The following is a 115343-nucleotide window of genomic DNA, read 5'->3' as shown; positions in this document are numbered from 1 at the left end:
AGCTCATCGCGCGGGCCAAGGCTCGCGGCTACGCCGAGACCATCCTCGGTCGCAAGCGCAGGATCCCCGAGCTGTCACGCAAGGGGCCGGCGCGGGCCTACGGCGAGCGGATCGCTCGCAACACGCCGATCCAGGGCAGCGCCGCCGACATCCTCAAGGTGGCGATGATCAAGGTGGAGAACGCGCTCTGCAGCGTGCCGTGGGCCCAGATGCTGCTGACCGTGCACGACGAGCTGATCTTCGAGTGCGACGAGGCCAGAGTCGACGAGCTGGTGGCGCTGTGCCGGCCGCTGATGGAAGGGGCGGTGAAGCTCGACGTGCCGCTGCGGGTCGACGCGGGGCAGGGGCGGACCTGGGGCGAGTGCAAGGGGTAGGGGCGGAGCCTCAGGGGCGCGAGAGGTTCCAAGGGCGAGGTAGATCCAGTCGCCACCGTATTCGCACATCGGTGGGAACCAGCCCATCCAGCACGTCGTAGGACAATGCGTGAAACGGGGCCTTGGGGTGGAACAGCCGACGAAGGCAACGTGACCACGCGTGGTGGACCTCTCGTGGAACGTCGCGTTGGAGTGCAGCGCGCACGTCATCGAGGCAGGGTTGTACGGTGCGCTCGACGTGGTTTCGGTACAAGGTCACGAGCTCGGTACGATCGAGTCCGAGTTTGTCGATGGTGTACGAGCCGCGCTTGCTGCCTCGGCGCGGTCGTGGGATCCAATGCCCACGCTTGGCCTGGACGAATACGATGTGCGCAATGGGGTCCTCGTCTTTCGCAGCGGGGTCGATGAACAGAGGGCGCTCCTCACTGGGGGGCAGCTGCTCGGGTGTCAGTGGAGTCGAGCCAAGCTCGAGGGCGAAGTGGTTGCCCTTGCGGGCGGGGCTGTTGCAGGTCGTGCAGGAGAAGTAGAGGTTGGTCCAGGTCCACGCCAGCCACCAGTAGCCGGTGGTCGAGGTCACGTACCTCGGCTCCTGGGTCACGCGTGCCTTGGGGCGGAAGTGCTCAACGGGCTGTGCCGTGCGCTGCTGCACCATCTCGCAGTAGGCACACTTTCCATGCTGAGCCTCGTAGAGGGCAGCCTTGGCAACCCCATGCCCCTCGAACACCTGAGCCTCGCCGTCTGCGAGCGCTCGTCTTGCGGCTGACAGGCGGTGCTCCCGTTCGGGTGGTAGGGAGGTGGGCTCTGGTCCCCGCTCGATGCGGATCACAGCTCGGGCTCCCGTGGTACGGGATCCAGTGTCAACTCGATGCCCTCGCCGCGAAGCTCTCGTCCGAGGCGGTGCACCTCTGCGTCTTCTTCGTCGCTACGGAAGGGGTTCACGGCGAGGTGGCTGTAGCGGTCGAGACTGTCGCCGAGATCGCTCGGGTACAGGCGATCGATCCCGAAGAACTGCGAGTAGAGCTCGGTGCCGGTCAGCAGTCGGGGATCGTGTTCCCCTTCGTGCTTGCGTACGTTGCCCTCGCCATCGAGGTAGAGCATGACCACCTCCTCGGAGCGCAGCGCGTTGAGGAGGATGGGTGAGTGCGTGGTGGCCACGAACTGCATCCGGGGGAATGTCTCCTTGAGCGCACGGACCAGCCCCGCTTGCCACCTGGGGTGCAGGTAGAGGTCGATCTCGTCGATGAGGACCAAGCCCTCCATTTTCGCGGGGAGGATCCCGGGACCCTCCTCTCCGACATCGAGCAGGTAGTGTCCCACGAGGTCAGCAAGCCAGGCGAGGCTGGCCTGGTAGCCGTGGGAGAGCCAGGTTGCGGGGAGCTTGAGCGGACCGCTGGGCAGCTCTTGCTCGAATCGATCTCGATCGTAGAGGTCGGCCGCCTTCTTGATGCCTCCCCGCCCGCCCGTCTCCACGTCGCGGATGTCGGGGACCAGATCCTGCGTCCTGGTGAGGACTTGTCGAAGGATCTTCACGAAGCGCTTCGCAACTCCTTCGTCGAAGTCCGCAAACCCGAGGCCGATGAGGGGCGACGGTCGAAACAACGGAACGAGGCGATCATGGCTCGGCTTTCCGACTTCTCGCTCGACGTCGCTCACCGTCAGGTGGCGGGACACCCCGTAGCCGGCCACGAACCAGTGCGACAGCTCCTTGGAGCGTGCCTCTTGAAGCGGGTCGATCCGTTCCTCGGCATTCAGCATCCCGAACAGGTTGTGCTGTAGATACTCGGAGCCGCCGACCAGATCGGCTGAATTTGGCGGCATGGACAGGCTGGATCTCAGTTGGGCTGGCTTCAGGGGGTGTCCCGGGTACTCGCGGCGTCTTCGGTGCTGACCATCGCCGAGTCGACCGAAGCCGAACGTGGCTTCGATGCGCATTGCGTCGTCTGGATGGCGCCGATCCGGCATCGACACTGCCGTCGCGCCCGCCAGCTGGTTCGCGCGCAGGTGCCCCACTGCGGCCAGCGCGATTGCCTGCAAGATCGACGTCTTGCCGGCGCCATTGCGGCCGATGAGCACGGTCCACATCCGTGGTTCTCCGTCTCCATCGACGAAGTCGAGCTCCAGGTCGCGGATGAGGCGGAGGTTCTCGATGTGGAGGTGGCGCAGGTACATGGAGTGAGGCGCGTGATGGAGTATCGGCGGGCCAAGAGTCGCACGGATCACGAGAACGTGCGATCTTGCGGGGTGGGCCACTCCGTGGCCAGCCCGCGCCGTTTCGGGCAGACTCGCCGCACTGCGATGCCCACCCTCGACGAAGCTGCCGCCGTGGCGTTGCTCTGCGCCGCCCCGGTCCCGCGCCCGGTGGTCGACGCGGCGCGTCACCTCCAGGATGCCGGCCACGCCGCCGTGCTGGTGGGCGGAGCCGTCCGCGACGTGTTGATGGGCCTGCCCGCCAGCGACTGGGATCTGGCCAGCTCCGCCACCCCCGACGAGGTGATGGCGCTGTTCCCCAAGACGATCCCCACCGGCGTGCAGCACGGCACCGTGACCGTGATGGTGCGGGGTGGAGGCCAGACTCACCCGGTCGAGATCACCACCTTTCGGGGCGAGGGCGAGTACGTCGACGGTCGACGACCGACGAGCGTGCGATTCCATCGCCACCTCATCGAGGACCTGGCGCGACGCGACTTCACCCTCAATGCGTTCGCCTGGGATCCGATCGCGCGGCGGTTCTCCGATCCATTCGATGGCCTCGCCGATCTGCGCCAGGGCCTCTTGCGTGCGGTGGGCGTGCCGCTGCAGCGCTTTCGCGAGGACGGGCTGCGAACGATGCGAGCGGTGCGGTTCTGTGCCACGCGCAATCTCCAGCTCGAGGTGAGCACCGAGGCCGCGATCCCCGATGCACTCGACGTGCTGGCCAAGGTCAGCCGCGAGCGTGTGCACACCGAGCTGCACAAGCTACTGGGGAGCCCGGTGCCCTCGCAGGGGCTGCACCCCATGTGGCGCACGGGGATCTGGCCGCACGCCCTGGTGCCGCTGCCCACCGACGAGGACTACGCGCAGGCGATCGCGGCCGTCGATCGCATGGCGCCCGATCCCACGGCTCGAATGGCCCGGTTGCTGTGGCCGCTGGGGCGAGAAGGAGACGCGGCCGCGCGCATCGAGGCATGCATCGATGCCCTCAAGCCCAGCCGCGCCGAGCGGGCCACGGTGCTGGCACTCACCGGGTCGGCCGCTCGCGCCTTGCAGATCGCCCGCACCCCGATCGAGATCCGCCGCGCCGTGGCCCAGCTCGGCGTCGAGCACCTGCCCGCTGCGCTCGACGTGCTCGGCTTCGACGACACCCGGCGCGAGGCGGTTCGCGATGCGATCGAAGGCGCCACCCTGTCGGTCGGTGCACTGGCGATCAAGGGAGGCGAGCTCATCGCCGAGGGCGTGGTGCCCAAGGGCCCGGCCGTGCGCTCGCTGCTCGCGGGGCTGCTCGACGACGTGCTCGTCGATCCCGGCCTCGACACCCGCGAGCGCCTGCTGCAGCGCGCTCGCGAGCGCATGGCGTAGTCGCCCGGGTCAGCGCCCCTGCAGGTGGGGCACCTGCACGATCCTCGCATCGAGCGTCACGTACCCGCGCTCGCCCTCCGCGTTCGCGGACAGAAGCCGCACCGGTCGCAGCTCGACCAGCTCGAGCCGCTCGCCGAAGCTGCGCACCAGCGCGTCGAGCCGCAGCAGCAGCGTCGCCAGGGCGCGAGGATCGGGATCGGTCGCCCGTCGCAGCGCGGGCACGGGCATGCGCCCGAGGATCGCGTGCGCGAGCAGCAGCGCATCGTCGCGAGACACGGGACAGGGGGCCAGCACCGGCTCGACCGGCGCGGGCGTGTCGGTCACCCGCCCGAACAACGCCGTGCCGCCGTCGGACAGCCGGATCGCGCCGCAGTGCAGGTCGAGCCCCGCCTCGACCATCTCGGCCACCAGCACGCCATCGAGCCGCGCGGTGGGAGCGTGCTTCTCCACGGCATCCACGATCGTCGCGTAGGCCCGACGCACCGCCGCGGCCGTGCTCAGCTCGAGCTGCAGGGCTCCGATCTCGCTGCGTCGCCGCAGATCCGGACTGAGGGCCTTGAGCGCCACCGGGTAGCCGATCCGATCCGCAAACCCGGCCGCGCCGCTGGCCGACGACGCCACCGCCTGCCGCGTGACCTCGATGCCAAACCCACGCAGCACCACCTTGCTCTCGTGATCGGTGAGCACCACGCCGGCCGAGGCGAGCACCTCCCCCGAGCGCGCCACGCCGTCGTCGTCGTCGTCGATGGCGGGCGCCTCGAAGTCCACCTCGAGCGCGACCCGGGCCGCATCGACCCGCAACAGCGCACGCTGAGCCAGGAACGCCGCCGTGGCCACGTCGGTCGCGAGATCCGGTCGCGCCTGCTCCATGCCCACGAGCGCGCCCGTCATCGGCAGGGCCCGGCGCGCCTGCTGCCAGATCCCGGGATCGGGGGGCGCGGCCTCTCCAGGCGCTCCGCCGCCCCGCAGGCCCTTGAGCACCGAGGCCACCACGCGCGGCGAGGGAAACACCGGTCCCGTCCAGCGCTCGAGCGCATGCGCAGCCACGGCGGCCGCCAGGCTCGCCGCGCGCTCGGGATCGGCCGGCTCGTCCACTGGCGGCATGGGGACTCCCAGCGGCACGAGCACCACGTCGGGCCCGCGGTGGGCGGCCCACCGCGCCCACCCCTCGTCGAGTACGGCGGCCGGCACGTAGCCCGCGGCCGGAAATCGACGGGCGGCGCGGCGCTCGAGCAGCTGCCACCACCACCCGGGGGTGGGGCTGATGCCCAGGCGTGCGCCTCCCAGCGCGCGCCACAGGCCCTCGAGCTCGCCCGCCTCGGCGGCACACAGGATCGCCTGCCCCTCACCCCGTCGCAGCCGGGCCTGCGGGCCCAGGATGGCGGTCACGCCGGGCACGGCCGCGATCGCATCGAAGCGCGAGGCCTCGGCATCGGCGGTGAGCACCACCAGCGCAACCGGCTGGCTCCGCAGCGCTCGCACCGTGGTCATGGTCACCCGGTGCAGCAGCAGCACCCGCGGCGTCACCTTGGACAGCGTCGTGGGCAGCTCGCGATCGCCGACCACCCGGGCCAGCCCGTCTGGCCAGTCCAGCGCCTGGATCGCGTCCCCCGTGGCCAGCACCGTCTTGGGGCTGGGGTCGAGCAGAGCATCGAGGGCTGCGCCCAGGGCCGTCCCGGTCATCCCGACAGCGATGCCCATGGGCTGTCGAGGATGGCCCCCAAGGCGGCGGCCCGCGACCCCGACAGCACCCAATCGGCCGCGCGCCAGCTCGGGTCGAGTCCTGCATGCTCGCCCGGCAGCACGAGCAAGCGCACCGTCACCGGCCGTAGCGCAAGGGTGGGGGGCACCGGATCCGCGGACAGCCACAGCACGGTACCGGACGTGACCACTTCGTCGGCGGAAGCGGGCTCGGCACCAAGCCGGGTCAAGGCCGCTTGCGTCTCGGGATTGATCGAGCGGCTCCCCAGCCACTTCACGGGGCCACGGCCACCCACCGCGAACACGGGGGCCGTGTCCTGGGCGCACGCCGCCGAGACCTCGCCGACCCACGACGGGTGGTTCACCTCGTCCACGTCGGCCTGATACTCGGCCTCGAGCATCTCGTTGTACGCATGCCAGGGGAGCGTGCCGGCCAAGACCGCGGTGACTGCATCGGCGCCGCCCCAGGCGGGCTGCCGCGTGGTCAACCAGCGCGTGACCGGTGGACCCCCAACGAGGGTCTCGGCCTGGGCCAGCCCTTCCTCGGTCCACGGGACCAGCACGTGCACGGGATTGAGCTGCGATTGCAGGGCGGCCAGGCCACTGGGACCGCCGAACACCAGCACGTCGGCGCCAAAGCTGCCTGCCGCCTGCGCGATGCCGCGATCGAGCGCGCCAGCGTCACCGCCACACACGGCGGTGAGGGTGGCTCCGCGCTCGCTGGAGATGTCGCGAGCGCGGCACAACGCAACTGCACTGGCGGGGTGGAGCCCGCCCGGTGTGCGCTGCAGGTAGACCAGGATGTGCGCCATCGGGCGTTGCCCCTACTGAAGGCCGTGCTTGCGTTTGATGGCCTCGAGCTGCTTCTGGTACTCGATCTCGAAGCTGCTGGTGCCCTCGTTGAGGTGCTTGAGGTGCCGGCGAACCTCGCGGTCGAGGTCGTCGTCGGCCTGCATGTTGCGGCGGAGCAGGTCCTTGAGCGTGCGCCGCAGGGTCGAGTCGTCGGCGTAGACCTCCTCGACGAAGGCCGAGCGCATGAACAGCTCGATGAGCTGGGTGGCGATCCAATTGATGGACTCGTCGCCGATCGCGAAGTCCTCGCGCTCGGCGAGCTGCCGCTTGGTGCGAAACAGGTCCGAATAGGGCAGACCGCGCTGCTCGAGCACGTCCTTGGCCGCTTCGGTGAGCTCTCGGTCCTTGCGCAGATACTCGCGGAGGATCGACTCGATGTCGCGCTTGAATTCCTCGCGATCGTTGATCTCGAGGTGCCGCGGCTCGACCAAGGCCCGGGTGACGACCTCGGTGATGTGCGGGATCTTACTTGCGTAGAGGCGCATGAACCTGGGGGCAGGATAGAGGTTGCATGGGGGGACGTCCAGGTGTGGGCGCGAGTCGTCCAGGGCCTGCTACAAGGCGGGCCATGACCGAGCGGCAACCCCTGCTGGTGGCGGCGGGCCTGGTGTGGCGGCCAGGCGACGTGCTCGTGGTGCAGCGGCGACGTGCCGACGCCGGGCACGGCGCGGGTCACTGGGAGCTGCCCGGTGGCAAGCTCGAGCCGGCCGAGCACCCGCGCGACGCACTCGCCCGAGAGCTGATGGAGGAATGGGGTCCGGTGGCCTGCGGCCTGCGGGTAGGTCCCGTGGCCGATGTCCTGCACCACGTCTACCCGCCCCCGGGGCCACGAGTGCTGCTCATCGTCTACCACGTCGATGCCGGGCCGTTGGCGGCGCCGGGGATCGAGCCCCTGGCGCTGGGCCTACGCCCCGAGCCGGGCGTGGAGCTCGGTGCCTTCTCCCGCGCCGAGCTCCCGGTCGAGGAATTCCTGGCCGCGGATCGCCAGCTGCTCGTGGCCATCCGCGACGGGCTCCTGGGACCGCCGGCCTGGTCGCCGGCCGGCTCGCTCCCTCGAGCGTAGCCGCGTCGGCGTCCTCACACGGCCGCGCCCTCGAATCGGGCGATCCTCTCGTAGCGATCGCCCGCCCGGCGGAACAGCACCGCTTCGACCACCTCGTGCTCCTGCACGTCGACGACCAGATAGTCCACCGGCCAGTCGGCGGCAATCGCGGCCCTGGTGTCCTCCTCGGAGAAGTACGCGCCCACCCGGGGATGCGAGTGATACACGATGCGAACCGGGTGCTCTCCGTCGAGGCTCCGGGTGAGCCGTAGCAGCTCCTTGCCGCCGATGTTGTAGCCGTTCTCCGCGGTGCGGGGGAACGTCTCGGGATCGAGGGCGTGCAGCTGGTCCTGCACGTTCTTGCAGGGGACCAGCTCGGCTGCCTCGCCCTGACCCAGGACGTAGCCGCAGCACTCGCGCGGAAACTCGTCCCGCGCCTGGCGATAGATGGCCTGCAGGTGCGCGGGCGCGAGGGTCGGCTCTTCGGGCCGGGGCTCACCAGACATAGTGCTTCTCCCACTGCAGCGGGGCGAAGTAGCGATCGCCCCGGTCGCATAGCACGGTGACCACCAGCCCCGACTCGCCGCGCCCGTGGAGCTCCTTGGCCACGCGCAGGGCTCCGGCCACGTTGGCGCCCGACGAGTGCCCCACGAACAGCCCCTCGTCGCTCGCGAGGCGATCGGACATGTCCCAGCCCTCGTCGGTGGGCAGCCAGATCGTGTCGTCGAGCACCGACTCGTCGTAGATCGGCGGCACCAGGCTCGACGGGATGTGCTTGAGTCCTTCGAGCCCGTGCATGGCGTCGTCGGGCTGCAGCCCGATGCAGCGAATGCCCGGGTCGTGCTCGTGGAGCCTCCGCGAGGTACCCATGATGGTGCCGCTGGTGCCGATGCCGGTCACGAAGTGGGTGATCCGCCCGTCGGTCTGCGCCAGGATCTCGCGCGCCGTGCCGTCGTAGTGCGCGCGCCAGTTGGAGTCGTTGGCGTACTGGTTGGGGTAGTACCAGCGCCGTGGATCGGCGTCCACGATGGCGCGGGCCTCGACGATCGCCCCGTCGCTGCCCTCCATCGGATCGGAGAACCGCAGCTCGGTCCCGAACGCAGCGGTCACCTGCTTGCGCGGGTTGGACACGTTGCTGGGCATCACCAGGGTGATGGGGATCCCCAGCGCCGCCCCCACCATCGAGTAGGCGATGCCCGTGTTGCCGCTGGTGCTGTCGATCAGGCGGATGCCGGGGCGCAGGTCCCCGCGCGCGAGCGCGTCCGCGATGATGCGGTACGCCGCGCGGTCCTTGACCGATCCCCCCGGGTTGGCGAACTCGCACTTGGCCCAGATCTCCACCCCGGGCGTCCGTCGATCGATGCGACCGAGCCGAACGAGCGGCGTGTTGCCCACCAGCTCCACGATGCTGCCCACCCGCGCGGGTCGGCGCAGCGCCTGCTGCTGGTGCAGCGAGACCACGGCCGGGGGCGGCGCGGGCTCGGAGGTTCGTGCTGCGATGGTCATCCCACGCCGCCGGCGATCGCGGGCACGATGCTGACCTCGTCCGCGTCCTTGACTGGGGTGTCGAGGCCATCGAGGAAGCGAATGTCCTCGTCGCCGACGAAGATGTTGACGAAGCGCCGCACGGCGCCCTTGTCGTCGCAGATCCGCTCCCGGATGCCCGGGTGGGACGACTCGAGCGCGTCGATGAGCGCGCGGACGCTGCCAGCGGCGATGCTGACCTCTTCCTGCCCCTGGGTGTACTTGCGCAGCGGAGTGGGGATGCGAACGGTGGCCATGGTGTCGTTTCCGGTGTCTGGTCTGTCTTCGGGTCTGGAGATGACGGAGTCGGTTCAAGAGGCACCGGCGCCGTTGGCCGAGCCTGCGAGGGAATCGTGGGGGAGGTCGGTCGCCCGGGGATGCGCGGGGCATCCGGGGCGGCGCCGCGGGGCCAGGCGCCGGACCTCGACGTGCAGCAGGTCGATGGCCCACAGCTGGCCCGCCACGGTGTGATCCCCCGCGGCCAGGCGCAGGGCGAGGTGCGCCATGAGCATGCCGATGTGCCCCACGCCCGAGCCGACGACGCCCGCCTCGTCGCAGCGAGGGATCTCGTCGTCGGGGGGCGGGGCCTCGTAGACGCAGCGGTAGCAGGCCCGATCCGCATGGGGCCCGGCGGGGGACGGCACGTGCACCGCCAGCGCTTGCCCGCGCCAGCCCAGCGCCGCACCCACCACCAGCGGAATCCCGTGCGCCACACAGGCATCGTTGATCGCGAACTTGAGCCGGGGTCGATCGGTGCACTCGAGCACGATCGTCGTCGGCGACAGCGAGGTCACCCAACGCGCCACCTCGGAGGGCTCGAGCGCATGCACCCGGGGCTCCACCGCCATGCGACCGCGTCCGGCCAGCCGCCGCGCGGCGGCCTCCGCCTTGGCGGCGCCCACGTCGCCCACGTCGTAGAGCACCTGACGCTGCAGGTTGTGCGCCTCCACGCGATCGTGATCGATCACGATCGCGCGGGCGGCCCCGGCGGCCGACAACGCCAGCAGGGCGGGGCAACCCAGTCCCCCGGCGCCCACGACCACGAAGCACGCGTCCGCGTTCGCATCCATGGCGGGAGCTATCGCCGAGATCCCTCGGGCGTGAAGTACTCGTCGAGGCTGAAGTAGCGCTCACCGGTGTCGCACAGCACGGTGACCACGTGCTTGCCCGGGCCCAGCCGCGCCGCGAGGCGCTCGGCCGCCACCACGTTGGCCCCGGCCGAGATCCCGACCAGCAGCCCCTCCTCGTGGGCCAGGCGCTGCTTCATGCGGTAGGCCTCCTCGTCGTCCACCGTGTCGATCTCGTGGTAGATGCCGCGATCGAGCACGGCCGGGATGAAGCCGGCCCCGATGCCCTGGATCTTGTGGGGGCCCGCCGGCTGGCCCGAGAGCACCGCCGATCGGCTGGGCTCCACCGCGACGATCCGTACGTCGGGGTTGTGCGCGCGCAGCACCGAGCCCACGCCGGTCACCGTGCCGCCCGTACCCACGGCCGCCACGAAGCCATCGATCGTCAGGCCCTCCATCTGGCGCACGATCTCGGGCCCGGTGGTCCGTCGATGCACGTCGGGGTTGGCCGGGTTCTCGAACTGCTGCAGCATGTGGTGGTCGGGCCTGCTGCACAGCTCGCGGGCTGCCGCGACCGCCCCTTCCATGGTGCGATCGTCGGGGGTCAGCACGATCTCCGCCCCGTACGCCCGCAAGAGGTTGCGGCGCTCGAGGCTCATGCTCTCGGGCATGGTGAGGACGAGTCGGTAGCCCTTGACCGCGGCCACCAGCGCCAGTCCGATTCCGGTGTTGCCGCTGGTGGGCTCGACCAGCACCGTCTTGCCCGGCTCGAGGAACCCGGCCCGCTCGCCCGCCTCGATCATGGCCAGGGCGATGCGGTCCTTGACCGAGCCGCCGGGGTTCATCATCTCGCACTTGCCCCATACGGCCGCATGGGTCTCGGCGGCGCCGGTCACGAAGCGCAGGCGAACCAGCGGCGTGTCGCCGATGAGGCGGAGGATGGTGTCGACGGCAGGAGGTCGCTGCGTGGTCATGCTCGTCGAGTCCTCGCGTCCAATGAGAAGATCGGGAAGGGCCAGGGCAGGTGGTGCGGGCGCGGCCGTCAGATCACGTAGTTCGCCGCGCTGCGACGGTGCCGCTCGCGGGCCTCACCCAGCAAGTCGTCGAGCTTGAGGTCTCCCACGGCGGCCTGCAGCCGATCGTCCACCGAGCGCTCGACCAACGCGGTGATCTCGTCCTGGGGCTCCCCCGCCGCATTGCTCGGGCCGCTGCCCAGGGCCCGCAGCACGTCGGAGATCACGATCTCCTCCGGGGGCTTGGCAAGTCGATATCCTCCCCGAGGACCGCGCTTTCCCACCACGAAACCGGCTCGCCGGAGCTCACCGATGATTTCTTCCAGGTATCGTGAGGGAATTGCCTGGTGCTCTGCGATCACCTGAGCCGACGCATAACCACGGTGGGCAACGTGGCAGAGCGCCCGAAGGCCGTAGCGTGCTTTGGTGGTCAGCCTCATTATACGGTAACCCTGGAGGAAAACCGGAATTAACCTTGCCATATTCGCGTCGGCTTGGCCAGCCACCGCGAGCGGTCGCGGTCGGGATGCGGCTCCGAGCCCATGTCCATCGTGTGGGGTTGGCGCGCTCCCGCTTGACACCGCGTGGCCTCGGTGGAAAAAGCTGCCCGCCGCCCCGCGGGTCCGTGTTCCTCCCTCGCAGGAGGAGCGGTCCGCTTCGCGACGAAGGGAACCTTCCATCATGGACGTCAGTGAGCTGCGCAAGAACGCCAAGGTCGAGCTCGATGGTCACCCGTACGTGGTCACCGAGTTCCAGTTCGTCAAGCCCGGGAAGGGCCAGGGCCTGTACAAGTGCAAGCTCAAGAACATGATCACCGGCGCGGTGCTCGACCGCACGTGGCGCTCGGGCGAGAGGCTCGAGGCGGCCAACGTGGACTCGCGGACGATGCAGTACCTGTTCGCGGGGTCCGACGGCTTCACCTTCATGGACAGCGCGACCTACGAGCAGGTCGAGCTGTCGGCCGAGCTGGTGGGTGACGACAAGTACTTCCTGCTCGATGCGCCCCCGCCGGGCTCGGACCAGCCGATCGCCTACGCCGTGCTGTTCTACAACAACCGCCCGGTCGGCCTGGACGTGCCCAGCCACGTGGTCATGGAGGTCACCGAGTGCGAGCCCGGGGTCAAGGGCGACACCGCCACCAACGTGACCAAGGGCGCCACCATCCAGACCGGGCTCGACGTTCAAGTGCCCCTGTTCATCAAGCAGGGCGAGTTCATCAAGATCGACACGCGCTCCAAGAGCTACGTCGAGCGCGTCAACATCGGCAAGTGAACGAGCGGCCGCCGCTTTCGACCCCGCAGCGGGTGGCGGTGTGGGACGCAGCCCTGGATGCCACCCGGCAGACGCTGCGCGGCGCGGGCCTGCGTGAGGTGCTCACGCCCGTGCGGCTGTCGGCGGTGGCGGTCGAGCCGTTCATCGAGCCCGTGGCCGCGCCGCCGGGGCTCTTGGCCACCAGCCCCGAGCTGCCGATGAAGCGGCTGCTGTGCCGGGGGGCTCCGTCGATCTTCCAGATCGCGACCTGCTTTCGCGCGGGCGAGCTCGGCGATCACCACCGCGAGGAGCTGCACCTCTGCGAGTGGTATCGCGTGGGCGAGGACGCGCCGGCCCTGCGCGCCGACGTGGAGCACCTGGTGTTCGTGGTGTTCGACGCGGTGGCCAAGGCCCTGCGCGAGCCCGGCTTGCCCATGCCACCGGCCCCTGGTGACTGGGACGAGGTGGGCATGCTCGACCTGGTGGAGCAGACCCTGGGTCTGCGCCTGCGCGGGGACGAGGATGCCGGCGCGCTCGCGGCCGCGCTCGAGGGAGCCACGTGCGAAGAGGCCAGGCGTGATGTAAGCCGCCTGATGGCCGACCCGTTGGCGACGGTGCGTGACGAGCGGTTGGCCAGCTCGCCCCGGGCCCATGCGTTGGCGGCCTGGACGGCGTTCTTTTCGGCGTGGTGCGATGCATGCCTGGATCCCTGGCTGCGCGCGCGCGTGCACCGAGGGGTGCACGTGGTCGACTTTCCCCGGGCCCTGGCGGCCCTCTCGGCGCCCGATGACGCGCGCCCGGTGGCCCATCGCTTCGAGAGCCACGTGCACGGGCGCGAGCTCGCCAATGGCTACCGCGAGCTTGGCGATGCCGACGAGCAGCGGCGTCGCTTCGAGGACGTCAATGCGCTGCGGGCCTCGCTGGATCTGCCTGCGCTGCCGATCGACCACGACTTCCTGGCCGACCTTCGCTCACCGGGTCTGCCCCCCTGCGCCGGCGTTGCGCTGGGACTCGACCGCCTGGTGCTCCTGGCGACCGGGCGGACGCGCCTGGCCGATGTCGCGATCGAGCTGGGCGGACTTCTTTAGTGGCAGCGGCCCTCCGGGGGCGTCGCCTGGCGGCGCCGCAGGCCGCCGCCATGACGGCACTCGGGGCGGTGGTGGCGATCGCGTACGCCGTTCGGGGGCGGGCACGGTCGCGGGTTTGGGATGGATTGCCACGTCGCGCGGCCCCGGTGGGTCGTAGGGACGCTGACATGGGGTGGGCGAGCGCCCAGGACGAGGAAGGGACCAATGGCACACGCACGATTCGAAACGCTGCTGACGATCGACGAGGGACTGGCCGACCGACGCCGTCGCCTGCTGATGGGCGGGGCGCTGGCGATGACCTTGAGCATGGGCATGGGCGTGATGAGCTGGACCGCCAGCAAGCTCGGGATCTCGTCGGTCGCTCCTCCCAAGAGCTTCTACTCGGTGACGATGGCGGTCCTCGAGGCTCCGCCCCCGCCGGCCCCACCACCCGCGCCGGCCGGGGGCGCGGCGCAGGACGAACGAAGGGAAGCACCGCCCGACGAGGTGGTCCCCGATGAACCCGAGGTGGCGCCGACCGAGGTCGTGAAGCTCGACCTCGATGCCCCGCCGAAGGTCAGGGCGACCGTACCGGGCAAGGCGCTCGGCGGGGGCCCGGGCATCGGCCGCAGCCCCGGGGTCCCTGGCGGCACCGGGACCCATTGCCCGCTGCCGCCGTGCCTGGGCACCCAGCAGGTGATCTCCGGGCCGCCGATCCATAGGCCCGAGCCGCCCAAGGAGCCGCCGATCAAGGCACCGATCGCGACCGTGATGGCGTCGTCGGTCTTCACCCCCGATCCCGACCAGGCCGAGCTGGCGCGTACGCCCACGGGCCGCACCCACCGAAGCCCGGGCAAGACCACGATCTCGTTCTGCATCGGTGGCGACGGCAAGACCCACGACGTGCGCGTCCACAGGGGCTTTCGTGGGGACCCCGAGGTGGGCGAGATCTGCCGCAAGACGGTGGCCAAGTGGCGCTTCTCTCCGCAGCGCGTGGGTGGCAAGGTCCGCTCCACCTGCTCTTCGGTGACCTTCGACATTCGCTTCGAATGACCCGGCGAGGCGGGCGGAACGCCCGCCTCGACCGACCGACGCCGAGCGCTTGACGGAGCACGGCGACCCAAGGCACGAATGGGGGGGACATCGGCGTCGTGGCCCATCCCCCACGGCGTCGTCGCCGATCGTGCGCTCGGGCTCGCTGTAAGCCGCGGTCCGAGCCTGCGTTGCGGGACTCGATCGCGCTCCGGCACGTCCCGCGCTCGCGGTGCATCCGACGTTCCCCCGTTTCGCCGGCCATCCGCCACCGGCCCGCACCCGCCGCCCGTTCGATCGGCTTCGATGACGATGCTCTCATCATCCAACCTCACCGCCACTGCCTTCGAGCCGACCCGTGAGCCAACCCATGAACGAGTGGGGGCGCGGTCCACACGCCGCCGCGGGCGGGCCGGCCAACCATCCGGCCAACCATCCGGCCAGCCATCGGACCAACCGTCGAACGGCCGTGCGAGCCCGAACAATTTCCGTCGGTTCTGCTGTATGCTGCCCGCCTCCATGGGCCGCTCTTCGTTCGCCAATGGTCGACGTGCCCTGGCCGGGATGGTCTTCGGGTCCTTGCTCACCCTCGCCAGCGTGAGCGGATGCGCCAAGATCGAAGCGTTCGATCTCGTGCGCGAGGGCAACGCTCTCTACAAGGATGCCAAGTTCAAGGAGGCGATCGAGAAGTACGACGCCGCCGAGCAGATCTGGCCGGACCACGTCACGCTGTATTGGAATCGCGCATGCGCGGCCGAGAGCCAGGTGCTGCGCATGAAGAAGCCCGAGGAGCGAGAGGAGCGGCGCAAGTACGCCGACATGGCGCTGCGCGACTTCCAGACCTGGTACGATCGCCAGGACGTCAAGACGGCCGAGGCCGAGAAGCAGGTGCTCGACCACCGCCTGAACATCCTCAACGCCGACGAGCGCTGCGACGACCTCCTGTCCTACTGGTTCGAGAAGCAGCGCAACGACCCCAAGAACGAGAACATCTACGGCGCCATCATTCGCCAGTACGAGCAGTGCGGCGACGATGCCAAGGTGTCCGAGTGGTACGCCAAGCGCACCGAGGACTTTCCAGAGAGCGTCAAGGCCTGGCACGCGCTGGCGATCCGCCGCTTCGATCCGCTGTGGCCCGATCCCGAGTCGGGGCTGGCCTACAACGAGCAGCTGCCCCCCGCCGAGCGCCTCAAGGTCGCCGACGAGGTCCTGGGGCTGCTCGACAAGGCCGTCTCGCTCGACCCCAAGTTCCGTGACGCCTACGTGTGGCGCTCGATGGCCTACACCCAGCGGCAGTACGCGCGGGTGGTGATCGAGGAGCCCGAGCTGCCCGAGGAGAAGCTCGAGGCCATCCTCGCGCGCGAGGACCTGATGCTCGCCTGGAAGCAGCAGAAGGCCGTGTGCGATCTCGACCAGCTCGAGGACTGCCCCACCGACCTCGAGGCGCTCAAGAAGCTCGAGGGGCCCTGCTGCCCGCCGCCGCCGCTCGATGCGGCCGCCCAGGCCGAGGACGCCAACCTGCGGGCGCAGATCGAGGCCGAGATGAAGGCCGCCCTCGAGGCTCCGGTCGAGGAAGAGACCGACAAGAAGAAGGGAAAGCGGAAGCGGTAGCGCCTCTTCGGCGTCGCGGGCGTTCGCAGGGATCCAACCGCAACACCAGACACCTGGCGGAGGACCAAGGATGTTCGAGCATTACATGCACTACCAGGGCGGCGACCCACGTCGCCGCCTCCGCCTCCAAATCGCCGCCACCGCGGCGGGCGCAACGACCTTTGCCTTCATCCTGTTCGGCTGGGTTGCCGACAAGATGTCGATCACCCCGGTCGACCCTCCGACCTCCAAGTACGTGGTCGAGGTGATGCTCAACGAGGATCCACCTCCGCCGCCTCCGCCTCCGCCCCCGCCGGCGGGTGACGAGGAGGAGCCCGAGGAGGAGCCCGACGAGGACATCCCCGAGGAGGAGGTCCCGCTCGAGGAGGAGATCGTCCAGCCCAAGGAGACCCCCGACAAGGTCCCCGACCCGGCCAAGACCCCCGGCAAGAAGGGCCCCAAGGTGCCCGGTGGCGTGCCCGGTGGCGTGCCCGGTGGTGTACCCGGCGGCGTGGTCGGTGGCGTGGTCGGTGGCGTGCTCGGCGGGGTGCCCGGCGTGGCCACCAAGCGCAGCGCGGAGGAGACCAAGAAGGAGGTGGTCATGGAGCCCATCGCCTCGGTCAAGAGCCGCGGGATCTACATGCCCGACCCCGACACCAAGCTGCTTCAGGCCACCAAGGCGGCCAAGTTCGACAAGCGGCCGGGCTCGGTGAAGGTCAATTTCTGCGTGGGGGCCACCGGCAAGGCCAAGGACGTCAAGGTGTCCAAGAAGTACCCCCACGACCCCCAGGTCAACCGCATCTGTGCCGATACGGTGGCCAAGTGGCGCTTCAAACCCAAGCTCGTGGGCGGAAAGCCCATCGAGAGCTGCTCCGTCGTGACGTTCGACATCCGCTTCGAGTAGCCTGCGGTGGCGATGGCGGTCCGTTCCCGGGGGCCGTCACCCTCCACGCCCTCGCGGGTTCCTTCACCCAATCCCGGCCACGACCAACCAAACCGGTCACAAGACAAGCAACAGGACCATGAACCACCTGACGATCCTCCTCGCCGAGGGAGCCGACTTCAGCTTCGAAGGCATGTGGGCCGAGATGGGCTTCTTCGCGAAAGCGGTGCTCATCGGCCTCATCATCATGTTCGTCATCGCGCTCGCGATCATCTTCGAGCGGATGAGGGCCTACGGCCGCGCCAAGCGGCAATCGATCAACTACATCATGATGCTGCGCACCTACCTGCAGGAGCGCAAGATCGAGGAGGCGGTCGCGGCGGCCAAGCAGCACCCCGACTCCCCCGTGGCCAAGGTGGTGGGCGCTGGCCTGCGCGAGTACCTCGAGGGGCTCGAGGCGCTGCGCGAGGAGGGACCCGACGACGTGGGTGACTTCGACCTCGTCGACGCGGTCAACCGCCAGATGGAGCGCGCCAAGGAGCGCGAGACCGCCAACCTCAAGCGCGGCCTGACCTGGCTGGCCACCGTCGGCTCGACCGCGCCGTTCGTCGGTCTGCTCGGCACCGTGGTCGGCATCATCAACTCGTTCCAGGGCTTGGCCGGCGACGGTGGCGGCGGCTTGTCCTCGGTGGCCGGCGGCATCTCCGAGGCGCTGGTCGCCACCGCGGCCGGTCTGCTGGTCGCGATCCCGGCCGTGATGCTGTTCAACGCGTTCAACGCCCGCGTCGAGAGCTACCAGATCGACATGAACGACGTGGCCTCCGAGCTCATCGACTTCGTGCTCAAGGAGGGCCGCTACTCATGAGCGGTGGCCCGGCCGGCGGGGCAAAGCGTCGCAGGATCCCGTACAAGAGCAACCACGGGGTCAAGCACGACGCGCCCAACAGCGACATCAACGTCACTCCGTTGGTGGACGTGTGCCTGGTGCTGCTCATCATCTTCATGGTGGTGACGCCGATGCTCGGTCGTGGCCGCGACGTGCGGCTGCCGACCCTCAGCACCGCCTCCGAGCACAAGGAAGGCGACCAGGTGTTCGTGTCGGTCGACGACGAGGGCGCCTGGATCGAGACCGATCTCTACGTGGAGAAGTCGACCTTCCTGTCGCGCCTCGAGGAGGACCTCAAGATCGCCAACGGCAAGGCGGCCGCGGTCGGCTATACGGGCCCCATCTTGTTCGTCAAGGGCGACCGCGAGACCGAGTACGGCCAGGTTCGCATCGTGATGGAGTGGATCAACACCCTCGAGATCCCTCCCCAGGAAATCGCGCTGGTGGTCGACCTGACCGATGCGGCGCAGTAGGAGAGCCGGTCGGCCCGTGGCAGTCGTCAACTGTAATGGGCCGACGGCAACGAGCGTAGGACCCGGGCGATGCCGGCCCGTCCCGCCACCCCCCCAAAGAGCGCGCACGAGCGCACAGGCGACGAGCTAGGGAGACGAGATCATGGGCATGTCAGCGGGTGGCTCCGGAGGAGGAGCCAAGAGCGAGATCAACGTCACCCCGTTGGTGGACGTGTGCCTGGTACTGCTCATCATCTTCATGGTGATGGTCCCGCGGAAGGTGCCCGAGATCTCGGTGCGCGTACCGCCGGAGAGCAAGCAGAAGCAGCAGCAGAAGCTCCAGCAGGAGACGCTGGTGGTGGGCCTGAACAAGGAGGGGGGTCTGACCCTGAACCGCAACCCAATCGATCGCACCAAGCTCGCCGAGGAGATCAGCCGGCAGCTCGAGGTGCGCGAGAAGAAGGTGGTGTTCGTCGACTTCGACGACGACGCCAAGTTCGGGGTTGCGGTGGAGATCCTCGACCTGGCCAAGCAGTCCGGCGCCGAGGTGCTGGGCATCATGAAGAACAAGGACAAGAAGGTCCCGGACTCGCTGCGAGGGTGACGGGGATGATGCGGGTGGTGCGGGCGGTGGGGCCGGTGAAGCCGGGCCCTCTTGCCCCCCCGCAGCCCGCGAGCAGCGAGCGAACCCCGAGCTGCTCCCCAGGGGGCATGGAAGGCGCGGAATGGCCGGCAACGGTCGCTCCGCGCCTTCGGCGTCTTGCCCTCGCGATGGGCATCGTCGGGCCGCTGGTGCTCGGTGGCTGCGTCGACGATCCCGACTGTGGGATCTGCGATCCGCACGACCTCTTCCTCGAGAGCATCAGCGGGATCAACTATGCCTCGCGCAAGGTGCATCAGCTGGGCCCCGAGTGCGAGGGGCCGCAGTGCCCGGGGTCGATCACCCAGGGGCACTACTTCATCGAGCCGATTGGGCCCTGCGAGCGCAGCGAGGATGCGCTCGAGTCACCAAGGGGGCCGGAGGAGTACTGCCGGCTGTCGCCGCTGGTCACCGCGTACGGGCTCGAGATGGTGTTCAACAACCTGCTCGATCCCACCTCGGTCGAGCTGGTGCGGCGGCGCCCCGACAACCCGCAGCTCTACGAGGTCTACGACTGGAAGACCCAGATCCTGAGCATCGAGGGTCCGATCAGCCGGTTCAATGGGGACTACTTCGTGGGGGCCTCGGGCGACCCCGACCGGATCACCCGCGCGGTGAACCTCAGCTGCATCGACAACCTGCGCGATCAGGGACGCTCGTTCTCCCACGAGGACTACGAGGACCCGGCCCAAAACCCCTGCAACACGGTCGACCCCGAGACCGGACTTCCGATGAAGCTGCGGGCCGAGGGCACCATCGTGGCCACGCGTGGGGCGTGGGACAGCCGGGCCCTGGCGGCGGGCTCCGGACAGACCTGCAGCACCCCCGACAACGGCCCGGACACCTGCTGCTCGGAGTGCGACTTCATCCTCTCGACCCAGGTGGCCAAGTACGGGGTGCGGTCGCGGGTCGATCCGGGCTCCGGGGCGGTGCTGCAGGGGCCGGATCTGCTGCGTCCCGAGAACCTGCGCCGGCCGGCCGATGGCAGCGCGATCGAGTGCGACGTGGACGGCGATCCGCTGGTGCAGTGCCGGGACTTCCTGACGGCGGTGGATCGCAGCAAGGAGACCCATCGCTACGACTATGCGTGGTGCGAGCCCGGGCAGTCATCGTGCGAGCCCGAGACGTTCGCGCTGCCCTACTACGATCGGCTGCGGGAGACCCATCCCGATCTGCGCCCGCCGGGGCTCGAGCGCCGCAACGCGCCATGCGGGTCGTCGAACGACTGCCTGGCCGCCGCGGGCTCGATCGTGCCCGGAGTCATGAGCTGCATGGGCGAGGATGCACAGGGGCAGGCGTGCCTGCTCGACGCCGATGATCCCGGGTGCACCGAGGGGTACTGCGTGGCGCCGTGGTTCGTGGAGTGCAGGGCCCAGCCCGACACCACCGGGAGCCAGGGCTACTGCATCGACACTCGCTTCGACGACCGCGCGGCGGGGGCGTGCCTGCGCTCGACGGCGCAGTTCCAGGTGTGCGACGAGGACGGGGGCAACTGTCGCACGGCCCCCTCGGGCACGCGTCTGGCCTACTGCGATGCCGATACCGATGGGCGCCTGCTGGCCTCGGAGTGCTGCCAGGAGAGCCTGGGGGCGGTGCGCGACGAGGATGGCGAGCTTCGCTGCGATCCGCTGCTGCAGGGCAATCTTCGGCCCGAGCCCCGGGCGGCCCGCGACGACCACCTGCCCGAGGTCACCCGCGGTTGCCTCTGTACCGATCTCGACGATGCGCCCGCCGAGTGTCGCGACGCGGTGGCGGCGACGTGCGTGGACGAGGACGGCAAGGTCCGCCCCGAGCGGGCCGGGGAGTATGCGGTCAAGCTGGTCACCCGTCGCGGCGGGGTGATCTACGACCCCGCGATCAAGGGCTTCGAGTGGCAGCCGGCCGACTGGGGCGGGGTGCCGCGGGCGGCGGCCGAGGCCTGCGCCGCGGATCGGACCCTGATTCCGCCGCGGACGCTCGAGGACGGCTGGCGGGCCAACGATGCGTTCGATCAGCGAGCCGAGAATTTCGAGGACTTCGATCGGGCGATGTGCTCCGGCCAGCGCTACACGGTGGTGTTCCAGGTGCCGGGCGAGGGCGAGCACGTGCGGGACAAGCGGGGCAACACGCTGCTGGGGCGCTCGGTCTATGCGTTCGAGACCTCGCAGTTCCACATCGTGCCCGGCAGCGGCTTTCCGTCCGACAACCTGCGGATCGGGGCCTGCGACGACTTCGCCCTGACGTTCTCCAACAAGTACGACATGTCCCCGGAGAACCTCGCCAAGCTCGAGATCTGGCGGGTGGACGAGGCCGGGGGGCTGCTGCCGCCGCGCGACGGCTGCGGCCTCGGGCCCGTGGGAGGCGGGCCTGCCTGCGCCCGAACCGACGACGAGCGCGTGGCGGCGGGGGGCGATTGCGTGCCTGCGTGCCTGCTGGTCGACGTGTCGGATCACCAGACCGGTACGCTGGCGGTGCGGATCGACTCGACCGAGTTCGGGGCGGTGCTGCAGCCGGGGGAGCGCTACCGGGTGGAGGTGCCGGGGCTGCGCGAGCTCGGGGAGATGAACGATCCGGCTGCGTATGCCGCCGCGTTCTGGGACGCATGCGGGATGCCGCTGGTGACCGGGCTGCCCGAAGGGGCGGCAGTCGGCTCGGGCAGCGGCGGGCCCGAGTACACCTACGATTTCTTCGTCGACGAGCCCAAGTGCAAGGAGGACCTCGACCTCGACGGTCTGCAGTTCTCCTGTGACAACGCCCAGGACGTCTACAACCGCGATCAGAGCGACGTGGACCACGACGGGGTGGGGGACGTGATCGATCTGTGCCCGGTGGTGAAGAGCGCCACCCTCAATGGGGCCGACTCGGACCGCGATGGCGTGGGCAACGATTGCGACACGTGCCGACAGACGATCAAGCAGTACAACGAGGATGCGGCCGACCTCGGGGTTCCCTTCTACATGTATGCGCGCAACATCCCGTTCCAGGACGACGCCGATCACGACGGGATCGGGGACGCCTGTGACAACTGCGTGGTGGTGGCCAATTGCGATGGCTACGGGCCGGACTCGCCGTACGCGGTGGGGCTGCCGATCGCGTGGGACGACCCGGGACGGTGTCAGCGCGACGACGACTCGACCTTGGTGGGCGACGCCTGCGAGGGACTGCAGCTGCCCGGAGCCGCGGGCCCGGTGGGGTTCGGCGACGGCGACGACTTCGATCAAGACGGGATCGCCAATCTCTACGATGGTTGTCCGCGCCAGCCGGTGCGCGACCCGGTGGAGTGCACGGGCGATGCCGACTGCCCCGACGGGCGCCGCTGCGAGAAGGTCGACCCCGGCGATGCGACCGGGTGGTGCGATCACGTCGACAGCGACGGCGATGGCCTCGGCGATATCTGCGACACCTGTGCGTTCGTGGAGAATCCGCTGCAGCTGTTCGACGGGATCGAGCAGCAGGGCGACGAGGACGGCGACTTCATCGGGCAGGAGTGCGAGCTCGGGGCCACGTGTGGCGAGCGCACCGAGGCGCGGCCGATGGCGTTCCATCGCGTGGCCTCATCGGGCTACTGCTGCACGGTGCAGCTGCGGGAAGAGCCCGATGGATCGATCTTCAGCGTGGCCGAGCAGCGGGCGGTGCTCGATCCAGACGGGGTGCCGGTGCGGATCGATTGCAGCGAGCAGGACGAGCAGGCCCGAGTGTGTCGCCGGCTTCCCGCCGCGCTGGCGGCCACGCCCGGGATGCTGACGATGCCGCCCGGCTGCACCGAGGCGCTGGCCGCAGCGGGGCTCGTTGGGCCGGAGGACAACCCCCCCGTTCGGCTCGACGAGGTGGGCGGGGACCTCGTGGCGCTCTGGGGCTACCAGTGCTTCTTGCCGCCGCGCGATCAGGACTACGACGGCGTCGGGGACGCGTGCGATCTGTGCCCGTTCTCGTGGGATCCGGAGAACGTGCAGTACGTGGACGCCAACGGGCGGCTGTGGCCCAAGGAGGGCGCGTACTGCAACGGCGAGTATGCGCCCGACGTGGTGTGTGCGGACGACGTGGACGCGGGCACCGGAACCGGCGGGGACACCGAGACGGGAACGGGCGGTAGCGAGGGCTCGGGGTAGCGCGGGTTGGCCCGCCACCGCTCGAGCGGCGGGCTCGCCACTTTCAGCCCTTGGCGGCCTTGTCGGGCTTGGGCTCGAACACCACGTCGCCGACCTCGAGTACGCCCTCCTCGAGCGCTTCGTTGGCGCGCAGCTCGTGATCCCGCACGCGCCCGGCGGCGAGCACGTCGGAGAGCACGGCGCCGAGGCGATCGAGCTCCGCCTGCCGCCCGTGCAGCACCAGCCGCTGCACCCCACGGCCCACGCCCACGCCGGCTCCGGTCTTGGCGCGGTTGATCGCAGCCAGTGCCGTCACGGCCAGGTCGAACGACCCCGCATCGGCGGGCGCCTCCACCCCCTCGAAGTCGGCGGCGCTCGGCCACGGTGCGGCGTGAACGCTGGGCTTGCTCGTCTCCTCGGCGAACAGCCAGCTCCACACCTCCTCGGTGATGTAGGGCAGCACCGGGGCGAACAGGCGCAACAGCACCGAGAGCCCCAGCCGAAGCGCGGCCAGGGCCGAGCCGCGGCCGGCGTCGTCGTCCTCGGTTCGTGCCCGCACCTTGCACAGCTCGAGGTAGCTGTCGGTGAAGCTGGCCCAGAAGAAGCCCTCGGTGGCCCGCAGGGCGGGGGCGAACTCGAACTCGTCGTACGAGGCGCTGGCCTCGTGCACCACCCCGAGGAGCTCGTGGCAGAAGGCGCGATCGAGCTCGGTGGTCACGGAGGTGACGGGCCCGCCCTGCGCCAGCACGAACTTGCTGGCGTTGAAGATCTTGGTGACCAGGCGCTTGCCCATCGCGAGCACCTTCTCGTCGAACGCCGTGTCGACGCCCAGGCGCGCGCTCGCGGCCCAGTAGCGCACGCCGTCGGCGGTGTACGTCTCGAGCAGCTCGGTGGGCACGATCACGTTGCCCTTGGACTTGGACATCTTCTTGCGGTCGGGATCGAGGATCCAGCCGGAGATGAGCACGTGCTTCCAGGGGATGGTGTCCTCGTGGGCCATCGCCTTGGCGATGGTGTAGAACGCCCAGGTTCGAATGATCTCGTGGCTCTGCGGGCGGATGTCGGCCGGGAACAAGGCGGCGTGCCGCTGTGAATCGAGCTGCCAGTGGCTCGAGATCTGCGGGGTCATCGAGCTGGTGAACCAGGTGTCGAACACGTCGGACTCACCCATGAACCCGCCGGGGCGGCCGCGCTGCTCGGCCGTGTAGCCCGGGGGCACGTCGACGGTGGGATCGACCGGGAGCTGCTCGAGCGCGGCGAGGATCGGTGCGTCGTAGTCGGGTCGACCGTCGTCGGACAGCGGGTACCACACGGGGAACGAGACGCCGAAGTAGCGCTGACGGCTGATGCACCAGTCGAGCCCGAGGTTCTCGGTCCACACCCGATAGCGGTGGCCCATGAACGCGGGGTGCCACTGCACCTCTTCGCCCTTGCGCAAGAGATCCTGCTTGCGATCGAGCAGGCGACAGAACCACTGCCGCGTGGGCACCAGCTCGAGCGGGCGATCGCCCTTCTCGAAGAACTTCACCGCGTGGGTGATGGATCGCTGCCCGCGCAGGGGGACCTCCTGGCCGGTGGCGGCCGCCTCGGGCTGCCGCAGCTGCTCGAGGATCCGCTCGCGTGCCTTCTCGGGCCGCAGGCCCTGGAGCTCGGCGTAGAAGCGGTTGGCGGCGTCGGGATCGAGGCTCTCCCAGCCGGGCGTGCCGTAGGTGACGGGCAGAAGCCGCCCCTGCAGCCCGATGATCTGGCGCAGCGCCAGCCCCTGCTCGCGCCACCACTGCACGTCGGTCTGGTCGCCGAAGGTGCAGATCATCAGGATGCCGGTGCCCTTGTCCTTGTCCACCAGCTCGCTGGTGAAGATCGGCACCGGCACCCGGTAGAGCGGCGTGATCGCTCGTTTGCCCACCAGGTGGGCGTAGCGCTCGTCCTCGGGGTGGGTGGCCACCGCCACGCACGCGGGCAGCAGCTCGGGCCGGGTGGTGGAGATCACGAAGGTCTCGTCGCTGCCCTCCACCCCGAAGGCCACGTCGTTGAAGGTGCTGGGGAGCTCGCGATCCTCGAGCTCGGCCTGAGCCACCGCGGTCTGGAAGTCCACGTCCCACAGGGTCGGGGCCTCGGTGCTGTAGAGCATGCCCCGCTGGTGGAGATCGAGGAACGAGCGCTGGGCGACGGTGCGACAGTGATCGTCGATGGTGGCGTACTCCTGCCGCCAGTCGATCGACAGCCCCAGGCGCCGCCACAGCGCCAGGAACGCCTTTTCGTCCTCGCGCGTGAGCTGGTTGCAGGCCTCGATGAAGTTGGGCCGCGAGACCAGCCGCGGCTGGCCCTTGCGCACCTTGGCCGAGGCGGCCTCGAACGTCATGCCCTCTTCGTAGGGCAGGCTCGCGTCGCAGCGCACGTGGTAGAAGTTCTGCACGCGGCGCTCGGTGGGCAGGCCGTTGTCGTCCCAGCCCATGGGGTAGAAGATGTTCTTGCCCCGCATCCGCTGCTGGCGAACGATGAGATCGGTGTGCGTGTAGCTGAACACGTGCCCGACGTGCAGGGAGCCCGAGACGGTGGGCGGCGGCGTGTCCACGACGAAGGTCTCGTCGCGTGGGCGCGAGGGGTCGTAGTGGTAGAGGCCACTTCGTTGCCACTGCTCGTCCCAGCGCGACTCCGCGGCGGGCGCGTCGAAGTGCTTGGGCAGGGTGGCAGGATCGATGGTGCGGTGAGTTTGGGACATGGTCCGGCGCCGATGACGTCGTGAGGCGAGGCGCAAAGACACCATGAGGGGTGTCCTCGCGTAAAGCCCACGCGGTCCGTCCTCCGTGCCCGTCGACCTGCGGATCGCCCGGCTACCGCGGGCGGCGGGCGTGGGTTCGGCGTCGACGCAGACCCAGCAGCAGCAGCGGCATCGCGGCGAACCACGGGCCCTGGGTTGCCGTCGATCGGCAGCCGCAGCCCTTGGGGTCCTCGTCGGCGCCGGCGGAGTCGGTGTCACCCCCGTCCGATGCGGTGCCGCCGTCGAGGACGTCGTCGGCCTCGTCGTCGCCGGCAGTGCCATCGGCCGCCGCGTCCCCGACCAGGATCGAGACCGGGATGGACAGGCCCGCGTTGCCGTACTCGTCGATCGCGGTGACCTCGAGGGTGTAGAGCCCGGCCTCCACGTCGTTGATCTGCCAGCCCCAGGGCTCGAGGTTGTCGATCATCCCGGGCATGCCGTTGAAGTGGAGCTCTGCCTCGTCGACGATGCTGTCGTCGATGATGTCGACGATGACGGTGAAGTTGTCGCCCGCCTCGAAGGTGGAGCCCGACAGCGGCGCGGTGATGGTGACGATCGGACCGTCGACGTCGGGGATCCTGGGCCCGAATGCGCCGAGGATGTGCTGGTAGGAGTTCTGGAGCGGGATCCCGCAGTCGCAGGGACGGGCTTCGAACTCGCCGCACTCGGCGTCGATGTCCTGGAAGGACTTTTGCCCGCACCCGGACAGGTAGGTCATCGGATCTTCGCACAACAGCTCGTGGTCCAGGCCCCACGCGTGCGCGGCTTCCTGCCCGATGACCTCGGCGATGAGCCGCGGATTGTTGCCCAGCACCTCGGGGAAGGTGAAGGTGATCGGGTTCATGATGATGCCGCAGTCGAACGGCGCGACCCCGCCGGCGCCCGGCGCCACGCCGGATCCATCGCCGCAGACCACCGCCTCGTCATGGGGAACGTTGCCGGGGTCCACGTCGGTGACGTCGATGTTGAACGGCGCGAAGACGTCGCGCGTCTGGGCGACGACCTCCTGCCAGGATTCGTTGCCGAACGGGTACTCCGGCAGGGTGATGGGGCCGGTGGGGATGCTCGACGTGTTGCCGATCGAGTCGTTGGGGCCGGGCGTCAGATCCAGCCCCCCCGAGCAACGCTGGAGGAAGAGGATGTGGGGGGGGATGTCGGCCGCCTGCGGGCCGACGGGATCGGCGAGCGTGGAGCCGTGGACGCGCACGTAGGTGCCGCGGGGGGGCTCGCTCACCAGCCCGGGTTCTTCGCCGTGGGCGGTCCCCGCCGCGAACGTGACGCCCAGCGCGACGCCCAGCGCGACGCCTGGTCCAACGATGGCCGCGAACATTCGGCGAAGATCTGCACTCGGCGCAGACCAACTCCAGCTCCGGGGACCCCACGAGCGATTCACACCGAATAAGTGTCATAACCAAGGGGGCTCCGTCCACGACTTTGCGGTACCTCGGGTTCCGGGCTCGATTTGCCCCCGCCCGGGCAACCATGCCAGCGTGAGCACCGCCGATGTGGCGACGCGCGTTGGGCACGGCCTTGGGCCTCTCGGTGAGCTCGATCGACCGGCTGGAGGCCGGGCTGGGCGATCTGAGGCGCACGGCCGCGTTCGTGCAGGGCCGGCTGCAGTTCGAGCCCCGCGCGGATGACGTGTACGTGGCCACCTATCCGCGCTCGGGGACCACGTGGATGCTGTTCATGCTGCACTTGCTGGTGCGGGGGCCGGAGGCGGAGTTCCGCCACCTCCAGGACGTGTGCCCATGGTTCGAGCGCTCGCTGGCGATCGGGAGCCTGCGGGCCGAGGATCTGCGGCGGCTGCCCTCGCCGCGGATCTTCAAGACGCACCTGCCACCGCGGTGGCTGCCGACGGTCGGTCGCTTCGTGGTGATCGTGCGCGATCCGTCCGATGTGGCGCTGTCCTACTATGGCCTCCATCGCGACTACCTGGGGTTTGGAGGCTCGCTCGACGAGTTCCTGGTGCGCTTTTGCCGGGGTCGCGTGCAGTACGGCTCGTGGTGGACCCACGTGGAGCAGTGGCAGCGACGGGCGCAGGAGCGCCCCGGGGCGGTGGTGCTGCGCTACGAGGCGCTGCGGGCCGATCCGCTCGAGGGGCTGCGCGAGGTGGCCGAGGCGGTCGGGTGGTCGGTGGACGAGGCGAGGCTGGCGGCCGCAGTCGAGGGGGCGAGCCTGTCGCGGATGAAGGCGCTCGAGGAGCGCTTCGACCATGCGACCTCGCTGCTGCTCGAGCGCGGGGTGTCACCGCGCAGCTTCATCGGCAAGGGAGCCGCGGGGGCGCGATCGCTGAGCCCGGAGCAGCGGGCGCGGATCCACGCGGCGGGGCGCCAGGCCTCGCGCCGCCACGCCCCGTGGGAGCTGCCGGCGTTCCTGCACTGAGCGAGCCCTCGCGCCGCGCATGGTACCGTGGCGCCGCCTCGCGATGATCCATCGGCTGCGACCCGCGGATTCCTCGGACTTCGACTGGCTGCTCGCGCTGCCGCGCGGGCCCGCGCTGGGCTCCGATTCGGTCGGCGACGCGGAGCGGCGCGCTCGATTCACCCGAGCGTTCGGGGCCCAGCCATGGTGGGTGGTGGAGGTGGAGCGCCAGCCGGTCGGTGCGCTCTCGGTCGCATGGGACGAGGATCCCATCGTGCTCCACACGGTGGCGGTGACCCCTGCGTGGCAGGGCAGGGGCCTGGGGACGCGGCTGCTGCACGACGTGCTGCTGCAGGCGCGCGAGCTGGCGCGGCCGGTGGTGGCCGAGCTGCCCCCCGACGACCCCGCGCGCGGGCTGCTGCAGCGGCTGGGATTTTGGCCCGCGCCGGACGAGACGGGCACGTCGTCGCCCACGCGCCTGCGCTGGGAGGCAAGCATTCGAACCGACGTGACGCTACGGGCTGCGATGTCGCCGTGGGCCGATCCGATGCGACGTCGGGCGTGGGCACGTCGGCTGTTCGAGGGACCGGTGGACGACGCAGTGGGCTTTTGTCGCTTTGGTGCGGGGCGCTACGGCGTGCCCGCGCAGCCCTCGGCGCTGGTCATGGGCTGCGGCACGGGTCGCCTGCTTCGACCGCTCGCGCAGCTCGGGTGGTCGCTGACCGCGTACGAAGAGGATCCGGATCTACGGGTTGCCGCGGCGCGGCTGGCTGCGACTGGCCCTGCGGCTGGCCCTCCGTCTGGCCCGCGCTCGCCGGGCTCGATCACCGTGCGCGATGGAGACTTCGGCGAGCTGAATGCGACGCACGCGTTCGATCTCGCGATCGCCATGCACGGCACCCTCTGGCACGTGCTCTCGCACGAAGCCCGGGTGGACGCCGCCTCGCGTCTTCGTCGGGCCCTGCGCCCCGGAGGCGTGCTGCTGGTGGAAGGTCCCAACATGCCGTGGGTGCTGCGGGCCCATCGCGAGCCGCCTGCGACGACCGAGATCTATCACCGTGCCACCGTCTCTCGGATCCCGTCGCATGCCATCGACTTCCACGAGGGCGTGCTCGAGCATCGCGACCTGTTCGTGGTGGAGGTGGATGACGAGGAAGCGTCCGAGCACACCGACGTGCGTCGGTGGGCGCTGATGGGCCTGCCGCTCTGTCGCCTCGCGCTGCAGCAGGCGGGGCTGCAGGTGCTCGAGACCTTTCGCGACCTGGGAGCCACCGGCCCCTCGCGCGTCAGCGGCCCGCGGGTCGTGCTCGCGGCCGTGGCTCCGTCGTAGCCCGCGACGGTGCCACTCGATGCAGCGCTCACAGTGACGTGGTACTCGCCGACGCGCTCGGATCGGCCCCACGGGTGAAGTACACCCACGGACCGCGCAGCCCGACCTCGGCGTGCCATCCCGTGGGCAGCTCGGGTCGGGCCCAGTGGAACAGCCAGCGCGCGTCGACGGGAGGGACGTTGGTGCAGCCATGGCTGCGCACCTTGCCGAACTCGTCGTGCCAGTAGGCGCCGTGCAGGGCGAACGAGGCCCAGTAGTACATGGTCCACGGCACCTCCTCGACCGCGTAGGTGCCCGCGTCGGGATCGGGTCCCGACATGGTCACCGACGTGTACTTCTTGTGCACGCGAAACAGCCCCAGCGGGGGCTCGAAGCCCTCCTTGCCCGACGACACCAGGGTGGCGAGCACGGGCGCGTCGCCCTCGTAGGCCACCAGCACCTGCTGGTCGAGGTCGACGTGGATCCACTGGTCGGTCGCGCCGACCTCGTCGGGGCGCGCCGTGGCGGATGCGATGCGTACGTGCTCGAGCGAGGCGCCAAAGCCCTCGGGCGACACGGCGTGGCGCTGCCCGTCGCGCTCCCGCAGCTCTGCGACGGGGAAGCGAGCGAAGCGCTCCGCGGTGCCGCGGAGCGTTCCCGTGTCGGGATCGAGCAGCGGTGCATCGTCGACGTAGACGAACGCGAGCGGCAGCGCGTCGCGACCCGAGAGCCGCTCGCCGTGCATGGTGGGCGCGGGCTTCTCCTGTAGATCTCGGTCGCGCACGTAGTACCCCCGCACCGTGCGGCTGAGGGCCTCGCCGGCCACGGTGAGCCGCTGGTCCATCGCCACGAAGTGGGCGCCCTGGGCTCGCTCGCGAATGGGGGCGGTGGCGCCGGTGGCCAGCTCGCTCTCGCTGGGCACGCGCCAGTAGAGCGGCGCGGGGGTGTCGACCTTGGCGTAGCGATACGGCAGGGCCTGGTCGACGGCGGGGGGCTCGGTGGCCAGCGCCTCGGACAACGGGGCCGGATCGCTGGCCACCGAGAACCCGTCGCCGCTGCACACGTAGCCGCCGCCCACGAGCGCATACCAGCTCTTGCCGCAGCCCTCGCCGGGCACCCAGCGGTCGACCGCGAGCCGGCTGTTGCGGCGCACGACGCCCGCGATCCGTCGGGCGCCGCTGGGGAGGTGGAACACGGGCGCGTCGAACTGGTAGGCGAGGGCGGTCCGCGAACCGGCGACGGGCGGGGTGGCGTGGTAGCGCGCGACGTCGGCGGGCTCGCGCATGGGCGGACGAGTCAGCCGCAGGGCCTGCGGGGTGGCGGGGCGTCCCGCGGATGAGCCCACCGCATCGTTGCTCGAGCGCGAGCCCATCGACGTCGCGTGCGTCGCGTCGGCCGGGACCTTGGCGGGGCTCGGGTCTGGGTTTCGGCCTGGGTTCGGGCTCGGCTCGGGGTCTGGCGTGGGGGCGGACGCGCCGGCCGAGCCCTCGCGGGCCTCGGCCGACGAATCACAGCCGAGGCCGCTGCTGGCCAGGACGACGAGGGCGAGCAGGGCGAGGGCCGTCTTCGGGCGGCGTCGCGGGCTCACCTTCGTCAGCTGGGCCATGGCAGCGTTTCGAGCAGGTCTTGCAGGAGCACGGTGGGGCGGCGCGGAGGCAGGCGCGTGCCCATCAGGTGTCCGTGGGCGCGGGCGAGCTTGCCCAGGAGCTTCTCGTAGCGATGCCGGGCGATCGAGGGCGCGCGGGCCAGCTTGCGCTCGAGGTCCTCGCCCGGATGGAGCAGCAGCCGCGCGGTGGGATCGTTGCACACGTAGGGGCAGGCGCGAGGCCGTCGGGGATCGAGGGTCGTGCCCCCGCCCACGTACACGCTGGCGATCCGCGTGCCGAACTCGCGGGCGTGGAGGTCGTCGAAGTAGCGCTCGTCTTGCCACGCGCCGCGCCAGGCCCAGCCGATCTTGAGGCCGAACCCCCGCTGGCGCAGGTGCTCGGTCTGGGCCAGCTGGTGGGCGGCGTACGGGGGCAGGCCCGATCCCGGTGACGTGGTCGAGGACGCAGAAAGCTGCGCGAACTCGGCCAGTCGTCCCAGGGTGGAGGTCAGCCGCACGTCGATGGGCAGCCCCAGCGCGGCCGCGAGCTCGCGCAGCCGCCGTTGCACCTGCACGGCCGAGCGGCGCACCGCGAGCGCCTCGGCGCCAGCGGCCTGCGCGTTGCTGTCGGCCACCACCACGAGGCTGCGCTGCCAGCCCAGGGCGCGACGCACCAGCTCCTGGCCGTACACCAGGCCGAGTACGTCGATGGGCAGCCCGCGGCTGAAGCCCTCGCGGGTGGTCACGCCCACGCCGAACCATGCCGTGTGGGTGGCCCGCAGGTTGGTCCGGTCGAAGCGGTGCCCCGCCCGGTGCCCACGCAAGAACAGCTCTCGTCGCTCCACCAGCTCGAAGAGGCGGGCGGCGAGGGGAGGACCCTCGTCGAGGTGGGGCAGGAGAGCCAGGGGGCGTTGGACCGCGCGCATCGTCGTCACCGAGCGTCGGGCTTGGGGTGATGTCCCACGAAGGGCAGCGTCACCTCGGGTTGCCTAGCATCCGGTGGCCTTCGGTCGCAAGGAATCGGCCGATGTGCGTTCAGACCGCGCACGCTGTGTGCGCGCATGCGGGCGAGGGCCGACCGGCGAGATCGCGTATGCGCGTGTAGATCGCCTCGGCGTCCGGAGGGATCGCCTCGGCGCCGAAGCGATCGCAACCGCGGTGCTCGCAGTCCGTGCGTGCCCGGGGCGGGGCTCGAACCCGCACCCTTGCGGAGGGGATTTTAAGTCCCCCGTGTCTACCCATTCCACCACCCGGGCCAGAGGGGGCGAGGATACGAGATCACGCCCGCGATCGGCCATCGAGGGAGCATCGGGCCCTCTGCGGCGGTGGCGCCTACACCCGGCACCCGTGCATCCGGTTTCGGGTCGCGGTTGGGCTACACGCGCCCGTAGACCGGCAGCGTGCCGCCGCGCAGCTCGCCCGCGGCCTCCGAGGCGAGGAAGGCGATCGACTCGGCCAGTCGCCGGGGCGTGACCCACTGGCTCGCGTCCGCGTCGCCCATGGCGGCTCGGTTGGCGGGCGTGTCGATGACCGAGGGCAGCACGCAGTTGGCGGTGATGTCGAGCTGCCGCGTCTCCTCGGCCACGCTCTTGGTCAGCGCCACCACGGCCGCCTTGGCGGCGGCATAGGCGGCCAGACCCCCAGGAGGCTCCACCGCGGCGCGCGAGCCCACGGTGACGATGCGCCCGTAGCCGGTCTCCTTCATGCGCCGCAGCGCATGCTTGATCACGAGGAAGGTGGTCACCACGTTCAGCTCGAGCTGCGCGCGGAGATCCTCCACCGCGAAGGCGTCCGTGGGGCCCATCGCAAAGCCACCCACCAGGCACAGCGCGGCGTCGACTCGCGGCATCGCGTCGATGACTCGCTGCACCTCGGCCTCGTCGCGCAGGTCGGCGCGGGGGGTCGCCACCCGATCGGCATCCGCTCCGAGGTCGTGCCGCAGATGCGCGACCTGGCGGTCGTCGACCACGGGCACGGTCACCTGGGCCCCCTTGGCCAGCATCAGCGCCGTGACGGCGGTTCCCAGCCCTCCCGAGCCTCCGGTGACGAGCACGTGACGGTCCTTCATGGGGCACCATCGTGGCCCGTTCGCCCGCGGGACCACAAGCGGCGGCGATGAGTCGACGTGGGGCTGAACATGCGTGCATGTTCGCGCGGCTCGTGCTAAGGCTCGCTCGCCCGCAGCGACGGCCGTGCCCATGCCGGTCGCTCGCCCACGGCTCGCGCCGACGGCGGCTCCTCACCCAAGAGCCCCGCGGTCTGGCTCCTTGCCCCTCGCGCCTTCGCCTGGGCCTTCCCTCGCTGATCGTCGTGTCCGATTCCGCGACCACCGCCAAACCTGTTTCCAAGCCGGGTTCCAAGCCGGATTCCAAGCCGGGCGCCCCCCACTCCCGTCGCCGCCCCCGGGCGGCCGCCGAGCCCGACTTCATCGAGGTGCTCGGGGCGCGGCAGCACAACCTCCGCATCGATCGCCTCGAGATCCCCAAGCGCCAGATGGTGGTGCTCACGGGGGTGAGCGGCTCGGGCAAGTCGAGCCTGGCCTTCGACACGCTCTACGCCGAGGGCCAGCGCCGCTACATCGAGAGCCTCAGCAGCTACGCCCGGCAGTTCCTCGGCCAGCTCGATCGCCCCGACGTGGAGCACCTGCGGGGTCTGTCGCCCACCATCGCCATCGAGCAGAAGAGCGCGTCCAACAACCCGCGCTCCACCGTGGGCACCATCACCGAGATCTACGACTACCTGCGGGTGCTCTACGCGCGCGTGGGGACCCAGCACTGCCACGAGTGCGGCAAGGTCGTGCAGGGTCACAGCGCCGAGGAGATCGTGCGCGAGGTGCTGGCGGGGCCGCCGGGCCTCAAGCTCACGATGCTGGCGCCGCTGGTGGTCCACCGCAAGGGCGAGTTCCGCGATCTGTTCGAAGAGCTGGCGGGGCGAGGGTTCTTGCGGGTGCGCGTCGACGGCCAGGTGCATCGCCTCGACGATCCGCCCAAGCTCGACAAGAAGCTCAAGCACGACATCGAGCTGGTGGTCGACCGCGTGACCGTGCGCCGAGAGGACCGCGGGCGCATCGCCGAGAGCGTGGAGCTGGCCCTGCGCGAGGGCAAGGGCGAGCTGTGGGCGCTGTCCGAGGGAGCCGAGTCCGCCGAGGGCGACGACCCGATGCTGCGGTTCTCCGAGAACCGCATGTGCTGCGGGCACTCGTTCCCCGAGCTGTCGCCGCAGAGCTTCTCGTTCAACAGCCCGCTGGGCATGTGCCCCGAGTGCAACGGCCTGGGCACCCGCATGGAGGTCGACCCGGAGCTGGTGGTGCCCGACACCAACCTCTCGATCCATGGCGGGGCCATCGCGCCCTGGGCGGGTGCGGTGGACCGCGGCGAGGGCTGGACCTACCGCATCATCGAGGCCATGTCGGAGGCCTGCGAGGTCGACCTCGATACCCCGTGGAAGGACCTGCCCAAGCGCAAGCAGCAGCAGGTGCTCCATGGCCTGGGGGGCAAGCGGATCCGCGTGCAGTGGGGGCAGGAGGGCACCGAGAGCCACGGGAGCTGGGGCATGCGCTTCGAGGGGGTGATCCCCAACCTCATGCGGCGCTACCGACAGACCAGCTCCGACGCCGCGCGCGAGCACTACAAGAAGTTCTTCGCCGAGCGGGACTGCGACGCCTGCGAGGGTCGGCGGCTGCGCCCCGAGAGCCTCGCGGTGCGGGTGGCGGACATCGGAGTGTCGCAGGTCACCTCGATGACGGTGAGCGACGCCCATCGCCACTTCGAGGGCATGGATCTCAAGGGCAGCCACAAGACCATCGCCGAGGGCGTGCTGCGCGAGATCGTGGGACGGCTGACGTTCCTGCTCAACGTGGGCCTCGACTACCTCACGCTCGATCGCTCGGGCCCCACGCTCAGCGGCGGCGAGGCCCAGCGCATCCGCCTGGCCAGCCAGCTCGGCAGCGAGCTGTCCGGGGTGATGTACGTGCTCGACGAGCCCAGCATCGGGCTGCACCAGCGCGACAACCAACGGCTCATCGCCACGCTGCAGCGGCTGCGCGATCTGGGCAACTCGGTGCTGGTGGTCGAGCACGACGAGGAGACCATTCGCGCCGCCGATCACGTGATCGACTTTGGTCCGGGGGCGGGGCACCTGGGCGGGGAGGTGGTGTTCGCGGGCACGCCCCAGCAGCTCCAGCGCGACACCAAGAGCCTGACCGGGCAGTACCTCGGCGGGCGGCGCCGCATCGAGCTGCCGCCGGCGCGGCGGCAGCCCTCGGGTGCGATCGTGGTCGAGGGCGCGGCCGAGCACAACCTGCGGGAGGTCGACGTCGAGCTCCCGCTGGGGGTGCTGGCGGCGGTCACGGGGGTCAGCGGTGCCGGCAAGAGCTCGCTGATCAACGGGATCCTGCTGCCGGCGCTGTCGCGGGCGCTGCACGGCACCATGGTCAAGGTGGGGACCCACCGCGAGATCACCGGGCTCGAGGCGCTCGACAAGGTGATCGCGATCGACCAAAAGCCGATCGGCCGCACTCCGCGATCGAACCCGGGCACCTACACCAAGGTCTTCGATCAGGTGCGGCAGGTGTTCGCGCAGCTCCCCGAGGCCAAGGCCCGCGGCTACGCCCCCGGGCGGTTCTCGTTCAACGTCAAGGGCGGTCGCTGCGACGCCTGCGAGGGCGACGGGATGGTCAAGGTGGAGATGCACTTCCTCTCCGACGTCTACGTGCCGTGCGAGGTGTGCGGGGGCAAGCGCTACAACAGCGCCACCCTGGCCGTGCGCTACAAGGGACTGAACATCGCCGACGTGCTCGACCAGAGCGTCGACGACTGCCTGGAGCTGTTCGCCAACCACTCGCAGATCGTGCGGATCCTGAAGACGCTGGTCGACGTGGGGCTCGGCTACATGAAGATCGGCCAGACCGCGCCCACGATGAGCGGAGGCGAGGCGCAGCGCGTCAAGCTCAGCCGCGAGCTGGGCAAGCGGCACACCGGCCAGACGCTCTACCTGCTCGACGAGCCGACCACCGGGCTCCACTTCGAGGACATCCGCAAGCTGCTCGGGGTCTTGCAGCGGCTGGTGGATGCCGGCAACACCGTGGTGGTGATCGAGCACAACCTCGACGTCATCAAGTGCGCGGACTGGATCGTGGATCTGGGTCCCGAGGGCGGCGTGGGGGGAGGGCAGGTGGTGGCCCAGGGGACGCCGGAGGCGGTGGCCAAGGTCAAGGGGTCGTACACGGGGCAGTTCTTGGCGCCCTTGCTTCGGGGCACCAAGGTGGGGACCGGGGCGACCAATTCGAAGGGGACGAAGGGGACGAAGGGGACGAAGGCCGCCGAGGACACGGGGTGGTCGTCGAAGAAGAAGGCGTCGAGCAAGAAGGCGTCGAAGAAGAAAGCCTCGTCCAAGAAGGCTTCGCGTCGAGCGTCCGCCTGAGCCGAGGGCGCGTGAGTCAGCGGCACCGGGTCAGCTCACGGCGCCCCGGTCCTGGCCTGCATGGTCCCGCTCGCCGCGCCGCGGCATAGTCCGCCCGTGAGCGAGTCCGAGCGCCCCCGCGACTCCGATGGCCCCACGAGCCCCGCGAGCCCCACGAGCATGGATCGTCTGGACGCCGCTGCCCTGTCGGCGGGCGACGTCTACCGCTTGATGACCGACCTGGTCACCCCGCGCCCAATCGCATGGGTCTCCACGCTCGCCGAGGACGGCCGGCCCAACCTCGCGCCCTTCAGCTACTTCCAGGCGGTATGCTCGCGGCCGCCCATGGTGATGCTGTCGATCGCAACCCGTCCCGACGGCCATCCCAAGGACACCCTGGCCAACATCCTCGCCACGCGCGAGCTGACCATCAACCATGTGAGCGAGCCGCTGTCGCAGGCCATGAACGCGACCTCGGCGGAGCTGCCGGCCGAGGTCGACGAGTGGGAACTCGCGGGCGAGCCCGGCGCGCGCCTGCCCAGCCGACCCGCGGCCATGGTCCGGCCTCCGCGGGTGGCGAGCGCGAGGGCGGCCATGGAGTGCCGCATGACCCATGCGCTCCCTCTGGGCCACGGGCCCAAGGGTCCTTCGTCCACGCTGGTGCTCGCCGAGGTGCTGGTGTTCTGGGTGGCGCCGGGGCTGATTCGGCGGGACGAGCGCGGGCGCCTGTCGCCCATGGATCCCGCGGACCTCGGGGCGATCGGACGTCTGGGCGGGATGTCGTATGCTCGAACGCGGGATACGTTCGTGATGCCGCGACCCGGCGCGGGTTCCGGCTCGCATCGGCCGCCCAAGCCATGACCCGAAGGCATTGCCCGTGAACGACCGGATCGAAGCGCCAGCCCCCCCCATGCCCCCCGGCGATCTGTTCGTCGCGGCGCCGTCGGCGGTGTCGATCTACGAGGTGGGCCCTCGCGATGGTCTGCAGAACGAGAAGCAGATCCTGCCCACCGATCGCAAGGTCGAGCTGGTCGAGGGGCTCATCGATGCGGGGCTGCGCCGGGTGGAGATCACCAGCTTCGTCAACCCGCGCTGGATCCCGGCGATGGCCGATCACATGGAGGTCGCCTCGCGGATCAAGCCGCGCGAGGGCGTGCGGCTGTCGGCGCTGGTCCCCAACATGCGGGGCCTCGACGGCGCCACGCGGGCGGGCATGCAGGAGGTGGCCGTGTTCATGGCCGCCTCGCAGACCCACAACCACAAGAACATCAACAAGAGCACCGAGGAGGCGCTGCGCACCTACCGGGGGGTGGTGGGCGAGGCGCTCTCGCGCGGCATGAAGGTGCGCGGCTACATCAGCTGCGTGTACGGCTGCCCCTACGAGGGCGCGGTGCCGCTCGACGACGTGCTCATGGTCTGCCACGAGCTGCTCGACATGGGGGTCTACGAGCTGTCGCTCGGCGACACCATCGGCGTGGGCACGCCGCGCCAGATCGAGTACGTCTTTCGCGGGCTCATGCGCTCGGGCATCTCGCTGCCGCAGGTGGCGGTGCACTTCCACGACACGCGCGGCACCGCGCTGGCCAACATCACGGTCGCGCTGCAGTTCGGGATCGGCACGATCGACTCGGCGGTGGGGGGCCTGGGCGGCTGTCCCTACGCGCCGGGAGCCTCGGGCAACGTGGCGACCGAGGACGTCGTGTACATGCTGCAGGGCATGGGGGTCGAGACCGGGGTCGACCTCGATCGGCTGGTGGCGATCTCGGCGCGCCTGGGCGGCCAGCTCGCGCGAGAGCTGCCCAGCAAGTACCTCAAGGCGCACCTGGGCCACTGCGCGCGGCTGGGGCAGCCGGTCTATTAGTTAGTCAGTCAGTCCTGCTGCGGCGCGTCGGTCAGCGACTTGCGCCGGAAGATGAGGCGCTCGAGCGCGCCGCTGACCCCCTCGACCAGCTCGTGCAGCGAGCGCGGGTCGACCGGATGGTGGGTGCCGGCGGCGTACACCACCACGGGGACCCGCTCGCGCAGCTTGACCGGCAGGAGCAGCACGTTGCCCCGGATCCCACCCATGGCCTGGCCGAACGCGGCGTTGATCTTGGTGTCGGAGCGCCACGGACCGAAGTGGGGCCCGCCTCGCTCGATCACGTCGCGGAACAGCGACGGCCCCGTGGTGGGGATGCGGACCTGGGTGATCGCCTCGAGCAGCAGATCGTCACCACGGGCATCGCGGCCCCGCAGCTGTTGCTGCAGGTGCACGAACATGATGACGCGCGAGAATCCCTCGGCGAGGAAGTCGAGCAGCACGTGCGTGATCTCGTCGCGGTTGGCCGCCGCGACCAGCCGGGGCAGGACCCGTGCGAATGCGGTGGGAGACAGCGGAATGACCGGCTCCTCGAGGGCCACGGGAGTGACGACCGGCCGTCGAACGGGTGGGGTGCCCGGGGGCGTCGGCTCGGCGAAGGCGGTCGGAGGCAGGGACTCGTCGGCCTCGGACTCGTCGGTCTCGGACTCGTCGGTCTCGGACTCGTCGGTCTCGGACTCGTCGGTCTCGGACTCGTCGGTCTCGGACTCGTCGGCCTCGGACTCGTCGGTCTCGGACTCGTCGGCCTCGGGCTCGGGCTCGCCGAAGAGCCTCGTGCGGAGTTCCTCGGGATCCGGTCGCGGTCCGTAGTAGCGCTCGAGGGCTCGGCGCAACGCGGTCAGCGGCGCCACCGCTCGCACCAGGTAGGCACCCGTGTGGCCGATCACGGCATCCACGGCCCGAAGGTCGGTGGGGTCGGCCATGGCCAGCGTCAGGTTGCCCACGTCGTCCACCGAGACGGGCAGCACCTCGTGATACCAGGCCAGCTCGGCGGGCAGGTGACGCAGGGTCTCGCGCTCGAGCTCGCCGAGGAGGTCGGCCTCGACCTCGGGGATCATCAGCTTGCTCTGGAGGAACTTGACCAGGTCGTCCTCGGTGGCAAAGCCACGATCGACGAGCACCTCCGCGAGGGGGACCTTGTTGGCATAGGCGAACTCGCGGATCTGCGTGGCAGCGTCGTCGGGGAGCAGGCCCGCCCGCTGCAGCATGATGACCAGGTTGCTCAAGGTCGGGCGATCATTCCTCGGGCGCGCGCCTCCCGTCAATTTTCCGTGGGATCGACGTGCTATATGGCCGGCCAGTGATCGATCTGGACCACAACGCGACCACCCCGCTCGATCCCCGGGTACGGGCCGCGATGGTGGAGCTTTGGGCCCGGGACGACCTGGGCAACCCCTCGAGCCCCCATGGGCGTGGGCGAGCGGCCCGGGAGGTGATCGAGGCGGCCCGGCGGCGGGTGGCGGCGGCCTTGCACACCGAGCCGCTGGGGGTGACGTTCACGTCCGGGGGGACGGAGGCCGACAACCTGGCCGTGCTGGGCGCGGCGCGGGCTCTGCGGGAGCAGGGGCGCCCGTGCGGGGTGCTCACCTCGCCGCTCGAGCACCCCGCGGTGGGGGCCGCGGTGGCCCGGCTCGAGCGCGAGGGGTTCCCCGTGGAGCGGGTCTCGGTGGACGCGCAGGGTCGCATCGACCCCGACGACCTGGCGCAGCGCCTGCGCGATCGGCCCGAGCTGGGGCTGTGCTCGCTGGCGGCCGCCAACCACGAGCTGGGCAATGCCTACGACGTCGCGGCGTTCTCCGCGGCGCTTCGGGCCGTGCGCCCGCAGGTGCTGATCCACGTGGATGCGGTCCAGGCCCTGGGCAAGGTCCCCGTGTCGCTGACCGAGTGGGGGGTGGATCTGGTGAGCATCTCCGGGCACAAGATCGGCGGACCGGTCGGCTCGGGGGCGTTGGTGCACCATCGCAATCTGCGGGTCGAGCCGATGCTGTGCGGAGGCCAGCAAGAGCGGGGGCGTCGGGGCGGAACCGAGGGCCTGTGGGCGATCCATGGCCTGGGCGTGGCGGTCGAGCTCGCCGTGGCCGAGCAGCCCAGCCGCCGGGCGACCATGGTGGCCCGGCGCGCGCAGCTGCTGCAGGGTCTGTGCGCCCGGTTGGGGGCCCGGATCCACGGCGATCTCGAGCACCACGTGGGCAACACCCTCAATGTGGCGTTCGAGGGCTGCGCGGGCGAGCTGGTGATGATGGCGCTCGATCTGGAGGGAATCGCGGTGTCCACGGGAGCCGCGTGCAGCAGCGGTGTGCTGCAGGCCTCACCCGTGCTGCGGGCGCTGGGACAGTCGCCGCAGCGCGCCCTCGAAGCGGTACGGCTGTCGATCTCGGCCTCGACCACGGAGGCCGAGATCGACGCGGTGCTGGCCGCACTGACCGACGCAGTGCCCCGGATTCGCCACGCGGCATCGAAGGAGACGGACGCATCATGAGTGGCCGAGTCGATCGCAAGTCACGGGTGGTGGTGGCCATGTCGGGCGGCGTCGACTCGTCGATGGCGGCGGCGCGCATGGTCGAGGCGGGGCACGAGGTGGTGGGGCTGACCATGCGGCTCTACGACGCGTCCGGTGATGAGGGGGGCGAGCGACGCGGCCGCGGAGGCACGTGCTGCTCCCCGGCCGAGGTCGACATGGCGCGACGAGCCTGCGCGGCGCTGGGCATCCCGCACTACGTGGTCGACGAGCGCGCGCGCTTCGAGGCCGAGGTCATCGATCCGTTCGTGCGCGACTACGTGGCCGGCCGCACGCCCAACCCCTGCACGCGCTGCAACCAGCACATCAAGTTCGGGCCGCTGCTCGCGCGGGCGCGGGCGCTTCGGGCCGAGGCGCTGGTCACGGGGCACTACGCGCGCATCGAGGACGGCGCCCTCTTGCGCGGCGTGGATCCGCGCAAGGACCAGAGCTACTTCCTGTTCGCGATGGGCCGGCAGACGCTCTCGTGGGTGTGGTTTCCCCTGGGCGGGAGCACCAAGGAGCAGGTGCGGGTGGAGGCGGCCGCTCGGGGGCTGCCCAACGCGCTCGCACCCGACAGCCAGGAGCTGTGCTTCGTGCCGGGTGGGGACCATGGCGCGGTGGTCGAGCGGCGCGCGGCGGCGCTGGGGTTGTCCACCGAGGGGCTGCTGCCGGGCCCGGTGGTCGACGAGCACGGGCAGGAGATCGGCGAGCATCAGGGGATCCATCGCGTGACCATCGGCCAGCGTCGCGGGTTTGCCGTGCGCGGAACCGAGAAGCGCTACGTGCTGCGCGTGCTGCCGCACAGTCGCACGGTGGTGGTGGGTACGCCGGAAGGGGCGGCGGCGCGGCGGATCGTGGTGCACGAGCTACAGGATCTCGATCTTCCCGCGTCGGGGGAGTCGATGCGGTCGTTGGTGCAGCTACGGCACCGTAGCCCGCCCGTGCCCGGCCGCGTGCACGTGGAGGACGGGTGGGCGATCGTGGAACTCGACGAGCCGGTGTTCGCGGCCGCGCCCGGGCAAGCGGCGGTGTTCTACGACGGCGATCGCGTGCGGGGTGGGGGCTGGATCGCGGAGGTCGGGCCTGCGCGTCCGTGACCCCAGCTGCGACCCACGGTGGTGATCGCGTGGTTGCTCGAGCCGCTGTTTCCTTCGCTGAACCGGCTCCACGTGGTGTTCGAAGCGGGTGAGCGCGACAGCCGCACATCGTTCGGCGAGGAGCTGTCGATCCACCTCTTGCAGCTCGGTGCGCCGCAGCGCCAGGCGCTGTCGACGAGCGAGGCGAGCGGCTATGATGCGGTGGTCGAGCGATGGGCGCGGTTCTTCACGCGCTACGACGATCCCGTCGAGCTCGAGCGCCTCGCTGCAGAGGATCCGATGATGGCCCTGGCCAAGCAAACCCTCGAAGCACTCTCACGGGATCCCGAGGCCCGCCGTCGGGCCCAGCGGCGGGAGGACGATCTCCGGCTCTACGAGATCGAGCTCCGAGCCAACCTCGAGAGGGCCACACAGACGGGGTGGAACCAGGGCTGGGACGAGGGCCGGACCAAGGGGAAGGCGGCGCTCCTGCTGCAGCAGCTGATCAAGCGCTTTGGTCCGCTGCCACAGCCCGTGCTGGCGCGGGTGGACGCTGCGACGTCCGAACAGCTCGACGCATGGGCCGAGCGAGTGCTCTCCGAGCCGTCTCTCGACGACGTACTCGCGCCGTAGACGAGCGACGGGCGAATTCCAGAGTGGCGCCGGCGTGAACGGGCTATTGATCACCGATGGCCCCCTACGCAGCGCCGAGCCTCCAGCAGATCATCGACATGCTCGCCGATCCCGACGTCGAGCGTCGGCTGCCGCTGTCCACTGGCGGACCGGCGGGGCCGACCGCCCAGATCGGGCTGCGCGACGGTCGATGGTGTCTCTATCGGCTGGCGATCGACGGCGTCGCCTACGACGCGTTCATCGAGGCGCTGCGGGAGGCGAACGAGCCGCTGTTTCCCGAGCACCGCATGCGATTCCTGGTGCCGGGTGAGATCCTGCTGCAAGCCGACGGCCGCACCGAGCTGCTGGCGCTGCTGCGCAAGCGCAAGCCATGGCTCGACGACGACTACCAGGTTCAGCTGCGCGCCCCAGGATGGTTTGCTTGATGCTCATGGAGCGCTCGCCCTTCGATCTGCGCGGGCATGCCTCGATGCCCGGTTGCCGTGGGTCGTGGGCGATCACGCGTCGGTGGAGTCCATCTCGTCGTCGAGGGCTGGGGCGCGCGGCGTTATACTTGCGACCACGCGGCGCGGCATCGCGAGGGTGCAACGTCCGAGAACCCCGGTCCCATGATCCGCCTCCCCAAGGTCTTGCTCGACCTCCCCGACGCCGAGGAGCCGGTCGACGACGACACCCACCCGCCCGGTGAGGGGGGGCTACGTGGTCTGCAGCAGCAGCTGGGCTATGCGTTCGAACGACCGGCGCTCCTGCGGGTGGCGCTCACGCTGGGCTCGTGGGCCAACGAGCACCGCGGCGCGGGCTGGCCCAGCAACGCCTGCCTCGAGTTCCTCGGCGACGCGGTGCTGGGTCTCCTGACCGCCGATGCGCTATGGCGGCGCTTCCCCGATCTGGCCGAGGGCGAGCTGACCCGGCTGCGTGCGGCTCTGGTGTCGGAGAGCAGCCTAGCCGCCGCGGCGCAGGAGCAGCAGCTCGGCGAGTGGCTCTACCTCGGTCGCGGTGATCTCAAGCGCGGCGGTCGAGATCACCCCAGCACGCTGGCGGATGCGGTCGAGGCGGTGCTCGGCGCCGTGTTCCTCGATGCGCGCGAGGCCGGCCGCTCGCCGCTCGAAGCGGCCGCAGTGGTCTACGGCCGCCTCTTGGGCCCACGAGTGGCCACGCTCGCGCCCCATCACGGGGTCGATCCCAAGTCGCGCCTGCAGCACTGGGCGCAGGGTCGGTTCCGGGTCACGCCAACCTACGCGCGCGTGGGCGAGCCCCCGCCGCCCGACGATCCTCGCTGGACCGCCCAGGTGGAGCTGCGCTTCTCCGATGGTCGCGTCGAGGTGCTCGGGCAAGGGCAGGGCCGCAGCCTCAAGCAAGCCGAGCGCGCCGCGGCCCGACAGGCGCTCGCGCGCATCGAGGGCGACGACTGAGGCCGTGTCCCGCTCAGTTCCGCGGCTCTCCGTGCCGCATGCCCAGCCACAGGCTCACGTGCTGGATCGTCAGTATCCCGCCCACCCGCCGTAGATCCGGCTTGCCCTCGGCGTCGTCCTCGAGTGCGAGCAGCTCCATGCGCAGGCGCAGCAGCAGGTTCTCCGCCAGCGCCTGCTGGTGCTCGCCGATCCCAAGGTCGGCGCAGCGCTCGGCGAAGTCGCGCCGCACCGCGTCGACCAAGTCATCGGGGGTCAGCAAGTTCGCGCGGGCCCACGCCAGATCATCGGGGGTCAGCGGGGCCAAGGCCGAGGTCGACCCCGGCAGGTGGGCGTGCACGATCGCCGTACGCACCAGATCGCCCAGCGTCACGCGACCGGCATCGTCCACGCGTCCCAGCCACGCCGGATCGACGCCATAGCCGCCAAAGCACAGCTGGACCAGCGCGCTGGCCTGCGCGACCAGCAAGGTGGCCCTGGCCACGTCCTCCAGGCTTCGCAAGGGACGGGTGCCCTTGCCGCCACCCCCGTGCGAGCGCGCGGCCTCGGGACGGTCCAGCGGAAGCTCCGGCATCAAGCCGCCAAGGGCCGCCACCGCCGGGCCCCAGGGTCGATCGAGCAGCGAGCCAGGGCCGGCGAGCGACACCGGGCCGCCGCGAACGAGCAGCCGCGCCGCGGCTCGGACCTTGTCGAGGGCGCCGTAGCCCACCCGAAACGTCAGGCGCAGCCCGATCGCGGCCACGCGCTGCGCGAGGTAGGCCTGCACCTCCATGCCCGAGGGCGTGGTGCGGCCGAGCAGCTCGAGACCCAGCGCCAGCGTGCCCTGGGTCTGGTCGATCGCCCGCTGCTGCAGCACCTCGTCGCCGGGATCGAAGCGCTGCGCCGAGGTCACCTCGTTGACCAGCAGCAGGAATTCTCGGGAGCGCACCCCGTGCTCGTCGAATGCCAGCCGCCCCATCACCTGCCGCAGCAGCTCGGGCCCGCTCCAGCGCACCGTATGCTCGAGCCCCTGCGCGTGCCGAAGGTGGCTGAAGTCCAGCGCCTCGTGCTCGGCCGCGACCCGATGATCGAGCGGGCGTAGCAGCTTCATCGCCTCCTCCCACTCCACGAACCCCAGATCGGCCAGGCGCCCGTTGCGGAAGCGCAGCAGCTCCTCCTCGGCCTCTGCGGGCAAGAGCGACTGGATCGACAAGCACAGCTTGCGCCCTTCCGCCAGGTCGTCCTCGTAGACGCGGTGGATCGTCTGCAGCGTGCGCAGCCCCAGCTCGTCGTCGGGTACTCCCACCACGAAGAAGCCGTCGGGAGTCTCCCACGTGCGCAGCGAGCCGAGCTCGGCCGTGATGCGATCGATCGCGTCGTCCTGGCCCTCGGGCAGATCCGCCACCACCGTCCCGGCCGCCAGCGCCACCGTCCACAGCTCGGGATCCATCGCGTAGACGAGATCCGCCAGCGTCCCGCGGGGACCGTCGGCGGGGCTGTGCTCGGCGATCGCGTGCAGCCACAGCCGGGCGCGGCGGATGTCGATGCGGTCGCGCACCCAGCCGTCGAGGTCGAGCAGGCTCGACAGCTGCTCGGCGGTGGCGTAGGGCAGCAGCACGTCGAGCCGCTTCTCGTCGCGCAGGCGCCGGGCCGCGCGCACGAACACGGGAACGGGCAGGGCGGGGATCAGCACGGGCCGATCGTCGCGCGTGTCGAGGGCCAGCGGGTCGTCGTCGATGGCGCGCAGGTCGTCGGGATCGAGGACCCGGGGGGACGGTTGCTCGGGCGTTCGGGCGGTCACGCAGCGTGAGGTACTATCGTACGGGGGCCAACCGTGCCACCTCGTCATCCGAGCATCGCCCATGCGCTCGGCTCCTGCCGCCGCCGACTGGCCGCCGTGCGCTCGCTTCGCGGGTCCGAGCCGGGCGGCGCCGTCATCGGGATCCACGTCGCATGCTCGGGCGGCCCGGACTCGGTCGTGCTGCTCGGCCTGCTCCACCTGCTCGCTCCCTCGGAGGGCCTTCGCTTGTCGGTGGGCCACGTCGATCACGGCCTGCGCCCGGAGTCGGCCGACGAAGCCGCGCTGGTCGGGCGGCTCGCCGACTCGATGGGGCTGCCCAGCACGGTCGACCGCCTGACGCTGTCCGACGGCGCGGGCCTGCCCGCCCGGGCGCGAGCGGCCCGCCGCGCTGCGCTGCGCGAGCAGGCCCGTGCGGCGGGAGCGTCGTTCGTCGCGCTGGGCCATACCGCGACCGATCAGGCCGAGACCATGCTGCTGCACCTCGCCCGCGGTGCGGGCCTTCCGGGACTGGCCGCGATGGCCGAGCACGATCCATGGGGGGACTCACGACCAAACGAGCCCCCGGACGGATCCGGCGCGAGGGGAGGATGGGTGCGGCCGCTGCTGTCACTCTCTCGCCCTCAGACCCGCGAGCTGGCCATGCGCCTCCAGCTCCCGTTCGTCGACGATCCGACCAACCTCCTGCGCGAGCACCCGCGGGTCCGCGTGCGGCACGAGCTGCTCCCGGTACTGCACCAGCTCAATCCCCAGGTCGAGCAAGCGTTCGCGCGTGCGGCTGCCCACGCGCGCGCGGCCGAGGAGGCCCTGCAGGCCTGGGTCGACCACGAGCTGCGGCTTCGGCGGCGCGAGCCTCGTGCGGACGACGCACGATCCGAAGGGGCGAGCCCGCGCCCGTGCGACGACGAGGCCGCCTCGACCTCGGGCGCCTCGACCTCGGACACCGTAACCTCGGGCCCGCGCTGGTCGACCGAAGGAATGGAGGCGCTGCCCTCCGCCGTGCGCACGCGACTGGTTCGTCGTGTGTGCGGGGCCGCGGGGGCTCCCGACGATGCCCTTGGCGCGGCGACCCTTGCGTCCATCGACGACGCGCTCGCGCGTCCGGGCCCTCGGCGTGCCTGGGATCTCCACCCGCATCTTCGCCTGTACGTCGCTCACGGAGAGCTTTGGACCGAAGACCTCCCAACCCAGGCCCCAACCCACGCCCCAACCCAAGCTGGGCTCGATCGGAAGTCCGCGACTCGCGCCCCCAACCATTGACCCCCCCGTGACCAAAGGGCTATGCTGCCCGCTGCCGGTAAACGCGCGTGAAACAGCAAACGAAGACGCTTCTGGTCTGGTTGGGCCTCATCGTGGCGGTGTTGGCCCTGGCCAACCTCTTCAACTCGAGCCAGCAGACCACCCAGATAAGCTACGCCCAGTTCATCCGGCAGATCCACACGCTCAAGGACACCACGCTGAACGTGGAGGTGCACCCCGGGCACGTGGACATCGACTACAAGCTCGACGACAAGACCTACGAGGTCACCGGTCCCGTCACCGAGGAGCTCTACACCAAGCTCGACGCCAACGGGATCGACTACCGCGTCGAGCCCGAGGAGGACAGCTCGATCCTGCAGTTCGCGATCATGTGGCTGCCCATGATCCTCATCGTGATCATCATGGTGATGTTCATGCGGCAGATGCAGGCGGGCGGCGGCAAGGCGATGAGCTTTGGCAAGGCACGCGCGCGGCTGCTGACCGAGCACCAGGGCAAGGTCACCTTCAAGGACGTCGCTGGCATCGACGAGGCGCGCGAGGAGGTCGAGGAGATCATCGACTTCCTGCGCGACACCCGAAAGTACATGCGGGTGGGCGGGCGGATCCCCAAGGGCGTGCTGCTGATGGGCCCGCCCGGGACCGGCAAGACGCTGCTGGCGCGTGCGATCGCCGGTGAGGCCGGGGTCTCGTTCTTCAGCATCAGCGGCTCGGACTTCGTGGAGATGTTCGTGGGCGTGGGGGCCAGCCGCGTGCGCGACCTGTTCGAGCAGGGCAAGAAGAACGCGCCCTGCATCATCTTCATCGACGAGATCGACGCCGTGGGGCGCCACCGCGGCGCGGGCCTCGGCGGTGGGCACGACGAGCGCGAGCAGACCCTGAACCAGCTGCTCGTGGAGATGGACGGCTTCGAGAGCAACGACGGCGTGATCCTGGTGGCCGCCACCAACCGCCCCGACGTGCTCGACCCGGCGCTCTTGCGGCCCGGCCGCTTCGACCGGCGCATCGTCGTGGGCCTGCCCGACGTGCGCGGCCGCGAGATGATCCTCAAGGTCCACGTCCGCAAGGTGCCCATCGAGGACGACGTGGACCTGTCGATCATCGCGCGCGGCACCCCGGGGTTCTCGGGGGCCGACCTCGAGAACCTGGTCAACGAGGCCGCGCTGATGGCCGCCCGTCGCGGGCGCGATCGCGTGGGCCTGTCGGACTTCGAGCGCGCCAAGGACAAGGTCCTGATGGGCGCCGAGCGCAAGAGCGTGATCATCTCCGAGGAGGAGAAGCGCACCACCGCATGGCACGAGGCCGGGCACACCCTGGTCGCCATGAAGCTGCCCGAGCGCCACGTGGACCCGATCCACAAGGTCACCATCATCCCGCGCGGCCAGGCGCTCGGGGTCACCCAGCAGCTGCCCGAGGAAGACCGGCACAACCTCGACCGGCGCTACGCCGAGGCTCGCATCGCAATCCTGATGGGCGGTCGGATCGCCGAGGAGCTCGCGCTCGACGGTCAGCAGACCACGGGGGCCGGCAACGACATCGAGGTGGCGACCACGCTGGCGCGCAAGATGGTGTGCGAGTGGGGCATGAGCGACAAGCTCGGGCCCATCGCCTACAACAAGAACGACAGCGAGCCGTTCCTGGGCCGCGACATTGCGCGCCCCAAGGCCTACTCCGAGTCCACCGCGCAGGCGATCGATCGCGAGGTCCACGAGATCGTGATCAGCCAGTACAACCGCGCACGGGACATCCTCACCACCCACTCCGACGCGCTCGAGCGGCTGGCGGTGGCGCTGATCGAGCGCGAGGCCCTGGGGCTCGAGGAGGTCAAGGCGGCCATCGAGGGTCGCCCGCTGCCGCCGCTGCCCGAGGCCACACCGGCCAAGGCGGCCGAGCCCGCCGCGGGCGAGGCCAAGGACAAGGACGCGGCCAAGAAGGACGAGGCGGTACGTCCGGGCAGCTTCCCCGTGGCCGAGGCGACTTAGTTTGGCCCCCCGCGGTCAGCGGTAGGCAAGCGAGCACCCAGGTCGCCCCCGTAGGGGGCGTAGTCGAGGTGCAGCGTAGGTTGGTGGTAGGGCGCCCCGCGGTCAGCGGTAGGCAAGCGAGCACCCAGGTCGCCCCCGTAGGGGGCGTGGTCGAGGTGCAGCGTAGGTTGGTGGTAGGGCGCCCCCGAGGTCAGCGGTAGGCAAGCGAGCACCCAGATCCCCGTAGGGGGCGTGGTCGAGGTGCAGCGTAGGTTGGTGGTAGGGCGCCCCGCAGCCAGCGGTAGGCGAGCGAGCACCCAGGTCGCCCCCGTAAGGGGCGTGGTCGAGGTGCAGCGTAGGTTGGTGGTAGGGCGCCCCGCGGTCAGCGGTAGGCAAGCGGGGTGTTCTACGGCTGGTGCTCGGCTTGCGGTGTTGGCTGGGCCAGTGCGGTCTCGAGCTGCTTGGACAGCTCCGGGTCGTTGGGGTGGATCATGCCGTCGCGTCGCCAGCGGATCGTCCCGTCGCGCCCCACCAGCACCGTGGTGGGGTAGCCGCGAACGTTCCAGTCGTTCACGGCTCGGCTCTCGGGATCGAACAGCACCGGATACCCGAGCTGGTACGCCGTCACCATCGAGCGCACGCGGGGCAGCATCTGCCGCTTGTCGATGCTGACCCCGAGCACGGTGAACCCCTGGGCGGACAGCTCGCGCTGCAAGCGGGCGAGCTCGGGCAGCTCCTTGGTGCATGGCTTGCACCACGTGGCCCAGATGTTGACCAGCACCACCTGCCCACGAAAGTCCGACAAGGCCACGGGCTCGCCGTCGATGGTGCGAGCCGCGAGCGTGGGGGCGGGCTGGCCGATGGCCGAGGCTCCCGATGGTCCTCCCGCCGCCTCGTCACCCTTGCCCTGACAGCCGGACCCTACCAACAAGGTCGGCAGGAGCGAGACGACGAGCAGCGTGGAGCGAAGCGCGTTCACGAGTGGCGTCGCGAACCCTGCCGCGAGGCCGACACCGCGTCAAGCCGCGACGGCACACAGCTCGCCACTGCCGTAGCCCAGGCTCGCCGCGTACTGGCTCAGCCGATCTCGCATCAACCGCCGCGCGCGATGCAAGCGGCTCATCACCGTGCCGAGCGGGATGTCGAGGGCCTGCGCGGCCTCCTTGTAGGCGCTGCCCTGCAGATCCACCAGCTCCACGACCTCGCGGTAGTGCTCGGGCAGGGCATCGAGCGCGTCGTGGATCTCATCGGACAGCAGCGAAGAGGTCCAGGCGCGCTCGGGGGCGCGGGCCTCCTGCATGCGGCCTCGGTCGAACAAGTGGTCGACCAGATCGCAGCGTGCGGCGGCGGCATTGACCACGCGCGCATGTCGGTGACGGGAGATGAAGGTGTTGACCACGATGCGGGCGAGATAGGCGCCCACGTTGCCGCCGTCCTCGAAGCGAGCCCAGTTGGCCCAGGCCCGACACAGAGCCTCCTGCACCAGATCGGAGGCCTCACTGGGCTGCCGGGTCAGTCGCATGCCAAGCCGGAACAGGCGGGGCATGTGAGGGGCAACGAGCGCGGAGAACTCGGCGGTGGTGGTCATGACCCGCTGATTGAGCAAGTCCGTGGCCAGGTGAAAAACGATTGAATTCCAATGGGTTGCCGAATCCGAGCCGCATGCCAGCCACGGCCGGTTGCAAACGCCAGCCACATTGCAACGGATGATCGCAAACCCCTCGAAGCCTGGGTCAAAGGTCTGCCATCGGGTCTTGGAGTGCGATCTCGGACGCTCGGGTGTCGGCCGTACGGGCCTGGTGAAGGCCGGGGACGAGGGCCCAGCGCCATGGTCCGCTGCCTTCCGCCGGCACCCACAGCCGTCGCGAGCGCGGCGCCGTGGCGCTTGCCTCCACCTCCACCTCGATCCACAGCGGCGGATCTCGCCAGGGGTAGGGCTCGATCCGGCGCAGGAACCAGCCGGGCGCAGTGGATCGCGCGTCGATGGGCTCTGCGCTCACCGCCAGGGCATGGGTCGCGGCGGCGCGCACGGCCGATTCGGGATCGGTCGAGGCCAAGAGCTGCAGCCGGGCTCGGGTGGCTCGATGGATCCGCTTCGGATCGACCTGCGAGAGGCCCAGCGCCGCCGAGGCTCGCACGCGGGCCCGGTCGTCGACGAGGAGTCCAGCGAGGCGCGAGGGCTCGCCCTGGCGCCCGAGCGCGAGGGCGACGCAGGCCCGTACGCGGGGCTCGGGATCCTCGGCGAGATCGGCCCACGGTGGCTCGCTGCGGCGCCCGTGCTCGGGTGCGGCGGCGCCGAGCGCGGCGAGGGCCAGGCATCGCTCGCTGGGGCTCGCGCTCGCTTCGCGCGCCCAGCCCTCGAGGCGTGCGCGGGCCGTCGTGTCGTGCTCGGAGGACCATGACGAAGGACTGGCGGCCAGCACCAGTGCCCAGGGCCATCGGCCGACCAACGGCCCGGGAGCGGCGAGGGCGGCGAGCGCCGCGGGGACGCGCCAGTCCGGGTCGAGCGTGGCCAGCGTCCACGCGGCCTGACGTCGACCGTAGTCGTCGCCATGGTCGAGCCGGGCACGCCATGCCGATCGATCCTCGGGTGACGGCCAGGTCTCCGTGGAGGTGGAGACGACACTGGGCTCGAGCGCCCCGAGCAGGCGCTGCACCTCGGTGTCGATGGCCGGCGCGAGGCCGCGGGCCCGGGCTGCCTCGAGGCCGGCGCGAGCATCCTCGCCGAGCAACAAGAGGGCCAGCAGCGCGGCCTCGCGTCGGGCGGGCTCGTCGAGGCGTGCGATCAAGCCCGAGACGATCGCGTCGCTCGGCTCGGGACGCCGTCCGATCGCCATGGCAACGCGCGTCTCGTCGAGGCCGGGCAGGGGATCGTCGAGCAGGACCAGCAGGTCGTCCTCGACCGAGTCATCGGGGAGCACGGCGAGCGCTTCGACGATGGCCTGGGCCACGGGAGGCTCGTGGGGCAGGCCCAGCGCACGGCGCAGGGCCGGAACCGCAGTGGGGTCGCGCCAGTGCCCCAGCGCCTCGGCGGCGGAGGCCTGCACGGAGGGCTCGGGATCCTCGAGCAGCCGTGCAATCGACAGCGTGCCCTCGCCGGGTCCGAGCAGGCCCAGGCTCAGCACGGCCCGACGACGCACCACCACGGACACGTCCGCGAGCTTGGACAACAGCGCGGTGCGGGCTCGCTTGCGGACGTCGGGGGGCATGGGGGCCGAGCCGAGGAAGTCGGCCGCCTGCGCGCGGATGATCTCGGAGGGGTCGCGCAGGGCCTCGATGATGATGGCGGCGCGACTGGGGTCGGGGTCGAGCGCCAGGACCTTGAGCGCGGCCACGCGCACGGTGGGCTCGCCGCCGTCGGACCACAGGTTTGCGGCGCTGGGGATGCAGGCCACGACCTCGCGCTCGAAGCACATGCGCAGGGCCTCGCGGCGCACCTGCGGGGAGAGATCGTCGAGCGCGGTGAGCAGCGGTCCGAGGATGGCTCCCGTGGCCAAGCGATCGAGCTCATGGACGGCGGCGAGGCGCTCGCGCTCGTTGGCGATCGGCTTGCCTGCCATGTCTCGGATGAAGGCGGTGGCGATCCGCTCGACCTCGGTCGGCCACGTGGGCCATCGCGTGAGAGGCTCGGCGGCGGCGGGAGACGGGGCGAGCACGCCGGCGCCGAGGATTGCGAGCAGGCCGAGGCGGGAGACTCGCCGCCCCGGGCTCACTTGCGCCACCGCTTCCACCACGACTTGGACTTGGCGTCGTCGCCGGGCTCGGGCGTCTTGTGGGCGTCGGGACGGGCGGGGCGAGCGGCGGCCGCCTGCCCCCCGGGCCTGCGCGCCTCGATGTCCTCGCGGTTGCGTCGATCCTCGCAGGCGGGCCGCAAGATGGGCACGTCGACCACCATCGACTCGCGCCCCGTGGTCTGGCTGCGGACCACGTCGACGCTCTTGATCTGCCCGGTGCGGATCATCTGGCTCAGCGACTGGACCGTGTAGGGCCCATACTCCTTGCTGCTGCGCAGGACGACGAAGCGGCTGTCGGCGTCGTCCTCGGGGGGTTCCTCGTCCTCGGCATCGTCGGAGAAGCTACCGAAGTAGGGGCCGCTCTCGCTGGGCTCGCGCGAGTCCGCCGTACCGGTGTCCTCCACGCCATCGAGCGTTGCCAGGCGCTGGGCTGCATCCGCGTAGGCATCGACCTCGAGGTTGAGCATCGACGACGAGCTGCGCTCGTCGCCCTCGAGATCGTCGTCGACGTCGAAGCGGCTGTCGCCATCACCCACGTGCTCGGTGTACTCGCGGACCGCCGAGTCGGCATCGATGCCCGCAATCCGACGGGTGGCCCGATCGAGCTCGTCCATTTGGCGCCGCGCGGCGTCTGGATCGAACCCGCCGCGATCGGCCCCGGGGCGCGGTGGGGGCGTGCCTCCCTGTGGCTCGGCGGGGGGAGGCTGGGGCCCGTAGCCGGGCGGCGGCGGATAGGACGGATAGCCGGGCGGCGGGTAGGGTGGGTAGCCGGGCGGCGGATAGAGCGGATAGCCGTGCGGAGGATAGGGCGGGTAGCCCGGAGGGGGGTAGGGATAGCCACCGGCGCCGCCCTCGGGCGGATAGCCGTGCGGTGACGGATACGGGGGATAGCCGGGCGGCGGGGGATAGGGCGGGTAGCCCGGCGGTGGCGGATACCCGGGCGCTCCCATGGGGTCCGCGTAGGGATGGGCCGGCGGACCGCCATACTCGGGGGGGGGCGGGGCGCCGGGATGATCCGGGGGAGGCGGGGGGTCGGGCAGCGGACCGACCTCGCTCTTCATCTCCCAGTCGTCCATGTTGTCCTCGATTTCGGGTTCGGCATGGGCGGCCGCCATGGAGGCGCCGAGCCCGAGGTCGAGGTTGCCGGGGGGCCGGGTCGTGGTTTGGATCCCCTCGGCCCGAAGCGCCTGGGCGAGCTCGGCCTTGAGCTCCCCGATGTCGGGCGGTCGTTGGTCGGGATCGGGATCGGTGGCGCGTTCGAGACAGGCGAGCAGCTCGTCGGAGACGTGCAGATCCAGGTCGCGCAGCGGCTGGCCGGCGTCGGCCAGGGGGTTGCCGGTGATGAGCTCGACGAAGAGGGCGGCCACGGCGAAGACGTCGGTGGCCATCGTCATCGCGGGAGGCACCGCGACCTGCTCGGGGGGGACGTTGGGCAGCAGGCCCCCCGCGCGGAACCGGCGAAAGCCGCGGCTGCGGGGCAGGATGCTGCCCAGGCCCACCGCACCCAGCAGCACGCGCCCCTCGTCGGAGACCTGCACGGTGTCGGCGGTGACGTAGCCGTGCACCAGCTGCTCGTGCAGCGCGACCAGGCCGTTGCAGACGTGGGCGATGAGGATGTAGGCGGACTCGAGGTCGATCGGCTGACCGTACTCGCGTCGGTGCCGCGCGAATTCCCGCACGGTGCCGCCGCCTGGCCAGGCCTCGGCGATGAGGGCCTTGACCCCGGCGGTGCCCATGCCGAAGCACGGCAGCAGGTTGCGGTGGGCGACGTGTCGGCCGCGCTCGATGTCGCGGGCAAGCTGGGCGCGCACGTCGGGCTGGGCCACCAAGATGGGATCGAGCACCGTGACCAGGAGGGGGACTTCCTCCTGGCGAGCCTCGTACCAGAACCCATGAGGGCACTCTCCCAGGCCGCGCTCGATGACGATCGGCGTTCCGGGTCGAGCCCCGGGGGCGAGGATGTCTTCCGTGTCGAGGGGCGTGCCTCGGGCCAGGATCTCCACGGCGCCACGATAGCAGCTTTCCCCCGTGGCCCGTCGGGCCCGGCCGTTTGCGCGAGCCCGAGGCGCCGACGTCACGCGAAAACGGTTTTCACGGGCCTTCTTCCAGGCCCAGGGCCTGATCCACGCTCTTGGCCTTGGCATCGTCGCGCTGGCCTCGGATCCCCGCCAGCAGCGACTGGCCCCCCTCGCGGATCTCGGGCAGCGGGGCGTTGGCCGCCACCTCGATGATCCAGGGCTCCACCGCAGCGCGCACGTCGGCCGAGGTGGCGCGCATCTGACCCATGGCGAGGACGACCTTCATGCCCAGCTTGCGCTCGGGGCGGAGCAGCAGCGCGGTGTCGTCACCGCCGTCGGGCCGGAAGTGGATCGTGATGCGATCGCACAGCGTTCCCAGCTCGTCGGGGGTGGCGTCGTCGTAGGCCTGCATCAGCGCGAAGTTGGAGCGCTCGTCGGCGAGGATGCCCAGCCCGTGCACGATCGCGCAGCGGACCGGCAGCGAGGCCGAGGGCAGGCGCTTCTCGAGCACCTCCACCACCGCGCGTCCGCCTCGCTGATCGCGGTGCTGGGCCAGGGCCCAGGCGGCCAGGCGCTGAGTCTCCTCGTCGGCCCCGTGGAGCAGCTCTTCGAGCAAGGGCACCGAGGACAGCACCTGGATGCTGCCCAGGGCGTACATGAGCCGCGGATCGACGGTCTGCCCGGCCGCGAGCTGGGCGCGGATCTCCTCGTGGATGGCGGACGCGGCGGGCCGGTGCTGAAGGCGGCCGAGCGCCACCAGGGCCTCGCGGCGCACGGCCGGATTGCTCGAGCGCATGGCCCCGACCAGCGGCGTGACCACGGGGTGTCGCGTGGGCAGGTCGTGGAAGCGGCCGAGGGCCCAGGCCGCCCATGGTGCCGCGGGGCCCTCGCCGTGGAGCGCCTGGATCAATGCCGGCATCACGTGGGGACCGCGACGGATCGAGAGCTGGGCCACCGCCGCCTGCTGCTCCTCGGGAGTGCCCGAGCGCAGCTTGGCCACGTGAGTGCCGACGGTGCGGTAGTAGGAGTCGAAGTCGTCGTTGGCCAGGTTGAACACGAAGTAGGTGAGCAAGCCGCAGACCACCACCACCACGGGGAAGGTTCGGCCTTGCGGGCGCATCGAGGCGGCGAACGCCTCGTCGTCACCACCACGCTCGAGCTGTCGCGCGTCCTTGCCCTCGAGGTAGGCGCGGCGGAAGTTGCCTCCGAACACCAGCTCGTCGACGAGGAACGCGTCGAACAGGGCGACCACCACCATGGCCCCGTAGTACGAGGCCATCCACAGGGTGTCGCTTCCTCCCAGCAGGCCACCGCGAAGGGTGCGGGCCACGAAGATCGCGACCACGAGGCCGGCGAGGTTGGCCAGGAGCGTCAGGGAGACCAGCTTGGCGCGGATCGACCGCGAGCGGCGGCGCGCCGCGGGGGCGGGGGCAGGGCGGTCGTCGGACATCGCAGGGCCATTCATACCGGACAACGTGGACCACGGGGCGAGCCCGGGGTTCCCGCACCGCCCAAAACCGCCGATTTCTGGATCGTGGCGGCGCGGTGGGCCTAGCGTGCGGGCACCATGCCGTCCGACACCGCGCCGCGCCGCGAGGTTTTCGCGGGGCCCCCCGACGCGGGGGCCGGGGCCGGAACCCACCACGGGGCCGACCGCCCTGCGGGGGAGCGCGGACGGAGCCTGGTCCGCCGGATCCTCGGCCTGGGCGAGGGGTTGGCGATGGCCAGCGGGCTGGCCATGGCGCTGCTGCACCTGGCCGACGTGCGCGCAGTGGCCTTGCAGGGGCACGAGGTGGTGCCGGGGGTGAGGCTCGCGGGCCAGGACGTGGGCGGGATCGGAGCGCAGGCGCTGCGCGACCAGGCCCAGGCCCTGGGGCATGCTGCGCTCGATCGCCCGCTGACCCTGTCGGCCGGGCCGGCTCGGGTGCGGACCTCGGCCCGGGCGCTGGGGGCCGATCCGGTGATCGAGGCCTCGGTGGCCAGCGCGCTGGCGGTGGGTCGCAGCGGCGATCCATGGATCGATCTGCGCGATCGCGTGGCCGCGTCGCGTGGCGAGGTGGATCTGCCGATCGGCTATCGCTTCGTGGATGGTCCGGCGCTCGATGCCCTGCTGGCCCTGGCGCCGCAGGTGGATCGCCCTTCGTTGCCGACGCGGCTGGACCTCGAGCGGCGCAAGGTGTTGCCGGCCACCGCGGGCTCGGCGTTGTTGGCCTATGACTCGCTGTCCTCGGTGGCGGTGGGGCTGGCCGAGGGCGTCGATCACATCGATCTGGTGGTGCAGCGAAAGCCTGCGGTGGAGGACCCGCTGGGGGCGCTCGCCGACGCGCTCGACGTGAGCGTGGTGCTGGGCAGCTTCGACACGCCGTACTCGACGAGCGACGCCGATCGCAGCCACAACCTCAAGGTGGGCTCGACCGCGATCGACGGGGTGGTGCTGCAGCCGGGGGAGCTGTTCTCGTTCAACGAGGTGGTGGGTCCCCGCTCGGCCGAGGCCGGGTATCGCTACGCGACCGGCATCGAGGCCGGCGAGCTGGTCGACACTATGGGTGGAGGGATCTGCCAGGTGAGCTCCACCCTGTTCGGCGCGGCGTTCTTTGCCGGGCTCGAGGTGGTTCGTGCTCGCCCGCACAGTCGTCCCAGCAGCTACGTGGACATGGGGCTCGACTCCACCGTGGTCTATCCCGACATCGACATGAAGCTGCGCAACGGCTTCGACTTTCCCGTGGTGCTGCACATGACGGTGAGTCAGGGAAGGGTTCGCGCCGAGGTGCTGGGACCGCGGCGTCCCTATCAGGTCGCGTTCGAGCGCGAGTTGGTGGAGGTGCTGCCGTACTCCACGGTCTGGCGCCACGATGATCACCTGCGCAGCGGCACCGAGTCGGTGGCGCAGCGAGGCATGCGAGGCTTCAAGGTCAAGCGGATCCGCAAGCTCTATCAGGGTGGCGAGGTGATCAAGGAAGAGGACTGGGAGCTGCGCTACCCACCGACCACCGAGATCCTGCGTCGTGGCACCAATCCCGCGGGGCAGGTGCCCGAGGTGCAGAAGGCGCCGCCGCTGCGCGATCCGGCGACGGCGCTGCGCGTGGTGCAGTGACCCCACTTTCTTGCTGGTCGCGGGCCGGGTGAAGTACGCAAGAACGAGATCTCTTCGAAGGTGCTCCGGATGCGGTCGACGACGCGACCGTCCGAGCCACCGAACGAGTCATCGATTGAAGGACGAACGACCATGCGTGAGATGCACAAGTGGAAGGACAAGGTCGAGCTGTCGCTCGACAATCGCCAGATCTTCTTTCTCTTCTTCGGGCTCTCGGTCGTCGGCTGCTTCGTGTTCGCGCTCGGCGTCATGGTGGGCCGTCGCGTGGAGTGGAGCCCCGAGGGCGAGGTGGCGGCGCTGTCGGGGGATGGCCTGGCCCTCCTGCAGGACGAGCGTGCGCCCGGTGAGCCGCTGACCTTCAAGGAGGGACTGCAAGAGCCCGCGACCGACGAGGTTCCGGCCACCCGCGATCCCGGCCAGCCCCCGCGCGACGAGGACGAGGTCAAGGCCGAGAAGGCCGCGCAGGCTCAGGCGGCGGCGGGCAAGCCTGGCGCGAGCAAGCCGGTCCCCGTGGCCGCGCCCGCCGTGCCCGCGGCCGATCCCACCCTGGCCCGCGGTGGCGAGGTGATCGTCAAAGGCGACCCGTCGGCCGACTCCAAGAAGTTCACGCTCCAGATGAAGGCCTTCGCCCGCGTGGAGGAGGCCGATGCCTTCGCCGCCCGGCTGCGCGGCAACGGGCATCAGGTGCGCGTGGAGCCGCACGAGGTCAAGGGTCGCATCTGGCACCGCGTGCGCATGGGCTCGTACGACAACTGGGCCGATGGACTCGCCGCCAAGCAGGACTTCGAGGCGCGCGAGAAGATCATCGCCTACGTGGTCAAGCAGTAGAGGCCGGCGAAGCCGGCCGGAAGGCCCCGCGGCGCCGCCAGGCGACGCTCCCGAAGGGGCCGCCAAAGACAGCCCTGTTCACGAATCGACGAGGCCCGGGGGATCTGAGGATCCCACCGGGTCTCGTCAATTCGTTCGTTGCACCGCGACCGCCGGCTTCCCCAACGCTGCCGGCTTCCCCAAACGTCCCGGGCTCCCGCCGCATGGCGCATCCGATGACATCAACGATTCCGACCGCTTGGACGTCCACTCCTCGACCTTGCTAGAACCCCGGCCGTGCCTGCTCCGCACCACTCGAAGGACACGCCGGTCATGCGGCAGTTCCTCGAGATCAAGTCCCAGCATCCCGATGCGCTGCTCATGTTCCGCATGGGCGACTTCTACGAGATGTTCTTCGAGGACGCGGTCACGGCGGCCGCGGTGCTCGACATCGCGCTGACCAGCCGCGACAAGGATGTGGAGGATCCGGTGCCGATGGCGGGCGTGCCCTACCACGCGCTGGGGGGCTACCTGCGCACGCTGGTGGAGCGCGGCATGAAGGTCGCGATCTGCGAGCAGATGGAGACCCCGGAGGAGGCTCGTCGGCGCAAGGGTCCCAACATCGTGCATCGCGAGGTGGTGCGGGTGGTGACCCCCGGGGCGCTGCTCGACGAGGAGCACTTGCGCTCGGGCGAGCCCAACTTCCTCGCGGCGGTGGTCGCGGAGGGGGAGCGTCCGGGGGCGGTGGGGCTCTCGCTGCTCGACATCTCGAGCGGTGAGTTCGTGGTGATCGAGGCCGACGACGGACCGACCGCCCAGGCCGAGCTCGCCCGCTTCGGGCCGCGGGAGATCCTGGCCGACCCGGCCCTGCATCCGTGGCTCACCGAGGTGCTCGGACCGGAGGCCCCGCGCCTCGAGCCCGCGACCGAGGCACCGGCCAAGCCCATGCTGCGCCGCGTGGCGGGCATGGCCGACGAGGCCGGGGTCGGGCTCTCGCCTCGCACCAGCCGGGCGGCCGCGATGGTGCTCGCCTACGCCGAGGCGACCCAGCCCGGGCAGACCTTGCTGCTGCACCGGCTGCGACGCCACGAGCCGGCGGCCCACCTGGTGCTCGACGAGACCTCGATCCGCAACCTCGAGCTGCTGCGCACGCTTCGGGACGGGTCGCGCAAGGGTTCGCTCCTGTGGGCGATCGATCGCACCCAGACCTCGATGGGCGCCCGGACCCTGCGCGCCTGGCTGGTGGCGCCGTCGCGCGATCTCGAGGTGATCCGCGCCCGGCACGATGGGATCGAGGCGCTGCTGTCCGAGCCGGGCCTGCGGGGCGAGCTGCAATCGCGCCTCAAGGACGTGCGCGACGTGGTGCGGCTGGCCGCGAGGGCGCGCCTTGGCACGGTGACCCCGCGCGAGCTGGGGGCGCTGCGGGCCTCGCTGGCCGCGCTGCCCGCCCTTGCCCGGCTGGTGGCCGAGCTGGCGCAGCGGCGGACCGACGGCCGGCTCCCCGCGCTCCTCGATCTGGGCGACGACCTCCTGCCCGACGTCCACGACGATCTCGCACGCACGCTGGTCGACGATCCACCCGCCCACGGTCGGGACGGCGGCATGATCCGAGATGGTGCCGATCCCGAGCTCGACGAGCAGCGGCGGCTCCGGGACGGCGGGCGCGAGGCCCTGGCCGCGATCGAGACCCGCGAGCGCGAGCGCACGGCGATCCCCTCGCTCAAGGTCCAGCACAACCGGGTGTTCGGGTACTTCCTGGAGGTGCCCAAGGCCCACCTCTCGCGGGTGCCCAAGGACTACGTGCGCAAGCAGACCCTGGCCGGGGCCGAGCGCTACGTGACCGAGGAGCTGGCCGGGCACGAGGCCAAGGTGCTGGGGGCACAGGCCCAGGCCCTGGTGCGTGAGCAGGCGCTGTTCCTCGAGCTGCGTGGTCGGGTGAGCGCGGCGGGGGAGCGGCTTTGTCGGGTGGGCGAGCGGCTGGCCGTGCTCGACGTGCTGTGCGGCCTGGCCGAGGTGGCGGCGCGCCACGACTACTGTCGGCCGGAGCTCTGCGCCGAGCCGGTGCTTCGGATCGAGCAGGGCCGTCACCCGGTGGTGGAGCGCATGCTCGGGGCGGGGTGCTTCGTGCCCAACGACACCCGGCTGCGGGCGCAGGGGGCGGCTCCCGACGAGGCTCGCCTGTGGCTGGTGACCGGGCCCAACATGGGCGGCAAGAGCACGGTGATGCGCCAGGTGGCGCTGGTCGTGATCCTGGCGCAGATGGGGGCCTACGTGCCCGCGGCGACGGCCACCGTGGGTCTATGTGATCGGGTGTTCACCCGGGTGGGGGCGGCCGACGACCTCGGTCGCGGAGACAGCACCTTCATGGTCGAGATGCGGGAGACGGCCCACATCTTGGCGCACGCCTCGAGCCAGAGCCTGGTGCTGCTCGACGAGATCGGCCGCGGGACGGCGACCTTCGATGGTCTGTCGCTGGCGTGGGCGATCGCCGAGCACCTGCACGATCAGGTGGGCTGCCGCACCATGTTTGCGACGCACTATCACGAGCTGTGCGCGCTGGAGACCACCCTGGCGGGGGTCCACAACGTGCACGTGACCGTGCACGAGCAGCGGGGCCGGATCGTGTTCCTGCACCAGGTGCAGCCCGGTCCTGCGGGGCGCAGCTACGGGATCCAGGTGGGGCGCCTGGCCGGGCTCCCGGCCCGGGTGCTGCGCCGCGCCGGGCGGATCCTGGAGCGCTTGGAGGCCGATCCGCACGCGGCCGGGGCTCCGCAGCTCGATCTGTTCACGCCTCGCGTCGATCCGATGGCTCCCGACGACGCTCCCGAGGATGCCCCCAAGGATCATGGCCCGGTTCGTGCCCGTCTGGGCGGGAGTTCGGGCCTGGATCCCGCCGCGCACGACGTGCTGTCGGCGCTCGAGCGCCTCGATCCCGACGACCTCTCCCCTCGGCAGGCCCACGACCAGCTGCGCGCGCTGGTCGACCGCCTGCGCGGCGGTGCGTGACGGTGTCGGGCGGGGTGTGTTAGCGTCCGGGCCCGACGGAGGAACCATGCGGACGCTTGCGTGCACGATCCTGAGCCTCTCCTTGACCCTCGCCGGAGGGTGCGGCAAGGGCAACACGGTCGACCCCGCCACCGGCAGCAACCTGGTGGGTGACTACTCGAACAGCGACAGCCTCAGCGAGGACGACCTCGGCTTCGACGACGAGCCCAGCGACCTCGAGGACGACGGCTCGGAGGTCGAGGTCGCCGCCCTGCCGGAGCTGCCCAAGCCGGCCAAGCCGGTCAACAAGTGCACCACCCGCAAGGAGGGCACGGGCAAGAAGAAGAAGACCGTCAAGGAGTGCGGTCTGGTGGATCCCAAGCCGGAGATCAGCGCGTCGCACGGGGCACGGACCCTCAAGGGCGACTACCGCTGGGGCATGAGCACCAAGGACGTGTTCAAGCTGCTGTCGCGCGAGATCGAGAAGGAGTACGGCGAGAAGCAGACGGCCGCGGCCGACGATGCGATGGCGCAGGACAGCGCCCGCGAGTGGCGGGCCGGGGCGCTGCAGGATCTCAAGGCCAACCACGTTCGCTTCAAGGCGGCCTCCAAGCACCGCTGGGGCGTCTCGCTCATCCAGTACGAGTACGAGGACGACTCGGAGGAGGAGATGCTGTGGGTCAAGGCCAACCCGACCCTGCGCAAGTTCTACTTCTTCAAGGACGGGCGGCTTTGGAAGATCTTCTACGCCTACAGCCCCGAGACCTGGCCCGGCATGGACTACGCCAAGGTGGTCGAGGACAAGTTCAAGAAGTGGTTCGGCGTCAGCCCCAAGGAGAAGGTCAAGCAGGACCCGGAGACGGCCGAGCCGCTGGTGCGCTACTACGAGTGGCAGTCGTCCGACGGTGACACCGTGCGGTCGTTCGACATGACCGCGATCCATGGCGTCGTCGGCCTGGCCGTGATCGATGCGGCCGCCGAGAAGTCGATCGGCGAGCGCCTGCCCAACGTCGGCAAGGACGACAAGTTCACCAACACGGTCAACGACGTGCTCGGTGGATCGGACCTCTGCTACAACGACAGCGGCGAGATCATCGAGTGCAAGAAGGACGAGTAGGGTAGGCGTAGGCCATCACGCCTTGGTGCGGCGTCACGGGCGTCGACCGAGGTGGACCTCCGAGCCCCGCAGCCCTCCTTGGGCGCGGGGCTCGCTCGTGGTTGGGCGTCGAAGGCGGGGCGCCCCAAACGGTAGGGCCGGCTGCTATCCTCTTGGATGGGACGGACGCGCTCGTGCGGGAGCTCCAGGCCAAGAACCTCGTCAAGCTGCGCAAGCAGGAGTTCGAGGAATTCTGCCGCAAGCTGCTCGACGAGGAGGTTCGTCGATGTTTCGAGCCTCGCACGGTGAGGGTCATCGGGCCCGCACCCGAGGACTACGCGGACGGCGGGCGAGACCTCCAAACCATCGTTCGGAAGGCGCCTGGCGTCCGTAGCCAACATGGGTTGTTGCCGTTCGACCCGGGCAGCCTCTGGTTCAGCTGCAAGACCCTCAAGGACGAGAAGGGGCGTAGATGGAAGGACCAGGTTCGCGATGACATCGATCCGTCTCCACGGATCTTCAACGCAACGACTGGAAAGGTGACTGCGGATCCTGCGAAGCGTACGAAGGAGAAGCCCAAGCCACCACTTCGCTTGCTGGAGTTGCTTGCAGACGGCGGCGAGTACCGAGTCCTGCTGAATGTCGAGGGGGACCACATACCGGAATTCGAGGCTGAGCTCGCAACTCGACTGCAGCTGTGGATCGAGCATGGCCTGGGTCGGAGAGTGGACCTCACGGGTCGAGTCCAGGTGCACGATGCGACGGACATCGCCAATGCGTTCAACGAGCGCAAGTTCACCCTGACCGGCGAGCTGAGTCGATTGCTCGAGGTCGACGAGCCGCAGTTCCTCGAGTCATGGGAGCAATGGAGCGCGGAACTTCCCGAGGATCGGCGCAAGGTCCCATTCGTCGAGGACGGCGAGCGCACGCGATTGGTCGAGGCGTTGGGCTCGATGCTCGGTGACGGGACCCATGGAGGACCCGAGCGGCGGGTCTTTCGCCTCGCTGGCGCACCCGGGGTGGGCAAGACACGGGCCGTTCATCACGTATTCGAACACCCGAAGCACGAAGTCCTCCACGCCCGGATTCGCTATACCAGGGAAGCCGAAAGGGCCCGTGAGTGGCTCGAGAGCGAGAAGCTGGAGAGCTCACCCGACATCGTGCTCGTGGTCGACGAGGTCGAGCCGTACCTTGCGCATGACCTGTGGCGCAGCTTCGGACGTGCTCGGGCCGAGCAACGGGCTCGTTTGATCTTGATTGGCCCGCAGGACGACGGCCATGTAGGCAAGCCCGAACCGTTCTTCCTCGAGCGATTCCAGAGCCGGAGCGATCAGCGGACTCTGGTAGCGAACGACCTCCAGGCTGCGAAGGCGGAGGGCAGGGACGTTGGAGTGCTCGACGATGCGCTCGTCGATGTCATCGCCGATCTCGCGGAGGGCTACCCGCTATTCTCGATGTGGCTGACGCTGGCGTTGGCCGAGGAGCCGACGCTCCTCGATGACCCAGGATGCGATCTAACCGATGGTGACGACCCTTGGTATGCCACAGCTGCGGTCCTCGTCGGAGCGCCGTCGGCTCATGCGGGAAGGGAAGCCTGGAAGGCCGAGGCCGAGCTTCGAGCTCGAGCGCTGCTGCTGGTGGTGCTCGTGCCCGATGATCCCTTGTCCATGCCAACCGATCAGCAGTCCCTGCTGGTGAAGGCGCTCGGGGTCCATTCCTGGGAGGAACTCCACCGCGCGGCCTTCGCTTGCAAATATCGGCGGTTGCTTCGAGAGGAGCCGGCCAGCCACCACTACATCAGTCCCGCCAACCTCGAGCGACTGGTGCTCAATCACCTGTTGGGGAGGCCCGAAGGGCCCGACCCGGGCGTTCTTCGTGACGCAGTCCCGGAGGGGTTCGAGCGATTGCTGCGACGAGCCGCACGGGTCCGCGCATCCGAAGCGTGCCGTCGACGCCTCGCGCGGGCAGCCCTGGCTCCGTTCGAGGATGCCGAGGGCGAGCTGGAACCTCGGCTCCTTCGACGGCTCGGGCTCATTGCGGAGGTCCATCCCGAGCAGACGGCCTTCGGCCTGGTGCGTCTGCTCGATCGGGTGGGGGCCCCGCGGATCGCCGAAGACGACGGTCTGGTGGGACCGATCCGGGAGGCGCTGGAGCACGTTCGGCATCGTCGGATCGCTGGCCAGGCATTCGAAGCAGCCGAGCGGGCGCTGTTCATGCTCGCCCTCGAGAGGCAGGAGCGCTGGGGGACCAACGCGAGGGCCGTGTGGGCGAGCCTCTTCCAGGCGGTGCTCGACCAGACCCACCAGCCCTTCGAAGCTCGCCTGACGATCCTGAAGCATCGACTCTCGAGCAGCGAGCCCACGCAGCGGCACGTGGCACTGGAGGGCGTGGCCCAGCTCATCGTGGGTGAATCCGGTGGGTTCCACCCGGGCATCGACGACGTCGACGGTGAGTGGGTGCGGCCAACCGAGCTGGAGATCCTGGAGCGGCGTCGCACCGGTTGGCGGCTGCTCCTCGACATGTCCGACGATCCGGACGCCGAGGTCGGCGGCAGGGCTCGCACCCTCGTGGCCGAGCACTTGTGGACTGGTCTGTCGAGGTCGAGCCTCCGCGACGTGCTCGACGAGCTGCCCGAACGCGTGGGACGGTGGACGCCGGTCGAGCGCAACGCCCTGCGCGAAGCAGTCGAGGATGCGCTCGGACGGCACATGCATGAAGACGAGGAACGACGCGCCGTCATGTGCGAGCGGCTCGCCGACCTGCGCGAGGCGCTTCGCCCCACCGACCTTCAAGAGCGCTTGCTGTCCCAGGTCGGGCGAGGCTCTCCGGCCAAGCTCTCCATCGCCACCGCGGCCCGACTCGCCCAGGAACGGGAGGACGATCGGATCCTAGCGCGAGAGATCCTCGAGCGCCCCGACGTGCTCACGGCCACCCTCGCATGGCTGACTTCGGAGCAGGCCGGCCGTGCCCGGGCATTCGCCCACGCGCTCGGCCACGAGGACGACGCGCAGGCCCTGCTGCCCTTGCTGCTGTCAGCACGGGGCCATCACCCCGTGGATCCGCTCATCGTCAGCTACTTGAGCGGCCGGAGCGATGGCGCAGGAAGCATGGTGGTGGACAGCTGGCTGCTCGCGCATGCGAGCGACCCGAGCCTGACCAACATCGTCGCCCGCACCATCGTGGCCGTCGGTGGCACGGACGACCGCGCTCGGATCCTCACGATGCTGCTCCACCGCCCCGAGCTCACCGAGCGCTCCGTGCTCGGCCTCGGATTCTGGTCGTGGCACGAAGGCGTGAGCGTGGAAGCGCTCGACGCTCTCATCGCGGCGCTCGATCGTGCTCCTCACCGGTTCTGCCACCACCAGGGCCTGGGGCTCGTGGCGCGGCGGCTCGCGCGAGCGCCCGGCGCCGTCGATCCTTCGATCGTCGCGCTCGCCCACTCGCTGCTGCGCTCCACCAGTGCCGAAGAGCAGAGCGCCGTGCTCGAGCGCGACTGGATCGCGGTCGCCACCGGCCTTCACGCACGCGGTGACGCGAACGCGATCGCCACGGTGCTCCGCATCATCGTCGCGCAGGGCGGCTACCTCCGTCATGCGCGGGAGGTGCTCCGGCATTGGCTCGATGAGGATCCGACTGGGCTGTGGAGGGTGATCGTGGGAGAATTCCTCGAGCATCCGTCCAGACCTTCGTCGGTACTCCGGCGCTTCGCGAGCGACGTGAACGTGATCGGCGGAGGACCGGCCGAAGAGATCTTGGCGTGGGTCGGTCTCGATCGTTCACGAGGCCAGTGCGTGGCCGAGTGGTCGTCGCCTCGCTTCGACGAACTCGACCCCGTCGTGCGTGGGTTGCTGATTCGCTTTGGTGCCGATGGAGAGGTCGCACGCGCGTTGTTCGGTGCAGCCATGCAGCCACCCACGGGGCTCACCGTCAGCCGGTTCGAAGCCGAGCAGCTAGAGCGCGCCGCTCACTGGGCCGATGACCCGCAGCCTGCGGTATCGGTGTGGGTTGGCCGTCTGCGAGACGTCCTCATCGAGCGCGGCGAGGTGCGCCGTCGCCGTGGATACGGCTGAGCGACGCGTCCGTTCGTCTCGACCCAGGCACACCGCAAGCCGAGCCCCCGAGCCCGCCTTGGGCATTCGCGCATGCGGTGAATGGAGCACCACACACCACTTGCTCACCCTTGCTCCGACCTCCGCAACCGCCTCCAGGGTGGACGGCAACCCCGAGGGTCCGAGCGTCACCTCGCCAAAGCGGCCGAGGCAGCCTCCGGGTTGGGTGACCCACCGCGCCGAAGCGGTTCGCGGTCGGAGCACGTGGCCCACGCGCATCACGGGCGATGGTGCGGATGGTGGAGACGTCCGGCGACAAAAAGCATCGCTGGTCGCATCGGTCACGCTGTGAGCCCGACGGCGCGCCGTTCGAAGGGTTGAATGTTCCGCCCGCGCGAGTTTGCGAGGGCCTGTCGACGGCCCTGGTCGTCCACCGTCCCTTGCGATCGTCGTACGCTGCGACTGGGCCCAAGACAATTGTCTGAGCACGGGCGGAACATTCAACCCTTCGAGGAGGCGCCCTCACCGGCACTCCATCGCACGCACCACGCCTTCACCACGCCCTCACCACGCCTCCGAGAGCCACTCTCCCCGAGCTCCAGAACACCACTACCGAAACCAAAGCGTCGCCGACTGCTTGACCATCCCCGTCTCGAACTCCACCACCTTGCTGACCACCCCCTCGGGCTTGCCCACCGGCAGCTGATCGGGATGTGGAATCCCCTCGACGATCGCCTCCATGAAGCCGGTCCACATCGGCGTGGCGGTCGTGTAGCTGGCCTCCTCGTCGCCCATCGAGCGCTCGTACTCGTCGTCCCCCATCCAGGCCGCCGTCACGTAGCGCGCGGTGAAGCCCACGAACCATGTGTCGGTGGTGTTCTGCCGCTTGCTCGCGGTGCCGCTCTTACCCCCGGCCGGTACGCCGATCTTGGTGGCGTAGCGACCGATGCCAGAGGTGACCACGTCGCGCATCATCTTGGTGATGAGGAAGGCCGTGCGCGCGTCCACGATCTGGGTGGGCGGCTCGGTGGCCAGGCGCCCCAGGGCATCGAGGCGGCCGGCCACGTCCATGCCCTCGTCCCACGGGTGACGCTGGTCGAGCACCACCACCCCGCGCTTGTCGACGACCCGTCGGATCGCGTGGGGCTGCCACGAGCGCCCGCCCCTCACGAACACGCCGAAGGCTCGCGTCAGCTCGTCGATGCGCACGCACGAGGCCCCCAGCGACAGCGCCCTGTCGGCGATGAACTCGGTGGAGAAGCCCAGCCGCCGCGACCACTTCACCACCTCGTCGGCGCCGAGCTTCGAGAACAGCCGGATCGAGGGCAGGTTCAGCGAGTGGATGAAGGCGTTGCGCAGCAGCACCTGGCCCGAGAGCGTGCCGTGCAGGTTCTGGGGATCCCACACCTCGCCGGGCTCGGGCTCGTAGGGCTTGTCCTCGAGGATGGTGTCCATGCCGTAGCGCGGGGAATCGAGCGCCAGGGCGTAGTAGATCGCCTTGAACACGCTGCCGGGCTGGCGGCAGGCCTGGGTGCAGCGGTTGAACTGCGAGCGGTCGTAGTCGCGACCGCCCTGCATCACCACCACGTCGCCGGTCTGGTGATCGACGGTGTAGAGGGCCGCCTCGACGCGCGGCAGCTGGCCCAGGAGCACCATGGTCAGCTCGGGGCGCTCGGGGTCGGGTGGTCCACCGCGAGGGTCGCTGACGCGCTGCACCCAGATGACGTCGCCCTCCTCGAGCGCCTTGCGGACGTCGTCGAGCTGCAGCTCGTTGACGCCGGAGTTGCGATTGTAGCGGGAGGCCCAGGCCATGTGGCGCAGGGGCAGCACGGCCTCCTTGGCGCCCACGTCCACCCAGGCGTTGAACTTGTTGACCTTGGTGACGATGCCCAGGTACCAGCGCAGCTCGTCGTCGAGCACCGCGTCGCCGTACTCCTGACGCAGGCGCCGGCGCAGCTCCTGCCGCGCGGGCTCGCGGCGCAGCTGGGCCACGGGGCCGCGCCAGCCCTGACGGTTGTCGAGCCGACGCAGGGCGCGGTCGACCTCGATCGCGGCCCGGGCCTGGAGCGAGAGCTCGAGCGGGGTCTCGATGCGCAAGCCCTGGGTGAGCAGCGCCTCCTCGCCCAGCGTCTCGAGCACGGTCTGGCGCACGTGCTCGGCGTAGTAGGGCGCGCGCACGCGGAATGGATCGGGTTGGTCACCGGCCAGCACGATCGGCTCGGCGTCGGCGGCATCGCGCTGGGCCGCCGTGATGTAGCCGGCCTCGACCATGTCCTGCAGCACCACCCCACGCCGCTCCTTGGCGCGCTCGGGATCGGCCAGGGGGCTATAGCGGCTGGGCGCGCGAGCCAGGCCCGCGATGAGGGCGTGCTCGGCGAGCGTCAGCTCGGGCAGCGGCTTGCCGAAGTAGCGGCTGGCCGCCGCGGCCACCCCATAGGCACCGTGCCCCAGGAAGATCTTGTTGAGGTAGACCTCGAGGATTCGCTCCTTGGGCAGGCGCGACTCCATGCGCACCGAGAGGATCGCCTCGCGGATCTTGCGGGTGATGGTCTGCTCCTGGGTCAGAAAGCCCTTGGCGACCTGCTGGGTGATGGTGGAGCCGCCCTGTCGGATCGTGCCCGAGCGCAGGTTGGCGAGCAGGGCCCGAGCCAGACCCCGATGGTCCAGGCCTCCGTGCTCGAAGAAGCGGCGATCCTCGGCGGCGAGGAACGCCTGGACGAGCGGCTCGGGGACGTCCTCGTAGCGGGCGTACGAGCGATGCTCGCGAGCGACCTGGGCCAGCACTGCACCGTCGGCCGAGTAGATCTGGGTGACCCCGGGGGCAATCGACGCATAGGACTCGATCGTCTCGACCTCGGGCAGGTCGGCCGCGAACCATCGGTAGGCGGCCACGCCGGACAGCACGACCACCCAGCCCATGCCCACCAGCGCGAACGCGACATAGCGAAAGAGCCAGCCCAGAAGGCCGGCTCTCGCAGGATTGACGACCCAGACGCGAGCCGCAGGCCCGGTCCGCACCTCGGTCGGGCCCTTGGCCGAGTCCTCGGTCGAGCCCTCGCTCGAGCTGGTTGCCCGAGCGGGGCCCTCGGGTGACGCCACCCGAGGTTGGTCCTCGCTATCCTTCACCGCCTTCGGCAGAGCCATCCACGTTCGGGTCTTCGGCGTACCTCTTGAGCGAGGCCAAGGCCTTCTCCTCGGCCGCGTTCATCTCCTCGAGGCTCGCCTCGACCTGGCCCAGCGCCATCTTGTAGAAGTTGGCGGCGTTGTTGCCCTGCTCGATCCCGATGGCGTACTCGTAGGCCTTGCCGTCGGCCAGCAGGACCGTGACCTGGTTCTCTGCGACGCCGCGCGGGGCGACCGTCGCATCGCCGCCGCCCATGTCGATGATCTTGTAGGCCACCGCCTTGGACGAGTCGCCGCCGCAGGACTTGAGCCCGCCGCCCTCGGGGGGAGGTTCGCCCTCGGGCGGCACTTCGCCGCACAGGCTGTCGACGATCGCGACCAGCCGAGCTCCACCGGAGGTCATGGTCACGCCGTAGAGGGCGGGCCCGCCGACCTTCATGACGGCACCGTAGCCGCCGAGGACCTTGGCCATCAGGCTCAGGTTCTTCTGCAGCTCGGTGACCTGCGCGAACAGCTGGAACGTGGCCTTGACCCCGGCGGGGTCGACCGACGCGAGCTGCCAGCCGAACATCTCGCTGATCTGCGGCTGCTTGTCGAAGGCGGAGGTCAGCAGGGTGGTGACCTTCTCGGCGGCGGCCGCTGGATCCTGGGCCACGTCCTTCTTGAGGTCCTCCATCGCGAGGCTGACCGTCTTGCGGGCGTCGCTGACCGCCACGACCTGGGCGACCATCTTCTCGCCCTTGGCCTTGCCCTGCTCGATCCGCTCGCGCTTGCCGATGTTGTTGTGGCCGATCCAGCCGAACAGACCACCGAGCACGAAGGCGCCGAGCGCCGCAAAGACCACCAGCCCCTTGCTTCCGCGCGGCTTGATCTCGGGGCCGGAATCGATGAGGCCGGCGTCGGGATCGAAGCCACCGCCGTAGTCGGTCGGCTGCATCGGCATCTGGGCTTGCATGCCGGGCGGCGGTGCCTGCATGCCCGGCGGAGGCATCTGCATGCCGGGCGGCGGTACCTGCATGCCCGGCGGTGGGATGTCGTGCATCGCCACCTGTCCCGGCGGGGGTACCTCGGGCATGGCTGGCTCGGGGACGTAGCCGGGCGGTGGCACGTCATAGGCGGGCACAGCCACCTGGCCCGGCGGCGGAACCTCGGGCGCAGCCACATGCCCCGGCGGCGGGACCTCGGGCGCAGCCACATGCCCCGGCGGCGGGATGTCGTCGGTGCCAGCGGTCTTCTTGGCGAGGCGCGCCTTGAGGGCGGCCAGATCGGTTCCTGGTTTCTTGGGTTTGCTCAAGGCCTGGTCTCCCCCGGAGGTGGCGGCGCAGCGCGTCGAAAGTAGGCGAGCACGGAGCGGGTCGCGAGCACGAAGGGCTTCCCCGCGCGACCGTCGATGGGCTTTTCAGCGCGGCACAATAGATACAGCACGGTGGGTGTGTCAACGCCGCACGCGGGGGTAGGAGGGCTTTTCGGGTCGGCCGGGGCAAGCGCAAGCGGGGTTGCCGCATCCGCCGGCATCCGCATCCCAGATCGTCTTGGGTCGGTCTCCTCGGGTCGCGGAAGCGACGCCCCGCGCGGCCCGTGGACGCATCGATGGTGGTGATGGCCTTTGCGTGACGGTCCTGCGGCCTTGTGGTGTGGTTGGGGTCGATGAGCGCGACCCGCATGGCGGCCGGCTCGGTGTCCTCCGTCCTCGGGGTGTTCGGCGGGGCGTTCGATCCTCCGCATCTCGGCCACGCGATGGTACCCGCGTACCTGCGCCAGCGAGGACTGGTCGATCGCTTGCTGGTGGTGCCTTGTGCCGATCACCCCCTGGGCAAGGATCTCTCCCCATTCGCTCGCCGCATGGCGCTCGCCCGCGCCGCGATGCAGCCCTACGGCGAGGCCGTGGAGGTGAGCGACCTCGAGGAGCGACTCCACGCGGCTCACGGCGGTCCCAGCTACACGCTGCGCTTGCTCGAGGCCGTGGCGGCGGAGCACCCGGAGGCGGCGGTGCGGCTGGTGGTCGGCTCGGACATCCTGGGGCAGGTGCAGCGATGGCATCGTTGGGACGAGATCGAGCGCCGCTTTCCCCCGATCGTGGTGCCGAGGGCCGGGCATGCGCCGCCGCAGGCGTGCGCGCTTCCGGAGGTGAGCAGCACCCAGGTGCGCGCGTGGCTGCGCGACGGAGGACCGGAGGCTGCGGCAGGGCTCGACGCGACGGTGCCCCGGCAGGTGCTGGCGCTGCTGCGTCGGCCTGCGGCCGCGCCGGTGTGGGTGGTGGGCCGTGGTCACGTGGCCGCGCATGCGGTGCCCTGGCTGCAGGTGGCGGGCGCCACGGTGGTCCAGCTGAGCGCGCGCGCGCTGGTCGAGGGAGCCGCGGTGGTGCCCGAGCCCGCGCCCGGCGGGGTCTGGGTGCTGGCGCGGGACCCCGAGCTGCCGAGCGTGGCTCGTGCGCTCGGTGCCCTGCCGCGCTCGCGATTGCCGTCGTCGGTCCCGGTGCTGCACGGGGCGGGTGCATGGCGGGCGAGCGAGCGGCTGGCTCCGCTGGTCGAGCGTGGGCACCCGGTGGGTACCTTGCATCCGATCTGCAGCCTGCGATCGGAGCGGGTCGCTCCCTCGTCCTTGTCCTCCGCGGCGTTCGGCGTCGAGGGCGATCCCCCTGCACGAGCGCTGGCCCTTGCGTGGGTGGGGCGGCAGCCGTGGGTCGATCTCCAGGGGCTGTGCGCCACCAAGCGTCGGGCCTATCATGCCGCGTGCGCGCTGGCGGCCAATCATCTCGCGGTCCCCTACGTGACGGCGCGGCGCGTTCTGGTGTCCCAGGGGCACGAGGCCTCGACCGTCGAGGTCGCGCTGGCGGGCCTGATGCGAAGCGCGCTGGACAATCTGGCGGTGCTCGGGGTGCCCGAGGGGATCACGGGCCCGGTCGCGCGGGGTGACGACGCGGCGGTCCGCGCCCACCTCGAGGCGCTCGACGACGACGCTGCGGCGCTCTATCGGGTGCTGGCGGAGCGTCTGCGAGGGATCGTGTCCGAGGGGGCCTTCGAGGGGGCCTCCGAGGGTCGCGAGCCGTCGCCGGGGTGAGGTCGTGCCCCCCGAGCCATCGGTGGTCTGGTAGACTGGCCGTCCCATGTTTCCCTGCCACGGTTGCACCCGTCACGTGCGCGACGACGCGCGCCAGTGTCCCTTCTGCGGTGCGTCGCTACGCACGGGCCCGTCGCCGTTCCACGGCGGCTTCATGATGGGGGCGATCCTCGGCCTGGTGCTGGTCGGGTGTGGCGATCCCGATCCAGGCGACGAGGAGGGGGCCTCGACGGTGGCCAACACCAGCGCGGCGACCGAGGGCAGCGAGAGCAGCTCCACCACAACGGGCAACGCCACGACCAACGGAAACGAGGCCGAGGCGGCCGACTACGGGACCGCGCCTCCGCCCGACGACACCACCGGATCCACCGGCATGGACACGGGCTCGACGACCGCCGGGCAGGAGGGCGAGGCGGCCGACTACGGTGCGCCGGACACCGGCATCGGTGACTCGGCGACGGGCAGCTCGGGCGGCTGACGCTCGCCGTCCAGCGTCGTTCAGGCCCCGTCGTTCGGGCGGCCGGGCTCGAGTCCGAGCTCGATTGGGCGGCCCGAGCCATAGGGCTCGACCAGGCGAGAGACCCGAGGCTCGTCGATGTGCACGGGGCCCGTGCGGGCGCGCTCGTCGGGATCCTTGGGCTCGCGGATCACCCGGAAGAGGCCGTTGTCGAAGGGCAGGCCCGGGGCGGCGCGGACCTGCTCGACGCGCTCGCGCAAGCCCATGCGATCCATCTCGAGCGCGCGATGGTGGCAGAACGGATTGTTGCCGGGGCGCCCGAGCAGCGGCTCGGTGGCGGCGGTGCAGCCGGCCATGCAGGTGTCGGCGTAGTAGCACTCGCGGCAGTAGCCCCACAGATCGTCGAGCGTGCGGTGGCGGATGTAGCCGATCTCGGGGGCGCGATCCCAAAGCGCCTGCAGGCCGTGCTCCCGCCACGAGCCGCCGATGTTGGTGGGGCCGCCCACCGAGGGGCAGCTCTTGATCATCCCGTTGCTCTCGATGCCGATGGTGGCGGTGCCCGCGTTGCAGCCCGCGAAGTGTCCGCGGCTCTTCTGGAACCGGCGCAGCTCGTGCTCGTGGGGGCCGAAGTAGCCGAGGTTGTTGCCCGGCCAGATCGTCACCCCGAGCGCTCGGCAGCGGTCGGCAATGCGCGAGAGGCCTTCGAACAGCGCGGGGAACTCGTAGGGCTGCAGCACCAGATCGGGGTGATCGGCCGCCGAACCATGGGGCATGGTGATCTGCAGCTGCCACGCATGGATCCCCTCGGCGGCGAGCAGCTCGAGCAGCTCGGGGAGATCGGCGTGGCTGTGGCTGTTGATCTGGGTGTTGCAGGCGATGGCCATCCCCGCCGCCTTGGCGTGGCGCAGGGCGGCGAACGCCTTGTCCCAGCTGCCGGCGTGATCGCGGACGCGGTCGTGGTTGTCGCGCAAGCCATCGATCGAGACCGAGACCGCCATCAGTCCCGCCTCGGCCGCCGCCTCCGCCCGGGCACGGGTGAAGTTCAGGCCGCCGGTGGTCATCGAGCAGGTCATGCCGTGCTCGCGGATGGCCCGAATCACGAGGATGAAATCGTTGCGCAGGTAGGCCTCGCCGCCGATCAGCGTCACCTCGCCCACGCCGAGCTGCGCGAGCTCGGCCACCAGGGCCAGGCACTCCTCGGTGGTCAGCTCGTCGTCGCGCGGTCGGCCGGCTCGCGGTCCGCAGTGCAGACAGCGATGGTCACAGGCCAGGGTGAGCTCCCAGACGGCCAGCGACGGGGTGGGGGGATCGCCCTTCGACAGCGGAAGGTGACGGCGCCCCTTGGGGGCGGGCAGCTGATCCACCACCGGCAGGCGCCGCCGTACGTCTGCGAGACCCATGAGCGCCGAGGATACCCCGGGAACGGGGCACGCGTCCCAGGACGAAAGGGCATGCACGGCCCGGTCAGTCGATCGCGATTCGAGGGCCCTTGGGTCCTACTTCTACGCCCACCTCGATCTGGCTGCCCGCCCGCACGCGTCCGCGCAGGACGGCATCGGCGACCACCGACTCGACCTCGCGGGTCAGCAGGTGCCGCAGCGGACGAGCACCCAGGGCGGGGTCACGCCCGGCCAGGCGCACCAGGTGGGCGCATGCATCCTCGGTCAGCCGGTAGCGGATGGCTCGCTCGCGGAACAGACGCTCGGAGGAGTCGCGGGCGAGGCGGCGGCAGATCCGGAGCATCTCGTCGCCGGTCAGGGGATGCAGCACCAGCGGCGCCTCGATGCGGTTCCACAGCTCGATCGGAAACGCGCGACGGGCTGCGGCGAGCACCGCGTCCTCGTCGAGCCGCGAGGGGTCGCCTGGATCGTAGAGATCGGCGCCGAGGTTGGAGGTCATCACCACGGCGGCGTGGTGCAGCTCGATCGTGCGTCCGCGACCATCGGTGAGGCGCCCCTCGTCGAGGACCTGGAGCAGCAGCTGATGGACCTCGCGGTGCGCCTTCTCGATCTCGTCGAGCAGCACCACGCAGTGGGGGCGCTCGCGCAGCGGGTCGGTGAGGGCACCGCCCTGCTCGTGCCCCACGTAGCCGGGCGGGGCTCCCACCACGCGGGCCACGGCGTGGGGCTCGGCGTACTCGCTCATGTCGAGGCGGACCAGCGCATCGGGGCGCTCGTAGAGGGCCATCCCCAGGGCCTTGGCGATCTCGGTCTTGCCCACCCCGCTGGGGCCGAGCAGCAGCGTGGACAGCACCGGGCGCTGGCTGCCGAATCCGGCCCGATTGCGCCGAACCAACCGAGCCAGGGTGGTGGTGACGTGGTGGTGGCCCACGACCTGGGTGGCCAGGCGCTGCTCGAGCTCGAGCAGGATCTGATCGCCCTGGGCCTCGATGCGAGCGCGCGGGAGCCCCGAGCGCTCGCTGACCACGTCCAGCCACACCGCGCGGCCGACCTCGGTGCCGCCCTGGCGAGACACGCGGGCACAGGCCAGGTCGAGCAGATCGAGGGCGCGGCCGGGCATGGCCAGCCCGCCGAGGTAGCGCTCGGCCAGCCGGGTCAGCTCGCCGAGCTTGGCATCGGGGGCGAGGTGCAGGCCGTGGGCCTGCAGCACGGCAGGGGCGGCCGTGGTCACGGCGTCGGCGAGCTCGCTGCGGGGGAGCGGAGGCAGCCCGATGCGGTCGAGTCCCTCGGTACCGCCGGGTAGCCACAGGCCCAGACGCGCGAGGCTCTCCGGTGACGCGACGGTGAGCACCGGCGGCTGGCGGCGGCTCCAGGCGCGCGCGAGGGCCACGAAGAACGGCGGGATCACGTCCGACGGGACGCGATCGAGGTCGTCGAGCACGGCCACGCCACCTTCGCGGGCCACGGCCTCGAGGTGGAGTCCGAGCAGCTGATCGTCGTCGTAGTCGGTCGCGTCGAGCACGAAGACCGGAGCCTCGAGCACGCGGGCGAGGTGGCGAGCCACCAGGCTGCGGCCGCTGCCGGGCGGGCCCACCAGCACCGGAGGGCGCGGTGCTCGGCGCAGCAGTGCGTCGGCGAGCTGGGCCACGATCGCATCGCGACCGTGCAGGGGGGGAAGGGCTCGGGGATCGATCGAGCGCAGGGTGGTCCCCTCGGCGGAGGTCGAGGGGCGCGGGGCGCGGGGCTGGTCCGCCGGGGACGATCGCGGCTCGCGGGTCTCGCGAGTCGAGGGTCGACGCTCGCGGGACACGGGGGGTCGGTCGGTCTCCCGCGCGGGCGAGGGCTGGCTGGGCCCGGCACTCGCGTGTTCGGGCTCGAGCTCGGCTTCGAGCTCGGGCTCGATGGGGCTCGGTTCTTCGGTCGAGCCCGCCCGCTCGCGGCGGCCTCGCCAGGCGCGATTGGCCCGTACCGGATCTCCCGGCGCACGCATGCGCGAGGCTCGACGAGGGGGGCCCGCGGCGATCGTGCCCCGTCCGGCCGCGCTCTGCTCCCGCAGGCGCTCGATGATCGTACGACGCAGGCTCGCGCTGCACACCCCCAGGCGCTCGATGAGCTGGTAGCCATGGCTCTCGGCGCTGCGGACGATGGCCAGCAGCCGCTCGAGGTCGGACGACGAGGCCCCGCGCTGGGCCAGCCGCAGGTGCCAGTCGGCGGGCTCGGCGGCGAGATCGGCGTGCAGCGCCGCCTGGGCGGCCGCCAGCCCCGCGGGCTCGAGATGGGCTCCGGCCAGCACTTCGCGACAGGGCGAGCGCTGGGCCAGCTGGAGCAGGAGATCACAAGAGCACCGGGGCGCCGCCCCGGAGGCGGTCCCCCCGGAGGTCCGCGCCCGCCGAGTTCGCGGCATGCCGTCCACGGCCCGCACGCTAGCGGTTGCCGCGGGGTCCACCAAGAAAGGCGCGGAGTCGCCTCACACCCCCTGGGGGGCCGGGGAACGTTGCTTTCGCGCCGCTTGGGCCGGCCGCGCGCCTATGCTCCACCCGCTCATGGCGCGCTATCAGATCCACGTGTGCGATGGACCCAGCTGCGGGGTCACCCATGGCAGCGAGGCGCTCGTGGAGCGCTTGGCTGCGGCCATCGCCGAGGATTCCGACCTCCGCGGGCGGGTCGGGGTGCGCTGCTACACCTGCTTCGGTCGCTGCGACGATGGCCCGAACCTGTTCGTCCAGACCCTGGCCGAGGGCGAGGATGGTGATGACGAGCCCGAGCCCGAGGTGCTCGAGACCCAGCGGGGGTTCTACCCCGGGATGGACGAGGCCAAGGTGTTGCAGGTGCTGCGCCAGCACTGCGGACGGGGTCGAGTGGTCGAGGCGTTGGTGGACGAGTACTGAATTGGCGACCGACTCGGGCTCAGGGGTGCTCGGCCAGCCACTGCTGACCGGCCACGACGTGGCGGGCCCAGACGTTGGGGTCGACGTTGGCCCCGCAGACGACCAGCCCCACGCGCTGGTCGGCCAGACGCTCGCGCAAGGGGCCGAGCAGCGCGGCGGTGGAGGCCGCGCCCGCGGGCTCCACCGCGAGCTTGGCCTCCTGGAACAACACGGCCATCGCGGCGCGCAGCAGATCATCGCTCACCAGCACCAGGTCGTCCACGTAGCGGCGGCACAAACCGTAGCTATACGGCGCGGCATGGGGAGCGCCGAGGCTGTCGGCGATGGTGTCGACGCGGTCGATCGCCATGGGACGGCCCGCAGCGAAGCTGCGGTGCATGGTGTCGGCGCCCGTGGGCTCGACGCCGTAGATCGCGAGGTGGGGCGCGAGTCGTCGCAGGGCGGTGGCCATGCCGGCGCACAGGCCTCCGCCGCCGATCGGGATGATCACCGCATCGAGATCGGGCGCTTGTTCGAAGAATTCGAGGCCGATGGTGGCGGTGCCGAGGGCGGTGGTGAGGCCCTCGAAGGGGTGCACGAAGGTGCGGCCCTCCTCGGCCTCGATGCGCGCGACCTCGGCGAAGGCCGCGTGCACGTCGTCGACCAGCACGACCTCGGCGCCCATCGAGCGGCAGCGGGCGATGCGGGCGGGATCGGCCGAGCGGGGCATCACGACCTTGGCGGTGCTGCCCTGCTGGGCGGCCGCATGGGCCACCGCCATTGCGTGGTTGCCCGCGCTGACGGCCGTGACCCCGCGGGCGCGCGCCTCCTCGGAGAGATCGAGGACGTGCAGCAGCGCGCCGCGGGCCTTGAAGCTGCCGGTCACCTGCAATGCCTCGAGCTTGAGCACGGCCTGGCCACGAAAGCCGCGACGCCGTAGCTCGGGACTCTGCCAGGACCACACGGGGGTGGTGTGCACCGCATCACCGAGCCGGCGGCGGGCCGTTCGGATCTGATCGAGCGAGGGAGCGTCGTCGGTCATGTGCGCGATAGCCTACGCCCGAATCCTACGCCCGGGATCAGCCATCGGGCCAGCGACGGTTGGCCTCGAGCTCGGCGAGCAGGGCGGCCAGCGCGTCGACGTCGATGCGCTGGAGGTGGGCGCGCTCGCGTGGGCCGAATGGGATCTCGAGGACTCGGCACAGCAGCTCGATCGCCTGGATGCGGCCTTCGGCGCGGGCCTCGTCGAACACCGGGTTTCCCTTGGCCTCGAGGGCGTGCCCCACTGCGCGGTCGGCTTCGACTGGATCGAACAGGGCGCGGACCGGCAGCGGGTACACGAGCGTTGGATCCTCGATCGCAGCATCGGCCGCGAGCGGGACGAAGCGATCTTCGGAGCGCGACCACTCGCAGACCTCCTTCTTCCCCACGAAGACGGCGAAGATCCGGCGTACGCCCCTGGACGCCAGATCTTGGGCGCGCTCGGTCGCGTGCTGGCGGGACTGCCGGTCGACGACCTCGAAGGCGACCTCCTCGAGATAGCGCGAGCCGGTGCGAGGATCGATGCCCTCACGGCGGATGCACGTGTCCGTGGCGAAGTCGGAGCCGGGGCCAGCGCGGGTGAGGAGGTCGGAGGCAACGGCGTAGCCGGGGGTGAGAGTGGCACGCGCGAGGTAGTCGAGCTCGGCGTGCTCGTCGGCATGCTCGGGGTTGGCGGGAACGGCATGGATGAGCCGACCGCGGACCATCTCGTGGCGGGTCTCGGGTTCGACGAGGCGCTCGTCGACGTAGGGTGGGGGGAGGTCGCCCGCGCCGGGAAGATGCATCGTTCGCACGCGCTTGCGTCGTGGCGGCCGCGGAGGATGGTGGGGTTCCATGATGGGGTGCAGCATAGCGGAGTCACTCGGGAGCGTTGGGGGGAGCGCGCGATGTCTCCTGGGAGCGTTGGGGACGCCCTCGGGAATCGAGTGGTTCGACGGGGATCGGAGGGAGGCCGATCACCAATGTTCCATCGCACGAGAGAGCGACAGGATAGTCGCTGGGATCGCAATGGCAATGGCCGAATGTGTGGAATTCCAAAATGGTACGAACAGTGACAGTGGTGGCCAACGGGTTGGCCGCGGTGGCCCATGGGTTGGCCGGATGCGGGAAGCGAGGATCACCGAGCCGCGGGTTCGCAGCCCCTAGAGCGTTCGCAAGTAGCTCACCAATGCACCGCGGTCCTCTGCGGGCAGATCGGTCCCATATGCATGCCCAGGCACCGCACCGGGACCATGGGCACCGCGATCGTAGTCTGGCCGCAGCCGCGCCGGATCGAGCAAGTCCTCGAGCGTGGGTACGACTCCATGGTGCAGATAGGGCGCCGCATCGGCCACGCGCACCAGAGGCGATGGCCGATAGGTGCCAGTGCCTCGTGCTCGTCCGAAGGCAAGTGTCTGGTCCGTCCCGATCCTTTCGGCGGGGACCGGCGCGCCGCTGCCCGTGCGATCGGAGTGGCAGCCCTTGCAGTGACGCTCGAACGAGACGCGACCCGCCGCCGCACGGTCGTCCCGTGGGAGGGAATCACGAGGGGGAGGCTCCAGCGCATACACGTACATGGCCAGGGCCCAGGCCAGCTCCCGGGGTGGTCGCGTGCGCTCGCGGTTGGCTTGCAGGATCTGGGTCTCCTGCCGAATGGCCAGCGCTGCCGGGTGCTCGTGGCGCAGGGTACCGGCCTGGGTGAGGAACGGCCGGTCACGCACGCCCCACAGATCGGGGATGGCCACGGGATCCTCGTCGTCATCCTGCGTGATGTCGGCGCGTCCGGGGCCCCACTGTGCCATGCGCTCGGCGAGGCGCTCGGGCAGCGGGGCGCCCGTGTCCTGGTGGAAGCGCAGACGCATGCGTCCGTAGTCGAGCGTGCGGCGGGCCGCCCCGGCGATCCACGGTGCTTCGTTCGACGCCGCGGCCACGTGGCACAGCGCGCACGTGATGCCCACCCGCGCGCGCCGATCGAGATCGCGAAACACCACCACCCCGGGCCAGGTGCCATCGGGCGCCCGGGCCAAACCAACCTCGGCCGCGATCGCCGGCTTGGCCAGCGCATGCTCGGCGAAGATCTCGGGACGCAGCGGATATTCGAAGAACACCCGGCGGCCGAGCTCGATCCATTGCGCCATCGTGGTCGGCCGCCGTCCGTCCCACAGCGGGGTGGCCGCGGCAAGGGAGGGATCGGCACCCGCTTGCAACGCTCGCTGCACGTCGTCGGTCACCGGTGCCGCCACCGGCACCCACTCGGGGAGCACGTCCCATCCCCCCTCGGTCCGGCCATACGATTGCAGACGGGCGTGCGAGTAGAGGTTTTCCGGGTTGGTCAGCGAGGACTGCAGCGCCGCGCGCCGAAACGCGCGGTCGTCGAGGTAGCGCTCGGCCTCCTGCAACAGCCACGCATCGGACCAGGGCTCGGCGGCGGGATCCGTGTCGGGCGAGCGATCGGCGACATCGTGGGACGGGCTCGAAGAGGACGCGCGTGGGGTGGTCGCACCCGCCGGGCGTTCACTCGACGATGGATCGCGCTCGCCGTCGCATGCGGGGCTCGGACCTCCCAGTCCGACCACCAGCAAGAGCGCTGCCCGAGCCCGGATCACGTGACGATGACGTGGGGCTCTTCGCGGGGGAACTGCGGCGAGCGGACGCTCTGCACCTCGTCGCCCACCTTCACCTCGAGCTCGAGGTGGAACATGTGGCCGTAGCTGCCGGCGCCCATCGCCTTCTCGACCTCGCTCCAGTCCGGGACCGACAGCTCGTAGCTCGCCTTGACCTCCTGGTGCGGAGCGAGGGTCTCGTCCCACGCCTGGTAGGCCCCGTCGCGCCACGACGCGGGCTCACGGGCCGAGACTCGTGCGACCTCCTTGCCCGACTTGGGATCGACGAGCTTGACGGCCTGGATCTGGACCTTCGAGGTCACGTCACCCTGTCCCGAGAACACCACCTGCATGGTCGACTGCGTACACGGCTGCTTCCACTCGCCGCCCGGCTCCACGTCGGCCAAGGCACCGGGCGCCATGGCACCGGGGGCCACGGGCATGGCACGCTCGGCCGATTGCGGGACCTCCTCGTCCGCGGGCGGCTCCGGGACCGCCGGCGTGCTCGGAGGCGGTGGGGGACGCCAGTTGTCCTGCTCGTCGGGGCAGTCCTCGATCATCTGCACCGAGGCGATCACGGCCCGTGCGGTGGGCACGGTGGGCTCGGGCTTGGGATCCACTTTGGGATCCGCTTTGGGATCCACTTTGGGATCCACTTTGGGACCTGGGGGCTCCTTGGCGGTGTCGCTCGACTTGCCCTCGTGCGAGGTGCAAGCGACGAGCGCCGCAGACAGCAAGAGGGCTCCGAGCACGATGGCGTGGCGCATGGCGGGCTCCATGGTGGCCTGCAATCCCGCGAGCGTCACGCCAATTCGGGTGCCCGGTCGCCGGGGAGGCATCCGCGCAGGACCCCCCGCTCGGCGAGGTCGGTCAGCAGTCCCGAGATCCGAGCCAGGAGGGCATCGTCGACCGTCTCGCCCACCTCGGCCGCGGCCTCGGGGACGGCCTGGGCCACCGTCTGGCCCTCGGTCCAGAGGCGACGCAGCACGGCCTCGGCCAGCGGGCTGAGGGTCAGCGTGCGCACGCGATGCTCGGCATCGCGATGGAGCAGCAGCACCGTCGGCTGGCGTGGGACCACCACGCGGTCGCCCGCGTTCCGTGGCAGGGGGTCGTCGGCCAGCTCGTGGATCGCGTGATCGAAGCTCGCCATGCGCAGGGCGCCGCCAAAGCACAGCGGTCGGTCGAGGACGAGCTCGCGCACCAGGTCGGGGGGCGGGGGAGGATCGGGCGCTGCATCCACCTCGGACTCGAGGATCTCGAGCCGAGCGAGGTCGACCACCACGTCGTCGACCTCGGGATCCTTCGGCCAGGTCGTCAGGCCCCACTGCACGAATTCGCCCGGGACGTCGCGGTAGTAGCGGGAGCGGGGCGGGCTTTGGTGCAGCCACGCCTCGAACGTGCGTTCGAAGACCGGCTCGCCCAGCCGCGCCACCGTGCGGGGAACGAACGCCTCGATCACGCTGCGCAGCCCCGCGCGGACCAGCGAGCGATAGACCAGCAGGCGCGGTGCTCCCACCGAGGCCAGCGCCCGCTCATCGGGCGGCTCCACCCCCTGGCGACGAAGCCATCCCTCGGGATCGGCCCGCAGCGATTGCTCGCCCGTGCGATCGAGGATGATCCGGGACATTCCCCGCAGCACGCCCGGCAGCGACGCAATCTCGGCCGCGGTCGTCGTCGCGGGCGCATCGGCTCGATCGAGCGCATGGGCCCCATCGGTCGCACTCGCGGTCCGCTCGCGATGGCGAGCGAGCGCCACCTCGTAGACCCCCTGCAGCGCCTCGACCTGCCGCACGAGCTCCGGCAGCGGCGGGATGTCGTGGTCGCGCTCGTAGATCACGGGCACCGGTCCGATCCGCTCGACCACGCGCGCCATCAGGGCCTGGACCCGCGGCGAGACGTCGGTGCCATGGGTGTCGATGACGAGCCCGTCGAGGTGCGGCCGCCGCTGCCCGCCGGCCACATGGAGCTGGACCACCCGGTGCAGCGGCAGCGCGTCGATGAAGGCGGCGGCATCGAAGCCGAGGTTGTCCGCGTTGACCTGCACGTTGTTGACGTCGAGCAGCAGCTGGCAGTCGGCCCGCCGCAGCACCTCGTGCAGGAACTCCAGCTCGCTCATCCCTCCCGCCGGGACCAGGTAGTACGAGATGTTCTCCACCGCGAACGGCAGGCCGATCGCGTCCTGGATCCTGGCGATTCGATCCACGCAGCGATCGACGGCACGAACGTCGTGGGGCAGGGGCAGCAGATCGTGGAGGATGGCGCCGTCGCTTCCCGTCCAGCACAGGTGGTCGCTGTGCCAGGGGACGTGCATGGCTCGCAGGAACGCCCGCAGCTCGCCCAGATAGCCGCCCGGATGGCCACCCAGATGGCCACCTGGATCGAGCGGGGTCGTGCCGCCCACGTTCATCATCAGACCGTGGGACAGTAGCGGGTAGCGCTCGGCCACGGCCTCCAGCGCAGCGGGGATGCAGCCGCCGCGGCGCATGTAATTCTCGGGGGAGATCTCGAAGAACCGCAGCGCCGCCGAGACCGCGCCCTCGGCCACCTCGTCGAGGAAGGCCCAGCGCAGGCCCAGGCCCACGCCGGTGGGCGGCTCGGAGGGGGCGATGCTCATCGGCCTGCGGCCATCATCGAGCCGGATCCGCGGTGTCATCAAGGGGCTCGCGCGTGAGCGGGCGACGGGGGACGCACGGCCCGCGGCGCTTGCAGGGTCGCCAAGGGCGGGCGACGACCGGGCCGGGGTACCGTACGCTCGAGGTCGATGCGGCTCTACTACCCCGCGACCGTCCGCAACCGCGAGCCCATCCTCGAGGTGCTGCGCCCGCGCTTGCCGGCGTCGGGCCTGGTGCTGGAGGTGGCGAGCGGCTCGGGAGAGCATGCGGCGTGGCTCGGCGCCGCGCTGCCCCACCTTCGCTGGCAGCCCAGCGACCCCGAGCCGCAGCACCGCGCCAGCATTGCCGCATGGGTGGCGCACGAGGGGCTGCGCAACGTGGCCGAGCCGCTGGAGCTCGATGCGTGTACCTGGCCATGGCCCATCGACCGCGCCGATGCCATGTTCTGCGCCAACATGATCCACATCGCACCATGGGAGTCGGCCCAGGGGCTCGTCGCCGGGGCCGGGCGCGTGCTTCCACCCGGGGGCGCGCTGTTCCTCTACGGCCCCTTCCTGGTCGATGGCCACACGGCGCCCAGCAATCGCACGTTCGATCGCTCGCTTCGGGACCGCGACCCCCGCTTTGGCGTTCGGGAGCTGCGGGAGGTCGAGCGCGAGGCGCTGCAGCACGGGCTGGTGCTCGAGGAGCAGGTGGAGATGCCCGCCAACAACCTCACCGTGGTGCTGCGGAGGCGATCATGAGCGGGTGGAGACGACTGGCCCTCGGTGGGCTGCTGCTGTCGGGATGTGGCGCGCCTGTCTTGCCGCCGGGCTTTGGGCAGGCCGATGCGCTGGCGTTCCAGAAGGAGCACGAGCGGGAGATCGGGGCCGAGGTCGGCCCGCTGTCGGCCGTGGCCTCGTACTACGTCGAGCCGGGCCAGACCCTCGCGCTCGGTGTGGTCGGGGACGCGTTGGGGCCCGCGCCCGAGGGGCCCGGCCCGCGCGTGCGCATCGAGGTCACCGACGCGGGGGCGCGCTGCCTCGAGGGCTGCGACGCGGGTCCCATCGCGCTCGAGGGGCCGCGCACGGTGACCCTCGACCGCTTCAGCCTGCTCCTGTCCCCGCAATCGGGCGCCACTCGGGTGCTGGTCCACGATCCCCGGGCCCCGGGCCGGCAGGCGTTCGACGGCTTGCACTGGTTCCCCGTGGATCTCCGCTTCATCGTGCCCGCCACGTTCGAGCCGGATGCCGAGCGGCCCACGGTGGAGCTGTCGACCAGCCGTGGCCTGACCAAGCCCTTCGTGCGCGCGGGGGTGCTGCGCGCCGAGCTGCTCGGGCACGCCATCGTGCTCCACGGCTATCAGGCCGGGGGAGGGACCGGGGACACCACCTTGCTGGTCCCGTTCACCGACCGCACCACGGGGGACTCCACCTACCCCGTGGGGCGCTACCTGCAGGTCACCCTGCCCGCGGACGGCTCGGGGACCACGGCCCTCGATCTCAATCGGGCCACCAACCCCTATTGTGCCTACAGCGAGCACTACAACTGCCCCATTCCCCCCGCCGACAACGGCCTTGCGCTGGCGGTGGAGGCCGGCGAGCAGCTCTACGACGTGCACTGAACCGATGGCGCCGCCCTTGGTGATGATCCGAGCCGTGGGATATGCTGGCGCCCGCAGCGGCTCGCCCAGCCGGAGCGAAGGCCGAAGCGAAAGCCGAAGCGAAAGGAAGACGCATGGACGCCAGCCAACTCGACAAGGTGCTGATGGGAGTGATCCTCGCTGGATTGGCCGGGATCGCGGTGTCCCTCATCATGTTCGTCCAAGCGCGGGTGGGGCGTCGCTCGGCCCGAGGGGCGGGCATCCTGGCCGGCATCTCCGCGCTGATCTACGTGGGCGTGGGCATTGCGGGCGCGGCCATCCGCGTCGAGATGGGCATCACCCCCGCCGCCAGTCAGACCAAGGCCCAGGAGACCAAGGCCGACGACGGCAAGGCGGTGACACCCGAGGAGCCGGTGGCCGATCCCATCGCCGAGCCTGCGGCGGCCGAAGGCAGCAGCGGCAGCGACGACCAGGGATCCGGGGGCGAGAGCGGGGCGTCCGGCGACGGCGGGGGAACCAACGCGTCCACGGGTGATGGTGCCGGCGAGCCGACGGCCGGGGGCGCGGCGGATGCGGTGGCCGACGATGGCGCCGCGGCGGCCGACGATGGCGCTGCGGCGGGCGACGACGCGGCGGACGTTGCCGTCGAGCCCGCGCCCAAGCCCAAGAAGAAGCCCAAGAAGAGGAAGCGTCGTCCTGCCGGTGGTGATGGCGGTGACGACGGTGGCGGCGACGATGGTGGTGCTGCCCCCGAGCCGGAGCCCGAGCCCGAGCCCGCCGGCGACGGCTGAGGGCCCCGGGGTCAGCGTCCGATGGTGCTCGCCAGCAGCAGCTGCGCGACGTAGTAGAGCGGCAGTCCCCACAGGCGGTTTTGGATCTCGCGTCGTACGAATCGATCGCGGGCCACCGACAGATCCGACAGGTAGAACGCCATCGCGCCGACTGCGATCACCCGCGTTCCCCCGGCGGCCACGCATGCCCACGACAGCCCCACCATCACGGTGATGACTGCGATGTAGGCGTCGACCGGCCGGCGCATGTTCGAGGGCACGTAGGGCGAGAGCCATCGGCGCACCAGCATCGCGGGGAGCACGAGGCCGAGCACTCCGCCCACCGCCCACGTCGGGTCCACCCCGCGCAACCAGAAGGCCGCACCGAACGCCACGTGGCCCAGGAGGAACGCGCCGAGCCCCGCCAAGAACCACGCGTTGCGTCGCGACAGCAGGCACACGTCGCCCACCCAGCACAGCGCCAGCGCAGCCAGGATCGCCCGGCCGTAGTCATCGTCGAGTGCGCCCATGGCCAGCGCCGCCCCGACGAATCCGGTGGACGCCAGCGGCTTGGCCCAGCGCATGGTCGGCCCGTGCTCGCGAGCCTCGGCCCACAAGAGGACGACGAGCGCGGCCAGGGTCACCAGCGTGGGCAGCAGCATGACCGCCATCCAAGCACGGCCTCGGGCCCAGTCGCCAGCCCAGCCGTCAGCGGTGGTCGTCGACCGATCGCGCCCGTGATCACGCCGGGAGCGTCAGGGCGGCCCGTCGGGCGCGGTGCCGGCCTTGGTCGCGGGCGCGGTGGGTGTGGACCCGGTGGCCGGGACCTCGGCGGGCGCGGGCTCCTCCACCGCGCCCGAGGTCCAGCGCCACGCGTAGTAGGCCAGCAGCACCAGCGCCGCTGCCCCCGGGAGGATGTACGCCTTGTAGCGGTCGAGGTCGCGGTCCATCGCTGGCCAGGATACCAGTGCGAGCCTACGGCACGAGCGTCGCGCGGATCGCGTCGAAGAACGCCCGCGTCCCGAACACCTCGCCACCCGCCGGGCGGCCCGGTCGCGACGAGCTGTTCCACGCCATCGTGTCCACGTGGGCCCACCGCTGCCGCTGCGGGACGAACTCCTGCAGGAACAGCGCGGCCGTGATCGCCCCGCCAAAGCCCACGTTGGCGATGTTGTTGATGTCGGCGATCTTGCTGTCGAGGTGGCGACGATAGTCGCGGTGCAGCGGCATCCGCCACAGCGGATCGTGCACGCGCAGCCCCGCGTCGAGCGTTCGGTCGGCAAACCGGTCGTCGTTGCAGAACAGCGCCGGCAGCTCGGTCCCCAGCGCCACGCGGGCCGCTCCGGTGAGGGTGGCAAAGTCGATCAGCAGATCGGGCTCCTCGCTCGCCGCCTCCGCCAGGGCGTCGCACAGGATGAGCCGCCCCTCGGCGTCGGTGTTGCCCACCTCGACCGTGATGCCCTTGCGCGTGGGCAGCACATCGCCCGGACGGAACGCATTGCCCGACACCGCGTTCTCGACCGCGGGGACCAAGAGCCGCAGTCGCAGCGGGAGCCCGGCATCCATCACCATGTGGGCCAGGGCCAGCACCGAAGCCGCTCCGCCCATGTCCTTCTTCATGAGCTTCATGCCCGAGGCGTTCTTGAGATCGAGGCCGCCGCTGTCGAAGCACACGCCCTTGCCCACCAGCGTCAGCGAGGGCGCGCCCTCGTCACCCCAGCGCAGCTGGGCCAGGCACGGCGGGCGGGTGGCGGCGCGACCCACCGCATGGATCGCCGGATAGCCCTCGTCGAGCAGGTCGTCGCCCACGATCACCGAGTAGGTCGCTCCGTGCCGCGCCGCGAGGTCCTCGACCGCGCCCGCGAGCTCGGCCGGTCCGAGGTCGCCCGCGGGCGTGTTGATGAGATCGCGGGCCATCGCGATCGCCTCGAAGGTACGCTGCACCGCGGCGCGATCGCAGTGGGCCGGCCACACGAGCGTGGGCGGGTTCTTGTCGGCCTCCGGCGGGCTCTTGCGGTAGCGCAGGTAGCGGTAGCTCGCCAGCGCCCAGGCCAGCGCCGCCGTGTCGGCGTGCTCCGCTGCCAAGCCCTCGTAGCGATAGCGTCCCTTGGGCACGCGGTCGCGCAGCACCGCGAAGGCCCACAGGTCCGGCGCACGCCCCAGGCCCAGCACCACGCGGGCCAGCGTGCCGTCGCGCCCCGGGCACAGCGCGACCTTGCCCACGTCGGGCCGGAAGTCGAGGCTCTTGAGCCACGCCTGCGTGGACTTGCTCTGCGACTTCAGCCACGAGCGATAGCCCTCGGTCGTCACGGTGTCGACGGGAACGGTGCGGGCATTGGAGCGGGTGGCGAAGCAATCGGTCATCGCGTCCCACGCTACCGCAGGATCACCGCGGGCGTCGATTCAGCCCTTGCGGGCGCGACGGCGCTGGAGCGCGAGCCAGACCTTGCCCCAAAGCGATCTCGCGCCGTACGGCTTGCGGAGGATGGCCAGCACCCCCTGGCGCTCGAGCTGCTCCATGCGCTCGGGGTCGGTCTTGCTGGTCGAGACCAGCAGCTCCGCGTGTGGCAGCGAGCGCCGCAGCTCGGGCAGCAGCGTCTCGAGCGAGCCTCCGGGCAGCTCGTCGCCCACGATCACCAGGTCGATGTCCGGACCCCGGTGCTCGATGACCAGGGTGGCCTCGTGCACGTCGCTGGCCACCAGCGCCTCGAGCCCGAAGCGGTCGAGCAGCCGACGCGCCGCGTTGCGGACCAGCGCCTCCTCGTCGACGAGCAGCACCACCCCGCTCAGGGAGGTGAGCGCATCGTCGTCGGCGGCCTGCAACGGGCGGCTGGGCTCGGACGCGGGGAGGAACACCGAGACGCGGGTGCCGTGCGCCAGCCGGCTGCGGATGTCGATCTCCCCGCCGTGATCCCGCACCACGCTCTGCGCGGTGGACAGGCCCAGGCCGGTGCCCTCGCCCTCGGGCTTGGTCGAGAAGAACGGCTGGAACACCCGCGACAGCGTCTCGGAATCCATGCCGACGCCGCTGTCCTCGATCTCGATCCGCACGTAGCGGCCGGGCGACAGCCCGGGCGGCATGGTGTCGCCGTGCATCGAGAAGCGACCCGCACGAATGGCCAGCCGCCCGCCCTTGGGCATCGCTTGCCCCGCGTTGATCCCCGCGTTGATCAGCACCTGCAGCAGCTGCGCCGAGTCACCCATGACCCCCAGGCCCGGCTCGACGTCGGTCACCAGGTCCACGTTGCGCGGCAGCGTCCGTCGCAGCAGCGACGAGGCCTCGTGGACCAGGGCCGGGATGTCCACCGGCTCCATCACCGCCTCGCGCTTGCGCGCGAACGACAGCAGCTGTCGCGTGAGCTGAGCCGCGCGGCGTGCTGCCGTCTCGATCTCGCCCAGGCACTCGCCCACGTCGGCCGGCGCGTTGGGGTCGCGCGCCTTGAGGTAGTCCACGTTGCCGAGGATGGCCAGCACCAGGTTGTTGAAGTCGTGGGCCACCCCGCCCGCGAGCTGCCCGAGCGCTTGCATCTTCTGCGCGCGGACCACCTGCTCCTCGTAGCGGTCGTTGTGGGTGAACAGCAGGATCGTGCCCGAGCCCACCGCGACCTTGTCCCCCGATTGCAGTGGGGCCGCCTCCACGCGCTGGCCGTTGACGTAGGTCCCGTTGCGGCTGCCGAGGTCCTCGACCAGGTGCGTGCCGTCGGCTTGCCGAGACACCCGCATGTGCCGCCGCGAGACCCCCTCGTCGATGATGAGCCCGCGACCATCGACGTCGCGGCCCACGATCACGCCATCGCCCACGGCGATCCGCTTGCCCGCATCCGGTCCCACGAGCACGACCAGGAGGGCTGCGTTCTGAAGGCCGGTGTTCTGTCGAGTACGGACCGCCGCGCGGCGAGGCCCACTCGTGGTGCGCAACGAGCTGGTCTGGGGTTCGTGGCCCATTGTTCGGGTGGGCGTCGTTGCGCCTGGGTCAGCGTAGCATCATCGAGGCGCCTTGCTCGGGGGGCCGGACAGCTCGAACACCGCTCGATGACCCACAGTGGGCTGGCTCGGAGCGGGAGCGGGAGTGCCGTTTCGGGACGATGAGAGGATCTCTCGTCGTTCACCCACCGCCTCGCTCGTGAGGCGGACCACTACCCTGACGCATCGTTTCGCGTCCTGCGATGTGCCGCCGTTGCTACTGTCCGCTCGATCCATGCCGCTGCCCCGTGAGCCATCGACGCCGACCCGCGCGTGGGTTCGGGCCCCCAGTGCCGCCTACGCTCGCTGCCTTCGCATGGACGAGGGCCCCGACCCCCGCGTGGAGCTGGCCCAGCGCCAGCACGAGGACTACGTGGCCGCGCTGCGCGAGGCCGGGATCGAGATCGAGGTCCTCGCCCCCGAGGCATCGCTGCCCGACGCGTGCTTCGTGGAGGATGCCGCGGTGATCCTGAGTCATGACGTCGCGGTCCTGTCGCGAACAGGCGCGCCATCCCGACGCGACGAGGTCGCGACGCTCGAGCCCGTGCTCGCGCGGCGGCTGACGCTGCATCGGCTCGAGGCTCCGGCCACGCTCGATGGCGGCGACGTCCTGCGGCTTGGCGATCGATTCCTCGTCGGTCGCTCGAGCCGCACCAACGACGCGGGCATCGAGCAGCTGCGCCGCTTCGGCGAGCCGCTCGGCCTCGGGGTGGAGGCGGTCGACGTGGCCGCGGGCCTGCACCTCAAGTCGGCCTGCACCGCGCTCGACGATCGCACGGTGGTGGTCGATCCCGACGCGCTCGACCCGGCCGTGCTCGAGGCCCTTGGGCTCGTCGTGCATCGCGTGCCCGAGCCGGTGGGGGCCAATGTGCTGGCCCTGGGCGATCGGGTGCTGGTGTCGGCGGACGCCGAGGGAACCGCCACGCAGCTCGAGGCGAGCGGGCGCGTGGTGGTGCGGGTCCCGCTGTCGGAGATCCATCGCGGCGATGGTGCGCTGAGCTGCCTCTCGCTGCGCCTGCCCCCGCCCGGTGGGTGGTCGGTCTGAGACCGGTCGCGAGCGCCCGCCGGGTCAGGCTCCTGCGCTCGACGTTCGCTCCGGGTAGACGAAGCGCAGCGGCGTGGGGCCGACCTGAACCTCTGCATCCGGTCGAATCGTTGCGACGCGATCCACCGCGAGCCCATCGATGGTGATCGGCGCTCCGGGGGCTGCCGGTCGGATCTGTGCCAGGCGGGGGAAGCCGCTCCACTCGATGTGCGCGTGCACGTCGAGCAGCTCGCGGCCCGTCACCTGCACCGCACAGATCTCGCCTGCGCCGACCCGACGGCGACCGGGAATCAGGGGCACGCTGCGCCAGCTCCCGCTGGTACGAATCTGGACCTCGGCCGCCGGGGTGGCGCCGAGATCGTAGTGCAGGATGTCGCCGAGCGCCGACGCAAAGTGGCCCGCCAGCTGGGGGCGCTGCTGAGGATCCTTGGCCAGCGCGCGCTCGAGCAGCTGCAGCAGCGTGTCGGGCAGCCCCGCGCAGCCCGGATATCGCGTGATGGGCACCATCTCGCGGCTGGCATGGGCGTCGAGCCAGGCCAGCGGGTTGTCGTGGAGCGCCTCGATCACCTCGCTGACCGTCTGGTGAGCGAACAGCACCGCATGGCCCGACAGCAGCTCGTAGAGGATCGTGGCCAGGCTGTAGACGTCGCTGGCCGGGGTCAGCTCGTGGGTGTAGAGCTGCTCGGGCTGGGTGTAGTGGGGCGTGCCCACCACCGTGCGGGCGGCGGTGGCATTGCGCCCGTAGACCCAGGGCACGCCCCACGCCCGGGCCAGCCCGAAGTCGAGCAGCTTGACCAGTCCATCGGGCTGGATCCAGAGGTTGGCCGGCTTGATGTCGCGGTGCACCACGCCCTTGGCGTGCGCCTCGGTCAGCCCCACGCACACCTGCAGCATGAGGTCCACCGCCTCTGCGACCTGCATGGGCTCGTCGAACGCGTGGTGCTCGTTGAGCTGCTGGCCCTGCAGCAGCTCCATCACCAGGTAGAAGTAGCCCTCGCCGATGCTCGAGCCGTGGAGCTTGACCACGTGCGGCGAGGACAGCGTGCGCAGCACCGCGATCTCGCGGATCGCTCGCTGCACCAGGTCGACCGACATGTTGGGCAGCGCGGTGAGCTTGAGCGCCACCGGCTCGTCGCTGTCGGGGCTGAGCACCTCGTAGACGCGCGCGAAGGCCCCTCGCCCGATCTCGTTGAGGATCTCGAAGTTCTCGAACGTGTCGCCGGGATCGGGGAACGCGAAGGGAGCGGGTGGAGACACGGACCAACGGTAGCACGCCGATCGTCGCCACTGGGGTGGCTCCGTGCCCCGTGCCCTCGCGCCCCGTGGTAGATCCAAGGGGTCATGCGCCGCGGCACGACGGCATGGGGACTGCTCGGAGCGCTCCTCGGGAGCCTGGGCGCGTGCCAGGCCGAGCTGTCGGCCGACGACCTGCGCGACGCCATCGCGCAGTGGTTCGGGCGAGCAGAAGGGATCTCGGTCGATGCCGTTCGCTGCGAGCGCGGACTTCCGCGCACGCCGGGACCGGCGGTCGAGTGCGCCGTGATCCTGGGGACGCAGACCGTCGAGGTCACGGTGCAGGTGGTCGACGACGATGGCGCGCTGTCGGTCCGGCCTCGCCATACCACCCTGGTCGCGTCGCGGGCCGAGCTCGAGATCGGAAGGACCCTGCGGGATCAGGGCATCGACGTGGCCGAGGTCGAGTGCGAGGGTCCGGTGTGGGTGGCGCGGCCAGGGTCCGGGCATCGCTGCGAGGTGCGAGCGACGGACGGGCGCCGCTTCGAGTGGCGTGGCGTGTGGAGTGGCGACGGTGCGAGGCAGCGGACCACCGTCACCCCGCTGCCCCCGCTGCCCCCACCGGCCGTGGACGCAGGCGCTCGGGAAGGGGAGAGTCCGCCATGAGGGTCGGGAATCGGCGCGCGCGCTCGGGCGTCGGGGCCGCGATGCGCGGACGCCTGGGCATCGGATGGATCCGGTCGTCGTGCCCTTGGGTGCTGTGGCTCGGACTCGGCTGTGGAGGAACCAGCGGGACCCCGGCGGACGCCGGGCTGGAGCCACCGGCGTCCACTCCGGTCGCCGCCGCGGTCGAGTGCCCGACCGAGCCGCTCGACGCGACGGTGGCCCCCGGAACTCGGCCCGAGCATCGCGACGTCGAGCACTGGCTGGCCAAGCTCGCGCCCGGCCAGGCCGACGAGGTGCTGGTGCCACCCGCGGCCGTCGCCGAGCTCAACGCGCGATCCTCCGAGGTCGAGGGAGCGTGGCGCGATCCGTTCGACCCCTCCCTCGCGGATCCGACCGCGGTGACCCCAGGGCTCACCGAGCGCATGGGGTACCTGCGGGCGGCGGTCGACGAAGGGCGCATGGTGGAGGGCGAGGCGGGCAGCCTCGCGGCGGCCCACGCGATCGAGCTGCGGGCCGCGACGGCCGACGAGCTGCGCCTGGTGGCCGAGGAGGCGCCGCTATGGTGCGTGGCGCTCGACACCGGGCTCTACCGTCCCCCCGTCGATCCCGCCTTCGATCGCAACCGGTGCGCGAGCCTGCACCCGGGCGAGCTGGTCCGTGTGCTGCGGCGCAGCGAGGACGAGTCGTGGCTCTACGTGCACTCGGGGCACACCACCGGCTGGCTCCATCGGCCCTCGCTCACGCCACCGCTGCCCGCCGCGCACCTGCGGCCGCTGTGGGAGGGGCCGCGCCTGGTGCCCCTGCGCGACGACGTGCGGACCGAGGGCGGACGTCGGCTGCGGCTCGGTACCAAGGTGCCCGTGGTGGGCCAGGGCCCCGCGTCCGCCGAGTCGGGCGACGTGCGGCGCGTGCTGGTGCCCACCCCCGAAGGCCTGGTCGAGGACACCGTGCGCATCGACGCGGCCGGGTCGCGCGTGTCCGAGGGGGTGCTGCCGCTGACCCGTCGCAACCTGTGGACCCTCGCGCTCGCCGAGCAGGACACCCCCTACGGGTGGGGCGGCACCGGGGGCAATCGCGACTGCTCGCGGCTGGTGCACGACGTGATGGCCAGCTTCGGGATCGAGATGGCGCGGCACTCGGGGGTGCAGGCCAAGCAGGGCACGCGCTCGATCGACGTCTCGGCGCGATCCGAGGAGGCCAAGCTGGCCGAGCTTCGCCGGCAGGCCCAGCGCGGCGCCGTGCTGCTGCACATGCCCGGTCACATCATGATCTACCTCGGCGAGGAGGACGGGCAGCACTATGCGGTCTCGGCGATCAGCGAGTACCTCGTGCCGTGCTCGGGCGGGCCCGACACCGTGGTCCGGATCGGGCGGGTGGCGGTGACCACGTTGGAGCTGGGGCGGGGCAGCGAGCGCACGGCATACATCGAGCGGCTGGCCACGCTGGTGGTGTTCGCGCCCTCGGGCGGCTTCGCGCTGTGACGCGAGCCCCATTTCTCGGGCGGCAATCGGACTCGAAGTGGGGCACACTGGGCGGGCGACCCTTGCCATGATCCGCTCGCTCCTTGCCTTGTTCGCCGTTTCCTGCCTTGGCCCCGCGTGCATCATCATCACCAGCGACGACTCGGGTGATGACGAGACCGACCACGCCGACGAGGGCGGTCGGCCCTCGGGGGCCGACGAGACCGGGCCGCAATACTGTCAGATCGGCTCCGAGGGCTGCGCCTGCACCACTGGCGGCAAGTGCAACGACCCGTTCCTGTGCAACACCAACCTCAACATCTGCGTGGCCGACCTGTGCCCCGTGGGCACCGAGGGCTGTGCTTGCACCCCGATGGGCGCGTGTGATCCCGGGCTGACCTGCGCCTCCGACTTCTGCGTGGATCTGGGGTGCCCGATCGGCAGCGAGGCGTGCCCCTGCACCGAGGGGGGCGCGTGCGATCCCGGTCTCGAGTGCTACTCGGGCTACTGCGTCGATCCCGGGTCCTGAGCCGCTCGGTCGCCGGGCCCGCGAACCGCTCGACGATCGAGCCGGCCCGTGGTGTGCTTGGTGGGTGCTCCCGTTCGCAATCCTGGCAGGGACGCGGATAGGATCGCGGCCGTGACCGATCCCGGCCGGCCGAGGGCGACCAGCGACGACGAGACCCTCGCGGGGGACGTCGCGATCACCGGGGACGCCCCCGCACCGCGCTTGCCCCGAGGCGAGCTCGTCGCGGGCTCGAGCCTCGGCCGCTACGTCGTGCTCGCGCGGATCGGCGCCGGAGGCATGGGGGTCGTGCACGCCGGCTACGATCCCGAGCTCGACCGCAAGGTCGCCCTCAAGGTCCTGCGCGCGCTGCCCCGCAGCCTCGCCAGCACCGAGGGCCGCACCCGCCTGGTGCGCGAGGCCCAGGCGCTGGCCAAGCTCAGCCACCCCAACGTGGTCGCCGTCTACGACGTGGGCACGGTCGACGAGCGGGTGTGGATGGCCATGGAGTTCGTCAAGGGCCAGACCCTGCGGGGGTGGCTCGAAGAGGAGCCGCGCGGCTGGTCGCAGGTGCTGCAGGTCATGGTCGCGGCCGGGGAGGGGCTCGGGGCCGCGCACGCCGAGGGCCTGCTGCACCGCGACTTCAAGCCCGACAACGTCATGATCGACACCGCGGGGCGGGTTCGGGTGATGGACTTCGGGCTCGCCCGCGAGGGCAGCGAGCCCGCGAGCGGCAAGCGGGTGATCACCGGGCTGACCGAGCGCTCCGGCGGCTCGGTGCTGTCGGACGCGGTGACCCGGGTCGGCTCGCTGATGGGTACGCCCGGCTACATGTCCCCCGAGCAGCTCGGGGGCGCCGAGGTCGACGAGCGCGCCGATCAATTCGCGTTCGGCGTGACCTTGTGGGAGGCGCTCTACGGGCGTCGCCCGTACGTGGGCGATACGATCCACGAGCTCACGAGCAACGTGCTGGAGGGGCGGCTGCCGACCCCGCCGGTCGGTGCATCCGTTCCGGGGTGGCTGCGGAGGATCTGCGAGCGCAGCCTCGCGTCCGAGCCGTCGCAGCGGTTCCCGAGCCTGCGGGCCCTGCTCGATGCCCTCACGCGCGGGCGAGCCCGGGCCCGCCGGCGCCTCGGGGTGTTCGGGGCGGTGGCCGTGGGGGCCGTGGGCCTGCTGGCATTCGGGGTCCACCGCTGGGACGTCGCGCGTCGGATCGCCGCCTGCGAGGCCGAGGGCGCGGCGATGACCGAGGTGTGGAACGACGACGCGCGCACGCGGGTGCGCGAGGGAATCCTCGCCTCCGGGGTGAGCCACGCCGGGACCACGGCCGACAAGGTCATGCCGTGGATCGATCGCGAGGCCGCGGCCTGGGCCGAGCATCGGGCCCAGGCCTGTGTGAACGCCACCGTCGCCCGCACCTTCGACGAGGCGACCTTCGACCGCGCGCAGTGGTGCCTCGAGGAGCGCCGGCTGGCGCTCGCGTCCCTGGCCGAGGTGCTGGCGCGAGCCGACGCCACCACCACGCAGCAGGCCGTGCAGAGTGCCAGTGCGCTCGAGCCCAGCGTCACCTGTCTCCACGAAGACGTGCTGGTGCGTGCGCTGGCGCCACCCGATCCCGCGCTGCGCCCCCGCATCGCCGCCGTGCGGGCCGAGCTCGCACGCGCCGCTGCGCGTGCGCGGGCTGGAAGGGCCGAGGAGGGGCTCGCCAGCCTCGACGCGATGACCGACGAGGTCGAGGCGATCGCGTGGGGTCCACTGTCGGCCGGCGTGGCCGCGCGGCGAGCCGGTCTGCTGATGGCTCGGGGGTCGTTCGAGGCCGCCGAGCAGGCGGCCGTGTCGGCCTATCTCGGCGCGGCCGAGGCCAGCGCGTGGTCGCAGGCGGCCGAGGCCGCGCTCTTGTTGATCCCGCTGGTCGGTCGCGCCCGGGCTCGCCCCGACGACGGGCGGCTGTGGGCCGAGCACGCGCGCATTGCCATCGGGTTCGCGGCCGATCCCCTCGGCTTTCGCGAGTCGACCCGCCAAAACGACCTGGCCGGCATCGCCCTCGCCGTGGGCGAGTACCCGCAGGCACGCGCGCTCTACCAGCGCTCGCTGGAGCTCGTGCGCGAGTCCGTGGGTGCCGACCATCCCCTGGTCGGCCGCCGGCTGGTCAACCTCGGTGCGGTGGCCTGGTCGATGGGGGACGTGCAGGCCGCTCGCGCGGCCTACGAGGAGGCGCTGTCGATCATCGAGCAGGCCGAGGGCCCCGAGCATCCCGACGTCGCGGTCGTCCTCGGCAACCTCGCCGCGATCCACCACGGGGCGCAGGAGTATCGCGAGGCGCAGGCGCTCTACGAGCGGGCGCTCGCGATCGAGACCGCGTCGCTGGGGCCCGACCATCCCGAGCTCGCGGCGAGCATCGACAACCTCGCGCTGATCCGCCACGCGCTGGGCCGGCACGACGAGGCGCTGGAGCTGCAGCAGCGCGCGCTGGCGGCATGGGAGCGAGGCGCCGGTCTTCGGCATCCCAACGTCGCGCTGAGCCTGTTCAACCTGGGGAGCATCCAAGACGCGCGAGGCCGGCCCGCCGAGGCGCTGGCCGCCTACGAGCGGGCGGTCGAGATCCTCGACGAGCACGAGGGGCTGCAGCCCCAGGAGCCGGAGGCTCGCTTCGCCTTTGCCCAGGCGCTGGTACGGCACGGTGGTGTGAGCGAGCGGGCGCTCGAGCAGGCCCGGCTGGCGGCGCAGGGGTTCGAGACGATCGGGGAGGGCAAGGCGGAGGAATTGGCGCAGGTGCGGGCGTGGCTCGAGGCACAGGAGGCGAGCTACGGCGCGGTGGAGGCCAGGCGGTGATTCAGCTCGTCGATGACGAGGGGGAGGTTCTCTCCGAGGAGCAATGCGTGGAGCTGCTTGGGGCCCACGAGCGCCACGAGGCCTGCGGTGCCTCGGGTCCGTCCCCACTCGAACAAGCGGTCACGCGGACGCTCGTGCTCCATGGCATGTCCTCCGACGACCCGGAGTTCGAGAGCCGGCGGGCCACCTGGACTTGGTATTGCGTGCGGTTCTTCCGATTCGTGGCCGAGTACCAGGCGCAGCACGGAGAGCCGTGGGCAGAGGAACGTCCCGTGGATCGGGTGAGGCGCTCGCACTTTGCGACGCTCGACGTCAGCCCTGTGGACGAGCGCGGCGAGTCGATCGGGATTCGGGCGCTCGTCGAGCTCGATGCCCAGCACCATCGTGACAAGGCCACCCCAGGGTTTTCAGGGCCCACCGAGCTCGAGCGCGTGGCGGCACGAACGCTGGCCGAGGTTGGCGAGCCCGAGGACGACGTGCCCACGCTCGTGGTGTACTGGCAGCTCACCGAGATTCGGCTCTACAAGCGGGCGCAGGAGCTTCAAGCGCGTAGAGCCAGGGCGCGCGAGGGAGGGAGGCGCCGGACCCGATCGCAGAGTCGCCGAAGGCCTCGCCTCGAGCGAGAGCCGCGGGTCGCGGTCGGGGCCGAGGAGGCAGGAGAGGTCGAAGCGAGCGGCGCGGGTCCGGGGTCGTTCCGGTGGCATGAGCCGACGCCACGATCGGGCGCACATGCGCGCTACGAGCTCCGACGTGCATGGTGGCGAGACAAGGCCCCCACGCTCTGGCGCCTGCGGCATGCGGGGTGGTGGTGGCTGCACAATGTCGTCGTCCATCCGTTGCTCGGGTTGCTCCCCGTGGCTGCGATGGTGCGACTGCACGACTGGAGCAGCGCTCGCCTGTCCCGCTCGCCCTCGCTTGCCTCGCCGCTGCCGCGGATCCCTCATCGCTGGAGGTGGATCGTCCACAACGTGGGCGCCCACCTGGCGATCGGGCTCGTCCCCTGTGCCATGACGTTTCGCTGGCACGACCAGACCGCGAAGCGGATGCAGGTACCGGGCTGGGTGTGACCGCGCTCGTGTTGCAGTTCGATCGCAGGGGGCCTTGACCGGTGCGCCGGCTATGGCGCGATCATCTTCGTGTCGACCTCGGGTGGATCCCCGGGATGGCAGTCGTAGTGCCAGCAGCAGTCGTCCCAGCAGTCATCCCAGCAATCGTCCCAGCAGTCGCCCCAGCATGCGCCGTGGTGGCAGCAGTCATCCCAGCAGTCGTCCCAACAGTCGTCCCAGCAGTCGTCGTGGACTCCACTATTGCTGGGGGTACTGCGAGTCTCGAGACCTTGGAGGTGCTCGCGTTCCTCCGTGCTCTCGAGGACCTCCGTGTTCGCCACTGCGTAGGGGCTCTCCCCAGGGGCGCAGCCCACGGCGGCCAGGGCACCGCAGCAGAAGAGGAAGGATGACAGGATGCGTCGACTGGAGCCGTTCATGCCCCACGACTACCCACTGGATGCATCGATGCACCCGGCATCCGCGTCGTTTCGCAAGAACGTCGTTGGTCCGGCCGCGATGCTGCGTTGCTCGCTCGGCACCGACGATCCCGACCCAGGGCGCCCTTGAAAGGCCACTGCCGACCAGCGCGCGACCCCGTCGGGGTCATCCGGGATCGAGGGACGGGACGATGCGGAGGGTGAGCCGGTGCGTCGCGCCGTCTCGATCGAAGCGAGCGGTCAGGGTGGTGGTTTGGTCGAGCTCCTCGAAGGCCCGCCCAACGGCCGCGAAGTCGGTCAGCTCGATGCCGCCGACGTCCCACAGCAGATCGCCGGGCTGGAACCCGAGCGCGGCGGGGAGCGAGTCGGCCCCGAGCGATTCGAACCGAAACCCCGTGTTGCCCGAGGACGATCGGGCGTAGGGACGCACGAGGATCGCATCCTGCTCGAGCACCGACAGGTCTTGCAGGAGGTCGTCGACGAAGCTCGCGGTCACGTCGCAGGCGTCGGGTTTGGGGCACGAGCGCACTGCGTCGAAGTCGTCGAGCCCGTAGAGCTTCGGCCCACCGACCCCGGAGGTGGTGCCTTCGTCGGTTTCGGTGGTGTCTGCCCCCGTGGTGTCCGCTCCCGTGGTTGCCGTGGCGTCGGTCGTGCTGCCCTCCGCGTCGGTCGATCCACCATCGGTGCCCGGGATGCCTCCGTCGGCACCTCCACCACCGCCGGGACAGATGTCGTCGTCGAGCACGCAACCCGAGGCGAAGTACGGGGCCTCGTCCGCGACCGAGTCGGCGCATGACGTCGTGCCCGGATAGTCGAACGACAAGGGTCCCAGATCCTGCTGCATGATCAGGACGCGCTCCTCACAGGCAAGCTCTGCCTTCGTCCGGAGGAACCCGACCTCGTTGAGGTACCAGGTCTCATCGCTCGAGCCCGGAGCGAGCATTCCGCTCTCGCCGAGCACCATGATCTCGTTCTCCGCGGGGCAGTAGCACTTGCAGCCGCGCATCCAGTTCCCCGAGGGGCCCTGGATGTCGTGGAGCGTGATGCTCGACACACGCAGGCCTCGAGGCGGTTTTGCATCGAGGCACCACTGCTGGGACTCGACGGGGTGAGGGAGATCGAGAATGGCGGTGCAGGCGAGCGGCAACGCGAGCAACGATGCACCGGCGAAGAGACGGAGAATGGGGGCATGCATGGTGCTACTCGCTTTGGGCGGCGCTCACCGGTAGCAGGCTCTGTCCCGTGCCCGGATTTCGGGGCAGCACTGGTGATCTGGCATGGTCTCGTCGTCACAAAAGGTGAGGTTCGTGAACTCCGGGCACTCGAATTGATTCATGCAGACGTACAGATCCTCGTAGGGTCCCACGCACGCTGGATCGTCCCACTCGCGTACGCCCATGCACCCGGCCACGCATTGCTCCACGGTTCGAACGGGGCCCGTGATCCCGCACTCGAAGGCTCGCTCGCAGAACGTCCGGCACAGGCCCTCGATGTCCGGCTCGGGCCCATCGTCGCCCACCGGACGCTCGCTGCAGCTACAGGCTGCGAACGAGATGAGCACGAGGGTCATGGCGAGGACGGGGCGCATGGACGTCTCGTAGGGCTACGGTATGGGAAGGGGGGCGGATGCGCAAGCACGCAGGCCTCGAGCCGATTTCGCATCGAGGCACCACTACTGGGACTCGACGGGGTGAGGGAGATCGAGGATGGCGGTGGCGAGCGGCAGCGCGAGCAACGATGCACCAGCGAAGATACGGAGAATGGGGCCATGCATGGTGCTGCTCGTTTCGGGCGGCGCTCACCGGTAGCAGGCTCTATCCCGTGCCCGGACTTCGGGGCAGCACTGGTGATCCGGCGTGGTCTCGTCGTCACAAATGGTGAGGTTCGTGAACTCCGGGCACTCGAACTGATTCATGCAGACGTACAGCTCCTCGTAGGGACCCACGCACGCTGGATCGTCCCACTCGCGTGCGCCCATGCACCCGTCGACGCATGCATCGACCGTTCGAGGGCCTCGGTCGCTCACGACCCCGCACTCGAAGGCTCGCTCGCAGAACGTCCGGCACAGACCCTCGATGTCCGGCTCGGGCCCATCGTCGCCCACCGGACGCTCGCTGCAGCTACAGGCTGCGAGCAGGATGAGCACGAGGGCAAGCGCGCGGGATCGGGCGGGCATGGGCAGTTCGTAGGGAATCACCGTAGGGGAAGGAACGAAGGCCTGCAAGCATGGCCGCAACGAGCACGGGACCGCGATCTGGGCCCGCGAGGTTCCTGCTGGCACTGTGGCGAGCGTAATGGCACTGGACGTGCCCGGCGGGGTCCGCCATCGTCGAGGCCGGTCACGAAAGGCCGTGATGACCGAACCTCACGTCAACATGCACGACCCCGAGGGGCCATGGGTGGAGTACGACGACGGCGACGATCTCGGGACAGTCGAAAGCCATGTGCCCGGCGAATGGAGAGCGAGGTGGCCCCACGCTGTGCGTCTGCCAAGTGGCCGCTTGCGTGCGCCGCTATTCCGCCTGGTCGAGGTCGTGATCGAGCCTGAACCCGTGCGGGAGGTGAAGAAGAGGACATGATCGCAGCGTGGTGCCCGGGTTCCGCGGCCACCCCCCAGATACGACCAAGCAAGCCCACCCGCGATGGATCGGGGCGAGGATCAGAAACGCAGGCGCAGGCCGCTCGCGGAGGGCTCGAGACGCACGGTGCTGCCAAACCAGTGCAGGCCTGGCGGCGAGCATCGGCAGGCCCGAGCCCCGGGCGCACCGACGCGCTCGATCACCCGGCCTGCCACCCATCGACGGTCGCACGCTGCGCATACCCTCGCGTTCACCCGCCGCCCCGCCGCTCGATCCCCTCGCGTGCTCGCGTCGGCTCACCCCCCGGCCGCCCCCGCTCACCTGAACTCCAGGTGAACTCCCGAGCCACCCCCCGAAATTGAAAAACCCCGCAGAGCGGGGTCTAGGGGGAGCCACCTGCCGGACTTGAACCGGCGACCTACGGTTTACGAAACCGTTGCTCTACCAACTGAGCTAAGGTGGCGAGAGGTCGCGCTATCTAGCCCGCCACCGCGTTCCCGTCAAGCCGCCCATCAGGGCTTCCACTGCAACCCTCGCGCGCTCGGATCCAGATCCGGCGCCGCGCTGGCGTCTCCCGTGAGTCGCACCAGGACCCGCCCGCGGATCGCCTCCGCGGGCACCCAGCCCACCGCGCGCGAGTCGCAGCAGGCCCCGTCCTCGCGGTTGTCGGCCACCACCAGGTACCCGGGCGCTTCCAGCTCCACCGGCCCCGCCTCCTCGGGCGGCAGCTCCAGCGCGGGCCACGGATCCCGCGGCTCCTCGGCGGGCACGAGCACCTGGTAGCGTCGATCGTCGGGACTCTCGTAGGCGGTCGATCGCATGCGCGGCGGACCGACCGGCCCCTCGGGATCATCGGCATCGCGCAGCGACAGCCGCAGCGGCTCGGCCGTCTTCTGCAGCAGCGGCTGCCCGTCGATCGCCAGCCCCAGCGCGGCTCCGGGCACGTGGAACGCCACCCGATCGCCCGGCACCGCCAGCACCCGGCCCACCCGCAGGGTGGGGGCCTCGTAGGTCGCCAGGCCGCCCGAGCGCGCTTGCACCTTCTCCCAGTTGTCCTCGAGCTCCTCGGGATCGATCACCGCCGTGTTGCGAAGGTCGCGGTCCGGAGCCTCGCGCACATCGGGCAGCTCCTCGCCGTTGCCGTTGTCGGCCCGCGGATCATCGGCCTCGGCCAGGCCGGGCTCTTCCCCCAAGCGGGGCGAGGCCGCGCCCGGCACGTAGACCACCACGTCACCCCGCGACACGCCCATGCTCCCGCGCACCAGCATCACGTGGTCGCCATCGAGCAGGGTCGGCGCCATGCCGTCGCCGTGGATCTGCACCACCGTGGCCACGCCCACGCGCATGCCCACCATCACCACGCCTCCCACCAGGGTCAGCCAGGCCAGTCGCGTGGACCAGCCACGTCCAGAGCGCGCAGGGGCAGGGGTCTCGGCATCAGGGCGGCGGCGCAGCATCGTCTCGGGGCGTGACCACGGCGTGGGCCAAGCGGCCCACATTGTCGGCGACGGTGGCCAGCGGGCCAAAGAAACCGGCAATGCCGGCCACGCCGAAGGCCCCGGCCTCGATGCATGCCCGCGCCCGCTCGGGCGTGATGCCGCCCAGCGCCAGCACGTGAGGCTCCACGGCGGCGAATGCTCGGAGCGGATCCAGCCCCACCGCCCGCTTGCCGGAGCCCGGCGTCGGCGAGGCGGTCCGGGGCTCGAAGATCGGCGCGAGCACCGAGTAGTCCACCCGCTCGCCCATCGGCGCGGGCGCTCCGTGGCAGGATCGCCCCAGCAGCCAGCCCTCGGGCAGGGCCCGGCGCGCCCGCTCCAGCGTTCGTGCCGAGGGATCTCCCCGCAGCTGCACCCCCATTACCCCCGAGGCCCCAACGGCCACGCCCAGCTCCGCCAGCATCGCCGCGTCCACCGACAGCAGGCACGGCACCCCGGCGCGCGCACAGGCCAGCCGCAGCGGCGTCAGCCGATGGTCCGCACCGACCAACACTCCCGGCGGCGTGCCGGGCTCGCGCAGCAGCACCGCCATCCCCACCGCGCGCCCGGCATCCCAGGCCGACACGACCCCCGGATCCACCGGTCCCGCCGGTGGCGTGATCGCCAGCAGCCGTGGCCCTCGCCGGCCCTCGTGCATCGCTCCTCGAGCCCACCCGCGCTCGTCGAGCGAGGCACTCGCGCTCACTCGATGAGCCCCACCGTGGGGCTCGAGGCGTTGGCGTGCGCCTGCATGGGCATGCGCCCGGCCAGGAACGCCTGCCGGCCCGCGATCACGGCCAGCCGCATCGCCTCGGCCATGCGCTCGGGCTCGCGCGCCCTTGCGATCGCGGTGTTCATCAGCACCCCGTCGATCCCGAGCTCCATCGCCACCGCCGCGTCGCTGGCCGTGCCCACCCCCGCGTCCACGATCACGGGCACGGTCGCCTGCTCGACGATGAAGCGAATGTTGTGCGGGTTGCGGATCCCCAGCCCGCTGCCGATCGGCGCCGCCAGGGGCATCACCGCCGCGCAGCCCATCTCCTGCAGCTTGCGGCACACGATGGGGTCGTCGCTCACGTAGGGCAGCACCGCAAAGCCCTCGTCGAGCAGGATCTTGGCCGCCAGCAGCGTCTGCTCGTTGTCGGGCAAGAGCGTCGTGGGATCGCCGATCACCTCGAGCTTGACCAGATCGGCGATCCCGAGCTCGCGCGCGAGCCGAAGCGTGCGCACGGCCTCGTCGGCCGTGTAGCAGCCCGCGGTGTTGGGCAGCAGCAAGTAGCGATCGCGATCGATCCACGACAGCAGGTTGTCCTTGGCCGACAGATCCACGCGGCGCAGCGCCACCGTGACGATCTCGGCGCCGCTGCGCTCGAGGCAGGCCTTGGTCTGCGCCGCGTCGCGGTACTTGCCCGTGCCCACGATCAGCCGCGATCGCAAGGTGCGGCCGGCCAGGGTCCAGGTGTCGTCACCATCGCCGCCGCCATGGCCAGGGAGGGAGGAGGGGTCGTGCCGGGTGTCTGCCATCACGGGGCTCGTCTCGTCGTTGCCATCAGGGGGCGTGGGGAGCTAACCGCCACCCACGAAGGTCACGATCTCCAGATGATCGCCGTCGGCCAGGCGCCGCGCGTCGTGCTCGGCTCGCGGCACGATCTCCCGGTTGGCCTCCACCGCCACGTGCTGCCGCGCCAGGCCCAGATCGGCCAGCAACCCCGCCACGGTGGTACCCTCGGCGACGGCGCGTTCCTCGCCGTTGACGACGATGTGGAGCATGCGGTGCGGGACATAGCCCCGCACCACCGGGCCCGTCCACCCACCTCGCCCATGCTCGGCCCACACCCCACGAGGGGGCATGAGACCCCGGTGAGGAGGCCTGCCACGCCCCCACCGTGGCCCAAGTCCCTCACTGTGGCTTTTTCACAACACGATTCGGCGCCTGGAGACAATTGCGAGATCCCCGCTAACTTCAATGATCTCAAGGAGTACCCATCAGGAGGCGGGGTGTGCGACATGGCACGGGTCCTGCTCGATGGGTCGGCATGGCCCTTGTCGACGATACCCGCCGTCCGCTGATCCCCCTCGAGCGCATGACCCCGGCCGATGTGCTCTCCTGCGTGGAGCCCTTCACCGCCGCACGCCCCGAGGAGATCGAGCAGCTCGCCAAGGTGGCCGTGCGCTTGCGCAAGCCCGCGGGCAGTGCCCTGGTCGCCGAGGGCCACGTTCCCGACGGCGTCTACGTGGTGCTCCGCGGTCGGGTGAACCTGGTTCGCATGGGTGACGGCGGTCGCGACCTCATCCTCTTCACCCTGGGCCCCGGCGACGTGCTGGGAGAGAGCTGCGCCTTCGACCGCTGCGGCATGTCGACCTCGGCCGTGGCCGCCACGCCGGTCGAGCTGCTGCGCGTGCCGGCCGATGCCGTCTCGGCGCACGTGCGGCGCGAGCCCGAGACCATGGTGCGCCTGGTCCGGCTGCTCGGCGACAAGCTCCGCGACATCGAGAACGTGGCCAGCAGCCTGGCGCTGCACGACGTCGAGGAGCGCCTGCGTCGTACGCTGGTCCGCCTCGTGCGTCGCCAGGGCCGCCGCGCCCCGGCCTCCAGCGGATGGATCCTGGCGCCCGTGCCCACCCAGAGCGAGCTGGCGCGCATGGTGGGCTCGTGCCGCGAGACCGTGTCGCGCACCTTGTCGGCGATGGCGCGCAATGGGCTGGTCAGCAGCAGTGGCCGTCGCATGATCCTCGACGACAGCCTGCTCCACGGCGAGCTCGAAGAGGCCGAGGCCGAAGCCGCCGCCTGAGCGGCCCCGCCGATCTCGAGACGTCGCCAGCCGCTCGACGAAGAGGGCTCCGAGCCACGCTCGGGGCCCTTCGTCGTGGGCGAAGACCAGCGGGGGCGCGTGCTATAAGCCAGGCGCGTCGGCGGCATGCGGTCTCCTCCTGCGCGCCGTCGCGGAGCAAGGGCGATGAAGCAGCGCATCACGTGGATCCTGGTCGCAGTGGCGGCGGTGGCTGGCCTGTGGTGGCTGCTCGCGGGGCGCGGTGAGCCGGAGTCCGCGAAGACCGACGACGAGGCACGCACCGAGACCGGGATCGATCGCCGCGCCATCGTCGAGCGCAAGCGCAAGGCGCGAGAGGGCGGAGAGATCGATCTGTCGCCCGCGACCGCTCGCGGCCGGATCACCGCGGAAGGAGGCGGCGGGCTCGAGGGGGCGATCGTGCTGCTCACCCCCAAGGGGCTCGATCAGCAGACCCGCGGCGGCAGCCCCGGTGAGCCCGCGCGCCCCCTGCAAGCCCGTACCCGCGCCGATGGGACCTGGTCGATCGCCCCCGTGCCGGCGGGGCGCTACTCGCTGTCCGCCACCGCGGTGGGGTACCTGCCCGCCACCCGCGCCGACATCACCCTCGTCGCCGGCCAGGACAACGACGGCCTCGACCTGGTGCTCGGCCGCGGCGGGCACGAAGTGCGCGGCACCGTGTCCGACATCGGGGGAGGGCCCGTCGAGGACGTGCTCGTCCGGGTCACGCGGATCGACGGCAGCCCCTTCAACTTCGATCGCCCGGCGCTGGGGGTGGTGACCGACGACGAGGGCGCGTTCGTGCTGCAGCTCGCGGACGGGCACTACTCGGTGGGCACGTTCCACCCCGACTACGTGGATGCCAGCCAGACCCTGCGCGTCGATGGAGGCCCGCGCTCGCTGACCTTCACCATCACGCCCGCCGCCAGCATCGAGGGCCGCGTGCTCGCGCGGGCCACCGGGGAGCCCGTCGAGGGGGCCATCGTCAGCCGCAGCGGCGAGGACACCGGCGGCTTCGTCGTCCAGGGCCTGGGGCAGGATCAGGTGATCACCGATGCCGAGGGCCGCTTTCGCCTGCGCGGCATGCCGTCGGGCGTGGTGCGCTTGCACGCGGTGGCCCGCGGCTACTCCACGCGCCAGCCGGTCGAGGTGGTGCTCGGCGTCGCCGAGCAGGTCTCGGACGTGGAGATCCTGGTCGACGAGGCGCTGACGATCTCGGGCTTCGTGGTCGCGCAGGGCGACGAAGAGCGCGGGCTCGAGGGCGTGCTCGTGGGCGCCTTCTCGCTCGATCCGGGCCGCCTCTACGTCGCCTCGGCCCCCAGCGCCGCCGACGGCTACTTCGAGATCTTCGGGGTGCTCCCGGGCGGCTACACGGTGGGGGCGATCGGCGAGGACTCGCTGCCCAACATCCTCGGGGCCAGCGCGGCGGTGACGGACGAGGACGTGACCGACGTGCTCGTGGTGATGAACGCCGGGGTGCACCTGCGCGGCCGCGTCTCGCCGGGGGTTCCCGCCACGATCTCGGTGCGCGTCGATGGCGAGTCCATGTCGATGGGCACGATCATGCAGACCATGAGCAACGCGCTGGTCCGCGGCCGCAGCGGCGACGACGGCGTGTTCGATCTGCACCCGGTGGCCGAGGGGGCGCTGACGGTGGTGGCCGAGGCCGAGGACGGCAGCCGCGGCGAGCTGAAGGTGGAGGTGGGCGAGGTCGACCTCGACGGGCTGGTGATCGAGCTGCAGCCGCGGGCATCGGTGGCCGGACGGGTCGTCGATGCCAACGGAGGGCCAGGGGCCGGGCTCGAGGTCGCGTTTCGCAGCACCACGCCCGCCGCCGGGGCAACCATGACCCTGAGCTTCGACGTCCAGAGCGGCCGGCGCAGCGCCACCACCGACGAGGACGGCAATTTCGAGGTCGACGGGCTCGATGCCGGCGACTACGAGGTCTCGGTGTCGGCCGCTCGTGGTCCCACGCTCGAGTGGGCCGAGCCGGTCGACCCCGAGCAGCCGCGGGCGCCGATCGAGATGACGGTGAACGAGGGCGAGCGACGCTCGGGGGTCGTGCTCGCGGTGGAGGCCCGCGATGGTGTGATCTCCGGGGTCGTCGTCGGCCCCGACGGCGAGCCGGCGGTCGATGCCTGGGTCACCGCGGTGCGCAACGACTCGGCACGCGAGTGGATGGCCGAGATGACCCGCGGCCGCAGCGGTGGAGGCGACGACGAGCCGGACGAGGCCGAGGCCGAGAAGCGCGAGCGAAACCTCGAGCAGTGGGAGATGATGGGCCTCGCCGAGCCGCCCGTGCTGACCGGCGAAGGCGGGCGATTCGAGGTCACCGGCCTGCGCAGCGGCACGTATCGGCTGCGCGCCGAGGCGCACAAGGACGGGGCACGCGGCTACGTGGACCAGGCCCAACCGGGCACGGACGTACGCATCGCGCTCGAGCCGCTCGCGGGCCTCGAGGGGGTGGTGCGCTTTCGCGGCAAGCCGGTGCGCGAGTACACCGTGAGCGTCGCGGGGCGCTCGAGCCGTCAGCAGCAGGTCCACGCCGCCGACGGGCGCTTCTTCATGTCGCGTCTGGACGTGGGCGACTACGAGGTGGTGGCGCGGTGCAGCGAGGGGGTGGCCAAGGCGCAGGTCGAGATCGCGGGCCGTGGCACGACCTCCGTCACCCTCGACGTGGGCGGATGGGGCACGCTGCGCGGCATCGTGGTCGATGCGGGCACGGGCGATCCGATCCCCGGCCTGAGCATCACCGTGATGGGCGATGGAGGCCCCAGCGCCAGCTCGGTGATGGGCATGTTCACCGGGGCCGGGCCCAAGACCGACGCCGAGGGCCGCTTCTCGGTGGGCGAGGTGCCGCCCGGCGAGGGCAAGGTGCTGTTCTTCGATCGCGATGCCACGGGCATGGGCGGCGCGGTGGCCCAGGCCGACTACGAGGTCGAGGCCGACGGCGAGCAGGACCTGGGGACCATCACCGGAGTGGCGCCGAGCTACATCCCGCCCGACGAGCGCGGGACGCTGGGGCTGCAGGTCAAGGCGGCCACGTACGACCAGCGCCCGCGCGCGCCGGGGGCCGAGGATGGAGAGGAGCCGGCCGCGCCCGACCAGCCACGGCGCCTGTGGGTGCTCCAGGTGACCCCGGGCGGTGCGGCCGCGCAGGCCGGATTGGTGCCGGGAGACGAGATCCTGTCGGTCGATGGCGCGAGCGTGTCGACGATGGGGGCGACCAACGCCGCCAAGCTGCTGTCGCCGCAGTACGTGCGCGTGGGCGATGACGTGGCGCTGGAGATCGATCACGACGGCAGTCGCAACACGGTCACGATGATCGCGGGACCTCCCGCCGCGCCGGGCGGCTGAGCATCACCGGCTACGGCGCATCGCCGTCGCCGTCGTCCTCGCTGGGCTCGGCATCGGCATCGGCATCGGCATCCTCGTCGTCGCTTTCGGCCGACGCCCCATCGGGCTCGTCGTCCTCCTCGGGCGGTTCGGGCTCGTCGCCCTCGTCCTCGCACGCCAGCGGCCCCACGTAGTCCGGATTGCAAGGATCGCGAATGACCTGCACATCACCCGGGGGCGGCACCATGAGCTCGGGCACCAGGCCGCGGGTGGCGATCCACTTGGCGCGGACCTTGCGAAAGACCACGCCCTCCTCGGGATCGGCCTCGCGGGTCTCTCGGTCGATGTCGGCGGGGTAGCCCGCGTCGGCGAACAGCACCTCGGCCCGGACGTCGCGCTCCACGGTGACGGGGCCGCGCTCGCCACCGCGCTGCTCGTGGCGCTGCTGCTCGATCATCAGTCGCCTCACCACCACGCCGTCGTCGGTGCGGTGCTCGTAGCTGCCGTCGAGCCGTAGATCCTGCTCGAGCGCCTGCCCCAGGCCGTTGGCGGTGGTGTGTTCGAAGCGCTCGTGCCACACGTCGTTGCGTCCGAGGGGCTGCCCCGGCAACGGCACGAAGAACGACTCGAGGCCCATCAGCATGGTCTCGATCACCTCGCGCAGCTCGAGCGGGGCGTTGGCGGGCGGCGTGGGCAGGGCCTGGATCCGGCCGTCGGGTCGCACCACGAACGTCACCTGCATGCCGCGGAGCTGCGCGTGCGCGAGCTCGACCAGCTCGTCGGACGAGTAGGTGGCCGCGGGAGGCAGGTCCCAGTCGAGGTCGACCCCGGTGAACGTGGCCCGCACCTCGGTGCCCATGTCGCTGGTCGCCAGCATCACCATGCTCACCTCGCAGGTCAGGGTCTGGGACAGCGGCTCGGTCAGCCCCTCGATCGCCCGCGTGTTGCCGATCTTGAGCGTGCCCTCGAAGCCCTGCCCCTTGGAGCGCAGGTACTCGAGCGTCACGCCTTGCCGCGGAGTTCGAACGCGGCGCAGCTCGGTGGAGACGCTGCACCCCAGCGGGCCAGATCCCGACATGGCGAGCAGGACGGCGAGCACGACGCGGGCGGAGGCGGGCATGCGGGGGGCAGGGTACGCACGGCCCGCGTGAGCCGACAAGCCGCGTGCCACGAGCGCTCGCCGCTCGTGCGCTCGGGATCGCGGGGGCCGCTCGCTCACCCACCGTGCGGCCGAAGCGGCGGCGACGGCGGAGCCTCGACGCGGGGCACGGTGCCGTCGGCCCGGCCCTCCCAGCGCTCCGCCGCGTCGGCCGAGACCTCGGGGAGGGCATCGGCCAGCGCCGCGCGGCGCTCGGCCGCGGCTTCGGCCTTGGCTCGCTCGGCCTCGCGATCCGGCGGCCCGATCGGACGCTGCTGGGTGAACGTCGACCCCGGCGGCTGACTCGAGTCGCGCACGTGCACCACCGGGCTGCGCCCCAGCTCGGAGGGCAGATAGCCGGTCCAGCCCTCGGGGAGCGACGGCCCCGCCCACTCGAACATCCAGCGAGCATCGAGCGGAGCCAGGTTCACGCAGCCATGGCTGCGTCGCTTGCCGAAGCCATCGTGCCAGTAGGCGCCGTGCAGCGCGTTGTGTCCCTGGAAGAGCATCACCCACGGCACCCCCTGCACCATGTACGGCTTGTCCTCGTACTCCTGGTTGGCCATGTCCATGATCGCGACCTTGGCCCACACGGGGTAGTTGCCCAGCGGGGTGGGGGAGCCGCGGCCGCTGGACACGAGGGTGGCGTGCTGGGGCGAGGTACCCCGGTAGGCCACGATCACCTGCTCGCCCACGTCCACGTCGAACCATTGATCGTTGCCGGCGGCGAGGCGGAACTCGGAGAGCACTCCGGGCGGCGGCTCGACGACGTGGACCTCGTTGAGATCATCGGCCTCGATCCACGCGTCCTCGCCCACGCGCCACCACAGCGGGCGGATCGCAGCATCGGGCTCGAGCAGCGGAACCCGCTCGCGCCGGCCCACGGTGCGAATCACCGGCGCCTCGCGGCTCGGTGTGGATCGCACCGCCGTCTTGGTCTGCCGCGTCCAGCCCAGCAGCGGCCCCGTGCGCTCGGCCTCGATGTCCACGCCCCGCCAGGCCGAGCCCTGGCCCATGTAGCCCACGTCTTCGCGGCGGACGAGCTTGCCCTCGGCCGTCTGCACGAAGCTCTGCGCGCCCACGTCGATCCCCCGCGCGATCACCAGGCTCATGCCGTGGGTGAGCGCCTGCTCGGGCACGTCGGCCTGCGCGTCCTCGATGGAGGCGTAGCTCGGTGCCCCTTCGGTGCGCACGATCGCATAGGCCACCGGGAGCCGCTTGCCCTCGGGCACGGGCAAGGCGGTGCCGACGTCGGGGGGGCGCTCGGACGTGCGCACGTGCTCCGAGCACAGGTAGCCGAACGGCCACACCGCATACCAGACCTTGCCGTGGCAGCCCTCGTCGTCGCGGCTGTCGACCTCGCCGCGCACCACGAAGCGGGTTCCCTTGGACACGGTGGCCACGCGCTTGTGGGGCACCCAGGGGCGGCCGCGGACGACCGTCTCGAGCTGCCGGGCCTCCACGAAGCGGACCTCGGTGGGGCGCACGGTGACGTCGTCGGGCTCGCCCGACGGCTCGGTGGCCATCAGGGCCCTGACCGTCTGCGCGAGCAGTAGGGGGCCAAGCACGCTCATCGCGGTCACGCTACCATCGTCGGCACGGGCGTCGGCACCCATACGCGCCGCCTTGGTGCACTGTTCCGCGCCCATGGCCGTGTGCTGGGGGCGATCGTGGTGCTGTGCGCGTTGGTGGCGCCGTGGGGGAACATCCCCCGCGATCAAGCCGACACGGCCGGGATGCTGGCCCACCTGCACGCGTTCTTCGTGGACGCCGATCTGCTCTACGACGACGAGTACCGCGCCCTCGGCATGTCTCCCCTGTTCGGGTTCGTGACCGACGAGGGGGTGGTGTCCAACCACTGGCCGGCGGGCGCCACCTGGCTGCAGGCGCCGGGGTACGGGCTCGGCTGCGCCGCCGCCACCGGGCTGGCGGGGCTCGGGATCGGGCATGGCGACTCGATGGGGGTGATCGCCGTGCTCGGCGTGCGGACGTGGGCGGTCCTCGTGCTGGTCGCGATGGCCTGGGGGACGGCCCGGCTGTGCGCGGCGCGGAGCGAGCGTCCCGAGGGCGTCGCCCGACGCATGGGCTGGGCGATCGCGGCGACCTTCGTGTTCGGCACGCCGCTCTTCTACTACGCCGCCGAGGCCCCGCTGCGACCGCACCTCTGGGGATCCGCGCTCACGCTGGTGGTGGTGGCGCTGTGGTGGCGACCACCGGGGCGAGAGCCCGAGCCCGGCGAGTCGACCGTGTGGCGCACGGTGGCGATGGCCGCGGTGGCCGGGCTCGCCACCTACGTGCGCCCGCAGCTGGCCCCGCTGTGGCTGCTGGTGATCCACGACGCCTGGACGCCCGCCTCCGAGCCCAGGGCCGGCCGCGCGCGCCGGGTGCTCTTGGGCACCGCCGTGTTCGCCGTGTTTCCCCTCGCCCACCTGCGGATGCAGCGGTGGATGTACGGGCCACAGCTCGATCGCTACCTCGGCGACGTGACCCATCACCTGGGTTCGCTGCTGCTGTCGACCCACCACGGCCTCTTGCCCTGGTGTCCAGTGCTGGCGCTGGGGCTGCTGGCGATGGCCCGTAGCGCCGCGCTGCGCGAGCGCGGCGCGTGGATCCTGCTGGCGATCGTGCTCTGGCAGCTCTGGCTCGACAGCGGGATGCGACCGATCGAGCCGCGCGCCGTGCTGGGCACGCGCACGTGGGCCGGCGGGGTCTCGTTCGGACCGCGCAAGCTCGTCGACGTGTTGCCGCTGTTGCTCCCCGCCGCCACGAGCCTGGCCAGCGCCGCCTCCGCTCGCGGTCTACCTCGGGGGCTGGCGGTGGTGGTGGGCCTCGCCTGCATGCCCACCGTGCTGCTGCACGCGTCGGCATGGCTCGATCCCGACGCCACCACCGGGGGGATCATGGGGAGCATCGAGTATCGCGCGGCGCTCGGGCGGCCGTTGCACGCGGAGGCATGGAGTCGGGCGTGGTCGCAGCGGGCGCTGCCCGTGGTGGTCCCGCTGGTCCTCGCGCTCGTGGTGGCACTGCCGCTCGTGCTCGCGGCATGGCTCGCGCGGCTCGTCGCACGGCGCGGGGCCCAGCCGCGCGAGCCCTGGCGTCGGGCCGCCGTGGTGGCGCTGGGTGGCATGCTCGTGGTGCACGGCTGGCTTGCCGTGCTGCTCGTGCGCAGCGACCTCGCACGCGAGGCCGAGCCTCGGCGCATGATCGACGCCGCCGCGAGCATGACCCCCGCCCACCTCGCGACCGTTCGCAGGATCCAGGCCCATCACCAACAGCTGCGCGAGCGGCTGGGCCCCGACGCTGCACCACCCCAGTGACGCAGCGACCGCGGGGGTCGGGCGAGCAGGCACCGCGGCTCAGTCGAGCACGCGCAGCGTCAGGGGGCGATCATCGACCAGCGCCGCCTTGCCCTTGCGCTGGGCTCGACGAGCTTCGTCGCCGAAGACCAGCGGTCGCTCGCGCACGGGCTGGGCCTCGAATGCGCGGATCCAGTCGCGGTAGCGCCCGCCCGCATGCACGGCCTGCAGCGCGGCGAGGCCCGCCTCGGGCCCGCGCTGGGCGAGCAGATACTCCACGTGGGCCCACCGCGGCGACTGAGGGCGGATCTCGACCTTGCCGCGCAGGCCCTTGCGGATCCGCTGGAGCGTGGCGTTGGCCTCCTTGACCCCCACGAACGGCTGCCCATCGAGCGGCGTGTTGCGCTTGGCCACGAACGTCGAGAACGTCAAGGTCAGCCGCACGATGCTCGCGAGCTCGAGGCTGAAGTCGATGAGCTCGTCGACGTCCTCGGATCGCTCGGTGGGAGCCCCGATCATCTGGTAGGCCTTGAGGCCGCGAAATCCACCGTGTGCGGCCACCAGGCGCGCGGCATGGCGGAGATCGTCGGCGTGGATCTTGCGGTGCAGGACCTCGCGCAAGCGCTCGCTGATCCCATCGGAGGCCACCGTGATCTGCCGGTAGCCCCCGCGCGCCAGTCGATCCAGCAGGCCCGGGGTGAGGCGATCGGCCCGCAGGCTCGACACCCCCACGCCGCGCCCGCTGTCGACGACGCGGGCCACGAGCTGCTCGAGCTTGGGGTGATCGGTGACCGCTGCGCCCACCAGCCCAACGCGCTTGGCGTGCTCGGGAACGAGGCCCAGCGGCGTCTCGATGTCGAGCAGGCGCATGCCGCCGGTGGTGGCACCTCGCATCACGCAGAAGGTGCAGCGCCGCGAGCACCCGCGCTCGGGCTCCACCAGGAACATGTCGGCGAGCTCGGTATTCGGGGTGGTGATGGCCGAGTAGGCGGGCAGCCGCTCCTTGGCCACCGATGCCATCGTGGGCAGGGGCTCGAAGTGCTCGGGGGCGACCTCTCCCTTGATGGTGTGGGGCAGGGATCCTGCGGCCTCGATGCCGGCTTCGCGGCTGCCCGAGCCCAGCACGCGGTCGATGGCCCGGGGCAGCAGCTCCTCGCCTTCACCCGCGATGAGCACGTCGACGAAGGGAAGCAGCGCGCTGGGGTTGGTGGTGGTGAGAGGGCCGCCAGCGATGACCACCGGATCGCGAGCGCGACGCTCCGAGGCTCGCACCGGGATCCCGGCCCCCTCGAGCACGCGGATCACCCCGGCGACCTCGAGCTCGTAGGCAACCGACAGGGCCAGCACCGGATAGTCCGCGATCGGCCGCAACGCCTCGTA

Annotated in this window: 92 protein-coding genes and 2 tRNA genes (2 of these 94 cut by a window edge); 44 read left to right on the top strand and 50 right to left on the bottom strand. The window is 70.9% G+C overall.

Features of this window, described 5'->3' with window-relative positions:
- Positions 1-374: the 3' end of a DNA polymerase I gene (gene polA, locus OEB96_RS34060; protein ID WP_266221017.1), read on the top strand. 2497 nt of this gene lie to the left of the window's left edge; the window shows 374 of its 2871 coding nt (coding positions 2498-2871); its start codon lies beyond the left edge, outside the window; its stop codon occupies positions 372-374.
- A gap of 10 nt (positions 375-384) precedes the next feature.
- Here polA and OEB96_RS34055 read toward each other — a convergent pair whose 3' ends face one another.
- Positions 385-1098, bottom strand: coding sequence for an HNH endonuclease family protein (locus OEB96_RS34055; RefSeq protein ID WP_266221016.1), 714 nt, complete (start codon positions 1096-1098; stop codon positions 385-387).
- Positions 1099-1196: 98 nt separating this feature from the next.
- On the bottom strand, positions 1197-2543 hold the full coding sequence (locus tag OEB96_RS34050) for an AAA family ATPase (RefSeq protein WP_266221015.1): 1347 nt from the start codon (positions 2541-2543) through the stop codon (positions 1197-1199).
- A gap of 153 nt (positions 2544-2696) precedes the next feature.
- Between OEB96_RS34050 and OEB96_RS34045 the strand changes: the two genes are divergently transcribed.
- The gene (locus OEB96_RS34045) at positions 2697-3929 is read left to right on the top strand and encodes a CCA tRNA nucleotidyltransferase (protein WP_266221014.1); all 1233 of its coding nucleotides are present in this window, start codon (positions 2697-2699) and stop codon (positions 3927-3929) included.
- 9 nt (positions 3930-3938) lie between these two features.
- Here OEB96_RS34045 and OEB96_RS34040 read toward each other — a convergent pair whose 3' ends face one another.
- The 3 genes from OEB96_RS34040 to OEB96_RS34030 are packed head-to-tail and all read right to left on the bottom strand — an operon-like array spanning position 3939 to position 6967.
- Positions 3939-5630 (bottom strand): acetate--CoA ligase family protein, encoded by a 1692-nt coding sequence (locus tag OEB96_RS34040; protein ID WP_266221013.1) that lies wholly within the window; start codon positions 5628-5630, stop codon positions 3939-3941.
- Complete coding sequence (locus OEB96_RS34035) at positions 5609-6442, bottom strand: adenine nucleotide alpha hydrolase family protein (protein WP_266221012.1); 834 nt, start codon at positions 6440-6442, stop codon at positions 5609-5611. The genes OEB96_RS34040 and OEB96_RS34035 overlap by 22 nt, the downstream gene beginning before the upstream one ends.
- 12 nt (positions 6443-6454) lie before the next feature.
- The gene (locus tag OEB96_RS34030) at positions 6455-6967 is read right to left on the bottom strand and encodes a DUF507 family protein (protein ID WP_266221011.1); all 513 of its coding nucleotides are present in this window, start codon (positions 6965-6967) and stop codon (positions 6455-6457) included.
- Positions 6968-7050: 83 nt separating this feature from the next.
- On the opposite strand from OEB96_RS34030, the gene OEB96_RS34025 reads away from it, so the two are divergent.
- Positions 7051-7545 carry an NUDIX domain-containing protein gene (locus OEB96_RS34025; protein ID WP_266221010.1) on the top strand — a complete coding sequence of 165 codons (495 nt, stop codon included), beginning with the start codon at positions 7051-7053 and terminating at the stop codon, positions 7543-7545.
- A gap of 14 nt (positions 7546-7559) precedes the next feature.
- Here OEB96_RS34025 and OEB96_RS34020 read toward each other — a convergent pair whose 3' ends face one another.
- From OEB96_RS34020 to OEB96_RS33995, 6 genes are all read right to left on the bottom strand, one after another.
- Entirely contained in the window at positions 7560-8030 is a 471-nt protein-coding gene (locus OEB96_RS34020; protein ID WP_266221009.1) for a Mov34/MPN/PAD-1 family protein, read from the bottom strand.
- On the bottom strand, positions 8020-9030 hold the full coding sequence (locus OEB96_RS34015; RefSeq protein WP_266221008.1) for a PLP-dependent cysteine synthase family protein: 1011 nt from the start codon (positions 9028-9030) through the stop codon (positions 8020-8022). The genes OEB96_RS34020 and OEB96_RS34015 overlap by 11 nt, the downstream gene beginning before the upstream one ends.
- Entirely contained in the window at positions 9027-9305 is a 279-nt protein-coding gene (locus tag OEB96_RS34010) for a MoaD/ThiS family protein (protein WP_266221007.1), read from the bottom strand. The genes OEB96_RS34015 and OEB96_RS34010 overlap by 4 nt, the downstream gene beginning before the upstream one ends.
- A 54-nt stretch (positions 9306-9359) precedes the next feature.
- Complete coding sequence (locus OEB96_RS34005) at positions 9360-10118, bottom strand: HesA/MoeB/ThiF family protein (RefSeq protein ID WP_266221006.1); 759 nt, start codon at positions 10116-10118, stop codon at positions 9360-9362.
- Positions 10119-10126: 8 nt separating this feature from the next.
- On the bottom strand, positions 10127-11089 hold the full coding sequence (gene cysK / locus OEB96_RS34000) for a cysteine synthase A (RefSeq protein ID WP_266221005.1): 963 nt from the start codon (positions 11087-11089) through the stop codon (positions 10127-10129).
- Between the two features lie 68 nt (positions 11090-11157).
- Positions 11158-11568 (bottom strand): RrF2 family transcriptional regulator, encoded by a 411-nt coding sequence (locus tag OEB96_RS33995; protein WP_266221004.1) that lies wholly within the window; start codon positions 11566-11568, stop codon positions 11158-11160.
- A gap of 241 nt (positions 11569-11809) precedes the next feature.
- On the opposite strand from OEB96_RS33995, the gene efp reads away from it, so the two are divergent.
- The 9 genes from efp (at position 11810) to OEB96_RS33950 (ending at position 23017) form a co-directional block, all read left to right on the top strand.
- Positions 11810-12400, top strand: coding sequence for an elongation factor P (gene efp, locus OEB96_RS33990; protein WP_266221003.1), 591 nt, complete (start codon positions 11810-11812; stop codon positions 12398-12400).
- A complete protein-coding gene (locus OEB96_RS33985) occupies positions 12397-13467 on the top strand; it encodes an amino acid--tRNA ligase-related protein (protein ID WP_266221002.1) in 1071 nt (356 codons plus the stop codon). Before efp ends, OEB96_RS33985 begins: the two co-directional genes overlap by 4 nt.
- A gap of 204 nt (positions 13468-13671) precedes the next feature.
- Positions 13672-14499: a hypothetical protein gene (locus tag OEB96_RS33980; protein ID WP_266221001.1), complete on the top strand. Its 828-nt coding sequence runs from the start codon at positions 13672-13674 to the stop codon at positions 14497-14499.
- A gap of 498 nt (positions 14500-14997) precedes the next feature.
- On the top strand, positions 14998-16089 hold the full coding sequence (locus OEB96_RS33975) for a tetratricopeptide repeat protein (protein WP_266221000.1): 1092 nt from the start codon (positions 14998-15000) through the stop codon (positions 16087-16089).
- A 70-nt stretch (positions 16090-16159) separates the two neighbouring features.
- A complete protein-coding gene (locus OEB96_RS33970; RefSeq protein ID WP_266220999.1) occupies positions 16160-16972 on the top strand; it encodes an energy transducer TonB in 813 nt (270 codons plus the stop codon).
- A gap of 118 nt (positions 16973-17090) precedes the next feature.
- The gene (locus tag OEB96_RS33965; protein WP_266220998.1) at positions 17091-17816 is read left to right on the top strand and encodes a MotA/TolQ/ExbB proton channel family protein; all 726 of its coding nucleotides are present in this window, start codon (positions 17091-17093) and stop codon (positions 17814-17816) included.
- The gene (locus OEB96_RS33960) at positions 17813-18310 is read left to right on the top strand and encodes an ExbD/TolR family protein (protein ID WP_266220997.1); all 498 of its coding nucleotides are present in this window, start codon (positions 17813-17815) and stop codon (positions 18308-18310) included. The genes OEB96_RS33965 and OEB96_RS33960 overlap by 4 nt, the downstream gene beginning before the upstream one ends.
- A gap of 142 nt (positions 18311-18452) precedes the next feature.
- Positions 18453-18893 carry an ExbD/TolR family protein gene (locus OEB96_RS33955; protein WP_266220996.1) on the top strand — a complete coding sequence of 147 codons (441 nt, stop codon included), beginning with the start codon at positions 18453-18455 and terminating at the stop codon, positions 18891-18893.
- A 167-nt stretch (positions 18894-19060) separates the two neighbouring features.
- Positions 19061-23017 carry a thrombospondin type 3 repeat-containing protein gene (locus OEB96_RS33950; RefSeq protein ID WP_266220995.1) on the top strand — a complete coding sequence of 1319 codons (3957 nt, stop codon included), beginning with the start codon at positions 19061-19063 and terminating at the stop codon, positions 23015-23017.
- Between the two features lie 43 nt (positions 23018-23060).
- Here OEB96_RS33950 and valS read toward each other — a convergent pair whose 3' ends face one another.
- Both valS and OEB96_RS33940 read right to left on the bottom strand, forming a co-directional pair.
- Complete coding sequence (gene valS / locus OEB96_RS33945; protein WP_266220994.1) at positions 23061-25718, bottom strand: valine--tRNA ligase; 2658 nt, start codon at positions 25716-25718, stop codon at positions 23061-23063.
- Positions 25719-25830: 112 nt separating this feature from the next.
- Positions 25831-27087, bottom strand: a complete 1257-nt coding sequence (locus OEB96_RS33940) for an Ig-like domain-containing protein (protein WP_266220993.1) — start codon at positions 27085-27087, stop codon at positions 25831-25833.
- Positions 27088-27299: 212 nt separating this feature from the next.
- Between OEB96_RS33940 and OEB96_RS33935 the strand changes: the two genes are divergently transcribed.
- Positions 27300-28142 carry a sulfotransferase domain-containing protein gene (locus tag OEB96_RS33935; RefSeq protein ID WP_266220992.1) on the top strand — a complete coding sequence of 281 codons (843 nt, stop codon included), beginning with the start codon at positions 27300-27302 and terminating at the stop codon, positions 28140-28142.
- 19 nt (positions 28143-28161) lie between these two features.
- The gene (locus OEB96_RS33930; protein WP_266220991.1) at positions 28162-29451 is read left to right on the top strand and encodes a GNAT family N-acetyltransferase; all 1290 of its coding nucleotides are present in this window, start codon (positions 28162-28164) and stop codon (positions 29449-29451) included.
- 28 nt (positions 29452-29479) lie between these two features.
- On the opposite strand, the gene OEB96_RS33925 is transcribed toward OEB96_RS33930, so the two are convergent.
- From OEB96_RS33925 to fabG, 4 genes are all read right to left on the bottom strand, one after another.
- A complete protein-coding gene (locus OEB96_RS33925; protein ID WP_266220990.1) occupies positions 29480-31036 on the bottom strand; it encodes a L,D-transpeptidase family protein in 1557 nt (518 codons plus the stop codon).
- The gene (locus tag OEB96_RS33920; RefSeq protein ID WP_266220989.1) at positions 31024-31941 is read right to left on the bottom strand and encodes a hypothetical protein; all 918 of its coding nucleotides are present in this window, start codon (positions 31939-31941) and stop codon (positions 31024-31026) included. Before OEB96_RS33920 ends, OEB96_RS33925 begins: the two co-directional genes overlap by 13 nt.
- A 250-nt stretch (positions 31942-32191) precedes the next feature.
- Positions 32192-32271 (bottom strand) — tRNA-Leu (locus OEB96_RS33915).
- Positions 32272-32390: 119 nt separating this feature from the next.
- Positions 32391-33083, bottom strand: coding sequence for a 3-oxoacyl-ACP reductase FabG (gene fabG, locus OEB96_RS33910; RefSeq protein ID WP_266220988.1), 693 nt, complete (start codon positions 33081-33083; stop codon positions 32391-32393).
- Positions 33084-33448: 365 nt separating this feature from the next.
- On the opposite strand from fabG, the gene uvrA reads away from it, so the two are divergent.
- From uvrA to OEB96_RS33895, 3 genes are all read left to right on the top strand, one after another.
- Positions 33449-36436, top strand: a complete 2988-nt coding sequence (gene uvrA / locus OEB96_RS33905; protein WP_266221299.1) for an excinuclease ABC subunit UvrA — start codon at positions 33449-33451, stop codon at positions 36434-36436.
- Between the two features lie 96 nt (positions 36437-36532).
- Complete coding sequence (locus tag OEB96_RS33900; RefSeq protein ID WP_266220987.1) at positions 36533-37276, top strand: flavin reductase family protein; 744 nt, start codon at positions 36533-36535, stop codon at positions 37274-37276.
- Positions 37277-37292: 16 nt separating this feature from the next.
- Positions 37293-38276, top strand: coding sequence for a hydroxymethylglutaryl-CoA lyase (locus OEB96_RS33895; RefSeq protein WP_323137462.1), 984 nt, complete (start codon positions 37293-37295; stop codon positions 38274-38276).
- An 8-nt stretch (positions 38277-38284) separates the two neighbouring features.
- Here the strand turns inward: OEB96_RS33895 and OEB96_RS33890 are convergent, their stop codons facing one another.
- The gene (locus OEB96_RS33890; protein WP_266220986.1) at positions 38285-39499 is read right to left on the bottom strand and encodes a GspE/PulE/PilB domain-containing protein; all 1215 of its coding nucleotides are present in this window, start codon (positions 39497-39499) and stop codon (positions 38285-38287) included.
- Positions 39500-39573: 74 nt separating this feature from the next.
- Between OEB96_RS33890 and OEB96_RS33885 the strand changes: the two genes are divergently transcribed.
- The 5 genes from OEB96_RS33885 (at position 39574) to rnc (ending at position 43894) form a co-directional block, all read left to right on the top strand.
- Positions 39574-40752: a cysteine desulfurase family protein gene (locus OEB96_RS33885; protein WP_266220985.1), complete on the top strand. Its 1179-nt coding sequence runs from the start codon at positions 39574-39576 to the stop codon at positions 40750-40752.
- Positions 40749-41870, top strand: a complete 1122-nt coding sequence (mnmA, locus tag OEB96_RS33880; RefSeq protein ID WP_266220984.1) for a tRNA 2-thiouridine(34) synthase MnmA — start codon at positions 40749-40751, stop codon at positions 41868-41870. Before OEB96_RS33885 ends, mnmA begins: the two co-directional genes overlap by 4 nt.
- A gap of 18 nt (positions 41871-41888) precedes the next feature.
- Entirely contained in the window at positions 41889-42482 is a 594-nt protein-coding gene (locus OEB96_RS33875) for a DUF4351 domain-containing protein (protein WP_266220983.1), read from the top strand.
- Between the two features lie 56 nt (positions 42483-42538).
- Complete coding sequence (locus OEB96_RS33870; RefSeq protein ID WP_266220982.1) at positions 42539-42907, top strand: hypothetical protein; 369 nt, start codon at positions 42539-42541, stop codon at positions 42905-42907.
- A 183-nt stretch (positions 42908-43090) separates the two neighbouring features.
- The gene (gene rnc, locus OEB96_RS33865) at positions 43091-43894 is read left to right on the top strand and encodes a ribonuclease III (protein WP_266220981.1); all 804 of its coding nucleotides are present in this window, start codon (positions 43091-43093) and stop codon (positions 43892-43894) included.
- A 13-nt stretch (positions 43895-43907) separates the two neighbouring features.
- Here rnc and OEB96_RS33860 read toward each other — a convergent pair whose 3' ends face one another.
- Positions 43908-45671, bottom strand: a complete 1764-nt coding sequence (locus tag OEB96_RS33860) for a DUF6178 family protein (protein WP_266220980.1) — start codon at positions 45669-45671, stop codon at positions 43908-43910.
- Positions 45672-45704: 33 nt separating this feature from the next.
- Here OEB96_RS33860 and tilS point away from each other — a divergent pair, with 33 nt between their 5' ends.
- Both tilS and ftsH read left to right on the top strand, forming a co-directional pair.
- The gene (gene tilS / locus OEB96_RS33855; RefSeq protein ID WP_266220979.1) at positions 45705-46928 is read left to right on the top strand and encodes a tRNA lysidine(34) synthetase TilS; all 1224 of its coding nucleotides are present in this window, start codon (positions 45705-45707) and stop codon (positions 46926-46928) included.
- A 47-nt stretch (positions 46929-46975) separates the two neighbouring features.
- Positions 46976-48907, top strand: a complete 1932-nt coding sequence (gene ftsH / locus OEB96_RS33850) for an ATP-dependent zinc metalloprotease FtsH (RefSeq protein WP_266220978.1) — start codon at positions 46976-46978, stop codon at positions 48905-48907.
- A gap of 385 nt (positions 48908-49292) precedes the next feature.
- On the opposite strand, the gene OEB96_RS33845 is transcribed toward ftsH, so the two are convergent.
- The 5 genes from OEB96_RS33845 to OEB96_RS33825 form a co-directional block, all read right to left on the bottom strand.
- Positions 49293-49865 carry a TlpA family protein disulfide reductase gene (locus OEB96_RS33845; protein WP_266220977.1) on the bottom strand — a complete coding sequence of 191 codons (573 nt, stop codon included), beginning with the start codon at positions 49863-49865 and terminating at the stop codon, positions 49293-49295.
- A gap of 39 nt (positions 49866-49904) precedes the next feature.
- Positions 49905-50474: a sigma-70 family RNA polymerase sigma factor gene (locus OEB96_RS33840; protein ID WP_266220976.1), complete on the bottom strand. Its 570-nt coding sequence runs from the start codon at positions 50472-50474 to the stop codon at positions 49905-49907.
- Positions 50475-50619: 145 nt separating this feature from the next.
- Positions 50620-52542: a HEAT repeat domain-containing protein gene (locus OEB96_RS33835; protein WP_266220975.1), complete on the bottom strand. Its 1923-nt coding sequence runs from the start codon at positions 52540-52542 to the stop codon at positions 50620-50622.
- A 53-nt stretch (positions 52543-52595) separates the two neighbouring features.
- Positions 52596-54623 carry a protein kinase gene (locus OEB96_RS33830; RefSeq protein WP_266220974.1) on the bottom strand — a complete coding sequence of 676 codons (2028 nt, stop codon included), beginning with the start codon at positions 54621-54623 and terminating at the stop codon, positions 52596-52598.
- A gap of 88 nt (positions 54624-54711) precedes the next feature.
- Positions 54712-56088 carry a HEAT repeat domain-containing protein gene (locus tag OEB96_RS33825; protein ID WP_266220973.1) on the bottom strand — a complete coding sequence of 459 codons (1377 nt, stop codon included), beginning with the start codon at positions 56086-56088 and terminating at the stop codon, positions 54712-54714.
- A 117-nt stretch (positions 56089-56205) separates the two neighbouring features.
- Between OEB96_RS33825 and OEB96_RS33820 the strand changes: the two genes are divergently transcribed.
- The 5 genes from OEB96_RS33820 to OEB96_RS33800 all read left to right on the top strand — a co-directional run bounded on the left by OEB96_RS33820 (position 56206) and on the right by OEB96_RS33800 (position 66690).
- A complete protein-coding gene (locus OEB96_RS33820; RefSeq protein ID WP_266220972.1) occupies positions 56206-57732 on the top strand; it encodes a VanW family protein in 1527 nt (508 codons plus the stop codon).
- Positions 57733-57864: 132 nt separating this feature from the next.
- Positions 57865-58560, top strand: coding sequence for an SPOR domain-containing protein (locus OEB96_RS33815; RefSeq protein ID WP_266220971.1), 696 nt, complete (start codon positions 57865-57867; stop codon positions 58558-58560).
- A 276-nt stretch (positions 58561-58836) separates the two neighbouring features.
- Complete coding sequence (gene mutS / locus OEB96_RS33810) at positions 58837-61545, top strand: DNA mismatch repair protein MutS (RefSeq protein ID WP_266220970.1); 2709 nt, start codon at positions 58837-58839, stop codon at positions 61543-61545.
- A 46-nt stretch (positions 61546-61591) separates the two neighbouring features.
- Positions 61592-62641 carry a hypothetical protein gene (locus OEB96_RS33805; RefSeq protein WP_266220969.1) on the top strand — a complete coding sequence of 350 codons (1050 nt, stop codon included), beginning with the start codon at positions 61592-61594 and terminating at the stop codon, positions 62639-62641.
- Between the two features lie 152 nt (positions 62642-62793).
- Positions 62794-66690: a hypothetical protein gene (locus OEB96_RS33800; protein ID WP_266220968.1), complete on the top strand. Its 3897-nt coding sequence runs from the start codon at positions 62794-62796 to the stop codon at positions 66688-66690.
- A 588-nt stretch (positions 66691-67278) separates the two neighbouring features.
- Here OEB96_RS33800 and OEB96_RS33795 read toward each other — a convergent pair.
- Positions 67279-69768, bottom strand: coding sequence for a penicillin-binding protein 1A (locus tag OEB96_RS33795; protein ID WP_266220967.1), 2490 nt, complete (start codon positions 69766-69768; stop codon positions 67279-67281).
- Positions 69769-69784: 16 nt separating this feature from the next.
- The gene (locus tag OEB96_RS33790) at positions 69785-71086 is read right to left on the bottom strand and encodes a hypothetical protein (RefSeq protein WP_266220966.1); all 1302 of its coding nucleotides are present in this window, start codon (positions 71084-71086) and stop codon (positions 69785-69787) included.
- Between the two features lie 353 nt (positions 71087-71439).
- Here OEB96_RS33790 and OEB96_RS33785 point away from each other — a divergent pair, with 353 nt between their 5' ends.
- Together OEB96_RS33785 and OEB96_RS33780 are read left to right on the top strand one after the other, a co-directional pair.
- Positions 71440-72852: a DUF2520 domain-containing protein gene (locus tag OEB96_RS33785; protein ID WP_266220965.1), complete on the top strand. Its 1413-nt coding sequence runs from the start codon at positions 71440-71442 to the stop codon at positions 72850-72852.
- 46 nt (positions 72853-72898) lie between these two features.
- Positions 72899-73330, top strand: coding sequence for a hypothetical protein (locus tag OEB96_RS33780; protein WP_266220964.1), 432 nt, complete (start codon positions 72899-72901; stop codon positions 73328-73330).
- A gap of 20 nt (positions 73331-73350) precedes the next feature.
- Here the strand turns inward: OEB96_RS33780 and OEB96_RS33775 are convergent, their stop codons facing one another.
- On the bottom strand, positions 73351-74709 hold the full coding sequence (locus OEB96_RS33775; RefSeq protein WP_266220963.1) for a radical SAM/SPASM domain-containing protein: 1359 nt from the start codon (positions 74707-74709) through the stop codon (positions 73351-73353).
- Positions 74710-74773: 64 nt separating this feature from the next.
- Complete coding sequence (locus OEB96_RS33770) at positions 74774-77113, bottom strand: AAA family ATPase (protein WP_266221297.1); 2340 nt, start codon at positions 77111-77113, stop codon at positions 74774-74776.
- Positions 77114-77252: 139 nt separating this feature from the next.
- On the opposite strand from OEB96_RS33770, the gene OEB96_RS33765 reads away from it, so the two are divergent.
- Positions 77253-77597 carry a (2Fe-2S) ferredoxin domain-containing protein gene (locus OEB96_RS33765; protein ID WP_266220962.1) on the top strand — a complete coding sequence of 115 codons (345 nt, stop codon included), beginning with the start codon at positions 77253-77255 and terminating at the stop codon, positions 77595-77597.
- Between the two features lie 19 nt (positions 77598-77616).
- Here OEB96_RS33765 and OEB96_RS33760 read toward each other — a convergent pair whose 3' ends face one another.
- The 5 genes from OEB96_RS33760 to OEB96_RS33740 form a co-directional block, all read right to left on the bottom strand.
- Positions 77617-78618 carry a threonine ammonia-lyase gene (locus OEB96_RS33760; protein WP_266220961.1) on the bottom strand — a complete coding sequence of 334 codons (1002 nt, stop codon included), beginning with the start codon at positions 78616-78618 and terminating at the stop codon, positions 77617-77619.
- Between the two features lie 37 nt (positions 78619-78655).
- Positions 78656-79453 (bottom strand): PDDEXK family nuclease, encoded by a 798-nt coding sequence (locus OEB96_RS33755; RefSeq protein WP_266220960.1) that lies wholly within the window; start codon positions 79451-79453, stop codon positions 78656-78658.
- A gap of 306 nt (positions 79454-79759) precedes the next feature.
- Positions 79760-81202 carry a c-type cytochrome gene (locus OEB96_RS33750; protein WP_266220959.1) on the bottom strand — a complete coding sequence of 481 codons (1443 nt, stop codon included), beginning with the start codon at positions 81200-81202 and terminating at the stop codon, positions 79760-79762.
- Positions 81199-81966, bottom strand: coding sequence for a hypothetical protein (locus tag OEB96_RS33745; protein WP_266220958.1), 768 nt, complete (start codon positions 81964-81966; stop codon positions 81199-81201). Before OEB96_RS33745 ends, OEB96_RS33750 begins: the two co-directional genes overlap by 4 nt.
- A gap of 35 nt (positions 81967-82001) precedes the next feature.
- Entirely contained in the window at positions 82002-83813 is a 1812-nt protein-coding gene (locus tag OEB96_RS33740) for a multinuclear nonheme iron-dependent oxidase (RefSeq protein ID WP_266220957.1), read from the bottom strand.
- Between the two features lie 147 nt (positions 83814-83960).
- Here OEB96_RS33740 and OEB96_RS33735 point away from each other — a divergent pair, with 147 nt between their 5' ends.
- The 3 genes from OEB96_RS33735 (at position 83961) to OEB96_RS33725 (ending at position 86184) form a co-directional block, all read left to right on the top strand.
- Positions 83961-84554 carry a DUF938 domain-containing protein gene (locus OEB96_RS33735; protein WP_266220956.1) on the top strand — a complete coding sequence of 198 codons (594 nt, stop codon included), beginning with the start codon at positions 83961-83963 and terminating at the stop codon, positions 84552-84554.
- The gene (locus tag OEB96_RS33730; RefSeq protein ID WP_266220955.1) at positions 84551-85414 is read left to right on the top strand and encodes a DUF1684 domain-containing protein; all 864 of its coding nucleotides are present in this window, start codon (positions 84551-84553) and stop codon (positions 85412-85414) included. Before OEB96_RS33735 ends, OEB96_RS33730 begins: the two co-directional genes overlap by 4 nt.
- Positions 85415-85527: 113 nt before the next feature.
- Complete coding sequence (locus OEB96_RS33725) at positions 85528-86184, top strand: hypothetical protein (RefSeq protein ID WP_266220954.1); 657 nt, start codon at positions 85528-85530, stop codon at positions 86182-86184.
- A gap of 11 nt (positions 86185-86195) precedes the next feature.
- Here OEB96_RS33725 and OEB96_RS33720 read toward each other — a convergent pair whose 3' ends face one another.
- The 4 genes from OEB96_RS33720 to OEB96_RS33705 all read right to left on the bottom strand — a co-directional run bounded on the left by OEB96_RS33720 (position 86196) and on the right by OEB96_RS33705 (position 90000).
- Positions 86196-86825 carry a lysoplasmalogenase gene (locus OEB96_RS33720; protein WP_266220953.1) on the bottom strand — a complete coding sequence of 210 codons (630 nt, stop codon included), beginning with the start codon at positions 86823-86825 and terminating at the stop codon, positions 86196-86198.
- A gap of 93 nt (positions 86826-86918) precedes the next feature.
- The gene (locus OEB96_RS33715; protein ID WP_266220952.1) at positions 86919-87113 is read right to left on the bottom strand and encodes a hypothetical protein; all 195 of its coding nucleotides are present in this window, start codon (positions 87111-87113) and stop codon (positions 86919-86921) included.
- Between the two features lie 25 nt (positions 87114-87138).
- Positions 87139-88527 carry a leucyl aminopeptidase family protein gene (locus OEB96_RS33710; protein WP_266220951.1) on the bottom strand — a complete coding sequence of 463 codons (1389 nt, stop codon included), beginning with the start codon at positions 88525-88527 and terminating at the stop codon, positions 87139-87141.
- 39 nt (positions 88528-88566) lie between these two features.
- A complete protein-coding gene (locus tag OEB96_RS33705) occupies positions 88567-90000 on the bottom strand; it encodes an ATP-binding protein (RefSeq protein ID WP_266220950.1) in 1434 nt (477 codons plus the stop codon).
- A 442-nt stretch (positions 90001-90442) separates the two neighbouring features.
- Here OEB96_RS33705 and OEB96_RS33700 point away from each other — a divergent pair, with 442 nt between their 5' ends.
- Complete coding sequence (locus OEB96_RS33700) at positions 90443-91171, top strand: dimethylarginine dimethylaminohydrolase family protein (protein ID WP_266220949.1); 729 nt, start codon at positions 90443-90445, stop codon at positions 91169-91171.
- A gap of 24 nt (positions 91172-91195) precedes the next feature.
- Here the strand turns inward: OEB96_RS33700 and OEB96_RS33695 are convergent, their stop codons facing one another.
- Positions 91196-92428, bottom strand: coding sequence for a serine/threonine protein kinase (locus OEB96_RS33695; RefSeq protein WP_266220948.1), 1233 nt, complete (start codon positions 92426-92428; stop codon positions 91196-91198).
- Between the two features lie 84 nt (positions 92429-92512).
- Here OEB96_RS33695 and OEB96_RS33690 point away from each other — a divergent pair, with 84 nt between their 5' ends.
- The 5 genes from OEB96_RS33690 to OEB96_RS33670 all read left to right on the top strand — a co-directional run bounded on the left by OEB96_RS33690 (position 92513) and on the right by OEB96_RS33670 (position 98934).
- Positions 92513-93070, top strand: a complete 558-nt coding sequence (locus OEB96_RS33690) for a DUF4333 domain-containing protein (protein WP_266220947.1) — start codon at positions 92513-92515, stop codon at positions 93068-93070.
- A complete protein-coding gene (locus OEB96_RS33685) occupies positions 93067-94551 on the top strand; it encodes an NlpC/P60 family protein (RefSeq protein WP_266220946.1) in 1485 nt (494 codons plus the stop codon). The genes OEB96_RS33690 and OEB96_RS33685 overlap by 4 nt, the downstream gene beginning before the upstream one ends.
- A gap of 67 nt (positions 94552-94618) precedes the next feature.
- Positions 94619-95059, top strand: a complete 441-nt coding sequence (locus OEB96_RS33680) for a hypothetical protein (protein ID WP_266220945.1) — start codon at positions 94619-94621, stop codon at positions 95057-95059.
- A 111-nt stretch (positions 95060-95170) separates the two neighbouring features.
- Positions 95171-97867 (top strand): tetratricopeptide repeat protein, encoded by a 2697-nt coding sequence (locus OEB96_RS33675; RefSeq protein WP_266220944.1) that lies wholly within the window; start codon positions 95171-95173, stop codon positions 97865-97867.
- Complete coding sequence (locus OEB96_RS33670; protein WP_266220943.1) at positions 97864-98934, top strand: hypothetical protein; 1071 nt, start codon at positions 97864-97866, stop codon at positions 98932-98934. Before OEB96_RS33675 ends, OEB96_RS33670 begins: the two co-directional genes overlap by 4 nt.
- 50 nt (positions 98935-98984) lie before the next feature.
- Here the strand turns inward: OEB96_RS33670 and OEB96_RS33665 are convergent, their stop codons facing one another.
- The 9 genes from OEB96_RS33665 to thiS form a co-directional block, all read right to left on the bottom strand.
- Entirely contained in the window at positions 98985-99350 is a 366-nt protein-coding gene (locus tag OEB96_RS33665) for a hypothetical protein (RefSeq protein ID WP_266220942.1), read from the bottom strand.
- A gap of 166 nt (positions 99351-99516) precedes the next feature.
- Positions 99517-100404 (bottom strand): hypothetical protein, encoded by an 888-nt coding sequence (locus tag OEB96_RS33660; protein WP_266220941.1) that lies wholly within the window; start codon positions 100402-100404, stop codon positions 99517-99519.
- A gap of 165 nt (positions 100405-100569) precedes the next feature.
- Entirely contained in the window at positions 100570-100938 is a 369-nt protein-coding gene (locus OEB96_RS33655; RefSeq protein WP_266220940.1) for a hypothetical protein, read from the bottom strand.
- A gap of 210 nt (positions 100939-101148) precedes the next feature.
- Entirely contained in the window at positions 101149-101526 is a 378-nt protein-coding gene (locus OEB96_RS33650; RefSeq protein WP_266220939.1) for a hypothetical protein, read from the bottom strand.
- A gap of 793 nt (positions 101527-102319) precedes the next feature.
- A tRNA-Thr gene (locus OEB96_RS33645) sits at positions 102320-102392 on the bottom strand.
- Between the two features lie 49 nt (positions 102393-102441).
- On the bottom strand, positions 102442-103386 hold the full coding sequence (locus OEB96_RS33640) for a S26 family signal peptidase (RefSeq protein ID WP_266220938.1): 945 nt from the start codon (positions 103384-103386) through the stop codon (positions 102442-102444).
- On the bottom strand, positions 103367-104062 hold the full coding sequence (locus OEB96_RS33635) for a thiamine phosphate synthase (protein WP_266220937.1): 696 nt from the start codon (positions 104060-104062) through the stop codon (positions 103367-103369). Before OEB96_RS33635 ends, OEB96_RS33640 begins: the two co-directional genes overlap by 20 nt.
- 44 nt (positions 104063-104106) lie before the next feature.
- Positions 104107-104928, bottom strand: a complete 822-nt coding sequence (locus OEB96_RS33630; protein WP_266220936.1) for a thiazole synthase — start codon at positions 104926-104928, stop codon at positions 104107-104109.
- A 42-nt stretch (positions 104929-104970) separates the two neighbouring features.
- The gene (thiS, locus tag OEB96_RS33625) at positions 104971-105174 is read right to left on the bottom strand and encodes a sulfur carrier protein ThiS (RefSeq protein ID WP_266220935.1); all 204 of its coding nucleotides are present in this window, start codon (positions 105172-105174) and stop codon (positions 104971-104973) included.
- 266 nt (positions 105175-105440) lie between these two features.
- Here thiS and OEB96_RS33620 point away from each other — a divergent pair, with 266 nt between their 5' ends.
- Together OEB96_RS33620 and OEB96_RS33615 are read left to right on the top strand one after the other, a co-directional pair.
- Positions 105441-106196 (top strand): Crp/Fnr family transcriptional regulator, encoded by a 756-nt coding sequence (locus OEB96_RS33620; protein ID WP_266220934.1) that lies wholly within the window; start codon positions 105441-105443, stop codon positions 106194-106196.
- Positions 106197-106361: 165 nt separating this feature from the next.
- On the top strand, positions 106362-109550 hold the full coding sequence (locus OEB96_RS33615; RefSeq protein WP_266220933.1) for a carboxypeptidase regulatory-like domain-containing protein: 3189 nt from the start codon (positions 106362-106364) through the stop codon (positions 109548-109550).
- Between the two features lie 10 nt (positions 109551-109560).
- On the opposite strand, the gene OEB96_RS33610 is transcribed toward OEB96_RS33615, so the two are convergent.
- Positions 109561-110649, bottom strand: a complete 1089-nt coding sequence (locus OEB96_RS33610; protein WP_266220932.1) for a hypothetical protein — start codon at positions 110647-110649, stop codon at positions 109561-109563.
- A gap of 95 nt (positions 110650-110744) precedes the next feature.
- Positions 110745-112241, bottom strand: a complete 1497-nt coding sequence (locus tag OEB96_RS33605) for a L,D-transpeptidase (RefSeq protein WP_266220931.1) — start codon at positions 112239-112241, stop codon at positions 110745-110747.
- An 81-nt stretch (positions 112242-112322) separates the two neighbouring features.
- Here OEB96_RS33605 and OEB96_RS33600 point away from each other — a divergent pair, with 81 nt between their 5' ends.
- On the top strand, positions 112323-113984 hold the full coding sequence (locus OEB96_RS33600; protein WP_266220930.1) for a hypothetical protein: 1662 nt from the start codon (positions 112323-112325) through the stop codon (positions 113982-113984).
- Between the two features lie 39 nt (positions 113985-114023).
- Here the strand turns inward: OEB96_RS33600 and OEB96_RS33595 are convergent, their stop codons facing one another.
- Positions 114024-115343: the 3' portion of a B12-binding domain-containing radical SAM protein gene (locus OEB96_RS33595; protein WP_266220929.1), read on the bottom strand. It continues 267 nt past the right edge of the window; 1320 of the gene's 1587 nt are visible here — the last part of the coding sequence; the start codon falls outside the window, past its right edge; its stop codon occupies positions 114024-114026.

This window comes from Paraliomyxa miuraensis (assembly GCF_026337845.1).
Lineage (GTDB): Bacteria > Myxococcota_A > Polyangia > Nannocystales > Nannocystaceae > Paraliomyxa > Paraliomyxa miuraensis.
The sequence above is the reverse complement of the archived record's forward strand: the minus strand, read 5'-3'. Positions and strand labels throughout refer to the sequence as shown.

What these genes read in the sequence shown, in the direction of transcription:
- OEB96_RS34050 (WP_266221015.1), bottom strand. Translation starts at nt 2,543, where the DNA reads ATGTACCTGCGCCACCTCCACATCGAGAACCTCCGCCTCATCCGCGAC.
- OEB96_RS34040 (WP_266221013.1), bottom strand. Translation starts at nt 5,630, where the DNA reads ATGGGCATCGCTGTCGGGATGACCGGGACGGCCCTGGGCGCAGCCCTC.
- OEB96_RS34035 (WP_266221012.1), bottom strand. Translation starts at nt 6,442, where the DNA reads ATGGCGCACATCCTGGTCTACCTGCAGCGCACACCGGGCGGGCTCCAC.
- OEB96_RS34030 (WP_266221011.1), bottom strand. Translation starts at nt 6,967, where the DNA reads ATGCGCCTCTACGCAAGTAAGATCCCGCACATCACCGAGGTCGTCACC.
- OEB96_RS34025 (WP_266221010.1), top strand. Translation starts at nt 7,051, where the DNA reads ATGACCGAGCGGCAACCCCTGCTGGTGGCGGCGGGCCTGGTGTGGCGG.
- OEB96_RS34020 (WP_266221009.1), bottom strand. Translation starts at nt 8,030, where the DNA reads ATGTCTGGTGAGCCCCGGCCCGAAGAGCCGACCCTCGCGCCCGCGCAC.
- OEB96_RS34015 (WP_266221008.1), bottom strand. Translation starts at nt 9,030, where the DNA reads ATGACCATCGCAGCACGAACCTCCGAGCCCGCGCCGCCCCCGGCCGTG.
- OEB96_RS34010 (WP_266221007.1), bottom strand. Translation starts at nt 9,305, where the DNA reads ATGGCCACCGTTCGCATCCCCACTCCGCTGCGCAAGTACACCCAGGGG.
- OEB96_RS34005 (WP_266221006.1), bottom strand. Translation starts at nt 10,118, where the DNA reads ATGGATGCGAACGCGGACGCGTGCTTCGTGGTCGTGGGCGCCGGGGGA.
- cysK (WP_266221005.1), bottom strand. Translation starts at nt 11,089, where the DNA reads ATGACCACGCAGCGACCTCCTGCCGTCGACACCATCCTCCGCCTCATC.
- OEB96_RS33995 (WP_266221004.1), bottom strand. Translation starts at nt 11,568, where the DNA reads ATGAGGCTGACCACCAAAGCACGCTACGGCCTTCGGGCGCTCTGCCAC.
- efp (WP_266221003.1), top strand. Translation starts at nt 11,810, where the DNA reads ATGGACGTCAGTGAGCTGCGCAAGAACGCCAAGGTCGAGCTCGATGGT.
- OEB96_RS33980 (WP_266221001.1), top strand. Translation starts at nt 13,672, where the DNA reads ATGGCACACGCACGATTCGAAACGCTGCTGACGATCGACGAGGGACTG.
- OEB96_RS33975 (WP_266221000.1), top strand. Translation starts at nt 14,998, where the DNA reads ATGGGCCGCTCTTCGTTCGCCAATGGTCGACGTGCCCTGGCCGGGATG.
- OEB96_RS33970 (WP_266220999.1), top strand. Translation starts at nt 16,160, where the DNA reads ATGTTCGAGCATTACATGCACTACCAGGGCGGCGACCCACGTCGCCGC.
- OEB96_RS33965 (WP_266220998.1), top strand. Translation starts at nt 17,091, where the DNA reads ATGAACCACCTGACGATCCTCCTCGCCGAGGGAGCCGACTTCAGCTTC.
- OEB96_RS33960 (WP_266220997.1), top strand. Translation starts at nt 17,813, where the DNA reads ATGAGCGGTGGCCCGGCCGGCGGGGCAAAGCGTCGCAGGATCCCGTAC.
- OEB96_RS33955 (WP_266220996.1), top strand. Translation starts at nt 18,453, where the DNA reads ATGGGCATGTCAGCGGGTGGCTCCGGAGGAGGAGCCAAGAGCGAGATC.
- OEB96_RS33950 (WP_266220995.1), top strand. Translation starts at nt 19,061, where the DNA reads ATGGGCATCGTCGGGCCGCTGGTGCTCGGTGGCTGCGTCGACGATCCC.
- valS (WP_266220994.1), bottom strand. Translation starts at nt 25,718, where the DNA reads ATGTCCCAAACTCACCGCACCATCGATCCTGCCACCCTGCCCAAGCAC.
- OEB96_RS33940 (WP_266220993.1), bottom strand. Translation starts at nt 27,087, where the DNA reads ATGTTCGCGGCCATCGTTGGACCAGGCGTCGCGCTGGGCGTCGCGCTG.
- OEB96_RS33930 (WP_266220991.1), top strand. Translation starts at nt 28,162, where the DNA reads ATGGTACCGTGGCGCCGCCTCGCGATGATCCATCGGCTGCGACCCGCG.
- OEB96_RS33925 (WP_266220990.1), bottom strand. Translation starts at nt 31,036, where the DNA reads ATGGCCCAGCTGACGAAGGTGAGCCCGCGACGCCGCCCGAAGACGGCC.
- OEB96_RS33920 (WP_266220989.1), bottom strand. Translation starts at nt 31,941, where the DNA reads ATGCGCGCGGTCCAACGCCCCCTGGCTCTCCTGCCCCACCTCGACGAG.
- fabG (WP_266220988.1), bottom strand. Translation starts at nt 33,083, where the DNA reads ATGAAGGACCGTCACGTGCTCGTCACCGGAGGCTCGGGAGGGCTGGGA.
- mnmA (WP_266220984.1), top strand. Translation starts at nt 40,749, where the DNA reads ATGAGTGGCCGAGTCGATCGCAAGTCACGGGTGGTGGTGGCCATGTCG.
- OEB96_RS33870 (WP_266220982.1), top strand. Translation starts at nt 42,539, where the DNA reads ATGGCCCCCTACGCAGCGCCGAGCCTCCAGCAGATCATCGACATGCTC.
- rnc (WP_266220981.1), top strand. Translation starts at nt 43,091, where the DNA reads ATGATCCGCCTCCCCAAGGTCTTGCTCGACCTCCCCGACGCCGAGGAG.
- OEB96_RS33840 (WP_266220976.1), bottom strand. Translation starts at nt 50,474, where the DNA reads ATGACCACCACCGCCGAGTTCTCCGCGCTCGTTGCCCCTCACATGCCC.
- OEB96_RS33825 (WP_266220973.1), bottom strand. Translation starts at nt 56,088, where the DNA reads ATGTCCGACGACCGCCCTGCCCCCGCCCCCGCGGCGCGCCGCCGCTCG.
- OEB96_RS33820 (WP_266220972.1), top strand. Translation starts at nt 56,206, where the DNA reads ATGCCGTCCGACACCGCGCCGCGCCGCGAGGTTTTCGCGGGGCCCCCC.
- OEB96_RS33815 (WP_266220971.1), top strand. Translation starts at nt 57,865, where the DNA reads ATGCGTGAGATGCACAAGTGGAAGGACAAGGTCGAGCTGTCGCTCGAC.
- OEB96_RS33805 (WP_266220969.1), top strand. Translation starts at nt 61,592, where the DNA reads ATGCGGACGCTTGCGTGCACGATCCTGAGCCTCTCCTTGACCCTCGCC.
- OEB96_RS33785 (WP_266220965.1), top strand. Translation starts at nt 71,440, where the DNA reads ATGAGCGCGACCCGCATGGCGGCCGGCTCGGTGTCCTCCGTCCTCGGG.
- OEB96_RS33780 (WP_266220964.1), top strand. Translation starts at nt 72,899, where the DNA reads ATGTTTCCCTGCCACGGTTGCACCCGTCACGTGCGCGACGACGCGCGC.
- OEB96_RS33775 (WP_266220963.1), bottom strand. Translation starts at nt 74,709, where the DNA reads ATGGGTCTCGCAGACGTACGGCGGCGCCTGCCGGTGGTGGATCAGCTG.
- OEB96_RS33770 (WP_266221297.1), bottom strand. Translation starts at nt 77,113, where the DNA reads ATGCCGCGAACTCGGCGGGCGCGGACCTCCGGGGGGACCGCCTCCGGG.
- OEB96_RS33765 (WP_266220962.1), top strand. Translation starts at nt 77,253, where the DNA reads ATGGCGCGCTATCAGATCCACGTGTGCGATGGACCCAGCTGCGGGGTC.
- OEB96_RS33760 (WP_266220961.1), bottom strand. Translation starts at nt 78,618, where the DNA reads ATGACCGACGACGCTCCCTCGCTCGATCAGATCCGAACGGCCCGCCGC.
- OEB96_RS33755 (WP_266220960.1), bottom strand. Translation starts at nt 79,453, where the DNA reads ATGGAACCCCACCATCCTCCGCGGCCGCCACGACGCAAGCGCGTGCGA.
- OEB96_RS33745 (WP_266220958.1), bottom strand. Translation starts at nt 81,966, where the DNA reads ATGCGCCACGCCATCGTGCTCGGAGCCCTCTTGCTGTCTGCGGCGCTC.
- OEB96_RS33740 (WP_266220957.1), bottom strand. Translation starts at nt 83,813, where the DNA reads ATGAGCATCGCCCCCTCCGAGCCGCCCACCGGCGTGGGCCTGGGCCTG.
- OEB96_RS33735 (WP_266220956.1), top strand. Translation starts at nt 83,961, where the DNA reads ATGCGGCTCTACTACCCCGCGACCGTCCGCAACCGCGAGCCCATCCTC.
- OEB96_RS33730 (WP_266220955.1), top strand. Translation starts at nt 84,551, where the DNA reads ATGAGCGGGTGGAGACGACTGGCCCTCGGTGGGCTGCTGCTGTCGGGA.
- OEB96_RS33725 (WP_266220954.1), top strand. Translation starts at nt 85,528, where the DNA reads ATGGACGCCAGCCAACTCGACAAGGTGCTGATGGGAGTGATCCTCGCT.
- OEB96_RS33720 (WP_266220953.1), bottom strand. Translation starts at nt 86,825, where the DNA reads ATGCTGCTGCCCACGCTGGTGACCCTGGCCGCGCTCGTCGTCCTCTTG.
- OEB96_RS33715 (WP_266220952.1), bottom strand. Translation starts at nt 87,113, where the DNA reads ATGGACCGCGACCTCGACCGCTACAAGGCGTACATCCTCCCGGGGGCA.
- OEB96_RS33710 (WP_266220951.1), bottom strand. Translation starts at nt 88,527, where the DNA reads ATGACCGATTGCTTCGCCACCCGCTCCAATGCCCGCACCGTTCCCGTC.
- OEB96_RS33700 (WP_266220949.1), top strand. Translation starts at nt 90,443, where the DNA reads ATGGACGAGGGCCCCGACCCCCGCGTGGAGCTGGCCCAGCGCCAGCAC.
- OEB96_RS33690 (WP_266220947.1), top strand. Translation starts at nt 92,513, where the DNA reads ATGCGCCGCGGCACGACGGCATGGGGACTGCTCGGAGCGCTCCTCGGG.
- OEB96_RS33685 (WP_266220946.1), top strand. Translation starts at nt 93,067, where the DNA reads ATGAGGGTCGGGAATCGGCGCGCGCGCTCGGGCGTCGGGGCCGCGATG.
- OEB96_RS33680 (WP_266220945.1), top strand. Translation starts at nt 94,619, where the DNA reads ATGATCCGCTCGCTCCTTGCCTTGTTCGCCGTTTCCTGCCTTGGCCCC.
- OEB96_RS33665 (WP_266220942.1), bottom strand. Translation starts at nt 99,350, where the DNA reads ATGAACGGCTCCAGTCGACGCATCCTGTCATCCTTCCTCTTCTGCTGC.
- OEB96_RS33655 (WP_266220940.1), bottom strand. Translation starts at nt 100,938, where the DNA reads ATGCGCCCCGTCCTCGCCATGACCCTCGTGCTCATCTCGTTCGCAGCC.
- OEB96_RS33650 (WP_266220939.1), bottom strand. Translation starts at nt 101,526, where the DNA reads ATGCCCGCCCGATCCCGCGCGCTTGCCCTCGTGCTCATCCTGCTCGCA.
- OEB96_RS33640 (WP_266220938.1), bottom strand. Translation starts at nt 103,386, where the DNA reads ATGCTGCGCCGCCGCCCTGATGCCGAGACCCCTGCCCCTGCGCGCTCT.
- OEB96_RS33635 (WP_266220937.1), bottom strand. Translation starts at nt 104,062, where the DNA reads ATGCACGAGGGCCGGCGAGGGCCACGGCTGCTGGCGATCACGCCACCG.
- OEB96_RS33630 (WP_266220936.1), bottom strand. Translation starts at nt 104,928, where the DNA reads ATGGCAGACACCCGGCACGACCCCTCCTCCCTCCCTGGCCATGGCGGC.
- thiS (WP_266220935.1), bottom strand. Translation starts at nt 105,174, where the DNA reads ATGCTCCACATCGTCGTCAACGGCGAGGAACGCGCCGTCGCCGAGGGT.
- OEB96_RS33620 (WP_266220934.1), top strand. Translation starts at nt 105,441, where the DNA reads ATGGCCCTTGTCGACGATACCCGCCGTCCGCTGATCCCCCTCGAGCGC.
- OEB96_RS33615 (WP_266220933.1), top strand. Translation starts at nt 106,362, where the DNA reads ATGAAGCAGCGCATCACGTGGATCCTGGTCGCAGTGGCGGCGGTGGCT.
- OEB96_RS33610 (WP_266220932.1), bottom strand. Translation starts at nt 110,649, where the DNA reads ATGCCCGCCTCCGCCCGCGTCGTGCTCGCCGTCCTGCTCGCCATGTCG.
- OEB96_RS33605 (WP_266220931.1), bottom strand. Translation starts at nt 112,241, where the DNA reads ATGAGCGTGCTTGGCCCCCTACTGCTCGCGCAGACGGTCAGGGCCCTG.